This is a genomic window from Pedobacter zeaxanthinifaciens (assembly GCF_003313335.1).
In the GTDB taxonomy this organism is placed as follows: Bacteria; Bacteroidota; Bacteroidia; order Sphingobacteriales; family Sphingobacteriaceae; genus Pedobacter; species Pedobacter zeaxanthinifaciens.
Genome location: NZ_QMHP01000003.1, coordinates 115,343 through 230,685 on the forward strand (window position 1 = coordinate 115,343; position 115,343 = coordinate 230,685).

The window sequence follows — 115,343 nt, forward strand, 5'->3', positions numbered from 1 at the left end:
TTCATTTGCTGCTAAAAAACGATAACCATCCCGCTTTTTTCCAAGCCTGCTTCCTTTCCAATGCTTGCTTATCATTTTCTTGCTGCGATAGTATTTTGTTCAAAGCTCGGTGCGCTTTCCTTCTGTTTCCCAATGCATATTGGGCATCGGCATATAAAATTAAGACTGCTGGTAAAAACTCCTCAAACTTCCCATCATTTACAGCCATAACGTCCAACGCTAACTGAGTGTAGCCTAAACAGCTTCGCCAATTTCCCAGTTGTTTGTAGCTGTACGCTAAATTTTTGCAAAGCGATAAAAAATCTGAATTAGCTAAGGGCATCTTTTTATTATGGAGTTCAAAAACAAAATTGAGATCGCTCAGCGCCCTTTCGAAATTTTGCATATTCACCAAAGCCGAACCCCTTCTAAAGTACACATGAAGCGCCGTATCAATTGATAGCGCACCGCCTTTAAGCGCCAAATAATTGTTAGCACAAGCTATACATTGCTCATCATTATTAAGTTCATAGTACTTTTGCATTAACATTAACCATGAGCAGAGATCATCAGGGTTTTTCTCCAATTGCTGCTGCCACACCATAATGGCATGTTCTGGAGTTTCTTTTTCCAATAAATGGAATCTTACATTTTGCAGGTCGGCATAACGCTCCGTTAAAATACGATTATCGGATTCGCTAACCTTATTATTAACAAAAAACTGCGCATATTCTTGCTCAATTGTACTGAATACATATTTAGCTTCACTTATTCTACCCAAGTGATATAAAGCCAACGCTTCCCGGCAACGCAATTGCAGATGCAAATTGAAATCCACTTGTTCTTTTTCTAGCTTTAAAACCTGCCGAACCTTAATTAATGCTTCCTCGTAGCGCCGTAAATACATCAAAGTTTCACTCCAGCTGCATAGCTGCTCCCAAAATGGGAAAACAGCATAGCCGATGCTGTGAATTTTATCTGCTTCTTCATACCGCTTTAAACTGGTTAACGCTATTCCATATTCATTGCAGCAGCGTGAAAAAATCTCAACTGCATTATTTTGAGCCAGTCCTTCTTGTCTGAAAAAGTAAGAATAGAACCCATCAAAAGATCGCTCATACAATTTTGCTCGGTTCTCTAAAAACCAAGGTGCGTTTTCTTGATCGCGTAAGTTAAGTTCTGCTTTGTAAAAACTCTTTGCTGCATCGTAATATGCTGCTGCTCCATCATTTGGCCAATGCTCAATCTGTAACTTTAGTTTCTTCGTTCTATAAGCCGCTTCTAGACATCTAGATACGTCAAATGCCATGCCCCCTAATTCCAGGCTTTTTTTAATGTAGGGAAGTGATTCATGATATCCTTCAGCCTCGAAAAGTTCAGCCCCATAGAAATGATATGGCACGTACCAATCAGGATAAATTGCCATACACTTTCGTATAAAATTAAGGTTGTCCAAAGGATTTACCTCTACAATTTCCCTAAATGAGCTAGCTGCAACCAACTTGGCGTGAACTAAATTCTTATTGAAAACTTGGAGTTCAATTAACTCCTCTATCTGCCTGTAAACCGCTCGAACTTGCTGCGGAGTAACAGTTTGTTCGGAGGAAAATAGGCGTAACGCTACTGCGCCTCCAAATTCAAAATCTTGAAGCGAAAAGGCTAAGCTTGCAATATCAAAATAATATTGGGAATCGGGTAGCTGGTATTTGAAACTATCCTTAAATACCTGAAGTGCAACATTTGGGTTGTTTAAATCGTTCAAATACGTTTGTCCCTTTTCAATATAGGCCATTGCTAAAGCCGAATCTAATTTAACCCTATCATCAGCATACACTAATTGAATTATTGAAATCAGTTGATCATAATCCTTTAAAGCTAATGGGTAGTTTTTAGAAGTGCGGTAAGCTTGTGCCCGATACTGAAGTGCTTCAACCTGGTGTACTTGAGGTGCTAAATCAAACCATTTATTGCAAAGCTCAAGTGACTTTTCGGGATCTGCTTTGATGATGTAGACGGAGATATATGTAGCGTATTGAAGAGCTTCTAAACTGGTGGGATCTGCATCCAACACTTTTATAAAATCATCATAAGCTTCGTAGTATCTGTTATATTTCGAATTGGAAATTTCGAATAAACATTTGGCCTTTAAGAGTAAAGCGTTAGTGTGATTGGCATGAATATTTAAAAAATCTTGTAACTGCGCAAGGCACTGCTTATACTGGCCCAATTCAAATAGGCCGAGTAGGTATTCAATTTTCATAGGTAGGGTTATGTTCAGTAAAAATAACCTTTTTTAAATCTTATGAAAAATTATTTTTACCGAACTCCCTATGTCAAAAATAGCGGCATTTGAGGGTTAACTTCCTTATTGGAAGCCTTTTGCTAAACCGCATTAAATTTATAGCCAATACCCCTAACGGTTTGCAGCAACTGAGGGTTGTCAGGATTGATTTCAATTTTTTTACGCAAACGAACGATGTGCATATCCAAAGTTCTAGTGTTCACGTCGGAGTTGTAGCCCCAAACCTCAAGCATTAAATCCTCGCGACTAATCACCTGCCCAGGATTACGTAGGAAGTACAACAAAATACGATTTTCGAGGATAGTAAGCTCAATTTTCTTTCCATCCCTAAACAGCGTATGAATATTGGGATGATGCTCCATATTGCCAAAGCGATGTATTTCTGAACGATCTGCATTGAGCAGAAATTTAGCTTTACTATCCAACATTGCCACTAAAACATCCATGTTGAACGGTTTAGTTACGTAATCAGATGCGCCAAACTGATAAGCATCGATCTTATCCACATCTTGTGCTTTTGCTGTCATCATAATTACCAATCCTTCAAAACCTTGTTTACGTACTTCTTCGCAAACCTCTGATCCTTCCTTACCCGGCAACATCCAATCTAAAAGCACAATATCTGGTTTTTCTGCAGCTATGGTTTTAATCGCACTTTCGCCATCACCTTCTTCCAAAACCTCATATCCTTCACCTTTTAACCTCATTGAAACTAAAAAGCGCAAGTTCTCGTCATCTTCAACAATTAATATTTTGATATCTTTTGACATAATTATTTAAATTTTGAATGAGTGAATTTTGAATGAGTATATAGCGCCCAAACAAAGCCAATCAATTCTGTTACCTATTTTAAATTTTGAATGAGTGAATTTTTGAGTGGGTAAATAGCATGCACTCGACATTCAATCATTTTACTATTGCACAAAAGGCAACACAATTTTAAATTCTGTACCCTTATTTACAACGCTACGCACCGTAATTTCGCCCTTCATAAAGTTAACAAGTTCCTTGCAAAAAGCCAAGCCTAGCCCAACGCTGCCCGACTGGTTATATTGATTTTGCACACGGTAAAACTTCTTAAAAACATTATCAATTTCCGAAGCAGGAATTCCGATGCCGGCATCTTTAAAACGCAACACAATTTTATCCTTTATGAGCCTAGCAGTAATATGTAATTGTTTTTGATTAGCTGGCGAATACTTGTAGGCATTCTCCACCAAATTATCAAACAAACTGCCTAACAACACCGGATCAGTTGTAAAATGCGTAAAATCACTCACTTCGTAGCTAAGCTTAAAATCTGGATGCTTTAGCTGATGTGCATCAATGGTACTCTCAATAAACTCAACAATATCTACCCTATCAGCGTTGAGCTTAATTGCCTTATTTTCAATTTGCGTAAAAGCTAGCAACTTGTTCATTAACCCATTCAGCTTATCGGCTTCCTCGTCCAATATTTTACCATAAAGTTTTTGTTCCCTTTCGGAGATGGTAGCTGCACTTTTAATGTTGTTACCTGCAATTTTAATCACACTCACCGGCGTTTTAAACTCGTGGGTTAAGTTGGTGATAAAATCGTACTGCAATTTGAACATTTTATGGTTGATATTTAGGTTTCTGTAGATCAAAAATGCGACCAACAATAACAAACCGTAAAAAATTAAAATAAGTGCCGCAATGGGAAGGAAATAATTGAATATTTCATTTTTGATGAATGACTTGGCCGAAATAAAATAAAGTTTATAGGCTGAAAATGGCCCTCCCAGCGTAATTTCTCCAGTAACATATTCAGACGAAGTTTCTAACGGATCGTAAGTTACTGGTTCAATACGCACCGATTGGTAGAGCAAAGGACGATTGTTCTTTATCTTAATTTTTAAAGGATCCAACTCAAACGACAGCATATCTTGTTGATAAATTGGCTCCGTAGGCAACTTATCTGTGATCATTTGCTTGTATATTTTCAAGTCCTCAAAACGCGGAATATTGAAATAATCGATACGGTTGGGCTTAATGTTGGAGAAATTACTGAACAAATCTTCCTGTGATGGCGTACGCGTGGTATCAAGCTTATGTACAAAAGTGTACAGCTTCAACGCAAGTTCATTGAAATTTTCCAACGTTGTATTGGTTACAATTGAATTTGCACCAAATATTTTCACCGAATCGGCAGGGATAAAAGTGCCAAATTGGTAAACACTTTTCATTCCTACAGAGAAGTTACCTACGTTTAAGCCATTTTCTTCATATCTGGCATTTCTAACTTCTGCATCAAAAAACACCACTCGTTTCACGAAAGGATATTTCAACAAAATGGTATCTACAAATTTGGAAGCCGTAGCCGAATCCAGATAGCCATTGTAATAGGAAATCTCAGGAATTTTATTGAGGAAGAAATCGTTATACGGCTTTATACTTTCCTCCAAAACATTGGTTTTAGCCGAAACGAAATCACCTTCTATCTTCTTTTTACTGAAATTAAAAGCTAAAAAAAGCGACAAAATAAACAACACGGATATTAATCCAATGAAAGTAACTATCAGGGAGAAATTTTTGCGGTAACCACTTTCTTTTGCTGATGTCATTGTATGCTATTTAGCGCTTTCTTAAATTATCTTGCAAAAATAGTTCAAGCGCAGCGTATGATTTCTTTCTCGCTTCTTCCCTATTTAAAGCTGTTCTGCTTTCTTCTTTTTCTAAATAAGTTACTGTGAGGTTCTGTTTCCTAAGTTCTTTTACAAACTGTACGGCGTCGTTTCCATTGATACGTGGATCCTTAGAGTTTTGCGTAATAAAAATCGGGATTTTTACTTTATTGGCATGAAACACAGGCGACGCTTGACGCATATACTCTGCATCTTTATCAGGATTCCCCACAATTTCGTAAAACATTTGCAAGTTGGCTGTTAAAAACGGCGGGATTGTTTTGAGGTAACTGAACAGATTGAGCACCCCTGCACTTGAACCCGCACACTTGTACATATTAGGTTTCGCAATGGCACTGTTAATGGCAACCAATCCGCCAAAACCATAACCATAAATAGCCACACGCTGCGGATCGGCAATTTTTTGATCAATTAACCACTGCACACCTGCATCAACATCCTGTTGTATTTTTTGACCCCATTGCTTAAAGCCTGCGGCGTAAAATTCTTTTCCGTAGCCAGTTGAACCGCGGTAGTTTACCTGCAAAACCGCGTAGCCTCTGTTGGCCAAAAACTGTACATCAGCATTAAAGCCCCAGCTATTGCGCTGTCCAGGACCATTGTGTGGCATCACCACTACAGGCAGGTTTTTAGCATCCACTCCCTGCGGCAAGGTAAGGTATCCGTTAATTTTAAGGCTATCTGCGGTAACGTAGCTAATTGGCTTCATTTCACACATTTCCTTTTCATTAATTAATGGATTGATGTCGCTTAGTTTTTTAAGGAAATTATTTTCAGCGTAATATAGGTAGTAAGCTCCCGGACTACGATCAGTAAAAGTTCTTACAATAAAATGTTGCTCTTTTTTATCATGATGGATGATTTTGGATTCCGCATCAGGAATTAACTTTTCCAAGTTTTCAAAAATTCCCTTAGCCTCATCGTTAAGGTAGTGCTTTTCCTTTTTCCAAGTTTCGTAAACTACAAAATCCATTTTAGCTCTACGCTTAGAATACTGGGCCTCCGTAACATTTAAGGTGTCGTTAGCAAAAAGTACATTTTTTTCCTTACCGCTGGCACAATCTATCTCCACTAAAGCTGTTTTATCTCTATTTACGTTAGAAATTGCATAAATAATATTGGGTTGCGTTTCCGAAAAGGCAACCGGCCAAAGCGTAGTTTTAAAGTTATTGGTAATGATTTTTTTGAAAGGAACAGCTTCATTTTCCCTGTACCAAAGCGACTCGTTTACCCCATCTGTTGAGATAGCCATCCGTAAACTGCCCTTGCTATCGGTTAGCCAATCTGTAAAATTCCCTGGGTTTTTAGCGGCAATGATCATTTGCCCGTTACGCACATTCAGTTTGTAAACATCAAATACCGTAGAATCTCTTTTATTACTCGATACTAAAAGGAATTTGTCATCAATGAGCTGATCTTCCAATAGTCTTACTTTGCTTTTTTCGTCTGCATTTAATAGCCGCTCGCCAGTTCCATTTTTGTTAACGATATACAAATCTGTTTGAAACCTACTCCCTTCCTTTTCTTTGTAGTAAATAATTTCATCATTACTTACCCAAGCATAAAAGTTGATATTGCGCTCTTCTAATTTAGAAACTTCGGTGATTTTTCCTTGCTCTAAATCTTCCACTATCAAATGCTGTTTTTTATCCTTTAATGTAAGGTACGACAAGTATTTGCCATTTGGCGATAACCGATAAAGTGCCCTATCCTGCGTTTTAAAAAAGTCGTTTACAGGAATTTCCCTCACCTTTTTTGTTTGATTGCAGGCAAAAAGCACTACCACCACCAATAACCATACATATTTCTTCACGGCAATCATCATAGCACAAAGTTACATAACACCAAGTCCCTTAAGTTCAATAACACTAATATTGTTACTTTAGCATCGCGGCAAGCGCAACAATTTAAATTGTAATATATCAAATAAAATAAAAATTGGCGTTTAAGTAAAATAACATCGCGTAACATTTAAAATACAGTTTGCCAGCACGCTTAATTTAAGTTTTGCAAAATAATAGTGGTAAAAAAACCTATTTTTAGCAGAGCGCATTCCTTTAGATGTTTGACGCTTTTTATACTTTTATATATTGATGATTTTTGAATGAAGTACCTGTTATTCATTTTACTTTTTTGCTTCGGCTTTAACATAATAAAAGCACAGGATAATGTTGATGAGGCTTTGGCTTATCAATATTTTCAACAGGCAGAGTATGAAAAAGCGGCTACATTATTGGAAAAATTATTTAATCGCAGCAAAAACGATGGCTATTTCGACCTATACTTCACTTCGCTCCTAAAAATTAAAAAATATGGCGAAGCAGAGAACCTAGTGAAGAAACTTATTAAACAATATCCTCAAAAATTAAATTATCAGGTAGCACTAGGCCGCATTTATCAAGAAAACGGCAAGGCTGCCGAAGCCAATAAAATTTACTACACGGCCATACAAAATGCGCCGAAAAATGAATTTCAATATCGAGAGCTGGCAAATTCATTTTATAGGATAGAGGCCTACGACATGGCCGCCAATACCTTTTTACAAGGCAGAAAAGCCTTAGGTGACGAGCTACTTTTCACTTTTGAATTATTGAGTATTTATAGGTTTAAAAAGGATAAACAGGCTTTGATTAGTGAATACCTGAATACCTTGCCTGTTAATCCGCAATTGTTGCCACAAGCGCAAAGTGTATTGGCTACTTTGTTTGAAGATAACAGTGACTATATGTTGCTACAGGCTGCCCTGCTCAAAAAACTGCAGAAACAACCTGATGTAGAAATTTTTACCGAGCTTTTGATTTGGCAGTATATCCAACAGAAGGATTACGAGATGGCGCTCAGACAACTTATTGCTCAGGACAAGCGCACCAATAATGCTGGAATGTTATTGTTTAACACAGCCAATAGCCTTTTGGCTAACAATGCATTTGCTACTGCAATAAAAGCCTACGAATATATCGTGGCTAAAGGGCCAACAAACGAATTGTTTTTACCAGCGAAAATCCAGCTGATTAACGCTAAGTACGAGCTTGCGGTGCAGGGAAAAATTGACCGGTTGGCAATGAAAGCACTGGCGGAGGAATCTGCTCAAATTGTAACGCAGTATGGCATTAACAACCAAACAGTTTTTGCTTTAAAAAAGCTTTCGTACTTGCAGGCCTATCATCTTAACGACCTGCCAGCTGCCGAAAAAACATTGGAACAGGCTTTAAAAGCAAGTAATTTACCCGCAGCAGAAATTGGCGAGCTAAAAATTGACTTAGGCGATATTTATGTGCTGAATAAAGAACCTTGGGAAGCAATTTTAGTGTATGAACAGGTGGCCAAACAATTTGACAATTTACCCATTGCTAGCGATGCTCGTTTTCGTTCGGCGAGACTGTCGTTCTATCAGGGGAATTTTAAGTACGCTAAATCGCAGGCCGATGTGTTGAAAGCATCTACTTCGCAACTGATTGCAAATGATGCGCTCAATTTAAGTCTGCTAATATCCGATAACTTACAGAGCAAAAACGACAGTTTGGCTTTAATGATGTACGCAGATGCAGAACTATTGCAGTTTACCAACAATAGCACCGCAGCACTCAAAAAACTCGATAGCATCGACATTGTTTATCCAAAAAACAGCCTTACCGACGATATTTTAATGGCTAAAGCCAAAATCTTCATCAAAAACACGGATTTTCAAAAGGCAGAAACTAGCTTAAAAAGTTTAATAGCAGACCACTCCAGCAGTATTTGGATTGACGATGCCATATTTACTTTGGCAGATCTTTACGAAAACAAGCTGAACAATATGGAGGAAGCGAAGAAACTGTATCAGCGTTTAATCACCGATTTTCCAGGCAGCATTTTAAATGCCGAGGCAAGAAAAAGATACCGTACCATCCGTGGCGATAATTTAGGCACTTAATGGTATCTTTGCACCATGTTGTTATTTAATGTTACAGTGATTATTGAGGAAAATTCAGCAGCGGATTTCTTAGCATGGATGAAGCAATCTCATATTCCACGACTGATGGATACGGATTGTTTTGTTTCCCATCGTTTTCTGCAAATTAAGGATTCTCCAAACGAGGGGCTGAGCTATTGTGTTCAGTTTATAGCGGAAAATGAAGCTTCGCATCAGCGATTTTTAGATTTGCATGAGCAAGCCTTCATTGCAGAAATGTACAACAGGTATCCAAAAAAACTAGTCACTTTTAGCACACTGATGGAATTTGTGGGCTAGTTAATCATCATCAATTAAAAAATCTTATCATCAAATATGACAATTATTGAAACGCCCATAAAGGATTTACTAATTTTTGAACCAAAAGTTTGGAAAGACAGTAGGGGCTATTTTTACGAAAGCTTTAGTCAGAAAGCTTTTGACGAGGCAGGTATTGCAGTAAGTTTTGTACAGGACAACCAATCTTTTTCGCAAAAAGGAGCACTTAGGGGACTGCACGCACAAGCGGAACCTTTTGCTCAGGGTAAATTAGTTAGGGTAATACAGGGCAAGGTGATTGATTTTGCAGTTGATATCAGAAAAAATTCGCCAACCTTTGGGCAACATTTTGGCATTGAACTTAGCGGCGACAACCATAAGCAGCTTTGGGTTCCACCTGGTTTTTTACATGGCTTTTTAACCTTAGAAAACGATACAATTTTCACCTACAAGGTAACCAACTATTACGACAAGGCATCGGAAATTGGAGTGATTTGGAATGATCCTACGCTAAATATCGAATGGGCTTCGTATTTGGATGCCAGCGAATTTATCCTATCAGAGAAAGATTTAGTCCTAGGTGATTTTGCCTCTTTTAAATCGCCATTTTAAATAAAAAAAGCCACAGATACACAAATTTAATCTGTGCATCTGTGGCTTAACGCTTTTTTATGCTTACTGTTTAATTAAGTTGTAAAGCTCATCCAATTTAGGCGATAATACAATCTCAATTCTTCTGTTTTTGCTTCTTCCTTCTGCGGTGGCATTATCTGCCAGAGGCTGAAATTGTCCCTTACCAGTTGCGGTCATACGCACACTTTCTACTTTCTGCTCGTCGGTTAGGAAACGCACAACAGATGTAGAACGCAACACGCTTAAATCCCAGTTGTCTTTAATTTGACCTAAGTTATTGATTCGCTGCGAATCGGTGTGCCCCTCTACCGCAATATTGATATCGGGTTGTTGTTTCAATACCTCCGCAAGTTGAGTTAAGGCCTTCTTTCCATTTTCATCAATAATGATACTTCCAGACGGAAATAATAATTTATCGGTAAGTGAAACGTATACCTTACCATTTTTAACTTCAACCGTTAAGCCACTTTTGGTGAAGCCTAATAACGCTTCCTGTAGCTTTGCCCTCAACTGATTGGTAGCTTCGTCACGCTTGCGCAGCACTTCCTCCACTTCTTTTAGGCGTTGTTCGCGTTTAGCCAAATCGCCTGTAAGTTTGTTGATCTCCGAAGAACTATTGTTACGCAATTTGGCATAGTTTGCATCTAAATCCGTATAGCGATCTTTCAAATCGGCCAGTTGTTTATTGAGCAGAGCAGTATCAGCTCGTAAACGTTTAATGCGCTGCTCTAAACTTTCATTTTGATTTTGAGCATCGTTCCAACCAGTATTTAGGGAATCTTGCTTAGCTAAAAGCGATTTATATTTTTTTGTAGATAGTACCACGCATGAGCTTAAGGTTGCCATCAACAAAAAGAGCGCCATTAAAAGGTTTAGTTTTTTCATTTTTATTATCTGTTTTTACTTGTTTAAACTAACGTAAAACGATGGTATTTTTACATTACGCCAGTTTATAATTTACTGATCAACCGCTTTGCGCAAAAATAAAACGAAAGGCTGAATATGCTTAAAAGCATTTATCAACTTATCAACGATATCATTTTTATAGAACTCTTCTTCTTTCAACGGATAAACGGCAATGAAACTTTTCAGCTTTAAGTAATCAATCATCGGATGATCTGTATCGTAACCCTTAGGTGCCTTTTTCAAAGTATCCTCGGTACTTAGGGCATAAATTTTCTTGAAAGATTTGGCATTGATGACCTCAAGAAACTCATCGCCACTGTAGTCTATTTCTTCCCTTATTTTTTTCAACACTGCACTTTCGGGCATCCAAAAACCTACGCCAAAAAAGCAATTGCCCGGTTCCAAATGCAAATAGTAGGCAGGGGTACTTGGCCCATAACCTTTCACATCAAAAGCAATTCCGTAGTTTTTTTTGTAAGGGGCTTTATTAGGACTGAAACGAATATCCCTATAAATGCGCATTAAACATTTTTTGGGATCTGTATCAGCAGAAAATTGCGGATCAATTGCAGCTAGTTCTTTAATAAGCGGACGAATCAGCCTATAAATATCAAGCTTAGCTTCCTCGTATCGCGGCTTATTTTGAGCAAACCAATCTCTATTGTTATTATCTACTAGTTCCCTTATAAAGTCGAAAGTTGTTTTTTCTAGCATATTAAAAAACCTATTGAATTGCCACTAATGTAGCAATTTAATAGGTGCTTTAGGAAAATTTAAAGTTTTTTAACGGGTTTAAGACATTTACAGCAATGCCTTCAACAATGTTAAGGAGTTACGTCCTATCAGTTACCTTTTTTATGCGCCACTATTGTATCACAAACATCAATACTATAATTGACATGGTAAGCACACTAGATGCAACGTTATAAAAGTCAGCCTTTTTCTTTACTAAAAGTTGAAATGTAGCAAAGGCAAACAAGGCAACTACCATTAAAATAAGCGGGATGGTGATTAGCTCATAAATTGCCCCGATGATGGCAAAATCTAATTTTGCAACTAAACCAGTAAATGCTAAAGTAAAATAAACTGATAGGCCAATACTGGCCAAAAACATCTTTTTTGATAGCGCTTGATTTTTCATTTTTGCGTTAATTTAAGTTAGTGGATTATTTAGCTCGATAGTTCCTATACCAAACTACACCTACAGTACTCACTAACAGAAAAGGAATGGCCAATAGATAAATCACACCTGAGTTTAAGCCCTTAGTTTGCGTATTGCCATTTTTCACACCCATCTCGGCGTTAGCTGTACACATAGCGCACTGGGCATTCGCCTCAGGTTGTGTTAGCATAAGCGTTAAAACGAAAAGTAATATAGCTGATACTTTTTTCATGTTTCAAATTTAGCGTAAAATTTATTGAAACTAATTCATTTCTACGTAAATAATCTTATTACAACCATATTGTGGCGCCTTTCAATAATGGCTTAACTTCATCCATCGATATTTGAAACCAATTCCAATTTTTTGTTGTAAAGATAAAAACCCGCAAAAATTATTACATTGAGTATAGCGATATAATAAAATCCGTCGGCTAACCATGCAACAATTCCGTAGAATAAAAACAAAAATGCTGATATCTTAAATCTCGATTGCTTTTTAAAATTGATTCGATAATCCCAAATAAAAACTGATAGGATTAAAAGCAAAAATATACCAAAACCTATTTTCAAGGTCTGACTATTATTTTGAGTTACGAAAAATTTAATGAAATGATTAATTAAATAAATAGTAAACGCGGCTACTTGAAATGTTAGTGTTTTCTTCATACTTATATTTACTTTTCAGATAAGTTTTAGATTTTTTTTGTACAGTCGTTAATTTACTGTTTTGTGAACTTCACAACGCCAAGCCTCGAGCCAGTACTAACATTTATCAACTCTACGAAGTAATTTCCAGGCTTAAGTTGAGATACATTGATTTCATGACCTAAAGTTAATTCTAGCGCATTCACCACCGAGTTCTTAACTTTTTTGCCACTAACTTCATTGATTGTGAGTTGATACAAATCAGGACTAATCGATTTGGTGAGTTTGATCTTAAAATGATCCTTCACAGGATTTTCAAACAACAAAATACCATCATTTTCCAAGTCATAGTTAACTACTACTGGCCCTATTTCTGTGCTTCTACCATCATTGTCTACCTGCAAAAGCTGATAATAATTAGCTCCTACAATTGGGCTGTTATCCATAAAGGAATAATTTCCAGACGGAACAGGAACTACTTTACCGATGGTTTGAAAAGATGACCGATCAGCAGAGCGCTGCACTAAAAATTCTTTATTGTTAATTTCACTTGCGGTACTCCATTTTAAAGCCACGCCGTTGTTAGATTTACTTGCTGTAAAACTTTTAACCACTACAGGCAAGCTTGTTAATGCATATACCTGCGATGTAATTGTTAAACTACTTGGCAACGTTACTTTTACGGTATAGTTTCCAGTTTGAGTAGGTTGAAATGTAGCTTGGTTAGCCCCAATAATAGCGTTACCATTTAAATACCATTGGTTTCCATCTGCAATTGGAGAAGCTAGCAAATTACCTTGCTGGATGATGGTTAAATTCGATAACGGAACGGCCACTTTGACAATGGTTTCCCCTATTGGCTTAGCTTTAATATCATATAAAAAATAATAGAAGCTGTTAATGGTTGTACTACCAGTGTGTGATACTAGAGATAAAATTCCACTATTATCAGCCATCGGATAAGTGTAGGCATTATTTGTACTATTATTTCGAAAAAGTGTAGCACCATTATTAAACTCAGCCGTTAAATAAAATGACCCGGCATAAGGAAAACGAATATCTACATTGTAAACTTGTCCTGCATCAGCTGTAATATTGGTTGCTGAAGTAGAGGGGTCGGCAGGGTTACGCGTATTAGTTACGCTAATTGTTGTGCCAGAAACTTTGATCCCGGTATTAACATCATAAACACTAAAGGTTACTGCACCCGGATATCCAATGTATAAGCGAGCGCTTTCTATGAGCGCCGGCGCTGTTGTATTGTAGTAATATCGGTAAGGAGCTTGTCCATAGCTTCCAGACGAGCCAAACGAAGCCTTTGTTGGCGGACTAAAATTACTTAGGTAATCATTTGCAGAAACATAAAAAGTATTATTTGAAACCGGCACTGTAGTAGTGGTAACTGAGCTCCCATTTGCAAATGGCGAGGTAGACGACGATGCAGCATGCCAGAAAAGCGTTCCATTAGCTGAAGAGGATTTTAAATAGTAGGTTCCCGCAACATCCGTGTAATATGCACTTGCATTGGCAATTGCGGAAGCAGCTGAAAAAGTAACAGACTTCACCGCCTGATCGTCGGAAGTAATTAAGTCGCCAGTTAAAGCCGTTTTAGCTTCAATGGTATAATTTGTGTTTGATGCTGCATTAAAAGTTCCCTGCATCAAAAATGTAACCACGCCACCCGCAGGCACTATTCCATTATAGACTTCATTAAATGTGGCCACAGTAGTTGCTCCATTTTTTACAACAACATTTACCGGGATTGAAGTTGAAGAATTGTATCCGTAATTTTTTATGGACAGCCTAACTGACTTTCCATTTCCAGAAACATCCGAATTTGACGGGTCTACTATTTCGGTAATCCCAACATTAATTGCCGCCTCATTGAATTTTACGCGATAGTCCTGAGTTTCTCCCTTGTTGTAGGTTCCACATGCCAGTACATCCGCAGCTGTAGCAGTTTCCGCTAGTACAACTCTTAAACGGGTAAAATTGTCAACTTTAACGTCAGAAGGCACAGCGATAGTGGTTGAAAAAGTGCCGTTAGCAGCAATAACTGATGAAGTAGCTACAAGCTCGCCAGCATCATCGAAATCTCCATCACAATTCCAATCGATAAATACTTTTGCAATCTTACTTTGATCTACACCACAAGTACCTGCTGTTAGACTTAAATTATAGCTTTTTGATCGCTCTAATTGGATGGTTTGTGAGGTGAAATCTGAGTAAGTAGTACAGCCAGTAACTGGTGTATGATTAATATTGGATAGTTGAAAATTAGTAATTTTCGAATCAGCATTGGAAGTAGGATTAGAAGCACAGTATAGCGTACCTCCAACACCAGTAACTATTAACGAAAATGCCTGACTACCACCTTGAAGAGAATTTTTATGCGTAACCGTAATGGTATAGCTTTTACCTGGCACAGCGCCATCAATGTAAACCTGCTCCACGTTATCACGGTAATTATCGCCTGTAGTTGCAGCTGCAGATGGATTTGCCGGATCCAGTACCCAGGGCAGATAGGTAGTGCCATCACTTACTCTAATATCTAAATCGTTTATCAACCTCAAAGCTGGGTTGTTTAATGCTGTTGATGTAGCTACCGGTGTAGCGGCTGGGTCTGTCCATGAAATTGTTGCTATTAAAGGACCATCTCCAGAAGCTACAACATTTGTTGTGTATGTTTGTCCTTGAGCAAGTGTTTGCTCGCTGATGATGCTTTTTGTTCCCTTATCTAAAATTGCTTTAGCCGCTTTCTCGGCGTTCAATAGTCCCCAGCCAAAAACATAATCCGGCCCTAATGCCGAACCTGCCTCACTTGTAGTGCTAATAGCCAATCCTTTTAGCGTAGCTGATTTCAAATAAGCGTTATTTTTTTGATAATATAATTCTTGCAAAAGAACCAATGTTCCAGTTGCATTTGGTGCAGCCATGGAGGTGCCAGAGGAAGTTGCGTAACTGCTGTTGCCTGAGTTGGTAGAAGAAGTTAAATTTACTCCATCCGCAACCAAATCTGGCTTAATCCTTCCATCATCTGTGGGACCCCATGCGCTAAAAGACGATATAACGATATCAGAAGGAGATACCGCACCGTATTTTAATCCGTTTACCGCACCAACCGTAAGGATATTTTTCGCTCCAGCGTAGGAACCTATAATATCATATCCATCATTGCTACTGATACCAGACGGACGAGTACCAGCATTAACCATTACATTGCTAGAGTTATATCTGTAGTAGGTGCTCCCAACTGCCGGGCCGTTATTATTGCGATAGTTTCCTCCAGATTTTACTAGCAAGTAATAGGGTGCATTAACTGCGATATTGTCCCAAGCTTGTGATTTGCTGTCGTAATAACCAAATTTATAATCTTCATTTTCGCCGGAACGTCCGTAAAATTCCCATCTATTGCCCTGATCGCTATTTTGCGACCAGCCAGCTACCACACCGTACGAATGGTTTGATAACAACAAATTAGCAGCAATAGCCGAAATTTCAGCATTATCGTTATTGAAATCATAAGACAATAGTTGTGGCAGGCCATAAGCCATTCCCTTAGCAGGCGCATAAACGCCCGAAGCAGCAATGGTTCCTGCAACGTGAGTGGCGTGTGAGGATGTAGCTACATTATCTACTAATACCACTCTGCCACTACTAAACTCCTGATGTGTAGCTAATACAGCACCGCCATCCCATACCGCAACTTTATTATTAGGTATTGTGCTTCCATTTAAATTTAATCCCAAACCGCCGCCGTTGTATAGCTTGTTTGCTCTAGTAGTGCCTGCGGCAACTTCATTTTCGGTAGCATCGTAAATTGGATAGCCTAAATCATCAATATCTACTAGGTTGATTACTTTACCTTGTTTTGTAATTTGATAGGTAGTCCACCCTTTCTTTTTAGCTAAGTCAAGCGCTTTCTGTCGTTTCTTTTTATAGATTTTTGCCTGTTCAACACTGTTCTGCTTTAAAAATTCCTTGTTGGTTGAGGTTTCCTTTGTTTCCTGAGCAACTATCATTGCAGGAATGCTTAATAGGCATATCAAACAAAAAGCTATTTGCCTTGCTAAATGTAATTTCATTGACGATGTGTTTAGATTTTATGGATGAAAAACCGCCGTACCAAAATTGTGATACGACGGTTCTACTAAAATTAACTAGCGCTTTACTAGCTTTGACTGTATTACTTGATCTCCAGCAACCAACTGCAACAAATAAATGCCTTTATTTAACGAGTTTGAAACTGTAATTGCACTGGTTTCGGAACCATTGTTATTGATAGTGCCTTGTTGTACAACTTTGCCTATAGCATCAAGCAACTTGTACTTATAGTCACCACCTGCATAATTTGACAAACTGACATTGATGGTATTGCCCGCTAAAGGATTAGGATATACTACCACATTACTATTTTCTAAAGTGGTTAATTTCACACTTCTTAATTCATCGAACAAACTTAGTGTTCCATCATTATCTACACCTTTTAAACGATAATAATTTATTCCAATTAAAGGACTAGCATCTGAAGCACTATAATTAGCAGCTCCTAACGCCGTTACTGTTGCTACTTTTATAAAATCTTTTCCATTGGCAGAGCGTTCCACTTCATAATGATTTACATTAGTTTCAGTACCAACAGTCCAGGTTAAATTAACTTTTCCGTTATTTAGTTTAGCATTAAATGTTTTGATGTTAACTGGGAGTAACGTAGTCGTGTTTGCCTCATATGCACCTAGCGAAGGAGTTGTTACATTTCGCAAATTACCTCCAATGTCAGTAGTAATACCTGCAATAGGTGTGCCCTTCAATTTAAAATAACTATCAAAAGTGGATTGTACCGACATATAATACGGTGACGATGAATCAGCAAAAAATACTGCGGCACTTGCAGGTTTTCCAGCATCGCCGTAGTTGAATGCTTGTGAATTGGCATCGGCAGTGGTAGCTGATGGGTAGATGTATAGATTGAAATTTGTGTTCCAAGTTCCTGCACTACCTGTGTTAAAACCACCAGCAGTATAGGTATTACTAAAAATATTATTTCTTACGTTGTAATTTCCACTGGAAGCCGTAAAGATTGCCTGATTTGCGGTTGAACCGCTTCCTCCGATATGGATAGTATTAAAACGAAAATCAATATTTCCAGTTCCTCCGCTTTTTCTAATACCATTTACTATTTCTGTAGCTACATTTGCATTTTCTAAAGAGATAAAGTTATTGTCAATAGTAAAATTTGCGGTACTTGAACTACCAGCCAACAATACTCCATAAATCGGTCCGCCACTAGCAGCTATATTTTTTAAAGCATATATTTTATTATTTAATACCGTTAGACTACCGGAAGTAGCGCTAGAGTAGATACCTGCTATTCCGTTTGCGGTACTATTTGAAGATATATTTCGAATAATATTGCCTTTAGCTGAAGCACCAGGAATAGACGTAAGTATACCGAGTTGCCAAACTGGCCTGGCTGTGCCAGTGGTTCTGATACTGTTAGCGATGTTTCCTCCAACAATATTATTTTCTGCAACCATTGAGCTAATAGTAGATCCAGAGTTAATATAGTAACCGTCATATCTAGCGGCAGCTGTACCCAAAGGATTTAAAGTTATACCACCAAAATCATTGTCTTTTATCATTGCCGTAGCCCCAGATCCCGCAACGTAGATACCATAGAAAAGCAGAGTCTGCTCTACAGTTGATGTATTTCTAATAGCTAAAACAATATTATCTTGGCTTGATTGAGAACCTATGTGGTTTCCTAATACATTAATAAAACCTGTAGCACTCACATAAATGCAACTATGAGCAAGTGCAGTTCCAGTAGGGGCAGTAGAATAAGTATAACTCGCCGATATATTTGATATCGTATTATTTTGTATTAGATGCGTGCCGGCTCCAGACAAAAGATAAATGGCATTTAGGCTCCAAATTGTAACTGGAGCACCACCGCATTTAGGAGCAGATCCTCCAATATAATTGTCATTGACAGTCATATCGGAAGCAGTATTTGCTGAGACATATATGCCGTACATTGTTGTACCCGTAATAGAGACTGTACTATAAAGGCTATTGCCATTAATTACCCAATTACCCCCAGTACCTGTTAAAAGGTTAATCGCCCTGAAGGTAAAATTGGAAATATTATTATTAAGTATAGAGTTATTTGTATTTGGTTGTGCAGCAGTTCCTGCGCTTAGCACTCCATAAGAAACTCTTCCTGCTGCCGTCAAACTCGTTATCTCATTATAAGAAACGACATTGTAAGAGTTACCACTACCTACAGCAGTAGCGAAGTAAACTACCCCAGCAGTATTTGAATTATTAGTCGTCCCACATTTCAATATTGTGTATGTCAAAGTGTTATGATGGGAATCATTTATAAACTTGACCGCAGCAGTACCTGCAGTTGTTAATGCATTCGTATTTTCAATAGTCAAACCAATGGAGCCTATCCCTCCCTGTCGTCCATCTATAGTTATATAATTTGTTCCGTCTAATTCCAGTAAACCATTTGCATCAACATTTGCCGACAGTACAGTTGAAAATCCGACTGCTGGTCTAATAGTTATTCCCAGTGTTGACGACGTACCGCTTATGGCAGGTATTGTAATCTTCGTAGCTCCCGCTGCTGGTGCATCCACTATGGTTGGATCATAGGGAGATGCGAACTCCAATATTACCTTACCCGTACCACTTACGCCATTGGCTTGCATATATGAAATTGCGGAACGAAGAGAGGCAAACGAAACAGTACCATTGTCAGTGCCATTAATGAGATAGGTGTTTCCTCCTACCAATTGTGCCATTGCGCTAACGCTTACGCCTATGGAAAAAATTAAAAGTAAAAGTTTTTTCATAATGTTTAGGTTTTGGTGGTTGAAAATTGGTTTTTTTTTAGGCAATAAGCAGCCTGGCTTGGTTGAGGACCAAGCTGCTTAAGAAGAGCGTTAACCTATTTTATTGTCTAACCTACAATGAAGTGTTTAATTTGGAAATAGTATCGGATTTAGCATGTCTATAAGGAATCAATCAACTATATCGTTACTTCCGCCTATGAAAACGGCAATAACTTATCTCCCTTTCCAATTCCAAAAAAAGATATCTACTGGTGTTTAAACCCAAACAGCTTAATATTTGAGTTAGCATCAGTTTTAAACCCATAAAATGAAAGCCATTACATTTAAGTAATGGCCTTCATCAGTTACAATAATGAACCGTATATAAAAGATGTTAAATCATTTGTACGATATAACCCTCCTAGCGTACCTACGCTTGGATTTGTACTGCTTACCCAGTCAATTTTAAAAGGACCTGTAAGCATATAGTCCGCTAAAGGTTTAATTTGAACTGCTCGTGTAGGCCAGTTAACATTACCTATCGGATTATTATCTAACGTAATTATATCGCCAACTTTAGTATAGTTATAATCTGCTGAGGCAACAAATGCTGTTGTACCAGACAAATAATTTACTTCAACTGTAAATACCGAATTTGATTTAAGAATAAAGTTAGTAGAGGTTACACTACGTCCACTTGTAGCAAATAAACTTAGCATTTGGTTATAAACTGCTGTAAAACCAGATGTTACGCCGGCAGGCAATCCAGTACTTGAAATAGATATTCTTTTGTAAGGAAATGTACTTTGGAAACCAAACGATAGGTAAAGGGGGATAATTGGAACCGGGTTCGACTTGATAATGTATTCTTTATTATTAGAATCATATAATGCCAAGGTTGTGGCATCTTTCCAAGCCGCCTTAACAAAAGTAATTCCTTCGAAAGTCAAACCACCGGCGGTAATCATGAAACCATCTATGCCTATACCAAACTTACCTTTAGAGCTGATAACCACATTATCTTTAAGCGCTGATAACTCAATTCTCTTACCGCTAGCCAGAACATTAGTAAAATTAGTACTAACCACCACTTTTAATAGATTGGCTCCAGTACCTATTTCGATATATGGGTTTTTAGTGTTTGCAAAAAAGGCAGTTAACTTATCAGCACTATTTTTAAGCTCGCCTGCCTCGTAGGCTGTTTTTTGAGCTGCTGTAGCTTTTACCATAGCTAAAGGCTGACGGTAACTTTTACCTACGAAAAATATACTATCAGTAGTTGAGCGAACATAAGTAAATTCTACATCACTTTTATAACCAGTACCTTGAACTCCACCGAAAACAGTAGAATTAGGATCAGTCAACATCGCTAAATAACTATAGGTATCGAAGATTAAATTTGCGCCTAATCCTGCTTTGACCCTGTAAGTAGATTTCAAAGACGTTGTAGCGGTTGCCGCATTTAAATCCCCGAACATTGTTAGATCTTCGTTAGTACCAAATTTCATGTAAAAGCTATAGCCTCCCCCCGCATTTGTAGGTAATGTAGCAACCCAACCGTTAGCGGAAGATGTAAGCTGATTTTTTACCAAGGCGATCGACTCAGACATTCTTTCTTCGGGCTTTTCATCGAAATTAGAAACAAAGGAATCCTTTGTACAACTTGCCAAACCCAAGCAAGTAAATATTAAATAAATTAGTTTTTTCATATCCTAAAGAATTTGACCTAGTGAACCAAAGAAGTAATTTGTTGGTGTGCCACTCACATACATTCCGCCAAAATTGTTAAAATTGGTATTATCTATGGTTTTAGGCATCCAATCTGCAATAAAAGTTTTACCAGTTAGATAAGCTTGGATTGAGCTTGTAAAACCAGCAGTAAATAATGCTGCATTAGCATAACTTCCAGTCGTTCCAGCTTGCGCAACCTTTGTAAAAGTTACTGCACCAGTAGTCGGATTAATCGTATATGAAAAAGTATAATCTGCAAAGAATTGCGTACCACCTGCTGCCGCTGTGAAAGCACCTCTGACAGTTAAAGCCGTAGTTGATTCAAATCTAAACTGCAGGTAATCTAAATGGTACTTTGCGGTTGCACTATAGGCTAAAATCGTTGCTTTAAAACTATTATATGCATTACTAAAATCTGTCGACATCGGGTTTGCGGTGTAAAGCGGATCTTCCAAATTTATAGTCATGGTTTTGAACAAGTTTTGTCCCATCCAATAGCCGAAACTTGCAGAAGGCAATTTATAGGTATTTCTTACCACATTTTGAACTTCTCTTTGTAGAGCTCTAAAATCCACGCCTAAATTAATTGTAAAGTACTGTACCACGCTCGCTTCTTTCGCCTTCAATGCAGCTTTACCTACTGCTGTAGAGGCATTTGCTCTGGCATCGAACCAAGCTTGCCCTAAAACTAATAAGTGCGACACTGTCTCCGCAAAATCTTCGCCCGGCTGACTAGATGCGTAAGGCGAAACATATCCATTATCACGTGCAGTTGCATCCAACACGGTATTCCAAGTAGCATTATAAGTTGATTTCGTAATAGTTTGGAAATCAGTAGGCATCGCTACTAGCTGATTTAAAATATGAGTAAATTCATGATGGATTGTTCTTAACTTTCTAGTAACTCCGTCAGGATTATTAACATTGAAGTTGTTGATGTCATAAATTGTGACCCTTCTTCCAGCTGAAGCAGTGGCTAAAATCATCGTCCCATCTGTTTGATAAGCTCCAGAACCAAATAAAACCCACTCTTTAGGCAGCATTTTTTTAATAAATGTAGTACCTGCAACAGTTTTGTAAGGATTGATGAACCCTTCTAACACCGTTTGCATTTGAGGTTGTACTTTAGCTGGGTCGGCAGGGCTTACTACCTTATCATTATCTTTGTAATAATCGCTGTAACGATAAATTACATCCATATTATAGGGATCAAGGAAAGTAGTTTTAATCCACGCATCTAACGCTGTATTTGAAACAGGATTATCTACATATTGTCGTAAATCTATCGATACATTATCCTCTTTTTTACAAGATATTGCAGATAGCAAAAGAACGACTACAACAATTGTTTGTTTTAAATTTCTTTTCATGATATTAATATTTTTATCTAGGATTTAGAGGGACACCCGACAGCTTTGCCTCTTCAGGGATTTGGAAAACACGTCTATTATCGTCAGCTGTAAGCTCAATAAAGGTTTCGTTACCCTGCGAATCGTAAACATTATGCTTAACTGTCATACGAGTACGCAAAATATCCAACCATCTCAAACCCTCTTGTAAAAATTGTGCTTTTTTAGTCTCTAAAATTAATTTGATTACACCTTCCTTAGGGTCAGATATACCATAAAACGAAGCTACTTTAGTTAAAGTTGCCGCATCAGCGTTAGTATACCCCCTCACATATGCTGCTAAAGCTGTATTTACATCTGCTAAAGCTTTATCAAATTGTCCTAATTGTGCGTATGCTTCTGCACGATTTAACAAAGCCTCATCTGTAGTTAATGCAGGCGACATCAAATAAGTGATCCCAATATTAGAAACCTGATTAGTTACATAAAAATACTCTTTATGCTTGTAAGTAGTATAGTTTGGAACTGCATAATAAAGTATTTTATTTGCAAAGGCTTTACCAGTAATATTTGAACCTACAGCAAACATTTTTACTAAATTAGCACCATAGCCATATCTTGGTGAAGTTAACCTTTGGTAACTTGCATATAAGTTGATCAAAAGTAAGTTATATTTTTGATCTGATCTTGAAAAAGCAGCATTAAAGTCGGCAGAACTCATATCATATAGCGTACTATTGATAGGACGTATAATGTTAGCAAAACTATCCGTAGAAATAGCAGAGGCATGGTCAATTACTTTTTGCCACTCTCCTTTAAACAAATAAAAACGAGCAGCAAAGGCATTTGCAGCCGCTGGTGTGAAGTGATATTTTGGCACTTTATAAGCCGAAGCAGACAGTAACTTCATACCTTCAACTAAATCCTTTTCAATTTTCTCGTAAGTTGCAGCTACAGTACTTCTATCATAACTTTTAATTACAGTTGTTTCGGGTTCTGTAACATAAGGTATGCCAGGAGAACTGTTCGCACTTCCAATTACATAAGCTTTAGAATAAAAAGTAACCAACATAAAGTGTGCATAAGCTCTAGCTACTAAAGCTTCTCCTTTGTAAGGTAGTACAGCATTCCCGAAATTATTGTTGTCAATTGCTTCCAAAGCTTGGTTAGCAGCTGCAATTGCTTCGTAACATTTATTCCAGTAATTTGAAGGGCTACCTCTATCGGCACCTTGTACATCTTGCCAGTAATATGGCCTTTGCGAAACATCTGAAAGTGTTCCAACACCAGAACCTTTATCTTCAGCATTATCTGAAGCCGCTTCTGCAAAAGTGTAATAATCTCCTTCAGGATAGGCGGTTGCTACTAATTGAGCTACCTTCTCCACAGAATTAATTTCCGTTCTGTTATCGGGCGCAGTATCTAAATATTTATCGCATGATGATAAAAATACTACGGTAGCGAGTGCTAAATATCTTAATTTAAAAATTTTCATAAACGTATTTATTAAAATCCAACCTTTAATGATAATGTGTATTGTTTAGGGATAGGTAGAGCCACCCCACCGTTTCCAAAAAATTCTGGATCTTGACCATTCAATTTTTTATCAGAATATAACAACGCAATATTGTTACCTACAAATGATACAGATGCATTAGCCAAACTGAGTTTGGATGTAAATTTCTTAGGAATGTCGTATGTCAACGAAATTTGTTTAAACCTAATAAAATCACCTTTTGCTACACGTTCAGAAGAGAAATTATACATATTATAAGGATAAACAGCAGAAACTGTAGCACCTGAAGCATCGGTAACTAAACGTGAAGCCGTGTAGGGATCTAAAATAGCTGGAACCGAAGTAAATGCCTCGTCACCTGGCTGGATCCATCTATTCAACATCGACTTTGTCATTGAGTAGATATCAGGGTAGTTAGCAGAGAACTCCTGAGCTAATCTAACGTAATTACCCGTGGCAAATGTAAATAATGCTGACACACTAAATTGTTTATATCGAAATTGGTTGTAAAAACCTCCAGTCAATTTCGGATCGATTGGACCTTCATATTTCAAGTTTGCTACTTTAGTACTTTGTAAGTTTACATATGTATTTTTTCTACCACTCTCATCAATGAAATACGGATAACCATAATTGTGATCAAGGCCAGCAAACTGTAGCGAGAACAGACTTCCTCTCGGATAGCCTACTATAGAGCCGCCATTATCGCTTACTAAATCTAAGATTCTAGGTGTATTTTGAAGATTGGTAATCTCATTTTTATTATAAGCAAAATTGAATTGAGTCCTCCATTTTAAATCTGCACTTGCTATAGCGTTACCACCTAAAGTAAATTCAATACCTTTGGCCTTCATTTTTCCGTAGTTGGCAGTTTTGGTATACTCGCCACCAATACCAGAAGTTCTAATGTCACCAATCAAATCAAATATATTTCTTTGATAAAGGTCGACAGTTAGATTTACCCTGTCTTTTAACAAAGTCAAATCAATACCTAAGTTAGCTTCTTTAAGCTTCTCCCAGGTTAACTCAGAGTTAGCCAAGCTTGAAATATACGTTAGTGTCTCTTTTTCATTCTCGTAAGGCCTTCTGCTTAATCGATTATAAAATAATGCTGCCGAGTTATTTGCATTACCTATGTTAGCTACCAAACCGTAAGTACCCCTAATTCTAGCAGACGAGACTATTGAATTTTGAGGCCAAAAGCTTTCCTGATCAATATTCCAAGCGGCGGATAAATTCCATGTTGGCAACCATCTAGCTGTACTGCTCGAACCCATTAAATTTGATCCATCATAACGTACTGTTCCATTAACGCTATACTTATCTTTATAAGCATAGGCAGCTCTTAAAGCGAAGGCAGTAAAACGGTCGTAACCGTAACCCATTCCAAAGTAAGGAGCGTTAGATTCTTGTGCTTTCTTAAAATAAAGATAATTAGCATTAACAATTCCGCCATTGTCATACTGGTAACCAACACCGTCAAATTTTGAATTCTGGCGATCAATGTACCTTACCTCCATTGAACCAAATGCATTCAGACGATGGTCTTTGTTAATGGTCTTATCAAACTCTAAGTTTTGTCTGAAATAATAGTTCTTTAGATTATCATAAGTAACATTATAAAACCCTCCTTCTGGTAAAATTACTACCGGAAGCTTTGTCAAGTCATCCGGATTAGTATACAGGAATGGATTGTCCCCAACTATTGTTGCATCCTGTGCCGCTCTAAACGCCATAGCCATATTAGAACGTTCTTTAATATAGTGTTGACGATCTGTTTTGGCATATCTATACGCACCGTCAACCGAATAAGTTAATGATGGAATCATTTTATACTTCAATCCAGCCTGCACTTTAAGATCGATTTGTCCCAGCTTTAAGTAGTTGTTTTCTAATTCATTCAAAATATTAAACGGAGCATAATTTCTATTGAAATACTCTAAGCTTCCATCTTCGTTATAAGCAGTCATTGCTCTACTTGTGTTCAATGCATAAGAGTATGGATTGATATCGAAGTTTCTAGAAAAAGTTCCATAAACTGGGTCAGAAGTACGTGTTAATGTACCCGGAGCACTTTGATCTCTAATTGACCCATTAATGATGAACTCGCCACTTAATTTCTCACTTAATTTGAAATTAGATCTCAAATTAGCAGTAAAACGATCTACATTATTACCAAGAGTTTGTCCACTATCGTGTAAATATGAGGTTGAAGCATAGGTTTGGAATTTTTCCGTTCCAGATGAAAAGCTTACCGAATGCTCTTGCAATAATGAATTTTTGAATAAAATATCAAACCAATCCGTATTAGCATTCGCATATCTGTTTAAAAATTGGGCACGATCAATTGCTGTATTTTTTAATTCGTAAGTATCAGTAGTAGGATTGTAATTATATAATGCGTTATACATTTTATAAAAAGGCCCTCCATCTGATCCTCTAGATGCAGAAGTATGTTGAAAGTATCCCTTATTTAACATCTCCATCATTACCGACATCTGATCTGCAGAGTTGAGCACATCAAACTGGTTATAATTAGGTTTCAAATACGTAGTAAAATTACTTGTATAGCTAATACGTTGCGCTCCGTCAGACTTTCTACCTTTTTTGGTGGTCACAACGATAACACCGTTCATCGCTCTAGCACCATACATTGCTGTTGCTGCAGCATCTTTTAAGATATTAAAGGATTCAATATCGTCTGGATTTAAACCAGCTACAGAAGAGCCGATTAAGGTATTTGCGTCACCTGTTGAAAGTGCTTCGTTAGAAATGTTAACTACATCCTCCAAAATAATACCGTCAACTACCCAAAGTGGCTTATTATCACCAGATATAGAAGTAGCGCCACGAACTCTAATTTTAGGAGCAGCACCAAAAGTACCTGAAACATTCTGAACAGATACACCGGCTACCTGTCCTTCTAGCATTCTACTGATATCAGGTACACCATTACGCTGTGCATCTTCAGCCTTAACTCTGGTAGAAGAACCTGTAAATAATTTTCTATCTAAGTTTTGATAACCCGTAGAAATAATATTTACTTCCTTTAACTGCGAAGCATCTTCTTCAATAGAAATGTCCACTCTTGATTTACCGTTAACTGCAACTTCAGTGGTCTTATAACCAATAAATCTATATACTAGCACAGCGTCTTCAGGTGCTGTAATTTGATATTCACCTTTTTCATTGGTGATTACAGTAGTATTAGTTCCCTTAATGGTAACCGAAACACCCGGCATTGGCAAGCCATCCTTTTTATCTCTTACCACACCTGTAATCTTTACAGCGGCAAAATAATCTACTATTTTATCAATGATAGATTTTTCTTTTGGTTTAATTAAAATGGTTTTGTCTTCAATGGTGTAGGTTAAATCTTTTCCAGACAGGATTTTATCCATCACTGTTTCAACCGGAACACTATTAAAGCCGGCTTCTACTACCGTATTGCTTTTCATCTTATTGGTAGATAATAGCACATCGTAACCTGCCTGTCTTTTGATTTCCTTAATAATTTTCTCAAGCGTTACTCTTTTTTCCTTGATAGTTACTGATTGGCCGAAAGAGGCAGCACTCACTTGAAGAAAGGACGCAAGTAATATCACCGTAACTAATTTCATGACAAGTAATAATTTTGGTACGTAGCCAAAATGCCTACATAGAATTTTGGTATAATTTCTATACATTTGATAGTCTGTTTTTTAATAAGCGATTTTGCATCAGAAAACTCAGATGCGGTACGCGGTTAATTCGATAATTGATTCCTAAGGATAAGCTAATATGTTAGGAATTTTGGAAACAGATACATTAAAAAGGGGTGTTGCGAGCACCTCTTTTTTTGTATGTTATCAGCTGGGATTAAGTGGGGAAATTTCTCTTCATAATTATAATTTGTTTGGGTTAGTTGTTTGTTTATTTTCTTATTGGTTTGGTCAGAACCTAATCTTTATCTTCTTTGTAAACGGTAATTTGATCGTTATTGATTTCAAATCTTACTTCACCGGTTTGCTCAAATTTTCTAAGCACTTTTGAAACATTTTCAAAACGGCTAATACTTCCATAATAGGTCACTGCTCTAGCTTCAGCGTCAGCATAAGTTACCTTAACGTTGTACCATCTTGCAATCTTCCTCATAATGCTTTCTTGCTTTTCATTATTAAACATGAAATAGCCATTTTTCCAGTCTATTGCTTCATCAGTATCAACCTCACGTACATCAATACCAGCCGTTGTTAGTACAGCTTGTTCACCCGGTTTTAATACTAGCGGCTCGGCAATGCCTTGGCTTGGACTCACTAAAACGCTACCTTCAAGCAGGGTAGTTTTAACCGTCATTTCATCGGAGTAGGAATTAATATTGAAGTGTGTTCCTAGCACTTGAACATCCTGCTTGCTAGTTTTAACTACAAACGGATGTAAAGGATCTTTTGCAATTTCAAAATAGGCTTCCCCTTTCAGTTCCACCATTCTATTTTTACCATTAGAAAATGCCAGTGGATAAGTTAACGATGAAGCCGCATTTAGCCAAACAGCAGAGCCGTCAGGCAATTTAACCTGCCACATGCCTCCTTTTGGGGTTTCTATGGTGTTAAAAGCTTGTTCTTGATTGCTATCTGAAGATGAATTTTTAACGGTATAAACTAACTGCCCGTCCGAGGTTTTAGTAATTGATAAACCGGCCTCTTCCACGATATCGCCATTGTTTACATCAGTTAATGATATCCGCTTACCATTAGCAAGTACTAATATCGCCTTATTTCCACCTGGAAGTGCATCAGAAGCATACTCACGTTTGCCAATATTCGCTAAAATATCTTTATTGGTAAAAAGATAAATTGATGTAGCAACTGCCAAAAACACCACTGCGGCAGCCGCCCAACGAATGAAGCTGCTTTTTTTCTTAGCTATGCGATGATTTTTATTAGCTATCCTAAGTTGAAATTTAGCAATAGCATCATTTTGATCAACTAAATTTAATGCTGCAGCCTTTCCAGATAACAACCAAATGCGCTCCATTTCTTTAAATAGTGCTTCATTTTTCGATGATTGAGACCTATAAATATCTACTTGAGATTTGTACAAAGCATTATTTGGATCATCCAAATACTTTGCAATTAATTCAAGTATATCGGGCGTTGCTGACATTTTGTTTGTTTAGTTGTATTGCTAAGACAAACGTAGTTGCTAAAACCCCTAGTGGTAATTTAGTTTTTTTCAAAAAAAGATTAATATAGCCCAAAGTGGCTAATAAAGAGTAGTTTACAAGAACCGAAAGTGCTATCGGTAACGATTTAGTAATGGTGCTTACTGCACTCGCTTTCATCTGATTACCTTGTAAATCATTACCGCAAATTTAATAAAAAAAAGGGTTAAGTCGTAGCGTACTTAACCCTTTTTTCTGCTTTTTCCAATATACATCATAAGGCGTTATAAAATAAATCTTCCCCAATATGGGGGCAACCTGTGATATTGGTTCCGATATTATTTCCAAGTTTTGACAAATAAACAAAAATGTAAATCCGAAACGTATGGTGTTAATCTCTAAAAATCTAAGCTATGGAAATCGTGTTGAACAAAATATTATCGGAAATTCAGCGTCAGGAAGATATGCTATCTTCTCAAATGATGCAAACTGCGGATGAGGCTTACCAAATGACCTTATTCTTAAAGGAAATGCTGTTTACTATAAAGATGAAAGTCTTGCAGACCGGATTTAAGGACGAACGGCAGGAAATCAATTTTTTCAAGAATATCAAACCGCAGATTTTAGGAAAACTTATTTATTACAATAAGGTATTCCGCATTGAAACTACCTGCCCCGTAAGTGCAGGGAGAATACACCAAAGTTATTTTGAAAACCAACTGAAAATTCTGAAATCCGAATACAAGGAAAGCATATCCAATGAGGATTTTTACAGGTACTATCGTGCAGGCAGAACTGACCGTGACCACAGTTATTTCAGGCTCGGAAAAATCAATTACCACGATGGTCTAAAAAGTAGTGTATTTGAAATTGACCTTAGCTTTTCTACTTATTACGATAACAAAGTTGCCCATATTATAGCCAATGAATTACTTTATACTTTCTTGCTTACCAAAATAAACCCTGAAAAAAATCCCGATACCATTTCAATAAACGGTGATGGAAACAAAGACATTTCGTGGACGAACTCGCAAAATGCACTGATAGAATTGATTTACGCCCTGTATGTTTCCAAATCTATTGCATACGGGAAAATAGGCATCAGGAAATTAGCATTGATTTTCCAAATCCTCTTCCGAACGCCCTTGAACGATATACATCATTCTTTCCACCGAATGAAAACAAGGGCAGGCTCCCGAACGGTGTTTTTAGACCAGCTCAAAATTTCCCTCGAAGAGTATATGGATAAAGACCTTTAGCAACATCAGCACGGGTGTTTGAAAGCAGTACACAAAATGTACTGCTTTTTCTTTGCCCATATATGCCAATTGGCATATATGGGCAAAAGGCTACTACAAAATAACCGAAACACGCTAAAACCCTTATTAAACAAGGGTTTTTCTCATTGCAAAAAATTTGAAAAAAAGTGCCAAACCAATGGGTACGCATTGGCAGACAAACACTGCCACACTTCTGAATTTTGTACTGTGAATATTAAACAATAGTGCAATGAACATTATAACAGTTGACGAAGAAGTGTGGAAGCACCTCAACGAACGGTTGAAAGCCATTAGCGAATATATCCTCAAACTGGAAGATACAAGCTACGATAGCTTATGGCTCAACAATCACGAAGTCTGCCAGTATCTCCACATCAGCGAAAAAACGTTGTGGCGTATGCGCACCAACGGGCAGATAGCTTTTTCAAAAATGTACGGGCAGTATTACTATACGATTGGTGCTATCAAGGAAATGCTCAACGCTAACGCCGTGCAGACGACCGATGAATATGTGGAGCAGCTTATGGCGAAAGGCAAAAGCTATATCGAGAAAGGCAGAAAGCTGAAATCAGGTAATCATTAAAAGCGTACCCGTATGAATATCGACAAAATGGAATTTGTGGCGTGGATGGAACGCATAATGGACAGGCTGGACATTCTTGGCAACCACATAGACGATTTACAAAAGAAGCGCAACAGCATAGACGGCGAAGAGTTACTGGATAATCAGGATTTATTGCAAATGCTGAAAATCAGTAACCGTTCCCTGCAACGGTATCGCTCCATAGGTAAGCTCCCTTATTATACCATTAGCGGAAAACTGTATTACAAGCTATCCGATGTGCATCAGTTCATCAGGGAAAGTTTTAACCCTCCGTTACCTAAACTGGATGCCAATAAGTGACAAACGCTGCCTTTGAGTGCCACATAAAGCAAATCAGTGAAGGCTTCCTTTACATTCGATCGTGAAATTGTGAAATTTTCAGATTATGAGCGAAGAAACAACTAATAAACAGGAAATGCCCGAACAGCTTTCGGACATCTTACTCGTACTGGATAAAGAGAAAATGAAAATCCAGGCAGTAAAGAGTATAGACGAAAACGGGAAAATGGAAACCGTTGACCCCACGAAGAAAAATCAAAACCAGTTTATGCGTGTGGATAAAAGCGGTGATTTCTTTTCCAACTTCTTTTCCAATTTTTTCAGCCAGTTAAAGAACCCTACAAACTTTACTTTCTTCAAAGTGCCTGCCTCGGTTGCTGCTGAAAAAGCAGAGGAATTACAAAAGCACGTAGATAAGCCCACTCCACAGGGCGAAAAAGTGCTGAAAGAACACGAAGTGAAAGCAGAACCCCAACCCGATAAAAAACAAGAAAATCAAAATAATATGGCAACAGCACAAACAACAACGGAAACAAGCGAATATCGCTACAAGCCGGAGCAGATTGATTGGGACACAATGAAAAACCTCGGATTGAGCAAAGAGTATCTTGAAAAAAGGAACCTGCTCGACCCTTTGTTACGAGGTTATAAAACCAATGAGCTTTTACCGATAGGTATCAACCTCGGGGGCTCTATCCTCCGCACGGATGCCCGCCTGTCTTTACAGCAAGCGGAAGACGGCAATGTTATCGTGGCAATACACGGTATCAAAAGAGAACCTAACCTCCACTTTGAATTTTTCGGTCACAAGTTTACGGACGAAGACAAGAAAAACCTGCTCGAAACGGGTAATATGGGGCGTGTCGTCAATTTGGTAAACTCCAAAACAGGCGACCTGATGCCGTCCATTATAAGTATTGACAGGCTGACCAATGACGTGGTTGCACTGCGCACGGAGTTTATAAAAATTCCCGATGAAATTAAGGGCGTAAAGCTGAATGACGAACAAAAACAAACGCTGATGGAGGGCAAACCGCTCTATTTAGAGGGTATGATTTCCTCGAAAGGAACGGAGTTTTCGGCAACTGTACAATTCAATGCGGACAAACGGTATGTTGAGTTCCTGTTTGACAGAAGCAACAACAATCAGCAGGCGCAAACGAACCAACAGAATACCCAACAAAGCAATCAGCAAAGCCAACCGCAAGAAGCTCCAAGAACTTTCAGGGGCAAAGAACTGGATGATGAGCAGTACAACAAGTTCAAAGCCGGACAAACCATATACGTTGAACTGAAAGACAAAAAAGACCAACCGTATAAGGGTTATATCACGTTCGACAAAGATACCGGAAAGACCAATTTTGAGTTTCCCGGTCAGTACAAAGCACGGGTAGAACCTGCCGAAACTCATAAAACACAAACTGCCGTCAATTCGGAGGGTAAAACCAACGAAGCGACCAAGAACGTCCAAGAGCCTTTGAAGTCCGGGCAGCAAAGACCGAAAAACGAGAAGCAGCAGGAGCAACAGGATAACAAGCCTGAAAAATCCAAAGGCAGAAAAATGTAATACAGTATGAAAACAATCATTGCAGAAAAACCAAGCGTAGCAAGGGAAATAGCCGGACTTGTGGGAGCATCCGATAAAAAGGATGGCTACCTGACAGGTAACGGCTATTTTGTTACGTGGGCATTCGGTCATTTAATAGGACTGGGAATGCCCGAAGATTACGGCATTTCGGGATTTGATAAAGCATCCCTGCCGATATTGCCCAACCCGTTTTTATTGACCGTCCGCAAGGTCAAAAAAGACAAAGGGTACACCGCCGATACTGGCGCATTAAAGCAACTGAAAGTCATTGAGCAGCTTTTTAAGCAAAGCAACAGCATCATCGTTGCTACCGATGCAGGTCGTGAGGGCGAACTCATTTTCAGGTACATTTATGAATACCTGAAATGCAACAAACCTTTTGAACGCCTTTGGATAAGTTCGCTTACCGAAAAGGCAATAAAGCAAGGCTTCAACAACCTAAAAGACGGGGCAGCATTTGACGGACTGTATCAGGCAGCGCAAGGCAGAAGCCGTGCCGACTGGCTTGTAGGCATCAATGCTACACAGGCATTGAGCATTGCCGCAGGCAATGGTATCTATTCGCTTGGAAGAGTGCAAACGCCCACACTGGCTTTGATATGCAAACGTTACCTCGACAATAAGAATTTCACGGTAAAGAAATACTGGCAGATACAATTAACGCACAACAAAGCCCAGGTTGATTTCAAAAGTATTTCCGCAACCAAATGGGACGAAAAGCAACTTGCTGATGATACCCTTAAAGCTATTCAGCGTGGCGCAACGGCAACCTTTACATCAGTAGAAACCAAAAGCGTTACAGAACAACCGCCCTTGCTTTTCGACCTGACAGGCTTACAAAAGGAAGCCAACAAAAGGCTGAAATTATCTGCTGAAGCAACGCTCAATATTGCGCAAAGCCTGTACGAAAAGAAGTTTATCACGTACCCACGTACCGGGAGCAAATACATCCCTGAAGATATGTGGGCAGAAATTCCAAACCTCGTGCGGGCATTGCAAAATCGTGAGGATTGCAAGCAAGCCCTTACCAAAATCAAATGGGGACGGTTCAACAAACGTATCGTGAATGACCTCCGTGTAACGGACCATCACGGTTTGTTGATTACGGACAAAGTGCCGTCCGTACTTAATGCAGACGAAAACAAGATTTACAATATGATTGCGCTTCGCTTGCTTGAAGCCATATCGCAAGCCTGTGTCAAAGAAATAACCGATGTATCATTACAGGTATTGCATTACGACTTTACGGCAAAAGGCTGTAAAATTCAGGAAGCGGGTTGGCGTTCCATAAAAGGAAGTTTTACCGATGACGGCGAAGAGCCAGTGCAGGAATTACCTGAACTGCATAAAGGCGACGAACTTGCCATAAAGGAAGCCGCAGTTTTGGAAAAGCAGACCAAACCACCAGTGCTTTACACCGAAGCCGGGCTTTTGTCGGCTATGGAAACCGCAGGGAAAGAAATTGAGAACGAAGAAGAACGCAAAGCCCTCAAAAATATCGGCATCGGTACTCCTGCAACAAGAGCCGCCATTATCGAAACCCTGTTTACCCGTAATTATATCCAACGGGATAAACGTTCTTTAATCCCTACGGAAAAAGGATTGCAGGTGTACGGGCTTGTAAAAGACCGGAAAATTGCAGACGTGGCAATGACTGCCGAATGGGAATTGGCGTTACAGAAAATAGAAAATAACGAAGCGGATGCCGGAACATTCCAAAAGGAAATGGAAACCTATGCCAAATCTATTACCGATGAATTGCTACAAACCTCTATTGCAAGCACCAACCAACCCAAACTAACCTGCCCGAAATGCAAAAGTCAGCAGCTTATTATCCGTGACAAGATTGTGAAATGCCCTGATGAGGCTTGTAACTGGGTACAGTTCCGCACCGTCTGCGGTGTACAAATCAGTATCGAAAATGTAACAAACCTTGTCAATAAAGGCAAAACCTCTCTTATCAAAGGAATGACAAGCAAAGCCGGAAAGAAATTCGATGCTTACATCATTCTGAAAGAAAACGCTGAAAGTTCCTTTGAGTTTGAAAAAAACAAAAGCAGTAAACGCAATGGAAAATAAACCGTCAATCGTACCCAAAGAAATCAGGAACCTGATTTATACTATCCGGGGCAAACAGGTAATGTTGGATAGCGACCTCGCTGCCTTATATCAGGTAGAAACAAAGAACCTGAACAAAGCTGTTAAAAGAAATATTAAGCGTTTTCCTGTATCATTCTGCTTTCAACTGACCGAAGAGGAAGTTGAAAACTTGAGGTTCCAAATTGGAACCTCAAGTTTAAATTACGGCGGCAGACGTTATTTGCCCTATGCTTTTACGGAACAAGGCGTTGCAATGGGATCTGCCATACTTCGTTCTGATATAGCCGTTAAAATGAGTGTGGAAATAATGGAAGCCTTTGTAGAAATGCGGCGTATGCTCATCAGCAACGCTTCTTTGTTTCATCGTTTGGACAATATCGAGTTAAAGCAACTGGAAGCCGACCAAAAATTTGAAGAGATTTTTAAGGCTTTGGAAAGCGACAAGCTGCACAGCGAAAAAGGCATTTTCTACAACGGGCAGATTTTTGATGCCTACGCCTTTGTTTCCGATATTATCCGTAGTGCCAAAAGCTCTGTTATCCTGCTTGATAATTATGTGGATGATACGGTGCTTACCTTGTTGGGTAAGCGTAAGACTAATGTAACCGCTACAATCCTTACCAAAAGTATCAGCAATCAGTTACGGTTAGACTTACAACGCTACAATAGCCAATATCCTCCGATAGAAATTGAAGTGTTTTCCGACGCCCACGACCGTTTTTTGATTATTGACCATACAGAACTCTACCATATAGGGGCATCGCTCAAAGACCTGGGCAAAAAATGGTTTGCTTTTTCAAGAATGGATATTGAAGTCGGCAGGATGCTTCAAATATTGAACAAGCCGTAAAAAATGAACCTCCGAATTATCGGAGGTTCATTTTTAGTTTTTTTATGCTTCAAAATGCTCTAATACGTTCTTAAATAACCTTTAGTAATATTTCTTCTTTAGCCATAAACTTGCTTTTACCAACAGTATCAGTACAGGTACTTCTACCAACGGTCCTATAACGCCCACAAATGCCTGTGGAGAATGAATACCGAAAACCGCTATTGCTACGGCTATTGCCAATTCAAAATTGTTTCCTGTGGCTGTAAATGCGATGGATGCGTTTTTGTCGTAAGGAACGTTTAAAGATTTATTGATAAAGAAGCTGACAAAAAACATTAGTACAAAATAGATGATTAACGGTATGGCTACTTTTACTACATCCATTGGCAGTTCTAATATTTTATCGCCTTTCAGACTGAACATTAATACGATTGTAAACAGTAAAGCATATAATGTAATGGGCGATATTCGAGGTACAAATTTCCTGTTATACCATTCTATTCCTTTTGACTTTACCAATGCGTAACGGCTTATAAAACCTGCTAAGAAAGGAATGCCTAAGTATATTAATACGCTTTCGGTTACGTCTTTCATTGATACGCTTACATTGAAATTGGCTACTCCTAATTTGCTTGGTAATACATTAATGAATAACCAAACTAAGAAGCTATAAGAAATTATCTGAAAGATGCTGTTTAATGCAACTAACATAGCTGTGTATTCTCTGTTTGCTTTAGCTAAATCGCTCCATACGATTACCATTGCGATACATCTTGCCAAACCTATCAATATCAAGCCTGTCATATAATCGGGTTCATTACGTAAAAACAAAACGGCTAATCCGAACATCAATATTGTACCGATAACCCAATTGAGCAATAAGGATATGCCGATTACTTTTTTATCCTTAAATGCTTGGGGCAATAATGAATAATCCACTTTTGCCAATGGCGGGTACATCATCAGTATCAGACCTATTGCCAAAGGAACGTTTGTAGTGCCTACGGATAAAGCATTTGTAATTTTTGATATTCCCGGAAAGAAATACCCTAAACCTATACCTGCTGCCATTGCAAGGAATATCCATAAGGTAAGGTAACGGTCAAGAAATTTTAGTTTTGGTTGCATTGGTTATTGACTGACTTTTGAAAAAACATAAAACATTTCCGTTGCTATCTGTAAACTTCTTTCTGCATATACCTGTGATTGCTCCGGTGTATTGTCTGAAATTTTAGGGTCTTCAAATGTGATAGGTATCCTTTTTTCTGCACCTGCAATAAATGGACATCCACCGTCTGCCTGTGAACAGGTCATAATGGCTGTAAATGCTGATACTGGGTTGAAAGGACTATCGTACTTTTTTGAAAAGCCGATAACAGGCAAAGCATTATCGCTGTATTTTATGGCATATACAGGGTTATTAGTATCTGCGATTTTGAAAATGTTAAACCCCTGATTAGTCAATGTTTCTGCAACTTTCGGAAATAGTGACGTTTCTTCCGTACCGCCCGAATAACAATGTACATTTGGTATATTAAAATGTGCTGACGCTACCTGTGCCCAAACCTGTGATAAATGGCTTCTTCGGGAATTGTGGGTACAGATGAAATTGATATTTATATCCTGCCTGTCGTTTACTTTTTGCTGTATAAAATCAATCAGCGGTTGTAATACGGCTTTACGTTCTTCGCTGATGCTTTGTACATCAATTTTGTTGTTAATGATTTCGATTAGTTTTTGATACATCGCATTTTGTTTTTAGTGTTTAGCAACATCCCGAATTTGGTGTACAGCAAGCATTATTCAGCTCTGATAATTTTACCTTTTGCTTTTCGGCAGGAATACCGCAAGCATCACTTGCCAGGCAAGCGGTTTGCTTGTTTTTCAGTACAAAATGGTTTCCGTTAAAATTCAAATCGTATTTACCAACCGTTTCGCTTTGGTATTCTACTTCTATTTCGGCATCTTCAATACCCAACTTTTCTTCGGATAGCTTAATGATGTTTAATAGCTTTGTTGGCTTTAATCGGTGTTCAAAATCGTTGGCATTCCATAATTGGAAATTGACAACTTTTTCGTTTCTAATTGTTCCGCCACAATCAATGAAGTGTTTTGTAATAACACCTATCTCGGTAACGTGAAAGTGTTCGGGTACAAATGTTCCGTTCTCTAATTGAAATTCAACATTATCCAATGCTGGTAAGATTTCTTTGATGTTTGATAGTTTCATTATTTTTTTATTTAATTGTTATATTGCTTTATTGCGATTAATGTGCTTAAAAAAAATGCTTAACAGCATTTATCAACCTCTACATTATCTATAAAGAAAGCATTGAGTTCCTTTTTAATCTGCTGCCAAACATTTTCATCAATACAGTAGCACACACTTGTCCCTTCTATATTGCCTTTGATGATACCAATGTTTTTAAGCTCTTTTAAATGTTGTGAAATCGTAGCCTGCGCCAATCCTAATTCTTCCACTAAGTCATTACAAATGCAAGCATTCTGCTTGATGATGTATTGCAGGATAGCTATACGGGCAGGATGAGCCAGTGCCTTTAAAGTGGTTGCCAAGCTGTTTTGCTGTTCTGTAAATATTTCTGTTTTTGTTACGCCCATCTTATTTGTAATAATATATCGCAATATTACGATAAATATTTAAACCACAAAAGTAGTTTGTGAAAAAACATATAGCCAAGCACCAATTCTGTATAAATAATCAGTTCAATTTTCTATTGTAAATCGCCAAATCCTGCCTTTCAAAGCCAAACGCTGCAACATTATCAAAGGCATTTGCTCCTGCTTATAATTTTAGGATTTAAGTAAAATTCTAATCAAAATAAGTATGGATGTACAGCAAAAAGACCTGTCGTATTTCAGATTACGACTGCAAGAATTATTAAACAGCAGCTTTCCCGAAAAGGCACACGACCAAAAATTTATTGACCAACGGTCTTCGTGGGCTGCCAATGCTTATGAGGGTGCTTTCCGTTCGGGAAACGCCGTTGAGCAATGCGACGAAATAGCCAACTACATACTTTTTGAGGGCTTGCACTTCTCCAAGTTCAACACGGTTTTCAAAGTGGTATGCAATGAGTTTGATGCCATAATGGCAGACGAGGAGCTGCGACCGTTCGCCCTTAAAATGTTCCCCGTTTGTGAGCCTGTTTTCGCAGGATATGAATTAACCGATGATTTCGCCAACGGAAATGAGTTTGATGTACTCTATACCGAACTGACCGGAACCATCTCAATATGGATTGAGGAAAATGGGCTTCAGTAAGCGGTTCCATCTCCAACAGAATATTGATGCCCTGCGAATTGTTTTTAAACTGGAAAAGGAGAAACGGCAAGCCACCGTAGGCGAAAGACTGCTAATGATGCGATACAGCGGATTTGGCGGTCTTAAATTCGTTCTGAACCCCGTAGAAAACGAAATAGACATCAATCATTGGAGAAAAACAGAACACGACCTTTTTCCACTCACGCAGGAACTCCACCAACTACTCAAAGAAAATTCCGAAGACGATAAGCAATACCGCAAGTATGTGGATAGTATGAAAAGTTCCGTACTGACGGCTTTTTATACCCCACCAAAAGTTATAGATGCCATTTCATCTGCCTTGCGGGATAATGGTCTGCACATTGATAAATTCCTCGAACCCTCCGCAGGTATCGGTTCATTCATCCAATCCTTTTCGGAAAATCAGAAAGCCAGTGTTACCGCTTATGAAAAGGACTTGCTTACAGGCAAGATTTTAAAGCAGCTTTACCCCGAAAGCAATATCCGTATAAACGGCTTTGAGGAAATCCCCGAAAGGGAACAAAACACCTATGATGTAATCGCCAGTAATATCCCTTTTGGCGATACTTCCGTATTTGACCTTTCTTATTCACGCAGTAGAAACAGCGCAAAGGAACAAGCTGCCCGAAGCATACACAATTACTTTTTTCTGAAAGGTGCTGATATGCTCCGTGAGGGCGGTTTGTTGGCTTACATCACTTCACAGGGCATTCTGAACAGCCCTAAGAACGAACCCATACGCAGGGCGTTGATGCAGGATAATAATTTGGTTTCGGTTGTAAGATTGCCTAACAACCTGTTTACCGAATATGCAGGTACGGAAGTCGGCAGCGACCTGATTATCCTGCAAAAAAATACGGCAAAAGAAAATCTGACCGACAGGGAAGATCTGTTTTGCCAAAGCAAGCCATCTGAATACAATACGCCTGGCAATGCGCTCTTTCAGGACAGTACAAGAATTATCCATACCGACCAAAAATTAGATACCGACCCATACGGGCAACCTGCCTTAATCTATACGCATAAAGACGGTGTTGAGGGCATTGCCAAAGATTTGAAGCAAATGCTTTCCGAAGATTTTGGAAAGCATCTGAATTTGAGTTTATACAAAGGCGAACAGAACGACGAGCCTGTTATACAAATTCCTATTGAACCAAAAGTTACACCTCCGGTCATAGACCCTGTAATCATTCAGCAAAAGCCGCAACCTGTACCTACTTCGGTAGTCCGTCAGGAAAGCCCGCAGGAATTAAAGCAACTAAGCATTTTTGACTTGTTTGAAAGTGCGGGAGAACCTGTAATGGTTCTTGCTCCACCTAAAAGAACTACCCAAGCCAAAAGGCAAAGCACTAAAAAAAGAAGAGGTACAATAGGTCGTCAGCCCGACCTGTTCAGCAGTGCAAGGCAGCAGCCCTATACACCGCTAAAATCCAATGGTGATATTAACGGAACCGACCAGGTTAACGGCAAAAAACAGGAAGCTATCAGCGACCTGTTTTCACAAATAAACGGAAATGGCCAGTCTGATAAGACAGCCATTACCGCTATCAATATTAATGCTATTCCTGAACCTGCCCCGTATAGTGGCGAACTGCAATCATTCCATCGGAATGATTGCCTTGTGGTGGATAACGGTTGGGTCGGCTATTTGCAAGAGGTGGATAAGGAAGACAAAAAAGCTATCTTTCATCCATTGCAATTGCCGTCGGCACAGAAAGCAAGAGCCGAAGCCTACATAGCTGTAAGGGACAGTTATATCAACCTGTACCAAAAAGAAGCTGAAAAGCAGACCGAACACAAGGCAGAACGGGAAACCCTGAACCTCCTGTACGATGGCTTTGTCAAAAAATACGGTAATCTCAATGCTGCCGACAATGCCAAGCTGATAAAGACAGACAGCGCAGGTAAAGAAATTCCTTATCTGGAGCGTATCATTGGCGGCATAATCCATAAAGCGGATATATTCAGCCGTCCTGTTAGTTTCTCTACGACCACGTTAGCAACCGATAATCCCGAAGAGGCATTAGCCGCCTCGCTGAATAAATACGGCAACGTGGATTTGGACTTTATGTCCGAAATCAGCAGCCTGCCTGCCGATACCCTGAAAGAAGCCTTACACGGGCGGTTGTTCTACAATCCGCTACAACAGGAATACGAAATAGCCGAACGGTGGATTGCAGGCAACGTAGTTGAGAAAGCCGATGACGTAAGAGCCTATCTTGAAAACAATCCTGATGATACCGAAGCCAAAGAAAGCCTTACCGCTTTAGAGGAAGCCCGACCAAAACGGATTGAATTTGAGGAGTTGGATTTTAATCTCGGCGAACGGTGGATACCTACCGGAATTTATGCCCGTTTCGCTTCGCACCTGTTCGATGCGGATGTACTGGTTCATTACTCCGAAAGCTCCGACGACTTTTCTGTGAAATGTCATCGGGGCAATATGCACATTTGGGAAAAATATGCTGTCAAAGCGGAAAGCCGAACATTTGACGGTATTGCCCTGCTCAAACACGCCCTTGTCAATACTACGCCTGATATAACCAAAAAAGTGATGGTTGGCGACCAAGAGGTCAAAGTACGGGATATGGAAGCCATACAAATGGCGAACACCAAGATTGATGAAATCCGTACCGCTTTTACCGACTGGCTACACGCACAGAACGATGAGTTTAAAAACAGGCTGACCGACCAGTACAACGACACCTTTAACTGTTTCGTTCGCCCGAACTATGACGGAAGCCATCAGGAATTTCCGGGATTAGACCGCAAGGGTGCAGGCATTGAAGACCTGTATTCAAGCCAAAAGGACACGGTTTGGATGATAAAACTGAACAACGGTGCTATCTGCGACCACGAAGTAGGCGCAGGAAAAACGCTAATAATGTGTACCGCAGCGCAGGAAATGAAGCGTTTGGGATTAGCCCATAAACCGATGATAATCGGACTGAAAGCCAATATACCTGCTATTGCTGAAGACTACCGAAAAGCCTATCCACACGCAAAAATCCTTTATCCAGGTATTGATGATTTTACGCCTAAAAAACGCCTGCGGATTTTCGGGGATATTAAAAACAACGATTGGGATTGTGTGATACTCACGCACGACCAGTTCGGAATGATACCTCAATCGCCCGAAATACAAAAGGAAATCCTCGAAATAGAATTAGACAGCGTAGAGCGCAACCTCGATGCCCTGAAATCGCAAGGCAAGGAAGTGACAAGGGGAATGCTCGCCGGGGTAATCAAACGAAAAGAAAATCTTGAAGTAAAGCTGAAAACGCTGCAACACGATATTGAAAACCGCAAAGATGATATTGTGGACTTTAAGATGATGGGCATAGACCATTTGTTTGTGGACGAAAGCCACCAATTCAAAAACCTGATGTTCAACACCCGTCATACACGGGTTGCCGGATTGGGTAACGTGGACGGCAGCCAAAAGGCACTGAACCTGCTTTTTGCAATCCGCACCATTCAGGAGCGTACCAATGCGGATATGGGCGCAACCTTTCTTTCGGGTACGACCATCAGCAATTCATTAACGGAGCTGTACCTACTGTTCAAATATCTGCGTCCCCGTGCATTGGAAAAACAGGGCATTCATTCTTTTGATGCGTGGGCAGCTATCTATGCAAGGAAAACGACCGATTATGAATTTTCGGTAGCTAACAATATTGTAGCAAAAGAGCGTTTCCGCTACTTTATCAAAGTGCCGGAACTTGCGCAGTTCTATTCTGAAATCACGGATTACAGAACGGCAAAGGATATTGGTATTGACCGACCCAACAAGAACGAGGTATTATACAATATACCGCCAACGCCCGACCAAGAAGCCTTTATCCAAAGCCTGATGGCTTTTGCCAAAACGGGCGATGCTACTTTGCTCGGAAGAGAACCATTATCGCAAAGGGAAGAAAAAGCAAAGATGCTCATTGCGACGGACTATGCCCGTAAGATGTCGCTCGATATGCGTATGGTAAGTGGTATATACGACGACCATCCCGACAACAAGGCTTCGCATTGTGCGGTAAATATCGCCAAGTATTACAACCAGTTCAACGCACAGAAAGGAACGCAGTTCGTTTTCTCCGATTTGGGAACCTACAAGCCCGGCGAATGGAACGTGTACTCCGAAATAAAACGCAAACTCGTGGAGGACCACGGCATACCTGCGCACGAAGTAAGGTTTATTCAGGAAGCGAAAAATGATAAGCAACGTAAGGAACTTATCAACGGAATGAACGAGGGCAAAATCCGTGTACTGTTCGGTTCTACAAGTATGCTCGGAACTGGCGTAAACGCACAGAAAAGAGCTGTTGCCGTTCATCATTTAGATACACCGTGGCGACCGTCTGACCTTGCCCAAAGGGACGGGCGGGCAATCAGAAAAGGCAATGAGATTGCCAAATTCTTTGCCGATAATAAAGTTGCTGTGATTATCTATGCAGTTGAAAAATCGTTGGACAGTTACAAATTCAACCTGCTGTATAATAAGCAGCTTTTCATCGACCAGTTAAAGACTAACAACCTGACCAAAAGAACGATTGACGAGGGAAGTATGGACGAAAAATCGGGAATGAACTTTTCGGAATATGTGGCAATCCTGTCAGGAAATACAGACCTGTTGGATAAAGCCAAACTGGAAAAACAGATTGCCGGACTGGAAAGCGAAAAGCAGGCGTTCAACCGCTCTAAATCCAGTGCCAAATTTAAGGTACAGGATTATATGGAAATGTTGCAAAGCACTCAATCCCGTTTGAGCCGGATGAGTACCGACTGGGAAAACTTACAGCAACGCCTGCAAAAGCGTTCGGACGGTACAATCGAAAACCCTGTGCTGTTAGATGGCTTGCCGCCCAATGCAAATCCGAAACAAATAGGCGCAAAACTGAACGAGATTGCGAACAAAGCCCGCACGGCAGGCGACTATCGTGAAATAGGCAACCTCTACGGGTTTCAATTATTGGTTAAAACAGAACTTCCAAAGGATAATTCAACACTCGAAAGGGTCAATAGATTTTTTATAACTGGCGAGGGCAATATCAAGTACACCTACAATAACGGTCTGATGGCAAAAGACCCCGAAACCGCCGCAATGAATTTTTTAAGGGCTTTGGAAAAACTGCCGGGCTTTGTGAAGCAGGAGCAGGAGAAAATCGCTGAAATACAAAAAGACCTGCCGATACTTCAGGAAGTGGTTAACGGTACTTGGGCTAAGGAAAGTCGATTGAGTGAGCTTAAAACGGAACTGGCTGCCGTAGAAAGAAAGATACAGCTATCTATTACGCCGGAAACCAAACAAGATGCTTCGGAGCAGGCAGAAAAGCAGAATGAAGCCCCAAAGGTGCAGGAAAGCATTATACGGACAAAAGGCGTTCATTCACCTCGTGGCGTATTATAATAGTCGTTACTTTTCGTCCTTTTCGTCCATTTTTTTTATTAGGGCTTCACAGAGGCTGTCAAGGAATTTGGTTCGGTTTATCTTACGGGCTTTCAGTTCCATAAACGTGTGGTAAAAATCGCCTAACTCAATATTAAAGGCTTCTTCAAAAGTTTTAGCTATCAATTTTATGTCTGTATTCCCATTGTTAAATACACCGTGGGAGTACAGTGCATATATGAGTTCCGTCAGTGCCGTTTTACTTGCCGTCCATTTCAATGAATTGTCCGAACCCCTTTTCACATTGATGTTATTGAGCCTGTCTTCCAAATAAACTTGTATCAGGTCATTGGCAATAATCTTGGCAACCTTATAATCGTGTGAAGTAGAAAAACGATGGTCTGCTTCAAAATAAAATGTGTCTAACCACAGCCTTATATCGTGCTTGCCACGCACAAAGAATTTTTCGTCAACGAAAGAATTATTGCTGCGGTAATACTTGTAAAAATCAAGGTTGTTTTCAAAGAACCTTTTTAGCTTTTTCAGTTCTTTGGTAAAATATTTCTTGGTACGCTTGTTCCCGTAGGGTCTTCTTGTTTCGATTTTATAGATGGCATTGTAGTAGATGAGCTTTGAAACAATAACAGGTTTCTGATACTTGAAAAAATGGATTTCTTCTTCCATATTCTTAAAGTCATTTTTCAGTACAAAGTCCTTTAAGTCGGCAAGGCTTTGTATGATATGGTGTATAACGGCTTCAATTCTTTTTATGGGGCAGTCGGTTTCAATCTCCAGTTCCTGGATTGCAGTTTCCAATTTAAGATATGTTTCATTGTAAAATTTATCCATTCGCTTCATTTTGATGTAATATATTATTGGTTAATACAGAAAAGCTAACACTGTTCGTATTAGCTTATGATGCAATTACTGCTTAAAAAAATTCAACCTCTACCGTATTGATGATGGAACGATAGATAGATTTTTGTTGCATACTTTAAAGGGTTGTAGTATGATGCAGGTTAGTCTTTGCGAATTACACCTGCATCACCTCCTTTTTTTTACCGATATTTTTTTACGGTTATGCAGTTTACAACCCTTAGTTATTTAATTTTAATAAGTCAATGCCAGCCCCACACCAAAGCCCATATCGCTATCATAGTGGGTACGTATACCTATATTCTTATTAATGATATACCTAAGTTCTCCCATATACTCTAAGTCGGTATTCACCATAAAACCACCTCTTAGTCTTTTTGAAATTGGTATATCTTCACGCATTAACTGCAATCTCACAATTCCATCATGATATACTTCTGCCTGAAAATTGACCAGCATAGGTAACGTATACATAAACCCTAAACTGAACGCCCTGCGGGTGTCTTTCTTGTTGGTTTGTCCAAATATGTTCTTTTCGTGTTCATCTTCTCCCATTTTACGGTAGCGGTAATCAAAACCTACAAAGGGCATGAACCATTGCATCTTTCCAATGTATCTACCTAAATGGGTTTCTACTTCATAACCGTGCATACTATTATAGCCTAAACGCCATTCTGTTCCTAATTGGTAGCGTGCATTCATTAGCATAGCTTCTCCATCATTACCATTGGTTGCAAAATCGTTTTGTGCCATAAAATGAGGCATATTACTTTCTCTTTGCAATTCTTTATAGGCTTTTGCCTTGTCGGGTAGATAGGGGTTATTGTAGTCTCCAACTTCAAAGACCCTGTTCATTCCCGCCATCATGTGATATAATATATGGCAATGAAAGAACCAATCACCTTCCTCATTTGCTAAAAACTCAATGGTATCTGTTTCCATAGGCATGATATCCAACACATTTTTAAGCGGCGATTTTTCGCCTTTTCCGTTTATCACCCTGAAATCAAATCCGTGAAGATGCATTGGATGCCGCATCATTGAATTATTATAAATGGTAATCCGTAGAATTTCTCCTTTTTTTACAGGTATTTTGTCAGTTTCCGAAAGTATTTTATTATCCATGCTCCATACATAGCGGTTCATGTTGCCAGTAAGTGTGAATTTCAACTCTTTTACAGGCGCATCATTTGGAAGAGAGGTGTTATAAGGTGATTGCAACATAGCATAATTTAATGTTTTGATGTCTCCCAAGGCATTAGCGTTGTAACGGTTAGCGTCGTTATCCATATCCATACCCTCATGCTTACTGTGGTCTGCTTTTTTTGTTGCATCTCCGGTAATTTCGGGATACATCACTACATTCATGTCCATTTGGTTAAGGCTCATCTTCATGCCCATATCGTCCAAATCGCCATTCATTTTCATCATATCGTTCATCATCTTCATCCCCTCGAAATACTTCAATCGTGGGAGTGGAGAAATAAGCTGTTTGACCCCATCACCTATAAAGTAACTCGCAGATTGTGTCCTGTCTTCGGTTGTTGCTAAGAACTCGTAAGCCAAACCATCTTGAGGGATAGTCACTACAATATCGTAAGTTTCAGAAACGGCAATGATTAACCTGTCCACCTCTACAGGCTCAACATCATTCCCATCATTCGCTACTACTGTAATTTTTCCTCCAGCATACCGTAGCCAGAAATATGAAGACGCCCCTCCATTGGAAACACGCAATCTGACTTTGTCGCCTGCTTTTAGCTTTTTACCATCAATTGTTTTCAAATCGGTGCTATGGCTACCATTTATTAGGATTTTATCATAGTAAACGTCACTGACATCCATCGCCAGCATCCGCTTCCACTCGTTTTTTACCTTTACCCCTAATTTTCCCTCCTTAATAGCTTCAACATATGATTGTGTTGCGCCTTTCTTAATGGCCGCCCAATCATTTGCATTGTGTAGCATACGGTTGATATTATCGGGGTTAAGATTTGTCCACTCACTTAATATAATTGGAACGGTCGGCAAATCGTCAATTCCTTTTCTGAATGTCTTATCATCGCTTCTTTTCTTCATGATAAAACTTCCGTACATGCCAATCTGCTCCTGCAATCCTGAGTGGGAATGGTACCAGTGCGTACCATGCTGGATAATCGGAAAACGGTAGGTGTAGGTTGTGCCCGGTGCGATGGGTTTTTGTGTAAGCCAGGGCACACCGTCTTCTTTATTGGGCAGGAACACACCATGCCAGTGAAGTGATGTGCTTTCTTTCAATTGGTTGTGCACCACTATTTCGGCAGTGTCGCCCTCGGTAAAGGTAAGGGTGGGCATGGGGATTTGCCCGTTTACGGCAATTGCCCTTTTTTGCTTACCTGCATAGTTGACAAGCGTATCTTTTACATACAGCTCGTAATGCACCACTCTCTGTGCAAACAGCGTTTGCGTGCAAAGCAGTATCAGCACTGTTTGCAAAATTCTTATAGGTATTTTATTATATCTGTTCATGATTTGAAAAATTTTATTTAATGCTGTCTTCCATTGTGCTAAACCACGCTATCAAAACCTGCTTATCCTCCGGTGACAATACTGCATTGCGATGAATTAGTGTGTATGATGACAACGGCATTTCCCCGTCCTTAACCTGCCCGGCCATAGCCCTGAACTTGTTTCGCTGCCTGCGGACAGAATAGTCGCCAAATTCGCTAAAGTTGAGTTCCTCTTTCCCCTTTTTTATATGCTCTGCCATGTACCATGCGCCGGGCTGGATACGGCTGTACCACGGATAATGGGTATTGTTGCTATGGCAGTCATAACAGGACTGAACAAGGATAGCCTTTACATTTTGGGGTACGGTGTACACCCTTTCGATATGGGTGGCTGGCACTTCAACCGCCTGGTTCCGTAAGGGCTGAAAGAACTGTATGGCAATCAGGACGACAGCCAGCCCCAATATGATTTTCTTCTTTATGGTCATAATTATTTTATTGTGGCTTCATCTTTTTGTGTCTACTGTTTTTTCACATACTTGGCATAATTCCCCTTGTTTTCAAAATAAGAAACTTCACCGTTATTTCCTGTCACAGCAATCACCGCATTAGCTTTGTCTACCTGCTTATGGGAATAGGGGTCTATCGCCATCCGCACGGTCGCATCTTTTGGAATACGTTCCTTACACATTTCGCAACATCCGTAATAGGTTTTACCATCAAATTTTACGTCAAACTGCCTTTTGCCCATATAGGCATCGTTGACCATGCAGACTTCATCCGATGGAACCAATTCACCTATTTGGGTAGTATGTCCGTTGCTTTCCGGAGTTGCCTGCGAATGCTGCTGTTCCGCTTCATCCTTATTTGACCCCGCCTGACCGCAAGCGGTGAATAGCAGGGTTAATAAGGAAATAAAGCCAATTATTATTTTGTTCATGTCCAAACTTGTTTTTTTAAATTTTATTATTTACTTTCTTCAAACTCTTTTAGCTTGCGCTTCATTAGTTCAATTTCTTCCGCTTGGGTTTTAAGTATATTTTTTTGCAGCTCTATCAGTTCCGGGTCGGTCAGGTGTGCCTTTTCGGACATCAATATGGCTGCTGCGTGATGGGGTATCATACCCTTTGCAAACTGCTTGTCCCCGACATTGATTTGTTCCCTGATACCAAACCATGAAAAGATGCCAACAGCAACCGAGATGATGGCTATCGCCCAATTCATCTTCCTGTTGGGGTACATTACTTTCATTATCGCTAATTCGATAAGCAGCATTGCCGAGGTCATCAGCAGGGTCATGTACAAATTGTTGATATTGGGTATCAGGTTCTGCCACCCGTCAATCATGGCGTACATGATAAAATACATCACTGCGAACATGGCTACAGCCATCACCGCAAAGCGTTTGTACATGGCCGAAGCATGTTTTGTATTGTGCGTGCCATGCTCCGAGGAATGACCCGCATGGTGACTGTTTTGCATATTTTCCATAACCCTGAATTTTATTTGCTGTTAATTGTTTTTTCCACCTTACCGCAGGTCAGCATTTTAGAACCGTAGTAAGGGTTTTTGATTTCCTTGTTTTCGCTGAACCAAACAGCACCCTTACCGTCATTGAACATCGGGCAATGGTCCTGATACAATGTTTGCGATGTACCGAACAAATCAATCAGGTCTTTCAAATCTTCGCCAAGCGAGGCCAAATGTTCCCGCTGGTGGTGGATGTTGCCGACATTTTCCCCGATATGTTCTGCGTGTTCTTTAGCATCGTCCGCTATGTCCATGTACTTTTTGTGCTTATCGGCAGGAACGGCTTTCATGTCCACTTTATTCAGGGTAGCTAACAGCTTTTTCCCTGAACTGGCGGCAGCTTTGTCATCGTCCGAAACAAGGGCGTTCTTTAAGGACAGATAATCGGTAACTATGGGCGCAATAGAAAAGTTTTTTGCTTCTTCTTTTCCTGTTGCTTTTGCTTCCTGACCGCTCGGAGTTTCACTCACAACGGGCGCAGCTACCGTATCATCCTCTTTTGGTTGGGAAGCTGGCTGTTCTTGTGATACCACAGCAGTATCACTTGAAGACTGCTCGTTTTTGTTGGATGCCTGATTGCATGATACTGTTACAAATGCCATGATAACAGCAATGATTGATAATGTTAGATTTTTCATTTTTATTTATTTTTTGATTTTTAAAAAACTTGCGTTAATAGCCACTACAATGGTGCTTACACTCATCAGCACAGCACCCATAGCGGGACTTAAAACAAAATTCGGATAGAGTACGCCTGCCGCAAGCGGTATTGCCACCACGTTGTAGCCAACCGCCCATATCAGGTTCTGTACCATCTTTTTGTAGGTAAGTTTGCCGAAGTCAATCAGTTTGACCACATCCCTCGGGTCACTGTCTACCAATATGATATCCGCTGTTTCGGCAGCCACGTCCGTACCGGAACCCACGGCAATTCCAACATCTGCCTGTGCCAGTGCAGGTGCATCATTTACACCATCACCAGTCATTGCTACGATTTCGCCTTTTGCCTGAAACTCCTTTACTTTCTCCTGCTTGTTATGCGGAAGCACATTGGCCAAATACCCGTCCATACCCAATTTTCCGGCTACGGCAGCAGCAATCCTGTCGTTGTCCCCGGTGAGCAGAAAGGACTTGATGCCCATTTTTTTGAGTTCCTCAATCGCCTGTGCCGAACCCTCACGGATGCTGTCTGCCAAAGTAATGAGGCCGATTACCCGGTCATCAATGAGAACAAAGTTTACTGTTTCGGCTTCCTGATTAATTTCGGTTGGAATTTCCGGCAAAGAAAGGTGGTTTTCGGTGAAGTAATTCGGGCCACCAGCTACAACACTCTTTCCGTTTACAACACCTTTTACACCTATACCCTGCATATAGCTAAAGTTTTCAGACTTCCATAACGCAAGCCTCTTTTCTTTCAATGTAGCCATAATGCCTTTTGCGATATGGTGTTCCGAATTTTGCTGTACTGCGGCAGCATACTGGATAACTGCATCGGCATTGTATTCGTCCGTAAAGGGAATAACCTTTTCCACGGCATGGGAACCTTTGGTGAGCGTTCCGGTTTTGTCAAAAATGATGGTAGATAGCTTACGGGTGGTTTCAAATGCTGTGCGGTTGCGGATGAGCAGACCATTGGTCGCCGATAGCGTTGTGGAAATGGCGACCACCAACGGGATAGCCACGCCCAATGCGTGCGGGCAGGCCGTTACCATTACCGTCACCATTCTTTCAAGCGCAAAGGCAATATCTCCACTGCTTGCATACCAATAGGCAAATGTGCCTATGCCCACGGCAATGGCAATAAAGGTGAGCCATTTGGCAACTTTGTCCGCAAGGTTTTGCGTATTGGACTTAGTAGCTTGTGCCTCCTGCACAAGATTGATAACCCTGTTCAGGTAGCTGTCTTTTCCAACGGCTGTTACCTTAACTTTCAGCGCACCATCGCCATTGATAGAGCCTGCGATGACCTTTCCGTCCTTTTCCTTTTTTACGGGAACACTTTCTCCGGTAAGCATACTCTCGTTGATATATGAAAGCCCATCCAGAACCAATCCGTCGGCTGGAATTTTTTCACCCGGTTTTATGATAGCCGTTTCACCGCTTTGCAGGTCTTCGAGCTTTATCTTTACAGCTTCTCCGCCTCGTTCCACGGTAACATCGTTGGGCAGTAACGCTACCAATGACTGTAATGCCCGTGAAGCAGCCATTTGGGAACGCATTTCCAGCCAATGCCCTAACAGCATGATGTCAATTAGGGTTGCCAGTTCCCAAAAGAAATCCATACCCTGCAAGCCAAATACAACGGCTACGGAATAGACATAGGCTACGGATATGGCGATAGCAACAAGTGTCATCATCCCTATGGCTTTGGCTTTCACCTCGCCAATCATTCCCTTTAGGAATGGTAAGCCTCCATAGCAATAAATCACCGTACCCAATGCCAGCAACACATATTTATCGCCATTGAAAGCAAGCGAGAAACCTAACCATTGCTGTATCATGTGCGACAGGAGCAGTATAGGGATTGTAATGACAAGGCTTATCCAAAAACGAGTGAGGAAATCACCTGTATGATGTCCCTCATGTTTATTAAAGTTTTCGTCAGCATGGCCATGTTGAGAATGCCCGGAATGCCCATGTTCTGATGTGTGTTCATGAGAAACTGACGCACCGCCAACGGGAACCAATGCCATGCCACAGAGCGGGCATTTGCCCGGTTCGTCTTTTAGCACCTGTGGGTGCATAGGACAAGTATATTTTTTCATAACAAGGGGTTTTAAAAGTTATGTTGCACTTAATTTTTTTGCCATCTCATGGGTCATTTCTTCGGCATAAGTACCATAGGCATCAACAAGTACGCCTTTATTCTTACTATCATTAGACGATATGGCATAAATTACGGCATTGTTATCAGGACTGCTGTCGAGGCTTTCAAACCTATGAGTTTCCGTAACCGTAAAATCCTCCGGTTTTAGTTTCAGGCTCCTTGACGTACAGTACAGACAGTCCGGCAACAGACTAAAGTCCATACTGTACCCACGTTGTCTTAGGTCTTTAAGCGCCTGCACCATGTCATTGTACTGTACCATAGCTTTCAGACCTGTTATTTAATGGTTTCGACCGTACTTCCGCAGGTGAGCATCTGTGAGCCGTAATATGGATTTTTAACCGCATTCTCTTTACTTAGCCAATTGGCTCCCTTACCTCCGTTGTACATAGGGCAGTGCTGGTAATAAATGGGGGTGTCCTGTTTAGAAACTTTGGCAAGTGTGTAGATGCTTTCCGAAAGTGCCGCAAAAGAACTTTTTTGTTTTGCAACATCTTTTGATTTTGAAATGCTTTCCGCATTGGCCGTCAAATCCTGCATCACTTTCATCCAAGCCGTATGTTCCTCTGCCGATAGCTTGTTCATATCGACTGCTTTAAGGGATGCAGCCAATTCAGCGGCTTTGGCAGATGCGGTCGCCGCATCGGTTTTTATCAAAGCGTCTTTCACTGAAAAGTAGTTGTCAAATACAGCTTTTAGCTGTGATTGGTTTTGAGCTGCATCTTTATTAGCTGCCATTTGGCTATGGTCGTGATTGCCATGTCCGGCATTCATGTCCATGCCAGCCTCTTTGTTTTTGGCAACCGTCTTCACGGGTCTATCATACTGGCAGCAACCAGCCAGTTTAGCATATACGTCATCCGGCGCACGGAACTTCTCACTGTCATAACCAGCCAAAGCAATACGTTTCAGGATTTCATCCTGATTTGTTTTGTCGCCGTCATAGGTGAGCGTAGCCATCTTGGTATCTTTGTTCCAGTCCACGCTGGCTACCTTTTTTACGTTACCTGCTTTTTCGATGGTGGTTTTGCACATACCACAATTGCCGTAAATCTTTACGGTTTCTGTTTTCGCATTCTTGATTTGTGCGAAGCCGTTTATTGATGATAGTAACACGGCGATTACCATCACTATTTTTGATAATGATTTCATAATAATTACATTTTGAGAAACGGGGGATTGATAAACCCGTTTCTGTTTTAAATTTTAAGTAAATGATACAAATAGGGGATTTGCAAAAGCCGGAACAGCTTCTGACAGGACACACCTATGGCTATCAGGCCATAGTTTTAGCTTATTTTAGGCGGTAGCCAAATGGAGAAAAAGCCCGAAGAATAATAGGCTTCTTTGAAACCGAATTTTTGCTTTTTACTTGCTGCAAATTGATTTTTTGCTTTTAATTCGATTATAACTGGTAAACTTAAAGAAGTGATTGAAGCACCGCACCTGCAAGAGCTGTGTGAACAACCGCCCCCGCAATTGTCACTTTTGCATTTTTTACAGGATTTGCCCTTGCAACCTTTTTTATGTTCTGATTTTTTGGATTTTTCTTTTGAGCAGGAAGACTGCTCGGTTTGTGTTGATTTTTTGGAACAAGCATAACTCTGATTGGGCATCAGGAAGAAACCCAAAAAGAAAAGTGTTAAAATGCTTATATGTATTCTCAAATTTTTCAACGCTACAAAGTTACAAATAAGATTGGTTTTTTTTTATCGTTTTGCCTTTTTTTTGCTATATAAACAAAAAATACCACATCCGCAATAGCCTTTCAGTCTTTTTTCAGAATTGATAAAATACCCTTTCCTGAAAGCCTACCCTTGTAAAAGTTCGGTCAGAAAAGGGCATTTTAAAAGACTTTGGATTAGACGTTCAAAGGCTCTATTTTGAAGCCTGCCTTTTGCACAGTGGATATTACTTCTTGCTCGGTAATTCCCTCGGACTTCACGGTAAGCACCTTGTCCTTATTGTTGGTGTCCACGTCCCAATGGCAGATGCCCTCTGCCTTGTCCAAGTGTGGTTTTACAGATGCGATACAACCGCCGCAATTAATGTTTGTCTTGAATTGAAATTGTTTATTTTCCATTGCTAATAAATTTAAGAGTTATTGATAATGCAAATTTCAGTGCTATTTGGTTCAGAATTGTTGTGTAATTTCTTATTTGATTTGTGATTTTTACTGTTTTACTTCTTCCACTTCAACCGCAGGCTGTTACTTACCACGCTCACGCTGCTCAACGCCATTGCTGCGCCCGCTATCATCGGGTTTAGCAAGAAGCCGTTAATTGGGTAAAGGATGCCCGCTGCCACCGGAATACCGATTAGGTTGTAAATAAACGCCCAAAACAGGTTTTGCTTAATGGTGGCTACGGTCTGTTTTGACAATCGTATTGCCTGTGGTACCTTGGTAAGGTCTGATGAAATGATGGTCATTTTGGCTACCTCCATTGCGATGTCCGAACCTTTGCCCATTGCGATACTTACATCGGCTGTTGCCAATGCGGTGCTATCGTTGATACCATCACCTACCATTGCCACTATTTTACCTTTGCTTTGTAGCTCTTTCACAAAATCGGCTTTATGCTGTGGTAATACCTCGGCTCTGTAATGTTTAATGCCAGTATGCGCAGCAATGGCTTTGGCGGTTGCTTCATTATCTCCGGTCAGCATATACAGGTCTATACCCATATCCTGCATTTCCCTGATAGCTTGCACCGATGTTTCTTTAATCTTATCGGAAATGGCAATTACAGACAGAGCCTGTTTGCCGTTTGCAAACCAAATAACGGTTTGGGATTGTTTGCCCCATTCTTCGGCTTTGTTTTGTAATTCGTCAGCAATAGCGATGTTGTTTTCTGCCAATAGCTTTTTATTTCCTACATAATAGGTTTCGTTGTTATGGTCTGCTTTTGCGCCTTTACCTGTAATGCTGTCGAACAATGATAAAGTTGCGTTTCCTGCTCCGTTCAAATGTTTTACTACTGCTTCCGCTAATGGATGTTCCGATTGCTTTTCGATGCTTAATAAAATATTTTTGGTCATATCGTCATTGTTCAGCCAGGCAATATCTGTTACTTGTGGTCTTCCCTCGGTAATGGTTCCGGTTTTATCCAATACAATTGCGTTTATCTTTTTAGCCAGTTCAAGGCTTTCCGCATCCTTAATCAAAATACCGTTTTCAGCACCTTTGCCAACGCCTACCATAATGGCGGTCGGGGTCGCTAAGCCTAAAGCACAAGGGCAGGCAATAACCAATACCGTAACGGCTGCCAGCAAGCCTTGCACAACTCCGTTTTCGCCCCCTAACACCAACCATAAGATAAATGTAAGGATAGCAATACCCATTACTACCGGAACAAAGATGCCTGCAATCTTATCTACCAGCTTCTGTACTGGAGCTTTGCTTCCCTGTGCATCCTGTACCATTTTGATGATGTGTGCAAGCATGGTTTCTTTTCCAACTTTCACCGCTTTGAATTGAAAGCTGCCTTTTTGGTTAATCGTTCCGGCAAATACCTTTTCATTTTCCTTTTTCAACACAGGCACAGGCTCACCGCTTAGCATACTTTCGTCCACATAGGAATTACCTGATGTTACCATACCATCCACCGCAATTTTTTCGCCGGGCTTTACGAGTATAATATCACCTGCACTTACATCTTCAATAGCCTTCTGTCTTTCTGTGCCATCAGCTTCTATCACAATAACCGTTTTAGGCTGTAAGCCCATTAGCTTTTTAATGGCTGAAGATGTATTACCTTTGGCTCTTTCCTCTAACAGTTTCCCCAAGAGGATAAATGCGATAATTACGGCAGCGGCTTCAAAATAAACGTGAGAGTGTAGCCCTCTTTGATGCCAAAAGTCTGCAAATAACATATTGAATACACTGAACAGGTAAGCAATACCAGTACTTAATGCAACCAGTGTATCCATATTGGCAGAACGATGTTTTGCCTGCTTCCACGCATTGATAAAAAAGTCTTTTCCTAACCAGACAAGTACCGGAGTTGAGAAAAGCCACATTATCAGGTTTGCATAAGGCATATCCATAAAGAACATACCGATTACCACCACAGGCAAAGAGAGGATGATTGCCCAAATGGTTTTGTTTTTGAGTTTCCTGAATTTCTCGGTGTGAATAGCTTCTAACGTTTCCTGCTGTGTGGTTTCGTCTTCAATCAATAAGTCATAACCAACTCCTTGTACTGCTTTTTGCAGCGTTGAAGCATTGGTCATGTTTGGTAGATATTCTACCGTAAGATTACCCGTTGCAAAATTCACGGAAGCATCAACTACTCCCGATTGGTATTTAACAATGCTTTCGGCACTGCCCGCACAGGATGCGCAGGTCATGCCCAATACCGGAAAAGCACTTTTAACCGTAGGAACTCCGTAACCTAAATCTTTAATTGCCTTAACAGCTTCGCCTACTGTTTCATTGCTATCTACTGTAATAGCTGCCCTGCGGTTATTTAGCTCTACTTTGTGGGTTTCTATGCCTTTTACTTGTGTCAACCCTTTTTCAACGATTAATGCACAATGTTCGCTTTCCACATCCTCCAATGGAATGTATATTGTTTCTTTATTATTAGTTGCCATATTCTGCTTGCTTTAATTAACAATGCAAAATTGGCTATTATATCAACGGGTGCTATTGTGAAATTTTGGAATTGATTTGTAAAATTTATTTACACTTTATCCAATGGCTTTCTTTTATCTTCTTTTATCTGTTTGAAATAGCTCGGTGTCAGTCCTGTTACTTTTTTGAATTGATTGCTTAGGTAGGATACACTCGAATAGTTCAGACGAAAAGCAATTTCACTCAAAGACAACTCATCGTACACCAGCAATTCTTTTACTTTTTCAACCTTTTGGGCAATAAAGTATTTTTCAATAGTAGTACCCTCTACCTCTGAAAACAGATTGGACAGGTAATTATAATCGTGATGCAATTTATCGCTCAATACATCTGAAAGATTGATTTTTACATCATTATCTTGATGGTGTACCAAGTCAATGATAGTGTTCTTTATCTTCTCTATTATCCTACTTTTTTTATCGTCAATTATCTCAAATCCCAATGGCTCTAAAGTTTTTACCAAAGCATCTTTTTTTGTAGGGGTTATCTCTTGTGCTAAGGTTACTTCGCCCAATTTTATATTCTTAATGCCTAAACCGAGTTTTTCCAATTCATTTTGCACCACTATAATGCAGCGGTTACAGACCATATTTTTTATAAAGAGTGTATTCATATTTATTCTCTGCCCACATTTTGTATTTAATATAAAAGCAATAAACAAATTTACGATTTAAGTTTAATTACTTTGACTTCTTGTCACGAGGAATAAAGGCGTTGTACATATATGTTTACTGTTTTTCGTCTTGTTCGTCCATTTTTTTAATCAGTGCTTCACATAGATTGTCAAGGAATTTCGTTCGGTTTATTTTGCGGGCTTTCAGTTCCATAAACGTGTGATAGAAATCACCTAATTCAATATTAAAGGCATCTTCAAATGCTTTAGCAATCAATTTTATGTCTGTATTCCCATTGTTAAATACACTTTGGGAATATAGTGCATAAATAAGTTCCGTCAGTGCTGTTTTGCTTGCCGTCCATTTCAACGAATTTTCTGAAGTCTTTTTTAGATTAAGGTTATTCAACTTGTCTTCCAAATAAACCTGTATCAGATCATTGGCAATTATCTTGGCAACCTTATAATCGTGCGAAGTAGAAAAAGTATGGTCTGCCTCAAAATAAAAGGTATCTAACCATAGCCTTATATCGTGTTTTCCCCGTACAAATATTTTTTCATCCACAAAAGAATTATTGCTTCGGTAATACTTATAAAAATCAAGGTTGTTATCAAAGAACCTTTTTAGCTTTTTCAGTTCTTTGATAAAATATTTCCTGATGCGCTTATTCCCATACGGTCTTCTCGTTTCTATTTTATAAATGGCGTTGTAGTAGATGAGCTTTGAAACAATAACAGGTTTCTGATATTTGAAAAAGCGGATTTCTTCATTAGTATTCTTAAATCCTTTTTTCAAAACGTATTCCTTTAATTCCGAAAGGCATTCGAGAATAAGGTGTATGGCAGCTTCAATACGTTGTAAGGAGCAATCGACTTCAACCTCCAATTCGCTAATTTCTAATTCCAGTTTAGAGAGTGTTTCTTTGTAGAATTTGTCCATTCCTTATCTTAAATCTATTAAAAAAATAATTGAGAAGCCTAAATACTGTAATATTTGAAAAGAATTTACATTTTCAGGCTTCTCTTTTGAAACTTTGGTTTTTGCTTGATAACTTATAATTCCACTTTTAGTGATAGTGATAGATATAATAGTGTCTAATTTTTATGTATATCAAAGCAATAATGCACACAGCTAAAAATATCCCAAAAAGTATCATAAAGAGCGAAGGTTTTTTCGACTTCAACAAATTACCATTTGAGGGTTTAGAAGCTTTGTATCTTTTGTACGGAGGTACTTTTTGATAACTTTTGCCTTTCCTATGCATTGTTAGTTTTATTCATTATTAGAATAAGCTTAATTCTAAAATTTCATCCTCTGTATTCTTACAGCATTCAAAATTGCCAATAATGCTACACCTACATCTGCAAAAACAGCTTCCCACATTGTGGCTAAACCACCTGCTCCTAAAACGAGAACGACAGCTTTTACACCAAATGCTAAAATGATATTCTGCCAAACTATTTTCTTGGTTTGCTTTCCGATATTGATTGCCATTGGGATTTTACTTGGTTTATCATCCTGAATTACAACATCTGCAGTTTCAATAGTGGCATCGCTTCCTAAACCACCCATTGCAATTCCTACATCGCTCAAAGCTACTACAGGCGCATCATTCACGCCATCGCCAACAAATGCTACGGTTTCGTTTTTGGCTTTGATTTCTTTTACTTTATTTACTTTGTCTTCCGGCAATAAATCGCCAAAGGCATTATTAATTCCTAATTTATCGGCAACAAATTTTACCACGGTGCTTTTATCTCCGCTCAACATTGTAGTTTTTACGCCTAATGCTTTTAGTTTGTCAATTGTAATCTGTGCATCTTCTTTAATACTGTCGGCAATGGTAATGTAGCCTGCAAATTTTCCATCGTAAGCAATGGCGATTAAAGTGTAAACAATCGTACTTGGGTCTAAATCATAACTGATATTGAACTTGTCCATCAATTTGAAATTACCTACCAATAATTCTTTTCCGTTTACGTTGGCTTTTAAACCGTGACCTGCTATTTCTTCTGTGTTTTCTAATTTTAGGGAATTGTCAATTTCTCCTACATATTGATGAATGGCTGTGGCAACAGGATGTGTACTTTGACTTTCTAAGGCATTTACCAATTTCAGAATTTCGTCTTTATTTAATTCAGGTTTCAAATTAACTTCCTGTACTTTGAAAACGCCTTCGGTCATTGTTCCGGTTTTATCCATCACAACATTCTGAATACCTGCAATCACATCTAAAAAGTTACTTCCTTTGAATAAAATCCCATTTTTTGAAGCGGCACCAATTCCACCAAAATACCCTAAAGGAATACTGATAACCAAAGCACACGGACAAGAAATAACCAAAAACACTAATGCTCTGTATAACCATTGACTGAACAAATAATTATCAACAAAAAAGTAAGGAACAACAGTAATAAGCACTGCTAATAACACAACAATTGGTGTATAGATTTTTGCGAATTTTCTGATGAATAACTCTGTTGGTGCTTTTTGTGCAGTAGCATTCTGAACCAATTCCAAAATCTTTGAAAGCTTGCTATCGGTATATGCCGTGGTTACTTTTACCTGTGCAACTGTGTTTAAATTTATCATTCCTGCTAAAACAGTTTCGCCTTTGGTTTTGGTGTCGGGTTTGCTTTCGCCAGTTAATGCTGCGGTGTTGAATGCTGCCGTTTCGGATAATAATTCGCCATCTAATCCTAATTTCTCTCCGGGTTTTAATTGAATGATATTGCCGATGCTTACAGTTGCTGCTTTTACAGTTTTAGGTTGGTTATTTTCTAAAATCGTTACTTCATCGGGTCTTTGGTCGAGCAGGGTTTTAATGTTGGCTTTGGCTCTTGTTACGGCTAATGTTTGGAACACTTCGCCAACGGCGTAAAACAGCATAACGGCAACACCTTCGGGATATTCGCCAATGGCGAAAGCTCCGATAGTGGCAATGCTCATCAATAAAAACTCTGAAAATACATCGCTTTTGCGGATGCTCTCAAATGCTTCTTTAATTACAGGAAATCCAACAGCTAAATAGGCTATTGCATACCAAATAATTCTTACCCAACCTGTAAACCAGGATTGCGGTAGCCAATTATCAAAAGCAATAGCAATCATCAGTAAAACAAAACTGATAATGGCAGGTAAAAACATTTGAAAGGTAGATTTGTCGGTACTTCCGTGGTTGTGACCGTCATCATCGCTGTGTTCGTGGTTGTGACCGTCATTGTTGTGATGCTTTTCTAATAATTTTTTAGCATTAGCATCGGTATATATTTTTTCTTCCTGTGGTGTGCAGCAAAGCTGTTTGCCTTGTGCATCGTATTTATGTTTGTGTTCCATTAGAGTAGTCTTTTAGTTGTTTTTTTATAAATTAAATATTGTTCTCCGTGTTGTTTTTCCAAAAACTCTTCTTCCAGTCTTATCTGAATTTGAATAACGATATAGGTAGTAAGCATCAGGAAAAATGTAAGTGTATTGGGTAGTATAAAAAATATTCCTGCAACACTGATTATCATTCCCAAAAAAATCGGGTTCCGGCTGTAAGAGAATAATCCTTTTGTGATTAATTCGGTTTTGTTATTTTCATCAATACCGACACGCCAACTGTTACTCATTTGATATTGCGCTACTGAAATCCATAGTAATGAAAGGTGTATCAGTATTAATGCAATGATTAAAAACACGTCTTTCATTAAATAAGAAATCGGTACTAAATATTGATACATTTTATCGCTGAACGAATAGATGAATACCGCAACGAAAAGCAATGCTATCAATACTTTCATCACAAAACCGATATAGTCGTGTGCAATATCTGTTTTGCCAAAAGTTATGGGATTGATGCCCGTTTGCTTGTAGGTTCGGTATTATGGTAGCACAAAAGCTACCATAATATACAACACCAAATACACCGGCAAATAAAATTTTAACCAAACCATAGCGTTCAATTTTTAATGTTCGTGACCACCTGCATTGCTTAGTTTTGCATTGACGAAAAACGCACCTTTAACTACAATTTTAGCATTGGCAGGAATTTCATTTACAAAAGTTACAGCGGTGTAACCCATATCAGATACGCCTTTCAGCACTTCTACCTTTTCAAAATTCTTAGCAGTTTTATCTTCTTTATGGTCTTTTTCTTCGCCCTCTTTGTGGTCGCCTTCTTTTTCGCCTTCTTCGTGATGGGCTTCTGCTTCTTTATTGGTTTGTACAAAAATGTAGTATTTGCCATCGGCATTTACAATCGCATCAGTTGGTACAGCAGGCGTTGTTACATTATTAAGGCTTACAATTCCTGTGATATTCATTCCATCAATTAAACCACTTTTATTACCATTTACACGACAATGAACGGCGATGGTTTTGCTCTCGTTTTCAAAGGATGAACCAATGCTGAAAACTGTAGCATCATACTCAGCAGTAGGATTATTGGTTAAAGTAAAATGAATAGTTTGTCCAACTTTTACCTGTGGTAAATCTTTTTCAAACACCTGTAAATCTAAATGCAATGAACTGTTATCTACAATTTCGATAACCGGCGAAGAAACATCTACATAACTTCCAATTTTGGCAAAAACGTTGCTAACCGTACCATTCAGCGGACTGGTTACGACCAATGCGGATTTTAAATTTCCGTTTGATACCGAACCTGGATTGATGCCCATTAATTGTATCTGCTGTTGCAAGGAAGCTCTGCGGGTTCTTAAACTGGTTAATTCGGCAGTAGCACTTTGCAGATTTTTCTTTGCACCTGCATTGCCTTCATTCAGTTCTTTTTGCCTTGCTAATTCCTGTTCTGCAAACGTAATTCTGCTTGCTGTACTCAAATATTCTTCCTGCAATTGGATGAACTGCGGATTGGCAATGGTTGCAATAACCTGACCTTTTCTTACATAATCTCCAATTTGAACTTTCAGTGTTCTTATCACACCGCCATACAAAGAAGTGGCGTTGGCTTTATTGTTATTGGGAACTTTCAGATTTCCGTTTGCTTTGATGGTTGCTGTTAATTCCTTGTGTTCAATGGTGCCTAATTGTATGCCTACCGTTTTTATTTGTTCTTCGGTAAGTGTGGCAATGGTTGGCGTTTCTTCCTCGTGTGGTGCTTCTTCTTTTCCTGCAGTTTTGGTTTCGGCAGATTTATCTTCTGCTTTCTTATCATTTTTACAGGCAGAAAAAGCAAATAGTAAAACAGCTATGGCTGTCATCAACGTGATTTTTTTTATATTGAATTTCATTTGTACTTATTGATTGATGAATGAATAAATATTGATTACAGATTGGTTGACCTGCTGAATACTTTTGAGGTAATTCAACTGAATATCGGTTGCGGTTTGCAAGGCAAAAAGATATTCTACATAACCGATGTCGCCTGTTTTGTAACCTAATTGTGCTGCTGAAACAATTTCTTTAGCATTAGGCAAAGCTTCTTGCTGAAAATAATTGAACTGCTTCATATCCTGCTGGTATTGCAACAAAGCATTTTGCATTTGCGTTGCCAACGTTCTCTGTTGCTGTTGTGCATTGGCTTCGGCTGCTTGCTTTCTATAATCCAAAGATTTTATTCTGGCTTTGGTAGCACCGTAAGTAATGGGAATTGCAATGCCGATGTTTACAGAATTAAACCGGTTTCCGCCATTGAAAAACTTCTCAGCTCCATTCACATTTTGAAAACCAATTAAAGACTGATTGACATACCCAATCGTAAAATCGGGTAAACCTTGTGCCCGTTCTACTTTTTTGGCTTTTTCCGCAATAACTGCTTCCTGATACAAAGATTGAATAGCAGGATGATTGGCTACTGCATCATTATCCAACAAATTTGAAATTTGTAAAGGCTGAAAATTTCCATTTCCTGATATGGTAAAATCTTCTTTCGTATTCATCAATGTTTTCAGATTGGCAACGGCATTATTTAAGAAAACTTCATTTTGTTTTAATAACAAATTGATTTCGCCTTTCTTGGCTTCTGCCGTACTGATGTCCACTTTTTTGGTATCGCCGGTTTTGTAACGAAGCTTTGCAATGCCTATGAAATTGTTGTACAAACTGTCTAATTCCTGTAGTTGTTTTTGATTGTGTTGCAAGTACAAAATTTGATAATAATAAGTACGTACTTGGTTTTTTAATTCTAAAACACTCAAGTTCTTCTGCAATTCTTTACCTTTAATTTCAGCATTAATCAACTCCTTTTTTGCTCCGAATAATGACGGAAAAGGAATGGTTTGTGACACCTGAAAAGACTGGTCGAATTTGGTGCTGTTGTACTGTCCCAACTGTGCATTAATATCCAACTTAGGTAATTCTCCGGCTGTTTTTTTCAACGCTTTGCTGGCATCAATTTCTAAATCTGAAGCTTTAATGGCTTGATTATTTTGAAGCGCAATATTTATCGCATCATCAACACTTGATAAATGCTGTGTTTGTGCATTTGCTGTAAAGCCTGTTAATGACAGAAGCAATACAATGATAGTTGCAATAGGTTTCACTTTGGGTTTTCTTTTTAAATTAATTTTTGAATTGAAAATGATGTAGAGTAAAGGCAGAACGAACAGCGTAAGGAAAGTTGCCGTAACCAAACCACCGATTACTACGGTTGCTAAAGGTTTTTGAACTTCTGCACCTGCACTGCTACTTAGTGCCATCGGTAAAAATCCTAAGCTCGCAACGGTTGCCGTCATCAATACAGGTCGAAGTCTTATTTTTGTTCCTTCGATTACTCGTTTGAAAACATCTTTTATTCCTTCTTTTTCCAATTGGTTGAAAGTGCCTATCAATACAATTCCGTTAAGAACGGCTACACCAAACAAGGCGATAAAACCAATTCCTGCACTGATGCTGAAAGGCATTCCACGAAGCATTAAAGCCAATACGCCACCAATGGCGCTCATCGGAATTGCGGTAAATATTAAACCTGCTTGCTTAAAGGAACGGAACGTGAAATAGAGCAACACAAAAATTAATAACAAGGAAATAGGAACGGCTATCATTAATCTATTGCTGGCTTCTTTCAGATTTTCAAACTGACCGCCGTAAGTGAAATAATAACCTGGTGGTAATTTTACCTGTGCATTTAATTTTTGTTGAATTTCTTCAACCACACTTTGCACATCTCTGCCTGCAACGTTGAACCCGATTACAATTCTTCTTTTTCCTGCTTCACGACTTATTTGCGCCGGACCTAATTTATAATCAATCGTAGCAACTTGTGATAACGGAATTTGATTGCCTGTGGAAGTTGGTATCATTAAATTATTTACATCTTCAATACTGCTTCTGTGAATACTATCTAACCGAACCACCAAATCAAATCTTCTTTCATTTTCGAAAACCACACCTGCACTTTTCCCTGCAAAGGCGGTACTTACAACGTTGTTTACGTCTTCTACATTAATGCCGTAATTGGCTAAACGAGTTCGGTCATATTCTACATTAATTTGTGGTAATCCGCTTACACGTTCTACTTGTGGAGCTGTAGCACCTTCTACGGTTTGAATAACTTTGCTTACTTTATCGGCATTCAACGCCAATGTATCTAAATTTTCTCCGAATATTTTTACTGCCACATCTTGTCGAATGCCTGTCATCAATTCATTGAAACGCATTTGTATCGGTTGGTTTTTTTCAAAAAATACTCCAGGTATTGCTTCTAATTTTTCATTAATGGCATCTGCTAATTCATCGTAAGTTCTGCCACTTTTCCATTCGCTTTGAGGTTTCAGCAAAATCATCATATCGGTTGCCTCGGGTGGCATTGGGTCGGTGGGTACTTCTGCTGCTCCTGTTTTACCGACCACCATTTTTACTTCATCAAATTCTTTAATAATTCTTGAAGCTTGCATTGATGTTTCGATACTTTGGCTTAATGAACTTCCTTGTGGTAAAATGCAGTGAAAGGCAAAATCGCCTTCCTGCAATTGTGGTATAAATTCGCCACCCATTCTGCCAAATAGAAATAGTGTAAAAGCAAATACAGCAACGGTTATGCCCACTAACCAATATTTTATTTTGATGGCTTTTTCTAATAAAGGCTGATACATTTTTTGCAACCAATTCATCATTTTATCTGAAATGGTTTCTTTGTGCATCGGCTTTTTAGATAAAAACAAAGCACACATCATCGGAATATAAGTAAGGGATAAAATCAATGCGCCAAATATTGCAAAACCTACTGTTTGCGCCATAGGACGGAACATTTTTCCTTCAACACCTACCAACGTCAAGATAGGAATGTAAACGATTAAGATAATGATTTCGCCAAAAGCTGCACTGCTACGGATTTTAGAAGCGGATGTAAAAACTTCGTTATCCATTTCCAATTGTGTAAGTTTTTGCTTAGATTTTCTTAAACCCAAATGATGCAAAGTGGCTTCTACAATAATTACCGCACCATCTACAATTAAACCAAAATCTATCGCACCCAAACTCATTAAATTGGCACTCACGCCAAAGACATTCATCAAGGCTAAAGCAAATAGCATCGCTAAAGGAATAGCGGAAGCGACAATCAATCCCGCTCTGAAATTTCCCAAGAAAATAACCAATACAAAGATGACAATCAATGCACCCTCTATCAGGTTTTTTTCTACGGTACTCATTGCTCTGCCTACTAAATCGGTGCGGTCTAAATAAGGTTCAATGATAATATCATCGGGTAAAGATTTTTGAATAACGGGTAGTTTTTCTTTGATACGATTGACAACCTCGTTACTGTTTTCGCCTTTCAGCATCATTACCACACCGCCCACTGCATCTACTTCGCCGTTATAAGTCATTGCGCCATATCTTACCGCACTTCCAAATCTTACATCGGCTACATCTTTAATAAAAATAGGAATACTGCCACCGTCATTTTTTACACTGATATTTTTTACATCATCTAAAGAAGTAACCAAGCCAATTCCACGAATGAAATAAGCATTTGGTTTTTTATCAATGTAGGCACCGCCTGTATTTTGATTGTTTTTTTCTAATGCCGTAAAAATATCAGTAACACTTACACCCATTGCTCTAAGGCGGTTCGGGTTCACGGCTACTTCATATTGTTTCAGCTCGCCACCGAAGCTATTGACTTCGGCAATTCCTGGTGTTCCGTACAATTGTCGGGCTACAATCCAATCCTGCATTGTGCGCAATTCTTTGGCATCGTATTTTTTCTCGCTTCCTTTTTTGGGATGGATGATGTATTGATACACTTCGCCCAAACCTGTACTTACGGGAGCCAGTTCCGGCGTACCAATTCCTTTCGGGATTTTCTCTTCGGCTTCTTTTAATTTTTCATTGATTAATTGCCGGGCAAAATAAATATCTACATTGTCTTTAAATACAACCGTAATTACCGACAAACCAAACCTCGAAATGCTCCGTGTTTCTTCTAAATCTGGAATATTGGCAATACTTTGTTCAATAGGAAAAGTTACTAATTGTTCTACTTCTTGCCCCGCCAATGTGGGACAAACCGTAATTATTTGTACCTGATTATTAGTAATATCGGGTACGGCATCAATGGGTAATTTTGTGGCGCTCCACACTCCCCAAATAATGAGCAACAAGGTCATTATACCAACGACAAGCTTGTTCTTGATACTGAATTTTATAATGTTATCTAACACGTATTTCTGTTTAATATTTTACAAAAAATATACTTGCCACTTGTGGTAAGCAGCCAACAGATTTATGAATGTCTATGGAATGGAAAACGTACTATTTGCCTATTATCACAAAAGCAAAAGCTTTATGGATTTATCTGAAACAAACAGGAAAACTTAAATGGATTGCACATATCATTATAAAATGAATGACAGGAGCATCATCAGTTAAGGCTAAACATCAGCCATCAACAGCATTTGGAAAATCTGTAAAAATTAAACATTAAACTTGGGTGGGTTCCAGATATTTCCTTGGTAGCGGGAAATTAAGGTGTAATCACGGATTGTGATTTTTTTAGTAACGAAAGCAAGTTTAGGTTGCTTGATTTCAAAAGGCTTGAAATTAAAAGACCCGATGCTTACACTGCAACAACTGCAATAGCAAAAAGGACTACAATTGTCGTCGCTATCCTGGTTATGGTCGTGAGATTGGGCGGTTTCAAATTTAGGAACGGTATCTTCACACTGATTGCTTGCATCGCTGCAAGGCAACGCTGCGAGTACCATCAGGTAAAAAGTCCATATTGTGAGAAACCATTTCATTAGGGTACAAATATAGAAAAATAATTTGTGCAATCGGATTGCAAAGTTTCAGATTATTTTAATTGCATCTGTCACACCTTCCTTTAAGCACCAAATTGATACCTTCTAATTTGAAGTTTAGAGGAATATTGATGTTGGGAATTTCTGCATCTGTAAGGCAAAAAGTTCGTTTGCATTGTGAGCAATGGAAATGCGTGTGCTGCTCCGAAGGATTACAACTGCAGCCGGATTGGCAAAGTGCATATTTTACAACACCCGTTCCATCATCGATTGTATGGATAAGTTTGTGCTCTAAAAATGTTTTTAAAGTTCTAAACAAAGTGACATTATCTGCATTTTCGAACTGTTCTGCCAATTCTTTATGACTGATGGCGTATTGTTGCTGCATCAATTTTTCTGCCACCAACAAGCGCATTGCGGTAGGTTTTATATTTCTTTGTTGTAAAACATTTTCTAATTCAGTCATTCTAATTCAAATTTCTATTGTCCAATCATCCTTGTCATCTTCGTTAACTGCTATTTGCTCTATGATGCTGTTCGATACACTGTCGGAGTACGTGCCATAGCCATTTACGAAAATCCCTTTTGCTCCGTCTTTTTGGTTTCTCATCGCATACAAGATAGCTTCATCTTCCAAGTCATTCAGTCCTGTAAAACGATAAATTTTATCAATAACTATGTCACTTAAATTGACCTTTTCGCCTCCTATTTTGTATGAGATATTTTCTTCCAATAGGTTAAAATCTTCGGTATAACCTCTTAGTCTTAATATTTCAATTACCTCTGATAATGTTTTTTCTGTTGATAGCATAAGTTATTTTTATAAGTGTTTACAAATAATTAGTAAAACCTACCGATTTTTTATGTGATTTCTATAAAATGCGTTCTATTTAGCAACATTTTTTATCCTGTTGTATTGGTGGACAAGGAACACTGGCATAGCTACAATACACACAGCAGTCGCCTTGTAGTGGTTTTAACCTTGTTTTGCAATTTTCACATTCATAAAAATACTGACAAGCATCAACTGGCATTGTTTCCTCTTTTTTGTGCCCACATTTTGGGCAAGTTATTATTGATTGTAATTTAATTTCCATTATGATATAACTTTACTTTCTAGTGATTTATAACCTGTCGAATTGATAGCTTTTTCGATTTCAGCAATACGGGTTTGCTTATTATCAAACTTGACAATAGCGTTGCCTTTCTCATAGGAAACGACAACTTCGATAATTCCTTTTAGTTTGCTAACCTCTGTTTTAATATGATGTTCACAACCTGAACAAGTCATTCCTTTAATTGTAAACTCAACTTTCTGAATTTTGGAACTTTGGGTAATAATTGTTTTGTTTTCGGGCTTTGGAAAAAAGATGTGAGCGTAAATTGGAAATGATAAAAGTAAAGCCACCACAAGGGTAATAATTCCTAAAAATGATTTTGTTTGCATAAAATTTATTTTTTCAGTTGTTTCACATTTACAGTCAATTTTCTTTTGCGGTTTCAACTTTTGATACCAAGCAAAACCAATTACTAAAATTGTTAAACCGATAAAATATGGTCGGAAAGGTTCGAGCCAGGAAAAGTTTGAAGCAAGTCCGCTCGTCCCTGCTATGAGAGCTAAAATAGGTGTAATGCAACACAATGAAGCTACAATTGCTGTCAAAAGTCCAGTCCCGATTAGTTTGTTGTCCGTTTTCATATTGTTTCTAAAATTTTGTTGTCGTCAAGTATTTTAAAAAATGGTTCCAACATTTTTTCATACTCTTTCGTCAACGAGTAAAAAATGGTTTGCGCTTCTCTTTCGGTTTCAATAAGCTTTCGGTCTTTGAGTTTTCTCAAGTGCTGAGAAATTGCTGAAATTGTCATACCAAGAATATCGCTTAAATCACAAACACAAAGTCGTTTTTCTTCAAAAAGAAGAAACAGAATTTTCAGTCTTACATTGTTTCCCGTCAACTCAAGTCCGTTCGACAAATAGTCAAACGAGCCGTGGAGTTCTGAAACTCGTTCTTTACAGCGATTGATTTGTTTAATGTCAGCCTGTTGTCTTATGCAAGAAGTATTATCCATAATGCAAATATAGCTAATTTTCTTATTTAAGCAAATGCTAAAATATAAGTATTAAAATTTGGTATTTTATATGTTGATGTAATGGTGCCGTTTCTTTCAATTCTTCTAACAATATATTAACAGAGACATCACAAAAATATTTAGTATAATCATTCTTTCTGTACCAAATGCTGTAAGTTCGGGTCATTCTTGATGCGCTCCATTTCACTTGAAACAATATTCAGGATGTCTGCTTTTATTTGTTTATAATTACTTTCAATTTCCTGCTTCATCTTATCCTCGCTCTGCTCATTCACAAAAGATAAGATTTGCGGTATTTGCTGATAGGCTTTGCTTTCTGCTGCTACCTTTTCATTATCCACCACAATTTCGGCGTGAAATATCTTTTGCTCGATACGTTCATCAAAGTTATCCGATACAGAACCCACGAACATACCCTGTGTAAGCGTTGAAATTTTGGAAGCTGGAATAAGGCTGTCTAACTGTGTGGAAATAGAAGTTGATTTATCATTGCGGTTAATCGTCATACTTTGGCGTTTCTGCAATACCTTACCGAAGCGTTCCGATAGGCTCTTTGCTGTTTCGCCAACCACTTGACCACTGAATATATTACCGACTGTATTTTGTATTACCTTACTCTCTTTGTCGCCGTAATCCCTTGTTAATTGCGAAAAATCCTGAAATCCTAGGCATACCGCCACCTTATTACTTCTCGCCGTTGCTATAAGATTATCCAGCCCCCTGAAATAAATCGTAGGCAACTCATCTATGATAACGGAACTTTTAAGCTGTCCCTTTTTATTAATCAGCTTTACAATCCTTGAATTGTACAAGCCCAAAGCTGCGGAGTAGATATTTTGACGGTCGGGATTATTACCCACGCACAAAATTTTTGGTTCTTTAGGATTGTTGATGTCCAATGAAAAATCATCGCCAGTCATTACCCAATATAACTGTGGACTAATCATTCTTGACAAAGGAATTTTTGCCGATGCAATCTGTCCCTGTAATTGGTCTTGCGCTCCACCTTGCCAAGCATCCATAAAGGGCGATAAATAATTTTCCAAATCAGGGTACGAGGTTAAAATCGTGAATACGTCCGAATACTTTTTGTTCAGTAATTCAATGGCGTGTGGGAACGTACAATACTTACCATCTTCGTAGATTTTCAGATACCAAATAATGGCAGCTAAAAGAATGATTGGGCTTTCCACGAAAAAATCCCCTTGCTTCTGTATCCACGACCTGTTGAGGTTCAGCATTATGGTGTAAGCCGCTTCGTAGGCATCAGAAATGTCCGTCATAAAATCGGGATTGAGTGGATTGCAACGGTGGCTCTTGCGTGGGTCGTCGAAATTTATCACGTAAAATTTCGGCTGAACTTTGTACTTGTCCCTGTGCTTCAGTAGATGATTGTAGGCAATGGTTGAAAGGTCATCAAACTTGAAATCGTAAATGTACATACTAAAGCCTTTCTCTATCTGCTGCTTGATGTAGTTATTTACGATTGCATAAGATTTACCTGAACCCGGAGTACCCAACACGATTGATGCCCTGAAAGGATTTACAATGTTTATCCAACCGTTGTTCCATTTGCCTTTGTAGTAAAATTTGGTGGGCAGGTTGACGGAATACTCGTTTTCCATCAGCTTGGTTTCCTGTTGAAAGCTCTCGTTCTCGTTATTGAAAACATCGTCCATCAGATTAGTGCGGAGCAAGCGGCTCATCCATACACCTGCCATCAGCAAAGCGATATAGCCTAATGAGATAGTAAGGATATATAGGATTGTGCCTGTTGCCGGAAATAACTTTAGCAACGGTGTGTTTAGAAAGAACAGCACAAAGCCAACGCCCAACGCCACGTAAATTTTAGACCAGGTTATTTTCTCATTTTTTACGCCCTTTGTTCCTAAGCAACTTAAAGCCAGTAAAACCAAAGCGAATGCTTTGGTGTAAAGGGTATGTGAAAACAAACCCGCCGTCCGGTCGAAATTGACTAATATCTTGTTGATTACTTCCAACGTCCAACCACGTTCTAAAAAGAAACCGTAGCAGAACCAATAAAGGTGCATCAGCACCAAAAGAATACTGACTGCCCGCATAAAAGCCATTATCTTGGCAAGCCCTCTTAAATCGTCTTCTCCCTGCATTATTTTAAGTTTTAATGTTCGGGCGTGAATTTAAAGGCTCTACGGAGTGGCTCTAAGAATGTGGCAGCCAGTGGCGTTGTGTGGCAGTGTTTGGCTAAATATTATTTCTGACCTCTTTGGCGTTTGCGCTTCTTCTTCATTTTATTGACAAAGTCTTGTTCTTCGTAATCATCGCCCTGGGCTTCGGGCAGTAAACCGCCCAATGCTTCAATCAAACCGTCTTCGTGCTTGTCAGTAGTTAAAAAGTCGAACAAATGGTGTGGTTCTTCCGCAGGAAGATCCGCATCATTTGATGTGGATAGTTTGGGGTGTAAAGCGACAGGTTCTATAATATCCGGTTTAATGTTATTGTTCCAATAATCATTAAAAGTGTTGGCAGAAAGTTCTGTTGCCAAGCGTGAACCGTTCCAAACTGCTTTGGAATTATGGTCTATAAATGTGATACCATAAATACGCCCTGTGTCATTCCGGCGCACGACTACGTTAATGCCCTGCTCCGCTAATTGCTTCTTAAAGCCCAATTCATCAGTTGTTGATTTCAGGGCAATGGTAACGGCTGATTGTAAGGTCTGTTTGGTTGGACTATCTTTTAAATCCGTTTTGCATTTCGCAAAATGCAGTTCCAAAGCCGGAAGACCAGCATCTTTACCAAACAACGAAGCCTTGAAAGGATGCCCGGCTCTTTCGCCTTTCCCGTTTAAAGGAATGTACAATAAACCCTGCCGTAGCTGCCCCTGCAATTCGTCCTCTACCTTTTCGGTGGTAATATTGAACAGGGAAAGCAGGGCATTGTATTCGCCCAAAGTCTGAAATTTATAGTAATTTGGTAAGTGGCGAACTACTGAAGCGATTTGACTTTTCACATCTCCAGCTTTGTAATTTACCGGACGGAAAACCTTGTCGTTCTGCCGATGCTCCTTATCTGTTGCGGGTATCAATCCGTGTTTTTTTTCCAACTCACGGCATACATTCATAGAACGCATTTTCTCGAACTTGTCCGAAATCTTTTTGCCCTGCTCGTCCACGCAAACCGATACAATGTGTATATGGCTGCGGTCAATATCGGTATGTTTGAAGACTACAAAAGGCTGTTCGCCGTAACCCATTTCCCGCATATACTGTTCTGCCATTTCCCTAAACTTATCATCGCTTACCTTATCGTTCGGGTCAGGATTTAGCGAAATATGCAGCGTGTGTTTCTCGGTATTGCGGTTGGCTATCAGGTAAGGTGCAAAAGACTGGGCTAATTGTGCCACGGAATAATGACCGCTTGCGGTTTCAATCATCTTATTGGCAAACAAAATCTGCCCGTTTTCATTCTCCACTTTAAGCTGATTGTACGCCAACGCTCCGTATAAATTTGCACTTCTTCCAATTTTTGCTATCACTTCTACATTATTTTTTTAGGTATTCTTCCTCAAATTTTTCAGTAAGCTGAATGATTTTCTGACACAGCATTGCCATTTCAGCCGTCTGTTTCTCCAGTTTATACAGGAACGCTGCGGCTTTTTTCTCGGAAAAATTCTTGTACAGCAGCTTTACAATTTGGTTATAGTTCACACCTATGGAACGGAACTGGCTGTGAAAAGAGGTCAGCCGCATATAAAAATCAACCGTTCCCTTGTCAATCTGAATGGTTTTTATGGTCTTGTCAAAGATGCAGGACGTTATGAAATGAGCCTTTACCTGCATACCTGATTTATCAAACAGGGCAAGAAAATGGGCGTGTTCCTGCTCGTTAAAGGAAATCGTATAGCGGATGGTCGCCGGGTCTTCTTTGGGGCGACGTCCGGTCTTTTTCAATTGCTTTTTGTTGTTATCGTTCATCACTAATCCATTTTAAAATCCATACAAAACCCTGACTTTGGAAGGTGTTTTCTGCCCCCTGCAAAGGGCAAGTTGTTTTGAGCATCGGAAATCATTCCGAGATGCTCAAAACACAACTTGCCGTGTTCCGGTGAACACAAAAATCCGCCCTGCGGGACGGATTGAATGTAACAGGGAAAAACGGCTCGTTGCCGTTCCCGTTACCCCCTGATATGTCAAAAGACTTTTGCATAAATCCGTTAATAAAAATCACAATACAAAGTAAAGCCCTGTTTACGATAGCGTTGCACTGTGACACAGTGCCAAATGCTGCCTCTGAACGCCAAACACTGCCACCGCTATACAGCCGATTGAATTTGATGAGTTCTTTGCCTCTGAATGTTGACAGGCAGGCAGGCAGGCAGGCAGCCCGTGCTTCAGGACGAGCAGACGGCATACATTCAAGATGGCAGGTTATCCTGCCTGCAAGATTGCAGGAATGCAAGAAACCAAGAGCGCAGGAATGACGGAAAGCGTGACAGCCTGCTATCAGACAATCAAGCCTGCGTGATGGATAGAATGACGGACGGAACGAATGCAAGAACGCAATCACGCCTGATAGGATGCCTGAATGAAAGCATTGCTGCTGTACAGCAGGAAAGCAGGCAATCAGCAATTCCCGCAGGCAAGCCTGATAGCTATCCTGCAAGAAAGACAGCACGAAATCAGGACTGCACGGCTGAAAGCCTGCAAGACTGAAAACAGTAAGATGTAAACTTTAAATTTTAAAAATATGGACACAAGAAAGAAACCTCTGTTTGTCGCTTTTTCTTCTCAAAAAGGCGGTGTTGGCAAAAGCACATTTACCACGCTTGTCGCCAGTACGATGCACTATCGGTTGGGCTACAACGTAGCCGTTTTTGATGCGGATTTTCCGCAGCACAGCCTGATGAAAATGAAAACCCGTGATTTGGCAATGGTAATGGAAAATGAGGCGTTGAAAAAACTGGCATATAAGCAGTTTACCACCATCAATAAAAAAGCCTATCCCATTATGCAGCACAAAGCGGATAGCGTACTCGATGCGGCGCACGAATTTGTAAACACTTCCCCTGTTCCGCTTGATGTGCTGTTCTTCGACCTGCCCGGAACCGTGAACACGCCCGGAATTCTGAAAGCATTGGCAGGTATGCACCACATTTTCACGCCCATCACGGCAGACCGTGTGGTAATGGAAAGTACGCTCATCTTCACACAGCTTTTACAGGATGTAATTATGAAAAAAGGCGAAACTTCCATACAAAGCATTAACCTGTTTTGGAACCAGGTGGACGGCAGGGAAAGCACGCCCTTATATGACGTGTATAATCAGCTTATCGGGCAACTGGGGTTAAGCCTGATGCAAAGCCAAATCAAGAACAGCACCCGTTTTCGCAAGGAAAGTGAAGTGGACAGCAAAACAGTTTTCCGTTCTACGATAATGCCACCCGATGAGCGTTTGATGAAAGCCTGCCAGTTAGACTTGTTCATCAGCGAATTTTTAAACATCATTCAATCGTAGTGCTATGGAAAAAGATAATAAACGTAAAGTTACGCCGGACATTAACGAAGAGCTGATGATGAACCTGATGGTAGACGGCGTTAAAAAGGACGGTTTGCAGCTACCGCCTGAACCTGCCGAAGAGCAGGAAAAGGAAGAAATACAAAACGAGGTAAGGCAGGATGAATTACCACAAAGCAAACCTGTACAAAGGGAAAGAAACCGTACCAAGAAGAGCCTTGACGGAAGCTACGGCGAACACTTTTTGAAAACCCATTCGATGACAAAGCGGGGCGATAAAAGTATCTATATCCGGCAGGAATACCACGAACGGCTATCCCGTATTGTACAGGTAATCGGTAAAGATGCTATACCCCTGTATGCCTATCTCGATAACATACTGGAACATCATTTTGAAATGTTTGAAAAAGCCATTACCGATGATTTCAACGAAAAGTTTAAACCCATTTTTTAAAGCATCTGATTATGGAAATAGTAATTGTGATTTGCCTGCTGATAGTCATTGCCCTGCTTTTGCAGGATAAGATTGTCATTCATAAAAGGTCGGAGCAAAAGTCCAAACAGGAAAAAGTTAACCCGAACCTGCCCGATATTATGGGGCAACCCAAGCCAGTAAGAAGCCTTTCAGTGCCAAACACTGCCAATGAAAGCCAAATAACGGAACAGGAGATAAACCCTGATAATTTAGACATTGAATACGACGAAAACGAAAACGTCAGCATTCAAATTCCGCAGGAAGAACTGGACGAAGTTTTCAGCAATATGCCTGATTTGGAAGAAGAGGAAGAAGAGTGGAACAGGTACGGAATATCCGGTGGCGATAACGGTTTTGCCCAAGGGGTTACCTACGACGAACTAAGCTCCGTAGGGGCATTGCTCCAAAAAGAAAATTTGGAACAGGCTCAAAAGGAAACAGCGGTAGCCATAGTTCAGAAATTACAGGGAACCGAATTATTCAGCCTACTGGAAAATTCCATTGAGGGTGCTTCCCGAAAAATTGCCGAGCTTTTGGATAGCACACTCTCCACTGAAACGGACGACAGTTCTTCCACTTTGCGGAAAAATGATTTGGGGAATTTTGACATTGGGGAGTTTGTTTAGACTTCCCTTTGTCTTTTTATATTTCAGTTTCCGAGAACTCTTCAAACACAGAATAGTTTTTTATTCCTTTAGACTTGTTCACTTTTCCCATTATTGTACCATCAATCCTGCTTTTTAGATATGATGCCAAATCATCAAAGTGTCGAACATCAATATAATTCATACCTGATGCTTTATATCTTTTGGATAATGAAATGGTGAAAGCAGCCCAATTAAATTTTTCTCCTTTTTTATTTAATTCAATCTGTTTCCAATCGCCATAGCGTTTTTTTAAATAGTCAATATAGTTTTTCTTGGGAAGCTCTTTTCCCAATGCTCCGTCCGGTAATTCAATTTTTGGCTTTACAGGCTTAGACTTTTTTACAAACTTTGGAAAATATTTATGCAGTAAAGCCTCTGATTGCTCAATATATTTTGTTATGGTATCCCATCCCCAATAATACAAATGAAATGGCAGTCCTTGTTCTCTTTTAATTTGATTTAGGTATTCCTGTATTTGAGCATCGTCGCGAAATGTAGAAGCAAAAACAAATTTGTCAAAATCAATTGCTAAATCCCTTGCTTTTTCTAAGTCTGCATTTATATCCTGAATTAGATTTTTCCTGATAGTTTCGTCTTTTCTGCCAATGCTTTTCAATTTGCACTGAATTACCGTTTTGCTTTTAGAAGAAAAGATGTCAATACCTTTCTGATTTTGTCCTTTCACGCCAAAAGTCTGAAAGTCTGTATTCATATATGAAGAGGTATTCTCTACAAAATTGAATAAATCACAAGTGAGTTCCTCAAATAACCTTTCATCTTTTAAAGGGGGTAATTGATAATTCGCCATCTAAAAAAAACGTTTAAAAATTGTTTTCTGTTCGGTATCTGAAAATTCAGCAATTACTTGTTTAGACCAGTCAAAATCAAACTTGCCAAACTTATTTTCATCCCCGTTTAAATCAATTTCATCTTCATTGAAAGTAAGGATATATTGAAAGTTATGCAGTTCGTTTGATTTGTGATACATATAGTTCAAGACATTGGATATTGTTTTGTAAGATATAGCGTGAAATACACCATCGTGTACAAGAAAATCCGGAATATTCCGTTTGTCAATCCTGCTTTTTAAGAATACCATTAAATCATACGATACAATTTTTAAACGCTCTTGTCCTAAAGCATCTGCTTTGGGAATTTCCAAACTGATTTTAAAAGGCAACTGGTTTCTTGGCGAAGTAGAGTTTAACGTGATATTGAAGTAAGAATTATCAAATTCTTCATCCAAATAAATAGCATTTTCAAGAATTTGCTGAAATAATAATCTCAACTCATCAAGATAGGTTTGATGCTTATTTAACTCACTAACAATATCTCTTTTTAATTCAGCAATAACAATATTAGAGTTCCCTAATATTTCTTCGATTTCATCAATTTCTCTAACAATGGAAGTGTTTCGTTCTAAAAGTGTTTTTTCATTCACTAATCTTTCATAGGTACTTTCAATTCTATCCAATGCTCCTCTTTCTTTTAACAAGGAAAATAATTGGCTTCTGTTCTTCTCTAATTTTTCAAGTTGTTTTAGACTTAGGTCTATTGATGATTGTAACTTCTTTTCTTCTTCCAATAGATATTTATTCCTATTAGCTAAAAGTTGTTTCTTAAAATCAATAACTTCATCCAAACTTCTTTTTACAAAGTTTCCAAAAGTCGCAACAGTTTCATTGTAGAGTTTACGAATTTTGTCCAGGTCGATGGAGGCTACATCATTGTACGAGGATTTAAGTTTTTCTAATTTACGGTTTGTACCGTGATAGATTATAGATTGCTCATTAATTTCAGATATAACCTGATTTAGTTTTTGCTCTATCTCTTTGTGATTGGCAAGAAAATTATACTCCTTCAGACTATTTTCGAGTGCTATAATATCTTTTTCAATTTTTAAACGCTCGGTTCTAAACTCCTGAATGTCTTTACCTGTATCTGCTTTGACTTTTTCAGACAATGATTTCACAGTGTTATTATACCTTTCGTATTCAGAAGAAACCTCGTTATATTTTAAAAGTGTTTTTGTCGGGAGATTTAACAAATAAAAATTATACAATGCCTTTTCTCTTGCATTAGCGTTATATGAAACAAAATTTAAAGGGTCAGCTCTTTGCTGGCTTTGCAAATCATCCTTAACAAAAAACTCCATTAATGTTCCATATCTCTTTCCCTCAAAGAACACTTCGTTATTTTCAATTGGGAAAAATATCCCTTCCATAACCTTGGGCATTTCTGATTTTTCATATTCATCAAGCGCATCAGCTCGTTTACCGAAAAAGATTTTCTTGGTATCAGCAAAGCTTCTTTTAATGAAATACTTTTGTCCCTGTATTTCAAATTCTAAAGTAATCGTATGTTCTTCATCTCTTAGAAAGTCATATTTTTTTTGACTAAATCTTTTTTCTGCCTTACCGCTTAATAAAGTAAAATCAACAAGCCTTACTAACGTAGACTTACCAATACCATTAATTCCTCTGGCTTCTTTATCTTCTGAATATTTACCTAATATGATGTTTATTCCATTGTGAAATGGAACAGCATCTATTAAGTTGGTTTCTGAATATATTCTAATTAACATTGTCAAATAAACTTGTTTGATTTTCTTCTTGGTTTTCTTTCTTTACCAATTTAATTTTATAGCCTTTTTTCTCAATACTGCCAATCGTATGCAAAAAGGTTAAAGCATACAGGAAAAGGTCGGGTGTTCTGTCTTTGTCCCTGTTTAAAAACTTATTCATTATATCATCTACGATGACGTATTTGTTTTTAAAAGGGGAACTATCCATAATACTTATAATATCTGCTCCCAATACCATAAGGTTGGTTTTAAGATTGCTTTCGGGCTGCGGTAATATCATAGTTCATTTTCTGTTTTTCTGCCTATTAAACACTGTTCAAACATATACAGCAATATAGATTTTACGCATTTTACATATTCATCATCTTTAATGTTTCCATATGCCGTTGTATATTGGTCGGTCAGATTATATAATCTCTCCTTGAAATTTCCTGAAAGTTTATTGTAATCATTTATAACCCTTCTTTTTAGGGTATTAATCTCATCATCATTATAACCCGAAAGTATATTAGTAATCGTATTAAACTCCGCCATAACCAATACCATTTCCGAGTTCATCCCGTCCCAATCTTCCTGCTCAAAGTTGAGTTCGATTTTCCTTTGGGGAGGAACCAATGTTTTCCTGTCGAAATGCAGAGCCTTATCTTCTTCGTTTGAAGCGTTCAATAAATCATTGATGATTTCCTGAATATAGTCCTGTATAAAAAAGTTTTCAATCCCCAAATAGGCGGCGAGTTTTCTTTTTTTACTTGATACAAGTTCATCAACAATAGAAAGGATTTGGTCTATGCCCCTTATCGAAGTATTGCCATCCAAAGACTGAATTAAGGTAAATTGCTCTGGTGATACCTCGTGATTTACATACATTTCCCAATTTGCAAATTTGTCTTTCCAGTTTTTCTGATATTTTTCAAAATCTCCTTCTTTTTTTGCTCCTCCTAAAACTTTTGTTTCAAAATCAGTTTTGTTATATTTTCTTGGTGCGTAACAAGCCAATATTTTTTGTTCGGGTAAAATAGTACCGTCATTGCCTTTATCCTTATTCCTTCTGATTGGCGTATAGTTATCAACGCCATATTTCAAAAGAAACAGTTCATCAATAAATTCTTCGAACTCAAATCCTTCTTTGGATTGAATTTGCATTTTAAAAGCGTTCTTCAATAATTTATCCATATACAAATCAGAGTTCCAAGTTAATTTTAACCGTACCGTCAAATCCCTTTTCTACTATCTCTTTAAGGGTTTGAAGTTTGATATTATTGCCATAATCAGTTTCAACCTTAGAAATGTAACTCCTTTTCTTACCCACTTTTTGGGCTAATTGTTCTTGAGTTAGCTGTCTTTTTTCTCTGGCTTCCTTCAGCATTTCTCCAATATGTCTGCCTGATATTTTCATCTCAAAAAGGATTAAAATTGACTTTATTATGAATATGCAAATGTAATTTAAAAGTTGCATTGAACCAACTGTAAATTGTAATAAAAGCATCCCATCATTTGTACTTCCGTTCTGGAAGTCCGCATCAACAAAGCCACTCACAGCCAAACACTTCCTCTGACTGCCACTTTACGGTAACGCCTCTTTTTCCATAAGACATTTGTCCCGAAAGCTCGCAAGGTGCGGGATAAACAGTAACAAATTAATGTGTTTCAATTATGGAAAAACAAAGAAAAAAAGTTTTGCTGGCAGCCGTGGCGATGCTGTCAGGAATTGGTGCGTTCGCACAGGGAAACGGCTCGGCGGGTATCAACGAGGCTACCCAAATGGTAACCTCTTATTTCGACCCCGCAACGCAATTAATCTACGCCATCGGTGCGGTAGTCGGGTTAATCGGGGGCGTTAAAGTGTACAACAAGTTCAGTTCCGGCGACCCCGACACGAGCAAGACCGCAGCTTCGTGGTTTGGTGCGTGTATCTTCTTGATTGTAGCTGCAACTATCCTGCGTTCATTCTTCCTTTAATACTTTGCCTTATGAATTACAACATCAACAAAGGGATCGGCAGAACGGTGGAATTTAAAGGACTGAAAGCACAGTACCTCTTCATTTTCGCAGGCGGGCTGCTCGGTACACTTATCCTCGTGATGATACTGTATATGGCAGGCATAAACTCTTACTTCTGCCTGTTTCTCGGAGCAGGCGGAGCTTCGCTCATTGTATGGCAAACCTTTTCGCTGAACCGAAAATACGGCGAACACGGATTGATGAAAATCGCAGCCAATAAAAGGCATCCCCGCTACATCATCTGCCGCAAGCCTGTACACCGCTATTTAAAATTCACGCCTAAACAGAATGCCGTATGAGAAATGTAGCAAAGACCACCACACTGGAAATTAAATTTCCGTTGTTGGCAGTAGAGTACAACTGCATCCTTTCCAAAGATGCGGACATTACCGCCTGCTTTGAAGTGCGTTTGCCGGAACTGTTCACAGTAGCTTCTGCGGAATACGAAGCCATTCACTCCGCCTGGCACAAGGCTATCAAAACTCTGCCTGATTTTACGGTCATTCACAAACAGGATTGGTACATCAAGGAAAGCTATGCGCCCGATTTGGCAATCGAAGACCAAAGTTTTTTATCGAAGTCTTATCAACGCCATTTCAACGAGCGACCGTTCCTGAACCACTATTGTTACCTATTCTTAACGAAGACTACTAAGGAAAGAATGCGGATGCAAAGCAACTTCAGTTCGCTTTGCAAAGGCACACTGATACCAAAGGAAATCAGGAATAAAGAAACGATACAACGCTTTATGGAGGCGGTCGCCCAGTTTGAGCGTATCGTGAACGATAGCGGTTTTGTAACCCTGAAACGACTGACCGAAGATGAAATCATCGGCACAGAAGATACACAGGGATTACTGGAACAGTACCTCACGTTATCGAGGGGAGCCGGAACACCAATGCAGGACATCGCACTCGGAAACGAAGAGGTACGCATCGGCAACAAAAGGTTAAGCCTGCATACCCTTTCAGATACGGACGACCTGCCCGGAACGGTATCGGCTGATACCCGTTTTGAAAAGCTATCTACCGACCGTAGTGACTGCCGCCTGTCATTCGCCGCACCTGTGGGCTTGTTGTTAAGCTGCAACCACATTTACAATCAGTACATTTTCTTAGATAACAGCGAAGACAACCTGCAAAAGTTTGAGAAGTCCGCAAGGAATATGCACTCACTCGCAAGGTACAGCCGTGCCAATCAAATCAACAAAGAGTGGATAGAAAAGTACCTGAACGAAGCCCACAGCTTCGGGCTGTCTTCTGTACGTGCGCACTTCAACATTATGGCTTGGTCGGAAGACCCTGCGGAACTGAAGCAGCTAAAGAACGATTGCGGTAGTGCGTTGGCACTGATGGAATGCAAGCCTCGCCACAACACAACAGACGTAGCCACATTGTATTGGGCGGGAATGCCGGGCAATGCGGGCGACTTTCCGAGTGAGGAAAGTTTTTACACTTTTATTGAACCTGCGTTGTGTTTCTTCACGGAAGAAACCAACTACCACAATTCGCCCTCGCCGTTCGGTATCAAGATGGCTGACAGGCTTACAGGAAAGCCTATCCATTTGGATATTTCCGACCTGCCTATGAAGCGTGGTATCATTACGAACCGGAACAAGTTTATACTTGGTCCATCGGGTTCGGGCAAGTCGTTCTTCACGAACCATATGGTACGGCAGTATTACGAACAGGGCGCACACGTACTGTTGGTAGATACGGGTAATTCCTATCAGGGCTTATGCGAACTCATCAAAGGAAAGACCAAAGGCGAAGACGGTGTTTACTTCACTTATACCGAAGATAACCCGATTGCCTTTAACCCTTTCTATACCGATGATGGCGTGTTCGACATTGAGAAGCGGGAAAGTATCAAAACCCTGATACTGACCTTATGGAAACGTGACGATGAGCCGCCAACCCGTTCAGAAGAAGTTGCCCTTTCCAATGCGGTAAGCGGTTATATCGAACGTATCAAAACGGAAGATGTTTATCCGTCATTCAACGGTTTCTATGAGTATGTAAAAGGCGACTACCGCAAGGTACTGGAAGAAAAGCAGGTCAGGGAAAAGGACTTTGACATTGCCAACTTCCTGAACGTACTCGAACCCTATTACAAGGGTGGCGAATATGATTACCTGCTGAACTCCAACAAGCAGTTAGACCTGCTTTCCAAACGCTTTATCGTGTTTGAGATTGATGCGATTAAAGACCACAAAATCCTCTTTCCCATTGTGACCATCATCATTATGGAGGTGTTCATCAACAAGATGCGCCGATTGAAAGGTATTCGCAAGCTCATCCTGATAGAAGAAGCTTGGAAAGCAATAGCCAAAGAAGGGATGGCAGAATACATCAAGTACTTGTTTAAGACCGTCCGCAAATTCTTCGGAGAAGCGATTGTCGTAACACAGGAGGTTGACGACATCATCCAGTCGCCCATTGTGAAGGAAAGTATCATCAACAACTCCGACTGTAAAATCCTGCTTGACCAACGCAAGTATATGAACAAGTTTGATGATATACAGGCGATGTTGGGGCTTACTGACAAAGAAAAAGGGCAGGTACTTTCCATCAATATGAACAACGATGCAAGCCGACTTTACAAAGAGGTTTGGATTGGCTTAGGTGGTACGCACTCGGCAGTCTATGCCACCGAAGTTAGTTTGGAGGAATACCTCGCCTACACGACCGAAGAAACCGAAAAAATGGAAGTGATGCAGCTTGCTGCTGAACTGGACGGCAATGTAGAACTCGCCATTAAGCATATCGCAATGCAAAGGCGGGACAATTCAAATCAATAGTCATTAACAATTTAAAAATTCAGAAACAATGAAAAAAGTATTGTATCTGGTGTGTACGGCACTGATGCTCGCCGTAGCACCGTCAGCAAAAGCCCAGTGGGTTGTAACCGACCCGGCTAATTTGGCTTCGGGCATTATCAACTCTGCAAACGAAATCGTGCAGACTTCTTCCACCGTAAGCAACGTGATAAAGAACTTCAACGAAGTGAAGAAAGTGTACGAGCAGGGCAAGGAATACTACGACAAGCTGAAAGCCATCAACAACCTTGTAAAAGATGCCCGTAAGGTGCAGCAAACGGTATTGTTGGTCGGGGATGTGTCCGAAATGTACGTGCAGAATTTTGGCAAGATGATGAACGACCCAAATTTCACACCGCAGGAATTGGTCGCTATCGGCAACGGTTATTCTGCACTGCTTAATGAAAGTACCGAACTGCTAAAAGAGTTGAAGCAGATTATAACCGCCACAGACCTTTCACTCAATGACAAAGAGCGTATGGATGTTATTGACCGTGTGTACAAAGAGGTAAAGGATTACCACAGCCTTGTACGTTACTACACCAACAAAAACATTTCTGTAAGCTACCTAAGAGCGAAAAAGAAAAACGATGCCCAAAGAGTGCTTGAACTCTACGGAACTGCTAACCAAAAATACTGGTAAACTATGGAATGGGATAATCTTCACGAACTCCTGCGGTCGCTTTATGATGATATGATGCCACTTGCAGGCGATATGGCGGCAGTTGCTAAGGGTTTGGCGGGATTGGGAGCATTGTTCTATGTGGCATTAAAGGTTTGGCAGGCTTTAAGCCGTGCCGAACCTATTGATATGTTCCCTTTGCTGCGCCCGTTTGCTTTGGGGCTTTGTATTATGTTCTTCCCAACCATTGTACTGGGAACCATAAATGCGGTATTAAGCCCGGTGGTGGTAGGAACCCACCAAATACTCGAAGACCAGGTGCTTGACCTCAACAAGCTGCAACAGCAGAAAGACCAGTTGGAATACGAGGCAATGGTCAGGAACCCCGAAACCGCCTATATGGTATCAGACGAAGAGTTTGATAAAAAACTGGACGAACTGGGATGGTCGCCCTCCGACATTGGTACGATGGCGGGTATGTATATGGACAGGCAAGCCTACAAGATAGAGAAAGCCTTAAAAGATTGGTTTCGCAATCTATTGGAAATACTCTTTCAGGCGGCGGCTTTGGTCATTGATACCATACGAACGTTTTTCCTGATAGTCCTGTCCATACTCGGACCAATAGCCTTTGCTATTTCCGTATGGGATGGCTTTCAGTCCACGCTCACGCAATGGCTCACGAGGTACGTCAGCGTTTACCTGTGGCTTCCCGTTTCGGATTTGTTCAGCTCAATGTTGGCAAGAATACAATCCCTCATTTTAGAAAGGGATATAGCAATGCTTGCCGACCCCACCTATATACCTGATACAAGCAATACCGTGTACATCATCTTTATGATTATCGGCATCATCGGGTACTTCACTATCCCGACCGTAACAGGTTGGGTAATCCAAGCCGGAGGCGCAGGAAACTTTACCCGCAATGTAAACTCCACAGCAATGAAAGCCGGAAACATCGCCGGAGCAGGCGCAGGCTCAACAGTTGGAAACATCGGCGGTAAACTGATGAATAAATAAACATTAATCATTCTAAAAAATGGAATTTAAAACGCTAAGAAATATCGAAAACAGCTTTAGGCAGATAAGATTATATGCCATTGTGTTTGCGGTTCTCTGCATTAGCGTGGTAGGTTACGCCGTATGGCGTTCCTACCGCTTTGCAGAAGAACAACGCCAAAAAATCTATGTACTGGATAATGGCAAATCCCTGATGCTTGCTTTATCGCAGGATGCGAGCATCAACCGCCCCGTAGAAGCAAGGGAACACGTCAGGAGATTTCACGAACTGTTCTTTACGCTTGCTCCCGACAAGAACGCTATTGAAAGCAATATGAAACGTGCGTTCAACCTTGCCGATAAAAGTGCTTTCGATTACTACAAAGACTTGTCGGAAAAGGGCTATTACAGCCGTATCATTTCAGGGAATGTGCAGCAACGCATAGAGGTGGATAGTGTCGTGTGCAACTTCGACAATTACCCGTATGCAGTGCGCACCTATGCCAAACAGTTCATTATCCGGTCAAGCAATGTAACCAGGCGAAACCTGATTACTTCCTGCTATCTCGTCAACTCCGTTCGTTCCGACAATAATCCGCAGGGCTTCAATATTGAAAAATTTGCAGTCGTGGAAAATAAGGATATAGAGGTTATCGAACGCTAAAAAAACAATCTTATGGAAGCATTATCAGATTTAAGCACGTTCGCAAAAATCCTTACTGATAAAGGATATAACGGGTATTTCCATACGCAGGGAGCGTATGCCGGAAAGCTGAAAGACAGCATCAGCGAATACCTCGAAAACTGCCAAAAAGGTGCAGATACTTTGCCTAAGCAGGACTTACTGCTGACAGGCTACCTGCAATGGTCGGGCGATGACAATCCCCGTGTAGAATGCAGTATGTGGGTAAAGTACCTGAATGGCAAATTCTCATTGAGCCGTATGGAGGTAGCGAAGAAAGACGGCTTTGGGCAACTGCTCAAAAAATCGGAACTAGCAAACTTGTCCGTAATGTCCGCACCCAAATTAACGGAAGCGGTCGCAATGGTAAATGATGCACCGAAGCAACAGGCGGGTAAAAGTCCTAAGCGTTTCAAGCTATAACACAAAATAGTAAGGCTATGAAAAAATTAAGAGCAAATATGGACAGGTACTTTGACAAGTTGGACGACCGTTGGCGGGCATTGCCCTTACGCAAGCAGCACCAATATACGCTGTACTTCTTTGTGGGTTATCTGCTGCTTACCGTAGCAGTCATTGGCAAAGTGATGTACGATACCTCAAAGTCCGGTAACGGTATGGTCATAGAGCATATCGAAAACCCTGTTCTCAAAAGTAAAAATCCTGCAAGGTTGCAGGATAGTGTATCAACAATTTTAAAAAATCAGATTTATGAAAGAAAATGAAAAAAGGGTCAGCTTTATCGTTGAGGGAGAAGACCAAAACGGAGCATCAAATCTGCCGGATAATAAAAAGAGTAATAAAGAAAAGCTCAAAAAGCCAATCATATTCCTTTTGATGGGTGTGGTATTTCTTGGCTGTATGTACCTCATATTTAAACCGTCCGAAGATAAAAAGGCGGTAGAGAACATCGGACTGAACGATGCCGTGCCGCAGGCTACCGGAGCAGGAATGCCCGACGATAAAAGCAAGGCGTATGAGCAGGAAATGCTCGAACGCAAAGAGCAGGAAAAGCGCAATGCGCTGACCACGCTTTCTGATTATTGGAATACTGAAGACAGTGCATCTGCTGACAATGAAGATAGTTTACCTGAAGAAAACGAAAGCAACGGTTTAGGCGGTAGTGGCAGAACTTCAGGGCGACAAGGCAATCCTGCATTGAACAGTTACCGGAATGCACAAAGCACACTGGGTTCATTCTATCAGGACAATAATTCTGAAACAATGGAATTGCGTAAGCAAGTGGACGAACTTAAAGCAAAGTTGTCGGAAAAAGATGTGCCACCTGTGGCCACCGTTGACGACCAACTCAAATTAATGGAGAAATCCTATGAAATGGCAGCAAAGTATCTTCCGCAAAACAACAATGCCGGAAATGCTGCTCCTGCCAATGGTGCTGCTCCGGGTGCTGCGGGTGCAAATCAAAAAGAGCAATTTGTATCGTTCATACCAACAAGAAAGAATATTGTTTCAGCCCTATACCGTGAACCGTCAGACAGTGCCTTTGCAGCCGATTGGAGCCAAACCAAAAACCGTGGGTTCTATACCGCAGGTTCTATTGAACAGGCAGTACAGCCTAAAAACAGTATCAAAGCCTGTGTACACGAAGCCCAAACGGTAGTTGGCGAAACGGGTGTGCGCTTACGACTGTTAGAGCCTGCCAAAACTCCGCAACGTACCATCACCAAAGGGACGATTGTAACGGCTAATGCCAAATTTCAGAACGGCAGGCTGCAATTAAAAGTTACCTCCGTAGAACTGGAGGGCAATATCATCCCGGTAGATATAACCATTTACGATTTGGACGGGCAGCAAGGCTTATACGTTCCGTATTCGCCGGAAATGAACGCCCTTACCGAAATGGCGGGTAATATGAGCCAAACAGGTGGAACCAGTGTAATGCTTACGCAGAATGCCGGACAGCAGGTTGCCGCAGACCTAAGCCGTGGCGTAGTACAGGGTATTTCGGGCTATTTCGCCAAGAAAGTACGAACGCCAAAGGTTACGCTGAAAGCGGGCTATCAGGTCTTCCTCGTATCGAAAAAATAATGTTGAACTCAAATAATTAAAACAATGAAAAATTATTTAAAAACCTTTTGGGCTATTACCCTGATACTCGGCTTTGCCGTTACAACTTATGCACAGGACAGTGCAACTGCAAAAACACCGCTTGCATTGGGCAAGATAGAACCGTACCGTATGGAAGTTACCTACGATAAAACGTCGCACCTGATTTTCCCGACCGCCATTCGTTACGTGGATTTGGGCAGCGAATACCTGATTGCAGGTAAGGCTGAAGATGCGGAAAACGTGTTACGTGTAAAAGCATCGGTAAGGGACTTTGAGCCGGAAACCAATTTTTCAGTTATTACTAATGACGGGCGTTTTTACAGCTTCAACGTGTATTACAGTTCCTATCCGGAGGCATTGAGCTATGACTTGCTCACGATGCAAAAGGCAGTGGACAAAGCCAAAGGAAACGATGTGCTTTTTGAGGAACTGGGCAACAATTCGCCCTCACTGGCGGGCTTGTTACTGGAAACCATTTACAACAAAGATAAGCGCATAGTAAAGCATATCGGGGCTAAGAGTTTCGGCATTCAGTTTATTCTGAAAGGCATTTACATACACAACGGCAAATACTATTTCCATACGGAATTAAGGAACCGTACCAATGTGCCTTTCGAGATTGATTTTATCAATTTCAAAGTAGTGGATAAAAAGGTAGCGAAACGCACCGTAGTACAGGAACGTCCTTTAACGCCGTTGAGAACTTATAAGCCATTGGACGGCATTGCCGGAAAATCGACTGAACAAAACGTGTTCCTGTTAGACCAGTTTACCATTGCTGATGACAAGGTGCTATTGATTGAGATTTTTGAGAAGAACGGCGGCAGGCATCAAACATTGCAGGTCGAAAATTCCGATTTAATCAAAGCCCGTTTGATTGACGATATGCACCTGAAATTTTAATAACCCTTTAAAGCAATAACAAGAAAATGAAAAAGTATATCTATACCGTGCTGCTTGTCCTGATAGGCATTACGGCTGCACAGGCGCAAAGGATGCTGCCGAAGCAGAAAGGATTGGAAATAAGTGCAGGTGTAATGTCAAATGATAAGATTGGCAATGATTACTACATCAGCGCAGCAATGACGGTAAACGGTAAGAACGGCAACTATCAGCTTTGGGCGTTGGAATATACCCACCAGTACCACGAGTATAAAGACCTCCGCATACCGCAGGAAACCTATTCCGCAGAGGGTGGTTACAGCTTCTTCCTGTTGAGCGATGCCCGAAAGAACATCACGCTGAATTTCGCTGTAACAGGTGTGGTCGGTTACGAAGCCATCAACCGGGGCGAAGCGATGCTGTACGACGGTGCGAAAATATTGAGCGAAGATAATTTTATCTACGGAGCAGGCGGTCGCCTCATTTTTGAAACCTACCTGTCCGACCGTTTTGTATTAGTCCTACAAGGGCGTACAAAAGTTTTGTGGGGGACGGATCTGGAACAGTTCCGTCCATCCGCAGGTGTGGGATTAAAGTTTAACTTTTAAAACGTAAAACAATGATAGCAATATTCAATAAATTCAGAACAGGGCTACTGCCGTTGTATGTATTCCTGACAATCCTAACAGCTTCGGTTACGTTGGTATCTTGCAACAAAGATGATGAACTCGAAATACAGAACAATTTTCCTTTTGAGGTCAATGTAATGCCAGTGCCTAAAGATGTTGCCAACGGGCAGACCGTAGAAATACGCATTACCATACAGCGTACAGGCAATTACAGCAATACGCAGTATTTCCTTCGCTATTTCCAGTTTGATGGGCAGGGAACGTTGCAATACTACAATGAACCGCCGTATCAGCCCAATGACCTATATCAATTGCCAACGGAGCAGTTCCGGTTGTATTACACTTCAACATCTACCGTATCACAATCTTTTGATGTTTGGATTTCGGATGGTTTTGGAAATGAAAAACAGATAACTTTCCAGTTTAATAGTAGTGATTAAAAATTACAGGTCATTTCATAAAAAAAACGGCTTATCTGACAGGTAAGCCGTTTTCGTATTTAATACACATCGTTACAGATTGAAACAAATATTTTTGTAAATTCAAACAGTAGAAATAAAGTGTTTTTGTTATGGTTGCATCATTGGTTAGCGGAATAATATTTTTGGTTGCAGGCTTGGGACTTCGTTACTGGATTAACCGGAGAAAGTTTTACAGACGCAACCCTATGGGAGCAGAGGGTTTCTCATCTTATGAGAGTTCGGTTTTTATCAAATTGATTGAAAAGATTGGTAAATGGATATCTTATGCACTAATGATATTCGGGTTATTGTCGCTTTGGGTTTATTCCCGTGAGAAGAAAGAAGATAAAGAACAACAAAATGTGGAGATACAAAAGCCTATATAGGTAGTTTTAAAAGAGAAAAATTATAAAATGACAAAATCCTTCGATGACATAACACTACGAAATATATCAGATATTATTTCAAATATGCTAACACATACAAAAATTACAGAACATTTATCTGGTGCTGGCATTTCCCAATCTCAAAATGGTACAAACAAAACAGACAGATTGTTCTATGCTTTAAAAGAAAGGCAAATACAAGACAGATGTGGAAATAATGTATTGGCATTTGTTGTTAGATTATTAAATCCCAAAAGGTATAATTCCGAAGATGAATTTGAAAAAGACAGAACAACTCTCAATGAAAAACTCGTTTATGAAGGTATAGAAATAGATAAAAGTGGACAGCCCCGACAAGTTGATAGGGCTAAAACCATTTCCGAAGCTAAAAGCAGGTCACTTAAAATCAAAGAAAAAGTACACGGTATTGGAGTTCATTCAGAAATTTTGCCTTACTGTGAAGCTGAATGGCTGAAGGAAAACTATTTTCACGCTATACTTGAAATTACAAAAAGTGTCGCAGAAAGGCTTAGGCAAAAAAGTGGCTATACTTCAGACGGAGCAGATTTAGTTGATGATTGTTTTGCATTGGGAAAAGACAAAAGACCTATGCTTGCTTTTAATACTCTGAATAATCCAAGTGAGGAAAGTGAACATAAAGGCTTTGGAAATTTCTGTAAAGGATTTTTTTCTATGTACAGAAATCCAAAAGCGCATAATCCAAAAATATTGGAGGATACCCAACTTTCACAAATGACAGAAGTTTTGGTTGTAGCAACAATAATCCACAACAAACTTGATAACACTTATAAAACAGGACTTAAATAATTAAGAAAATCGGATAGTTCAAAAAGCTATCCGATTTTTTATTTGCACAGGGCGGTAAACCGTCAAACACTTCCTTTCAAAGCCAAACACTACAACATTTTTCAACACAGCGACAAGCTTATTTAAATTCGACTTCCACAGCAAAATTGAGCAAAAAATGGAAGTAATCGCAATACAAAAGTCCGTACTGGAGGGAATGAAAAATGAGCTAAAAGCACTTTTGGAATTAACCGAAAATGCTACGAAAAAATACACGCCAATTTTCAAAAAAGAAAAATGGCTCGATAATCAAGAAGTGTGCCTAATGATGAATATTACCAAGCGGACTTTGCAGACTTATAAAGATAAAGGGTTATTGCCTTCTTCCAGACTGAACCGCAAGAATTATTATAAACGCTCGGATGTACAGGTTTTACTCGAAGCCGGACATCCATACAATACTGTTGAAAATGGATTTATTCACGAATGATAATGAAGAAATCGTTGCTAATCAAGAGATGATAACGCAGCTAAGAAACCGTATCGAAAGTATATTGAAAAACTATCGTCCTGTAATGAATGGAGAAATTTATCTTTCTGGCGAAGATATATGCAAACTGCTCCATATCAGCAAACGGACTTTACAGCAATACCGTGATGATAATATCCTGCCTTATATACAGATAGGGGGCAAAATAATTTATAAGGAGAGTGATATTCTGACAATCCTGGAACGGAACTATATCTCCAATAATACAAATAACAAATAGCCAATTTTAGTACAGATTAATACTTTCGTATCAGAACGAGTTTAGTATCTTTGCTTTTGAAAATATAGAAATACTTAAAGTGTTTTTGCTTTAAGTCCCACATTGAAAACTGGTAATTTTTAAGACAACGGGACAGATAAGTAGGAACGCTCACGTTATAGGCGTGGGCGCTCGCTTATTCGTTGTCGGGTATACCAGTGCCTCAATGTCGGTAAGTGTGGTTGCCTGCGCTTTCTTTTTTGTGCAGGGCTACACTAACATTAAAACTGGTAGTATGGAAACTGTAAATACCCCTAAAGCAATCGGCATTGCATTTATCAACGATAAACGCCTAATAGTTGATTTAGCCTATAACGACCTTGTCACTTCAGGAATTGACGTATTGTTCCGTTCGGAAGACATTAAAGACGGAATATCTCAACTGTCTGCATTAAAGGAACTTCCCCAAATTTGTATTATTGACCTTGATTTTTACGATAAGAATGTGCTGGCACAGCTTCAAGAACTAAGGACACTATACCCAATCATTAAACTGATTGGGCATAGTGATATTGATGCTGAAAAAGTCGTAAAATCTCTTTTGGAAATGGGTTTTATGGGCTATTTGCTTATTGGTAGCGATGTGTATGATTTTAAGAAAGCCATTGAGGTTGTTACTAATGGTGGTAAATATTTTAGTGTGGGAATAGCAAAATTTGCACAGGAATACTTTACTAATAACTAAGATTGCTTTTTTAAATCTGTAATTTTTATTTGGACAATATTGTTGTTATTTATTCCAAGTTGCAATAGTGTTTCTTTATGTGCTTGCTTCTCAAGCTCACTGTAATACGAAACATTCCAAATTACATTTTCATTTAGTTTGGCTTTTAATACCTCAAAATATTTTAAATCTACTTCTGAAATAGAATGCCCTAAGACAATAACTTTTTCAACTTCAGTAAGATTGGTAAAAAAAACAATATTGTTTTCGATAATTGAAGCCGTATTTTTAAATGCCTTTGTATAATAAGATAGTATTTCTTGTTTGGCACTTTCATAAGAATAGTCATATTCATCAGCCTTTTGCTCACGCCATTCGTATAATTCTTCTTCGCTTAATCCTTGTGGCGGTTCTTCTTCTTTCTCATCAAAATTTGCAGGGTCAGTTCCGTGTCCTAAAATAAGAGTACAATTGTCTATATCTGCTCTGTTATGAATATAGGTTATTCGTTCTTCGGGAATGCCGTAGCTTTCCTGTAGTGTTTTAGTATAATTGAAATTTAAAAAATGGCTATCGTCTTCTAAGTCAATTAGCACATCATCAGAAATACTTTCGTATTTGACTTCAAGAATAAACTTATTAAAGTCGCTAATTAGAGTGGTCGTTAAATCCTTAATGATTTCTTCCATCTCTATCTGATAACTATGCCAATCTCTATCTCGAAAATCTTCAGCACCAGGGCGAGCAATTAAGTCGGAATTATCGTCCAATACCGATAAATAATCCAAGTCAGCTAAGGCTTGCTCAAATCTTGACCATAACGCATACTCTTCATCTGTCAATTCAGGATTTGTAATATCAGGAAGTCCATAATAATTTAATAAGAGTTCATAAACCTCACTATCATTTTCAGCCAAGTAGTTTGCAAAACTTTGATACCTTGTGTCTAATTTATGATGGATGTCAAATCCATTACCAATAACGTATAATGTTTTCATTAATTCAGTTGTTTAATCTATTTTTTGGGTTATAAACCACTTCGTTTTCCAAATATCGGGCTTAACTTATCCCAAAATTGCTGTTCAAGAATTTCGACAATGAAACGTTCAATAATTTCATTGCTTTCTGAAATGACTTCGTATGCAAAAATATTCAAATCGTATTCTAAACAATTGTCCCACTTGCATAAATGCAAACTATAAACCCGATTTCCTTCTGTGCCAAGATGGTTCTTAATTCTTGTCTTGAAATCAGTCGTTGAGCTTCCAACATATAATATATCTGATGAAGTCTTGTTGTACCGGGAAAGGTTAACACGGTCTTTATTCTTTACTTTTAGCTTATTTGCTGATTGATAATCTTCAAAATAATCAATCAGCGTGCTTAAAATTTTCGGGGATTTAATCTGAATAATATAAATGAGTGGATTGTCGCTTTTAGGAATTTTATGCAAATAATTTGAGAGCGTTTTCCTATCTCTATATTCCGATGAATGAAAGGAAATTTCACAGAACGGTCTAACTGTTATTTTTGAAATTTGCTTGGCTATATTCAATGCAAACTCTTCAGATTGCTTTACAATATGTTCACTGTCAATTTTCATTAAATAATTTTCTTTCTTTTTAAGGTGTTCAATTTTACTTTTTCTCTACTTAATTCGTCATCCCAAAAAAACACTGCCGATTGATGATTTCTATTTTGCGATGAGGGATAAATAATCCCCGATATTTTATTCTTCCTATTTTTATTGAATGGATACCTTAAAAATTCAGTCACAACTTGAGTTGGAACGTATTCGGTATGTTCTTTACCATCCTTAATAATTTGTTGCGTTATATCCCTTACAAATGAGTATAGAAATAAAATAAGGTAATATCGTTTCTTGTCCTTAATGCCGAAAATACTTGGAATTTTTGGGAGCTTATTAAAATCAACAACAACCTGATTTTCTAAGGTTTCAAATTCCGCAATCGTTACATACCTTTTGTATTTATCTGTCCTGCTTATTGTTTCTAAAATTGCTGTATCATCATCAAAAGCGGAATAAAACATTGATATTCCTGAAGGACTAAACCTATTTGGATAAATTGCTTTTTTGTTAGGGGGAGCAGTGATTTCGTTAAAATCTATAATTTTTGTTTTGAAGTCGTGTTGTCTACAACGATAAAGTTTTGTTCCTGCCGGGATAATCCTGATTATATTTAATTTTGATATAAGTTTACCAACCTCTTGTAGTATTTGCAAGGCTTTAGGAAGGCTGCTGTCTGCTGATGAAAAAAGGTAGCGGGATTTATGTTTGATGATTTCTTTAAAGTAATTCCACTGAAATTCTAAATCATCTTTAATATTGTCGTAATACAGGTCAGGTTGAGCCCAAGCAATATCTTCAATTGAATTAACAATATCTTCAATAACCTCAAAAGGTTCAGCATTTAACTCTATGTGTTCTTGTATAAGTTCGTCAGGGGTATAGATTTCTCCAAGATAACCTCCCTCTCTTGAATTGTAACTCATAAAGTTGGCGGCATCTTCATAGAAATTTGAAATACCATCCATAATAAATTCCATTAAATCTTCAAGAGAAACTACTTTTAGTTCCTTAGCGCAATAATCACAATAACCATCGTGATAGTTTTGCCTAATAAAGCGATTAATGCTTTTATCATCAAAATGTTTGATACAAATATTCTTATCTGGAATATTGCTTAAATTTCTACTTTCTAATTCAAGCCATCTCTGTTTAACTCCTCCCATATATTAATTTGCAGTTTTTGCTATAAAACAAATTTAGCAAATTTAAAAAAGTGCATTAACCCAGATTTATGAAAATTCAAAATCAATTAGTCAGTGTCTTTTCTTTGTTCGCTGATTAAGAAAGGAAGTTATTATTATTATTAACCAATCATTGGGATAATGAATATCCCAAACAATAACGCTGCAACCTGTTTGGTAAAATGGAGAAGAAAAAGGAATTGTGTAGTGGTGCATTTTACTAAAGGGGATTGCTCCCATTTAAAGCAAAAAGACTGCCCGACCATCGGGAGGATCTGTCTTTTTGCCGCCCGACTTTTTGGGTCGTACGGTGTTTTAATTTTTCGGCTTGTTTAACTGTTCTCTTAAAGCTATTAATTTCTTGTGCATATCTGTCCAATATGCCTGCCTTTCCTTGTCGCTTTTCACAGGTGGATTATGCGTATATTCTTTATACCACCCAGTTTGTTGAATAGCTTTTTTAAGGTCAGTAACCTCAATCCAGTTCCCGTTTTTATCTCTAATTTTCATTGTGCTGAATTTTAGCATTAGCCATTTTACGCTCTAACAATGTGTCGAGAATTTCCCACTCGCTGTCATACTCCTTGCCCTCAAAATGGTAGGTATCTGTTTCATCGTCTAATTCGTAACTGTCAAAGTCCTGGCTATCTAAGCAGGTGTCGTTTAGTATGCCGTTTTCAAATATTGCCTGACCATATACTAAGCATCCTAATTCCTCATAGTCCTGTGTGAAATTCACTTTGAAATGTTCGGCTATCTGCTTTACCGCGTCCGTGTTTGGCGACCATTTTGTTTCATACTGAAACACGCCCGCACTTTCATTATCCTGACTGATATTGTAGAAATAATCTCCGTGCGTGTCCTGTACGAAATCGGGTAATTGCCCGCAGTCGTCTTTATGTTCCTGTTCAGCCATTGATTTGAATAGCTGTGTTATCTGTTCGATTGCTTCGGGTGTTCCCTCAAAAATAACCCAGTTGTTGCACCAATTAGCCATAATTATTTATCGTTTAAGGTTATCTGTAAAAATTTGTCGCTCCCGAAAAGCAGGTGTATCGCCTGTTTTAATTGCGGGTCGCATTGTGCATCATCTGTATATTCAATCAGGCAGTGAATAGCGAAAATTGAATTGTGTCCGTCAAAAAAATGGTCTGTAAACCAGTTCGGTCGTTTCCAAAGAGGTTCATTTTGGGCTGTTCCTTTTTGTGCATTCTGCACAAGCCTGTACCAAAATTCAGCGGTGAAAAATCCCTTTTGATACCAACCCTCACGGAATGCTGTTTCATTTTGCAGGAAGTAGTCGCATTGCGTTTTTATAGCGTTTTGCAGGTTCTCCAGTTCTGCGGGAAAAAGTTTGCACAACAAGCCCGCTTTATCGAGGTTGTCCATTTTATCTAATGCTTTCATATCTTTTATTTTTAGTAGGCGACCACCTTTGCAGGCAGTCGCCTTTGATGATTAATTGAAGTTGAAAATCTCTGCTCCTGAATAGGCAAAGTCTGTACACAGTTCAAAGGCTTTTTGTGTCTTTAGCTGTGCTGTACCGCCCATTACAATGGATTGTAGTTTGGCTTCGCCATCCCTGTAATTGCGTACATTCTGAAAGTAACCTGTAACGGCATTGTAAGTCCCGAATAATGTGCCTTTGGTAGTTGCCATTTGTTGGGTGTCGCTTATCATAGCGTATTCAAAGGCATCATCTACGGTGTTTTTGAACACGGTGGAAACTTCATCTTCCGCACCTTTTTTGAGCAGGTTAAACGTTTCTTTGTTCGGGCAAAGTGCCAACTGGATTAGCTTTCTTACTTCTCGGTCTGTTACCCTTACTTTAGCCCAGTCATTAAAAATGTTCTCTAACTGTGTGCTTAGGGTGTTGGCAAGTCCCATAACCTTGTGAGCGTTTTCAAGGCGTTGTTTTGCTCCTGACGTGTGTTTGATACGCACTACGTTGGTCATACTCCGCAATGAAGCGTTAAGGGTGTTTTGGCATACGATACGGATAGGGGTAAATGCTGCGGTAATACTTCCGCTACCGTCGTGGCTTGTGGTTAAGAAAATGTACTTTTCTGTTACGTCGTCGCCGTTACCTACACGGATATAGTCGGGTAGCTTGGCAGTGATAAAAATGCGTTCCCCGTTGCCCAATGCCCCTGCGGTTTCGTACAATATTCCCTCGCCTCCACCTACAATAGCATCAAAGAAATTAAATGCCTCACGGTTTTGTACGATATGGTAGTCTTTGCCTACTACGCCTAACGGTGTATTGGTGTCGGTGCGAAGTGTGGCGAAACTGTTAGGTACTAAGATGTCGTTGGCTTCAATCAGTTCTCCGCTGTCGCCTATGCTCATTGTTCTGCCCTGTGTAAACAGTGGGGATTTGATAACCTCGTAATCTAAACCTGCGTGTACTATTGCTTCCTCGCTTGTTGGGTACTGCTCTACGATTTGCCCCAAACCGTGCCACGCTTTTTGTTGAACGCTGAAGAATGAATGACGTCCTGTTTGCTCGTTGAAATTGATGTTGTGTGCCATAATGCTAAAATTTTGATGTTTGAAAAATGTTATTTACTCACTCGCTTTCCTCGTTTCCCGCTTCCTGTTGTGGTTTGCTCCGCTTCGCTTCGCATAAATTTTTCCAAAAGAAAAACCGGAAAAAAGAAAGCAGATAATCCAAGCGGGCTAAGCGGAAAACCAAAAGGAAACGGAATAAGTCCCGGAGGGTGGCAAGGAAACACACAGCAGCTCGGCGAAGCCAACATTTTGCCTTGCCATTATGCCGTAGTCTTTTGGTTGGGCGTGTGGGATGGCTGCCCGCTATAACTTAGCTGCCTTTTTACCGGTTGATTGTGGAAATTTTCTGTTCTAAATTTTTATGGCATTAATGACCAGGCTATCATAGCCTGTAATAGAGATTTGAAAAACGGAATAGCAAGGGGCGTTAGATAAGGGCTTCGCTTTTCAATTTTCTATTTAGCAAGTAGGTATAAGCTCTTTTACAGCGTTGGACTGGGTAGTGGGAAAGTAAATGTGCTTTACCTACACAAGAAGTATGGGTATAAAAAAGCAGAACCGTTAAATTCTGCTCATTGTGATTAAATAGAAACTGATTAGATTACCATCATAAATGCTTCTTCCATAGCCTTGAATTTCGGCGTAACCAAATCCATATCCTTACTGATTTTTTGGCTTGTGATTTTAGCGTAAATCTGTGTGGTGGAAATGTTTTTATGCCCCATCATTTTGCTAAGGCTTTCAAGCGGTACGCCCTCGGTCAAAAACATTGTTCCGAAAGTATGCCTTGCCGTGTGAAAGGTTACTTTTTGCTCGGTAATAATTTCTGCCTTTTCAACCAATTTACCTATGTGAGTATTGCAGGTGGCGTTGGTCGGAACCGGAAAGATAAATTCATTCCTTGTCGTACCCTGATACTTCTCAATGATACACTTAGGGATTTCCATTAACCTAACATTAGAAGCAATATCTGACTTTTTTCTCCTGCTGATAATCCATTGATGACCGTCAAAGAATGATTGAATATTGTTCCTTGTCAGTTTCTTAATATCCGCATAAGCAAGTCCGGTAAAGCAACTGAAAATAAACAGGTCTTTTACCAGTTCATACCGTGGATGGGACGGTACGCACATCATCAGCTTTTCTACATCTTCTTTAAGGATATAACCCCGGTCGGTTTCCTCCATACTGATTTCGTAATCCTGAAACGGATTATCACGTATCAAGCCTTTTTTAATAGCCAGTTCCACCAGACTTAATACGGGCATCGTGTACACCCAAACCGTATTATGCGAAGACTGTAAGTCGTACCGGAGGTAAAAATCAAACTCCCGGATAAAATCGCCAGTCAATTCCCGGAAAGCCATATCATCACGATGATAGCGTTCTTTTATAAAGGTGGTAAGATGATTGTAAACCGTGAAATACTTGTTGTAGGTGCTTTGTGAGCGTTCTTCCTTTTCGACCAATTTTTTAAAATCCTCATTTTGGTCGTTGAAAACTTTTAGGATAGCATCATCCATTACACCAACACCCAAGAACGATAGCTTTACTTTTTGGGCGGTTGCAAAGCCCTCGTGCTTCAACATATCTTCATAAATCTTGTCGATACGCCCACGTATGTTATCCAGTCTTTTATTGATGCTTAATGCCTGCACACTTTTGCCCTGAACTCTTCCGTGTTTCAAATCCCAATTATTGGGGTCAATTTCTAACTTTGTTCCGAAAGTTTTAGGGGTTCCGTCAATGGTAATACGGGCCATAATTGGCGCATTACCGTTCTTTTTCAGTTCGTTCTTTTTCAAATAGAAAAGCAGTTTGAACGTCGATTTTTTTGTCTGCTCCATAACTCAAATGTTTAACGTTTAAAATTAAATTACATTGAGTTACAAGGGAATGTAGAAAAGGGTGCAAAAAACTGAAATATAATCAGTTAAGCCATACTGTTACCTTTGTCAATCGGTAACGAATTAGTAACCTAACCTTGTCAATTTAAGCTCCAAAACTATCAGACACCGACTTCCGAACTAAGACTACTCTTTTTATAAAGCCTTGTATAGCAAAGGTTTTAACCGTTTTGCTTAATTTTGCTTTTTACTAATCTTTTTTTCAAAAAAAAGATAAAAGACGTAAAATTTTGAATGTCGCAAGCTTAGAATGCTTGTCTTTTTTGGCTAGCATTGCCTCACGTAGTATTTTTAATGCGCTACCTACATGGTTTTCTACCGTCTTTTCAGCTACACCCAATTTTTCGGCAATCTCTTTATATTTTAAACGCTCAAAGCGGTTAAGCTTAAAAACCTCACGACATTTAGGCGGCAATTTTTCAATCTCTTCGTGTAGCATCACAATCAATTCATTTTCTTCATCTAACTCCGCCACTTCTTCCTCCGTAAAATTGTGTAGTATTTTTTGATGATGCTCTTCTATATTTTTTTGCCTGTTGATGTGGTTAATTGAAGAATTTATTACAGAACGATAGAGATAAGATTTAACGGAATTAATTTCGTTAAAGTCTACAGCACGCTCCCAAATTTTAACAAATACGTTTTGCACAATTTCCTCGGCCACCACAATATCTTTAACATACTTGTCGCTCTCTAAAAGTAATTTGGCAAAATATTGGGCATAAAAATTAGTGAAAGCCTTTTCATGACCTTCCCCTAACATCCTTTCGATATTTTCTACTTGCCCTTTTCCCTTCACTAGTAACGTTTGTTGTGTTCGTATAGCCTAAGTTAAGCATTATAGCTACTTAATCACACAATTATTACAAAAATTGCTTTAAGGTAAAAGATTATCGGCTAATTCCGTTCTAGTAGTTGTAATACGGAGAAATCATCAAATACACAATTACACCCGTAACAGCCACATATAACCATAGTGGATAGGCTACTCTGGCAATTTTCTTGTGCCGCTCAAAGCTACCAGCTAAAGCCCTAACATAGGTAATTAGCACAAATGGAATAATAATCACGGAAAGTAGAATATGTGTAATGAGAATAAAATAATATATCAACTTAATTGCACCCACACCTCCAAATTTGGTCGAGTCTGCTGTCATATGGTAAGCTACATACATCCCTAAGAAAAGTACAGACAGTACAATTGCAAATTTCATCAAATTTTCGTGGAGTTTTTGTTTGCCATTTTTAATAGCCCAAACCGCCGTTACCAAAACCACTGCTGTGATGCCATTAATTGTAGCATAAATTGGCGGCAAAAAGCTAAGCGGTTCTACATCAAAACCAAAATCCTTAAGCTTTACACCAAATAATATGGCCACTGCCAAAGGGATAGCAACCGAAAGGATCACAATCCACTTATTGTATTTTTTCTCAATTGTATTTTCCATTACTGTTTACTTATTTCCTATCAGATAGATTACTCAGCTACCTGCCGTCTCTAACATTTCTTAATTCCTCCGCAATGAGTACTTTAATTTCGTCGTCAAGCTTTGAAAGTGCTTCTTCTTGTGTAGCATCATAAAATCCTCTAATTCGATGTTGGCTATCCAACAAAACAATTTTCCTGCTGTAAATCATTTTGCGTTCCGGCTGCTTAACTTCCACTACGTCCAGCAATAAATCTTTTCTTACCAATTTAAAAATGGAAGCGCTATCCCCTAAAAGAATATCCCACTTGTGTGGTTTCGCTTTCAGCGTTGCTGCAAGGTTTTTTATAGAATCAAGCACATCAGTAGGATCAATGCTGATGCTAGCAAAACGTACTATATCATTTTTTTGATAAGCTTTGAAATCTTTATACTCGTTGAATATGGCATTGGTACTGCTTGCATCGGCTTTGCCATCCATCAAATTCAGTACTACAATTTTATTTTTCCAATCTTTTAAGGAGATGGAATCACCAACTTGGTTGACTAACTTGAAATCCGCAACGGCATGATAGATGGTGTCAGGTATTTGTTTACCTCGTTTACTATGAAACGTATTTGCTACTTGTTTTGGACCAAAAATAGGCAGAGGTTTATACCGATTTTTGCCCTGATCTTGTAGCAAATAATACAAAAATCCTGGTACCGCTAAAATGGTGACCAGGATTAATACCTTTTTTATTGGGTTGTATTTCATTATACTTTAGGCATGTGCAGGTGAAGGTAACCACCTTCTATTAACATCAATACGATAAAATAAATGATAAAAACAAATGTAACCGTTAGGGAAAGCTGAAGCCCCAATTTTTCATACTTAAGGTGCATGAAATAAGCTACAATGTAAAATGCTTTTAATAAGGTAAGGAAAATATAAACGTAGTTTCCAACCGATTGTGACATGTGACCACCTGGAATAGCCCAAAGTGCAATGATAAACTCAATTACAGTGATGGCTAACAGGATGAAGAAAACCTGCCAGATTTTTCCTTTTGTCATTGAAGCATGCTCTTCGTGGCCATGCTCATCTGCAGTGTGTGTATGATGTTGTGACATAATATTATCTTTTTACGAATTAAACCAAATAGAAGAAGGTAAATACAAATACCCAAACTAAATCCACAAAGTGCCAGTACAATCCAACTTTTTCTACCATTAAATAGCTACCGCGTCTCTCGAAAGTACCGTTAATTACCATACATAAAATGATGATGTTAATTACCACACCACTAAATACGTGAAAACCGTGGAAACCAGTGATGGTAAAGAATAAGTTAGCAAATTGCTGTGCCGAAACGAAAGATACTTCGCCATCGAAAAATGGTTGCAATGCTGCGTTTATGGCACTTTGGCCTTCGCCAGCTACTTTCGAAGCCGGGTTAGCTCCCCACCAGAAACCTTCGTGGTGCAAGTGAGTCCACTCAATAGCTTGACAGCCCAAGAACATAAAACCACCAATAATGGTAGCAATCATCCAGCCAATTACCTCTTTTTTAGCTCTCCTGTGTCCTGCTTCAACGGCTAGTACCATTGTTACCGAACTCATGATTAATATAAAAGTCATTATACCCACGAAAACCAAAGGATAACCGTGATCTGCAAAACCAGGGATAGATTGGAAAACCAAATCCGGATCCGGCCATGTAAACTTACTGAATCTTTGAGCTCCGTAATAAACCAATAATGATGAAAATGTAAAGGCATCTGATAACAAGAAAAACCACATCATTATTTTACCGTACTCTACTGACCATGGTTCACGGCCACCAGCCCATGGTGTGGTTTTAACTTGGTCTAATTTCGATAATGAATCCATTTATAAATTTATTGTATAGTTGTTAAAAAATTAACTGTTCAAAAGTAAAAAAACATACAGATATATCCATAATATATCTATAAAATGCCAAAATATTGAAGTAATATCCTGACGATATACCGCTACATCTTGCGGCACCTCTCTGTAGCTACCTATTAAACTACTGATTACCAAGCACAAACCTGCCAAAATATGCAGCAAGTGAAAGCCCGAAACCACGTAAATTAAGGAGATTGCAGCATTGTTGTTCACCATTACGGCTCCGGTTGAAATCATGCTTGACCAACCTTGAAACTGTAGCACACCAAACGTAACTCCAAGCGCTAAGGTAACCCAAAGAAAAAATTGTTGAATTCCACGCTCTTCACGTTTTAATGCTCTAGCTGCTAAAAACAAAGCTACACTACTCGCTAATAATACGATGGTACTATAAGTGAAAACTTGTGGCAACACTAATCCATGTCCCTTGCCTTTAGATGCTGCAAAAACTAAATAATAACTTGTCCAACCACCAAACATAATGGTAGATGAAACCACAAATAACCAAACCACAAACTTTTTAGGTTTGAAATTAATTGAGGCATTTTCTTGTTGTATTGTACTCACCATCTTTATACTACTAAATCAAACAATAAAATCAATTGCACTAATGGAATATAAAAAAACGAACAAAACATTACTTTCCTAGCACTCGGCAAGTCCATTTTAACCACAAGCTGATAGGCATACCAGCTAAATATCAGTCCCAAAATTACCGAAGCGGCAGCAATGTAATAACCGCCAAAACCATAAAAATTTGGCAATAAACTCACCGGAATCAATATCAATGTACTTACGAAAGTAAAAACTGCGCTCGTTTTGTCTTTCTTTTTAGTTGGCAATAACCTAAATCCAGCTTTGCTGTAATCTTCATCCAATACCCAAGCTATTGACCAGAAGTGCGGGAACTGCCATACAAATTGGATCAAAAATAAAATCAACGCTATTTGAAGGTCAATTTGCGGACTATCTTTCGGTAAAATAAACTCAATACCATCATGTCCTAAGCCTGCAAAATAACCAATCAGTGGTGGCAATGCACCAGGGATAGCTCCAACAAATACCGCAATTGGGGATTTCCTTTTTAACGGCGTATAAGCAAAGGCGTACAACAGGATTGAAAACACAGATAACAAACCTGTTTCTAAGTTTAATTTACCCAACAGCCACGTACCAATAACGCCCATCAGTAAACCTGAAACCAAACCCTGACCGGTCGTCATTCTACCTGCAGGCATTGGCCTATCCTTAGTTCTCGACATCAGCTTATCCAAATCTACCTCAATAATTTCATTAAAACAGTTGGCTGCACCCGTCACCAAAAATCCTCCAATAATCAATATCAACCAGTTTGTCCAGTTAATTCCATCAATCATATCTCTAGAGATTTGTATTTTTTGCGCCATTAAAAAAGTAACGGACGCCGAAAACACCACTAGAAAAGTGAGTCGGAATTTGATAAGTTTAGAAAAATCTGAAAAAAACTGTTTCAATTTAAAATATTTAAGCTGATTTATAAGTCCTAGTCCTATAAACCAATAGATACAAATAATATTGCAAGCTAAACATCATTGTTGAAAACGTAATGTGTATAGCTTGTGCATAAGGTGGCAAGCCAAAGTAGGAGAGCAACAAGCCCGATACCAACTGTACGCCGAGTACCACCATTAAATAATTGGCCGTTATTAAAGGCCAAGCTTTACCACTGAATCGATCAATTACCATTTTGTAAACGATAAAATTACAAGCGCTTACTAAAACAGCTAAATCCCTATGGTAAGAAAAAACTGAGCCGAGTTTACTGATCCAGGTTGCCCTTCCATTGTATTGTAGTGCTTTAGCTACCACGTCAACGGCTTCTCTAACCTCGGTTCCTAAAATAATTTGAACTATTGATATCAATATGGTAAAGAACAAAAATCCTTTGAGCCACAAAATACGGTACATAATAACGCTAGGCTCTTTATGCAGCTCCTTGGCGTAATTGTATGTATAGATTGCTATGCCTAAAATCACCAATGCCAATAGCATGTGGACAGTAACTACCCATTGGGTTAAATTAGTAGATACTACAATAGAACCCAACCAAGCTTGATAAGCCACCACTAAAATGTTCAACCAGCTTAACACGGTAATTCTTGTTGCAGACTTTCGGTAAGTAAAGGAAAATACTGCCAACAGCAACAGAAAAATCCCGAGAATAGCACCCGCTAATCGATTGACATATTCTGTCCAAGTTTTTGCTGCATTAAACTCTTCGTGAACTAAAATAGTTTTATCATGCCTTAAGCTATCCGCCAGCTGATGTTTGCCCATACTTTCCAAGTATTTAGCAAATCGTTCATTTTTCTTTTTTCTGCTTTCAATGTACTTCTGCTCGTAGTTAGCGGGTAATTGACTGGCAGATGTTGGAGGTACGTACTGATCGAAACACTTCGGCCAGTCTGGACATCCCATACCTGAACCTGTACTGCGAACAATACCTCCGGCTAAAATCACTACCAAAGTAACAATGATAGTAATTAGGTTAATTCTAATAAATCTATTTTCAGATTTGGTAATCATTGATTAATGATAGATTTATAAAAATAAGGTACCTGTTAAATGTTTAAACACTTCGCAGATACCTTATTACATATTATTCGACAAAGTTCGCTCAGTGCTTAGTTTTGCGCTGGCTTATTTGTTTTTTCCCATTCTAATTGAATACGCTCAGCTTCCTCATTACCTTCAAAATCATGAGGCAAGTTAGAGTTCATCGTTTGTGAGAAAGGAACTGTTTGAGGGATAAAATCCTCAGCCGCTCCTGGCTTGCTATAATCATAAGGCCAACGGTAAACAGTTGGGATTTCTCCTGGCCAGTTACCATGGATGTGTTCAACTGGTGTAGTCCACTCTAAAGTATTCGCTTCCCAAGGATTTTGAGGAGCTTTTTTACCTCTAAAGATAGAATAGAAGAAGTTAAACAAAAATGCAATCTGAGCCAAGGCAGCAATAATTGCCGACCAAGTAACAAATACGTTTACAGTTAACCACTTGTTCATGAATTCAAACTCAGTGAATGCATAGTAACGACGTGGTACACCATCTAAACCTAAGAAGTGAAGAGGGAAGAAAACCAAATATGCACAGATGAAAGTTACCCAAAAGTGCAGATAAGCTAACTTGGCGTTCATCATTCTTCCGAACATTTTAGGGAACCAGTGATAAACACCAGCCAACATACCGAAAATTGCTGCAGAACCCATTACCAAGTGGAAGTGAGCTACTACAAAATAAGTATCGTGTAAGTTAATATCTAAAGATGCATTACCTAAAAAGATACCGGTTAAACCACCCGAGATGAAGAACGATACCAAACCGATAGCGAAAAGCATTGCTGGTGTAAACCTGATATTACCTCTCCAAAGCGTTGCCAAGTAGTTAAATGTTTTTACTGCTGATGGTACCGCAATAATCAACGTGGTGATCATAAACACACCACCTAGTAATGGGTTCATACCGGTAACAAACATGTGGTGACCCCAAACGATGAACGATAAGATGGTGATACCCATTAAAGAGTAAACCATTGCATGGTAACCGAAAATTGGTTTTCTTGAGTTAACTGAAATAATTTCAGAAGAGATACCCAAAGCTGGCATAATTACGATGTAAACCTCAGGGTGACCCAAGAACCAGAATAAGTGTTGCCATAAAATTGGAGAACCACCTTCATTTGGCATAATTTCAGTACCGAATACCATATCTGACAAGTAAAAACTTGTACCGAAACTTCTATCAAATACTAAAAGAACAACACCTGCTACCAATACTGGGAAAGATAAGATACCCAAAATAGCAGTTAAGAAGAATGCCCAAATAGTTAAAGGCATTTTCCAAAGATCCATCCCTTTAGTACGCATATTTAATACAGTACTTACATAGTTGATACCACCCATTAAAGATGAAGCAACGAAAAGCACCATACTGATTAACCAAAGCGTCATACCAATACCAGAACCTGGCATTGCTTTTGGAACTGCTGACAATGGAGGATATACTGTCCAACCGCCACTTGCAGGGCCAGTTTGGGTAAAGAAAGATCCCATCATTACCACACATGCTATAAAGAAAAACCAATAAGATAACATGTTAAGGAATGGAGATGCCATATCTCTAGCACCAAGTTGTAATGGAATTAAAAGGTTACTAAAAGTACCACTTAAACCAGCTGTTAATACAAAGAATACCATGATGGTACCGTGTATTGTAACTAAAGCCAAATAAAAGTCTGGCTTAATTCTACCACCTTCAGCCCATTTGCCTAAAAAAGACTCTAACAATGGAAAAGACTTGTCAGGCCAAGCTAATTGCAACCTGAAAAGGATTGATAAAGCCATCGCAATAACTGCCATAACTATACCAGTTATCAAAAACTGCTTGGCAATCATTTTATGATCTTGACTAAACACGTATTTAGTTAAGAACGTTTCATGGTGATGGCCATGTCCATGATCGTCGTGGTGTGTATCGTGTAATGATATTGTTGACATAATAAGGTTTTTCCAGTATTATTATTTTTTTAAAGCTAATTGGTTGTTGGTATTCACCGCTGCCGTAGCTGCTGTTGCAGTACTGTCAGCTGGAGCTTCTGCTGCTGCAGGAGCTGCCTCCACTGGAATTGGCAGTTTGAATACCTTTCTCAAATCGTTAGTTAAGTATGGCGTTTGTTTAGTTAACCATTCTTTATACTCTTGCTCGCTAACAACCCTTACATTTTTTTGCATGTTATAGTGGTTAGCACCACAAATTTTAGCACACAATAAAAGGTAATTGAACTTAGGATCATTAAGTTTAGTTCTCATCTCATCAGTAGTGATGGTTGGAGTAAACTCAAAATACGAAGTCATACCTGGAACAGTATTTAACTGCACTCTAAAATGAGGCATGTAAAAACTGTGGATTACATCTTTACTAGTTAAGATAAAACGTACTGGCTTATTAACAGGAAGTACAATTTCGTCTGCAATTAAATCGTCTAAAGAGTTTTTATCATTGAAATCAACACCTAAACCATTAATAGCAGTAATCAACTTGTAGTTCTTTTTACCAACCACTGCATCTGGTCCTGGATAACGAATATCCCAAACGAACTGAGAAGAAGTCACTTCAATGCTAATTGGTCTGTTTTTAGGATCTTCAACTTTATAGAAAATTGATCTCCAAGTTAAAAAGCCTTTTAATACCAACAAGGTTAACACTAAAGCTGGAACGATAGTCCAAATTTTCTCAATAGTATTATTGTGTGGGTAGTAATATGCTTTTCTTTTATCAGACGCTCTGTATACGTAAGCAAACGCAAATAGGATAATATGCGTAAGCACAAATACAATGGTAGTAATGATCAAGGTTAACTTGAACATCTCATCAATACGGTGACCGTGCTCCGAAGCGGATTCGTGCATGTGAGATATCATAGTACCATGTACCGAATATTCCCAATAAACACCATATAAACCTACTACTAAAAACAGCGCAAAAATAACGGCGTTTACAGTATTCCAATTAATGCCCTCTGGCTTACCTTGTGTTTCGCGAGTTAATTCGTAAACACGTAAAGCCTTACCTACAATAGCAATGAATAAACATAGCAGCAAGAACAACAATACATAAAATAATGCACTTTGATGTACCTTGCCCATATCTACAGGCTTAGTAGTTGCAGTAGCAGCTGCATCTTGAGCAAAAGCAGTACCGCTGTAAAACACGGTAAATAATACCGCTAGCGCTGCCATTGTTTTATTAACTATTAACTTTCTTAAACTCATTTCTTTAAAAGTAGTACTATGTACTGTTTTATATTATTTGTTATTGCAACCTCGTATTTAACTACAGGTGATGATTTAAACTCTCTTGTAAAAACGGATGGTTTTTAGCTACCATTGGTTTCTTACTCAAAGCACTTAACACCGTGAATACGAACAAGCCAACAAAACCCGCTGCAATACCAATTTCCAAAATTCCAAAACCGCTACCATCTTTAGGGCCATATTCGAAAACGCCTGGCATAATCATTTGATAGTAATCTACCCAATGACCACAAACTACAATGATAGCTACCGTTAATAGAATGTTTTCACTTCTCTTGTTATCACGATCCATTAACAATAATAGCGGAGACAAGAAGTTAAGTACAATATTTAAGTAGAACCAGAATTCGTAACTGTTAAATCTCTTGTAGAAATATACTGTCTCTTCTGACATGTTTGCATAATAGATCAATAAGAACTGTGCAAACCAAACGTAAGTCCAGAAGATAGAGAAACCAAAGATAAACTGACCTAAGTTATGTAGGTGGCTGTTATTTACCCAACTCATGTAACCCGCTTTTCTCAATAGGATGATGATGATAGCGATAATTGCTAAAGTACTTACCCACATTGAAGCGAAGTTATACCAACCAAACATTGTAGAGAACCAGTGCGCCTCTAGCGACATGATATTGTCGAAAGCGAAAATTGGTGTTGTAAATCCGTAGATTACTAAGAAAATACAAGAGTATTTGAAGCTCTTATTGTAAGAAGTTAAACCTCCACTTAAATCTTCGTTATACGACCATTTGGTTACAAAGTGAGCAAAAATTGCATACGATCCCATGAACACGAACTGTCTGATCATGAAGAATGGTACGTTCAAAAATGCCGACTTACCTGCAATAATGGCATCATAGTTTTCACTGCCTTTATCAGTTAAACCTTCTGCATGCCAGTGGTGATAAAGGTTATGAGTATATAAACCTAAACCAGTAATCACAATTAACAGCAATGCTGCCAATGGTAAGTTTTTTGCCATTGCTTGAGGTACACGTAAAATAGATGCCGACCATCCTGCCTGTGCCACGAATTGTATTGCCAAAAAGAAAGTGGCAGACATACAAACACATGCGAAGTAGTAGCCCATTAACAATAGATTGGCAAAAGTTCGCTCATGACTAACATGATCTCCCATAAGTCCGTAAGCAATTGCTGCAATACCAACAACGATACCAGCAATACTCAGGCTTTTTACTTTCCCAGTAAACTCAAATTGTTCACTTAAATTATAATGATGAGTTCCCATTTATATCTGCTTTTCTTATTGTATTTTTTGTAATTGTTGAACATACATCACTACTTTCCATCTTTCAGTTGGGCTAAGTTGTGAAGCATGAGATCCCATTGCATTCAAACCATACATGATGGTGTGATAAATTTTTCCCGCAGGCATATCTTTCATTAATCCACCGCGTGATGAAATTGCATCAGCGCCATGGTATGCAGGTACACCAGAGATACCTTTATCCAACTTCACGATATGACCTTGTCCATCACCTTTCTCGCCGTGGCAAGGAGAACAGAACACGGTATAAAAATGCTTACCTTCAAGTAAGTTTTTTTCTGTTAAGGCCAAAGGGTTTACCAATGCTGCAGATGCCTCATATCCTTCTTTCGTGTTAGGATAGTCGTATCTTACAAAGTCTACCGGTGTAGTATTTGGCGGTGGCGTTTGCGAAGTAGCTCCGTTCGCAAAGTTTTTATTTGGCTGATCTTGGTTGTAAGCGATAGGATCATACATGTTTCTAGCATATTCCAAGCCAGTGCTTTTGTTGTCTTTACAAGCTGAGAACATTGCTACAGAAGCTAGCAAGCCAAATGCTCCCAAAACAATTTTACTCTTATTCATAGCTAACATACTTCCTTTCATTATGCTTTACTTCTAGAGCACCAGCACTTTTTAAAAGTTCATCAATTTTATCATGTTCAGCATTTTGTTTTGCGTCGATAGCAATTACAAAACGATCATCTGTAGCACGTAAATCCATTACTCTTGGCGCTCTACCCGGAAACAAGTGGGTTGATGCGTAGTAAGAACCTACTAAGCCGAAGGCACAGAACAGGATAGTTAACTCGAAAGTAATTGGCACAAAGTCTGGAAATGCAAAGTGCGTTTTACCTCCAATATTTACTGGCCAATCAACTACTGTAGCCAAATAAACTCCAGTAAGCATGGTAATTGTACCTGTAATTCCGAAAAAGAAAGCGGCAATATCTAATCTAGATCTTTTAACGCCCAATTTTGCTTCGATACCGTGTATAGGCATTGGTGTATAAACATCGTAAATAGAGATGTTATTTTCCTGCAATTTCTTGATGCCGGTTAGCATCTCATCAGGATCGCCAAAGCTGCCTAAAATATATTTGATATTACTCATTGTTATATTTTTGCGTATTCTTCTTGTTTAACACTATCAAATTTCTCTAAAGATGCAACATACTCTTGTACTTGCTCTTTATCTAAGTTACCTTCTTTGATCAATTTCATTTTAGATTGCTCACTTGAGCTCTTCAAAATCATTTTAACCTCTGCAATAGCAATAGAAGGTAATACTCTTAAGAACAATAGGAACAAAGTAAAGAACACTCCTATTGAACCTACAAACACGCCCACATCAACCCAAGTTGGAGAGAACATAGTCCAGCTTGATGGCAGGTAATCACGGTGTAATGAAGTTACAATGATTACGAAACGCTCAAACCACATACCGATGTTCACTACGATAGATAATACCCAAGTTGCTGCAATGTTGGTACGGATTTTTTTGAACCATAACAACTGTGGAGAAATTACGTTACACGTCATCATTAACCAATATGCCCAAGCAAATGGACCAGCAATACGATTTTGGAAAGCGTAAAGCTCATATTGAGAACCTGAGTACCAAGCGATGAATAACTCTGTTAAATAAGCCACACCTACAATTGAACCAGTTAAGATGATGATTTTGTTCATCGACTCAATGTGGAACATGGTGATATAGTTTTCTAAACCTAATACTTTACGTACAACCAATAATAAGGTTAATACCATCGCAAAACCTGAGAAAATCGCACCTGCCACAAAGTATGGAGGGAAGATTGTGGTATGCCATCCAGGAATTACCGATGTAGCAAAGTCCATGGATACGATGGTGTGTACCGAAAGTACAAGAGGTGTTGAGATACCAGCTAAGATTAACGACACCGCCTCAAAACGTTGCCAAGTTTTTACGCTACCTGTCCAACCGAATGAGAAAATAGTGTAAATCTTTTTACGCATTCCTGTTGCTCTATCTCTAATAGTCGCGATATCTGGCAATAAACCTGTGTACCAGAATAATAATGATACCGAGAAGTAAGTAGAGATCGCAAACATATCCCACACTAGTGGAGAGTTAAAGTTTACCCAAAGTGAACCGAATTGGTTTGGCAACGGAAGTACCCAATATGCCAACCAAGGACGACCCATGTGTGATACTACGTACGTAGCGGCACAAATAACGGCGAAAATGGTCATCGCCTCTGCCGAACGGTTGATGGAGTTACGCCAGTTTTGACGGAAAAGTAATAATACTGCCGAAATTAGTGTTCCAGCGTGACCAATACCTACCCACCATACGAAACCGGTGATATCCCAAGCCCAACCTACTGTTTTATTTAAACCCCAAGAACCGATACCAAACCAGAACGTGTAGCCTACAGAAACAATCCATAGGGTAGCGCCGCAAAGTGCAAGGATAAATCCAATCCACCAAGCCTTGTTAGGTTTATTTTCTACCGGAGATAAGATCTCTTCCGTAATTTGGGCATACGTGATGTCCTTTCCGGTAATTAAGGGTTCTCTTAAAATTGATTCGTTATGTCCTGCCATATTCTATATTGCTGTAAGTAGCAGCTTATGCGTGTGCTTCTTTTGTTTCTGAATCTATGTTTCTAATTTTTGTCATGTAACCAATGCCTGGCTCAACGTTGATTTCTTCCAATACGTAGTAAGTACGCTCGCTACGTAGTGCTTTAGAAACTTCCGAGTTCGGATCGTTTTTATCACCGAAGATAATCGCGTTAGCTGAACAAGCTTGCTGACAAGCCATTTTGATATCGCCATCTTTCAATGGACGTTTCTCCAATTTAGCTGTTAATTTACCAGCTTGAATACGTTGGATACACATAGAGCATTTCTCCATTACACCACGTGAACGTGTAGTAACATCTGGATTTAATACTAACTGCGTGAACTCGTTGTTCAAGTAGTTATCGAAACGTGAATCATTCCAGTAGTTGAACCAGTTGAAACGACGTACTTTGTAAGGACAGTTGTTAGCACAGTAACGAGTACCTACGCAACGGTTGTAAGCCATGTGGTTTAAACCATCTGATGAGTGTACTGTTGCCAATACCGGACATACTGTTTCGCAAGGTGCGTGATCACAGTGCTGACACAACATTGGTTGGTGTACTACTGAAACATTTTCTAGGTTATCTAAATGAGCTATTTCTTTCTCTTTAGTTACCGATCCATGTTCAACATCGTTGAAGCTGTAGTAACGATCGATACGTAACCAGTGCATTTCACGACGACGACGAACCTCATCTTTACCTACTACTGGGATATTATTTTCTACGTTACAAGCAACTACACAAGATCCACAACCTGTACAAGCATTCAAATCGATTGCCATTACCCAGTTGTTACCTAACATCTCGTGTTTATCGGTAGTCCACAAATCGTAAACTTTGTGTTTGTGGTGGTTACCCGAACCCGCCATAGGATCTTTTAAGAAAGATTTGAAAGAAGCTTCTCTTACAATATTTCTACCCTCAAAAGAATAGTGGGTTTGAGTTTGTGCTAAAACTTCAGTTGAGCCAGTTGAGCTTAACGTTGCTGTAGTAGCATATTTTAAAGTACCATTAGTGTAGCTTAAGAAAGGATAAGCATTTTTACCTACGTTGTTACCTGCCTTACCTGCTTTTACACGACCATAACCTAAGGCTACTGAAGCAGTACCCATTGCTTGGCCTGGCTGGAACAATACTGGTAAATCAATTGAGTATCCGTTTGCACCTTTAATGCTTACTACTTCAAACTCTTTGTAACCTAATTTTTCCGCTTGTTTAGGATTTAAAGCTACATAGTTATCCCAAGTTACTTTGGTTACTGGATCAGGCAACTCTTGCAAAAATGCATTATTAGCCTGCTTACCATCACGCATTGGGATAGTTTCAAAAATTTGAAGTTCGATATCTTTTTTCAATGCCTTGCTGCTAGCTACGATAGCTGCTGCAACTGCATCTAATGACAAGCTGAATCCGTAAGTACCAGCGGCTTTAGGTGCCGAAGCTATTACGCCAGTTTGTAATACATCTTTCCAAGTTTTTCCTGCTGCTGGAAGAATATTTTTTTCCCAGTAGTTACGTACATATTGATAGTAATCTTGTACTGGTGCATCAGCCCAAACCAATAAACTTTGCTCTGCCTGACGAGAGTTAAATACTGGATTGATGGTTGGCTGAACGATAGAATAATATCCTTCGTAAGTGTTTGCATCACCCCAAGCTTCTAAATAGTTTGGTGTAATGGCAACAGCATCACAAAGTTCAGCGGTTTCATCTTCTCTATCTGAGAAAGAAACTTTTAACGCTACTTTAGCCAATCCATCAGTGAAAGATTTTGCGTTGATAGCATCATAAGCAGGATTTGAGTTCATGAAGAAAACGGCACCTACTTCGCCTTTGTTCATTTCATCTACTAACAAAGCAAACTCTGCATCATTACCTTCGTAACGTTTGCAAGCGTTGTCTAAATCAATAGTAGTTCCGTAGCTACCAATAGCTACGTTAATAGCGTTTACCAATGTTTGAACTGAAACATCGTTAGAACCTGCAACAACTAAAGCTTTACCTTTATTTTGTACTAATTCTTTAGCTACTAACTTAATTGCTTTATCAGCGGTAGTATTATCTGGCAAACCAGCACCCGCAAGGCTAGCGCCTGTAATGGCATTATATAGGGCAATTAACGCTGGACCTTCTTCCGAAAGTTTAAGTGCAATACGAGTATCAGCGTTAGTACCTGTTAAACTCATACCAGCCTCAAACTGGAAGTGGCGAGACATTTTGCCTTTTTCCAATGACTTGTGATTTCTGTTAGTTACATATTGAGAGGTGAACTCTTCACCACTGATCCATGTACCAAGGAAATCTGCTGCAAAACTTACAATTAAGTCTGCCTTATCAAAGTTGT

The 115,343-nt window shown here is 39.2% G+C and carries 106 protein-coding genes (1 of these 106 cut by a window edge); 32 read left to right on the forward strand and 74 right to left on the reverse strand.

Annotation, left to right across the window (positions count from 1 at the left end; translation table 11 throughout):
* Position 1: 1 nt before the first annotated feature.
* From DUT68_RS05435 to DUT68_RS05450, 4 genes are all read right to left on the reverse strand, one after another.
* Positions 2-2,239 (reverse strand): tetratricopeptide repeat protein, encoded by a 2,238-nt coding sequence (locus tag DUT68_RS05435; RefSeq protein ID WP_113636523.1) that lies wholly within the window; start codon positions 2,237-2,239, stop codon positions 2-4.
* 122 nt (positions 2,240-2,361) lie between these two features.
* Positions 2,362-3,051, reverse strand: a complete 690-nt coding sequence (locus DUT68_RS05440) for a response regulator transcription factor (protein ID WP_113636525.1) — start codon at positions 3,049-3,051, stop codon at positions 2,362-2,364.
* A gap of 144 nt (positions 3,052-3,195) precedes the next feature.
* Positions 3,196-4,866 carry a sensor histidine kinase gene (locus tag DUT68_RS05445; RefSeq protein ID WP_113636527.1) on the reverse strand — a complete coding sequence of 557 codons (1,671 nt, stop codon included), beginning with the start codon at positions 4,864-4,866 and terminating at the stop codon, positions 3,196-3,198.
* Between the two features lie 10 nt (positions 4,867-4,876).
* A complete protein-coding gene (locus tag DUT68_RS05450; protein WP_237088266.1) occupies positions 4,877-6,772 on the reverse strand; it encodes a S9 family peptidase in 1,896 nt (631 codons plus the stop codon).
* A gap of 279 nt (positions 6,773-7,051) precedes the next feature.
* Between DUT68_RS05450 and DUT68_RS05455 the strand changes: the two genes are divergently transcribed.
* The 3 genes from DUT68_RS05455 to rfbC are packed head-to-tail and all read left to right on the forward strand — an operon-like array spanning position 7,052 to position 9,769.
* A complete protein-coding gene (locus DUT68_RS05455; protein WP_113636529.1) occupies positions 7,052-8,860 on the forward strand; it encodes a tetratricopeptide repeat protein in 1,809 nt (602 codons plus the stop codon).
* 15 nt (positions 8,861-8,875) lie between these two features.
* On the forward strand, positions 8,876-9,178 hold the full coding sequence (locus tag DUT68_RS05460; protein ID WP_113636531.1) for a DUF4286 family protein: 303 nt from the start codon (positions 8,876-8,878) through the stop codon (positions 9,176-9,178).
* A 36-nt stretch (positions 9,179-9,214) separates the two neighbouring features.
* Positions 9,215-9,769: a dTDP-4-dehydrorhamnose 3,5-epimerase gene (rfbC, locus tag DUT68_RS05465; protein WP_113636533.1), complete on the forward strand. Its 555-nt coding sequence runs from the start codon at positions 9,215-9,217 to the stop codon at positions 9,767-9,769.
* Positions 9,770-9,832: 63 nt separating this feature from the next.
* Here rfbC and DUT68_RS05470 read toward each other — a convergent pair whose 3' ends face one another.
* The 11 genes from DUT68_RS05470 to DUT68_RS05525 form a co-directional block, all read right to left on the reverse strand.
* Positions 9,833-10,675: an OmpA/MotB family protein gene (locus DUT68_RS05470; protein WP_113636535.1), complete on the reverse strand. Its 843-nt coding sequence runs from the start codon at positions 10,673-10,675 to the stop codon at positions 9,833-9,835.
* Between the two features lie 72 nt (positions 10,676-10,747).
* Complete coding sequence (locus tag DUT68_RS05475; RefSeq protein WP_113636537.1) at positions 10,748-11,410, reverse strand: DUF2461 domain-containing protein; 663 nt, start codon at positions 11,408-11,410, stop codon at positions 10,748-10,750.
* A 151-nt stretch (positions 11,411-11,561) separates the two neighbouring features.
* Complete coding sequence (locus tag DUT68_RS05480) at positions 11,562-11,837, reverse strand: hypothetical protein (protein WP_113636538.1); 276 nt, start codon at positions 11,835-11,837, stop codon at positions 11,562-11,564.
* Between the two features lie 25 nt (positions 11,838-11,862).
* Positions 11,863-12,090 (reverse strand): hypothetical protein, encoded by a 228-nt coding sequence (locus DUT68_RS05485; RefSeq protein WP_113636540.1) that lies wholly within the window; start codon positions 12,088-12,090, stop codon positions 11,863-11,865.
* Positions 12,091-12,577: 487 nt separating this feature from the next.
* Positions 12,578-16,588 (reverse strand): S8 family serine peptidase, encoded by a 4,011-nt coding sequence (locus tag DUT68_RS05495; protein ID WP_113636544.1) that lies wholly within the window; start codon positions 16,586-16,588, stop codon positions 12,578-12,580.
* A gap of 75 nt (positions 16,589-16,663) precedes the next feature.
* Entirely contained in the window at positions 16,664-19,366 is a 2,703-nt protein-coding gene (locus DUT68_RS05500) for a beta strand repeat-containing protein (RefSeq protein ID WP_113636546.1), read from the reverse strand.
* A 344-nt stretch (positions 19,367-19,710) separates the two neighbouring features.
* Complete coding sequence (locus DUT68_RS05505) at positions 19,711-21,054, reverse strand: DUF4302 domain-containing protein (protein ID WP_113636547.1); 1,344 nt, start codon at positions 21,052-21,054, stop codon at positions 19,711-19,713.
* A gap of 3 nt (positions 21,055-21,057) precedes the next feature.
* Complete coding sequence (locus DUT68_RS05510; protein ID WP_113636549.1) at positions 21,058-22,446, reverse strand: substrate import-associated zinc metallohydrolase lipoprotein; 1,389 nt, start codon at positions 22,444-22,446, stop codon at positions 21,058-21,060.
* A gap of 13 nt (positions 22,447-22,459) precedes the next feature.
* Positions 22,460-23,920: a RagB/SusD family nutrient uptake outer membrane protein gene (locus DUT68_RS05515; RefSeq protein WP_113636551.1), complete on the reverse strand. Its 1,461-nt coding sequence runs from the start codon at positions 23,918-23,920 to the stop codon at positions 22,460-22,462.
* Positions 23,921-23,931: 11 nt separating this feature from the next.
* Positions 23,932-27,561 (reverse strand): SusC/RagA family TonB-linked outer membrane protein, encoded by a 3,630-nt coding sequence (locus DUT68_RS05520; RefSeq protein ID WP_113636553.1) that lies wholly within the window; start codon positions 27,559-27,561, stop codon positions 23,932-23,934.
* A 319-nt stretch (positions 27,562-27,880) separates the two neighbouring features.
* Positions 27,881-29,086 carry a FecR family protein gene (locus tag DUT68_RS05525; protein ID WP_113636555.1) on the reverse strand — a complete coding sequence of 402 codons (1,206 nt, stop codon included), beginning with the start codon at positions 29,084-29,086 and terminating at the stop codon, positions 27,881-27,883.
* Positions 29,087-29,497: 411 nt separating this feature from the next.
* On the opposite strand from DUT68_RS05525, the gene DUT68_RS05535 reads away from it, so the two are divergent.
* From DUT68_RS05535 to DUT68_RS05560, 6 genes are all read left to right on the forward strand, one after another.
* Positions 29,498-30,343 (forward strand): RteC domain-containing protein, encoded by an 846-nt coding sequence (locus DUT68_RS05535; RefSeq protein WP_034735056.1) that lies wholly within the window; start codon positions 29,498-29,500, stop codon positions 30,341-30,343.
* Positions 30,344-30,593: 250 nt separating this feature from the next.
* Positions 30,594-30,947, forward strand: a complete 354-nt coding sequence (locus DUT68_RS05540; RefSeq protein ID WP_013632656.1) for a helix-turn-helix domain-containing protein — start codon at positions 30,594-30,596, stop codon at positions 30,945-30,947.
* A gap of 12 nt (positions 30,948-30,959) precedes the next feature.
* Entirely contained in the window at positions 30,960-31,268 is a 309-nt protein-coding gene (locus tag DUT68_RS05545) for a helix-turn-helix domain-containing protein (protein WP_002978404.1), read from the forward strand.
* Positions 31,269-31,353: 85 nt separating this feature from the next.
* A complete protein-coding gene (locus DUT68_RS05550; protein WP_013632655.1) occupies positions 31,354-32,814 on the forward strand; it encodes a DUF3945 domain-containing protein in 1,461 nt (486 codons plus the stop codon).
* A gap of 6 nt (positions 32,815-32,820) precedes the next feature.
* Positions 32,821-34,914, forward strand: a complete 2,094-nt coding sequence (locus tag DUT68_RS05555; protein WP_013632654.1) for a type IA DNA topoisomerase — start codon at positions 32,821-32,823, stop codon at positions 34,912-34,914.
* A complete protein-coding gene (locus DUT68_RS05560; protein ID WP_113637038.1) occupies positions 34,904-35,785 on the forward strand; it encodes an ORF6N domain-containing protein in 882 nt (293 codons plus the stop codon). The genes DUT68_RS05555 and DUT68_RS05560 overlap by 11 nt, the downstream gene beginning before the upstream one ends.
* 81 nt (positions 35,786-35,866) lie before the next feature.
* On the opposite strand, the gene arsB is transcribed toward DUT68_RS05560, so the two are convergent.
* From arsB to DUT68_RS05580, 4 genes are read right to left on the reverse strand one after another with little or no spacing between them, the layout of a single operon-like run.
* Positions 35,867-36,895 (reverse strand): ACR3 family arsenite efflux transporter, encoded by a 1,029-nt coding sequence (arsB, locus tag DUT68_RS05565; protein ID WP_091098876.1) that lies wholly within the window; start codon positions 36,893-36,895, stop codon positions 35,867-35,869.
* A gap of 3 nt (positions 36,896-36,898) precedes the next feature.
* A complete protein-coding gene (locus DUT68_RS05570) occupies positions 36,899-37,513 on the reverse strand; it encodes a low molecular weight phosphatase family protein (RefSeq protein ID WP_072885949.1) in 615 nt (204 codons plus the stop codon).
* 19 nt (positions 37,514-37,532) lie between these two features.
* Positions 37,533-37,997: a DUF6428 family protein gene (locus tag DUT68_RS05575; RefSeq protein ID WP_003002385.1), complete on the reverse strand. Its 465-nt coding sequence runs from the start codon at positions 37,995-37,997 to the stop codon at positions 37,533-37,535.
* Between the two features lie 59 nt (positions 37,998-38,056).
* Positions 38,057-38,386 carry an ArsR/SmtB family transcription factor gene (locus DUT68_RS05580; RefSeq protein ID WP_047094742.1) on the reverse strand — a complete coding sequence of 110 codons (330 nt, stop codon included), beginning with the start codon at positions 38,384-38,386 and terminating at the stop codon, positions 38,057-38,059.
* 226 nt (positions 38,387-38,612) lie between these two features.
* Between DUT68_RS05580 and DUT68_RS05585 the strand changes: the two genes are divergently transcribed.
* Complete coding sequence (locus tag DUT68_RS05585) at positions 38,613-39,050, forward strand: DUF1896 domain-containing protein (RefSeq protein WP_091098871.1); 438 nt, start codon at positions 38,613-38,615, stop codon at positions 39,048-39,050.
* Positions 39,037-44,475, forward strand: coding sequence for an N-6 DNA methylase (locus tag DUT68_RS05590; RefSeq protein WP_113636558.1), 5,439 nt, complete (start codon positions 39,037-39,039; stop codon positions 44,473-44,475). The genes DUT68_RS05585 and DUT68_RS05590 overlap by 14 nt, the downstream gene beginning before the upstream one ends.
* 6 nt (positions 44,476-44,481) lie before the next feature.
* Here the strand turns inward: DUT68_RS05590 and DUT68_RS05595 are convergent, their stop codons facing one another.
* From DUT68_RS05595 to mobA, 27 genes are all read right to left on the reverse strand, one after another.
* Positions 44,482-45,303 carry an RteC domain-containing protein gene (locus tag DUT68_RS05595; RefSeq protein WP_091098934.1) on the reverse strand — a complete coding sequence of 274 codons (822 nt, stop codon included), beginning with the start codon at positions 45,301-45,303 and terminating at the stop codon, positions 44,482-44,484.
* Between the two features lie 261 nt (positions 45,304-45,564).
* On the reverse strand, positions 45,565-47,838 hold the full coding sequence (locus tag DUT68_RS05600; RefSeq protein ID WP_028069432.1) for a multicopper oxidase family protein: 2,274 nt from the start codon (positions 47,836-47,838) through the stop codon (positions 45,565-45,567).
* Between the two features lie 13 nt (positions 47,839-47,851).
* Positions 47,852-48,307, reverse strand: a complete 456-nt coding sequence (locus DUT68_RS05605) for a heme-binding domain-containing protein (RefSeq protein ID WP_072885944.1) — start codon at positions 48,305-48,307, stop codon at positions 47,852-47,854.
* Between the two features lie 32 nt (positions 48,308-48,339).
* On the reverse strand, positions 48,340-48,759 hold the full coding sequence (locus DUT68_RS05610) for a hypothetical protein (protein WP_113636560.1): 420 nt from the start codon (positions 48,757-48,759) through the stop codon (positions 48,340-48,342).
* Between the two features lie 26 nt (positions 48,760-48,785).
* The gene (locus DUT68_RS05615) at positions 48,786-49,310 is read right to left on the reverse strand and encodes a DUF305 domain-containing protein (protein ID WP_002993268.1); all 525 of its coding nucleotides are present in this window, start codon (positions 49,308-49,310) and stop codon (positions 48,786-48,788) included.
* An 11-nt stretch (positions 49,311-49,321) separates the two neighbouring features.
* Entirely contained in the window at positions 49,322-49,987 is a 666-nt protein-coding gene (locus DUT68_RS05620; RefSeq protein WP_113636562.1) for a DUF3347 domain-containing protein, read from the reverse strand.
* A 6-nt stretch (positions 49,988-49,993) separates the two neighbouring features.
* Complete coding sequence (locus DUT68_RS05625) at positions 49,994-52,114, reverse strand: heavy metal translocating P-type ATPase (protein ID WP_084018990.1); 2,121 nt, start codon at positions 52,112-52,114, stop codon at positions 49,994-49,996.
* Between the two features lie 18 nt (positions 52,115-52,132).
* On the reverse strand, positions 52,133-52,438 hold the full coding sequence (locus DUT68_RS05630) for a hypothetical protein (protein WP_013407366.1): 306 nt from the start codon (positions 52,436-52,438) through the stop codon (positions 52,133-52,135).
* 14 nt (positions 52,439-52,452) lie between these two features.
* Entirely contained in the window at positions 52,453-53,328 is an 876-nt protein-coding gene (locus DUT68_RS05635) for a DUF3347 domain-containing protein (RefSeq protein WP_113636564.1), read from the reverse strand.
* Positions 53,329-53,596: 268 nt separating this feature from the next.
* A complete protein-coding gene (locus DUT68_RS05640) occupies positions 53,597-53,776 on the reverse strand; it encodes a hypothetical protein (protein WP_084018992.1) in 180 nt (59 codons plus the stop codon).
* A gap of 261 nt (positions 53,777-54,037) precedes the next feature.
* The gene (locus tag DUT68_RS05645) at positions 54,038-54,259 is read right to left on the reverse strand and encodes a heavy-metal-associated domain-containing protein (RefSeq protein WP_084018993.1); all 222 of its coding nucleotides are present in this window, start codon (positions 54,257-54,259) and stop codon (positions 54,038-54,040) included.
* Between the two features lie 98 nt (positions 54,260-54,357).
* Positions 54,358-56,772 (reverse strand): heavy metal translocating P-type ATPase, encoded by a 2,415-nt coding sequence (locus DUT68_RS05650; RefSeq protein ID WP_113636566.1) that lies wholly within the window; start codon positions 56,770-56,772, stop codon positions 54,358-54,360.
* Positions 56,773-56,861: 89 nt separating this feature from the next.
* The gene (locus DUT68_RS05655; protein ID WP_070566701.1) at positions 56,862-57,425 is read right to left on the reverse strand and encodes a helix-turn-helix domain-containing protein; all 564 of its coding nucleotides are present in this window, start codon (positions 57,423-57,425) and stop codon (positions 56,862-56,864) included.
* A 115-nt stretch (positions 57,426-57,540) separates the two neighbouring features.
* Entirely contained in the window at positions 57,541-58,365 is an 825-nt protein-coding gene (locus DUT68_RS05660) for an RteC domain-containing protein (protein WP_084018995.1), read from the reverse strand.
* A gap of 360 nt (positions 58,366-58,725) precedes the next feature.
* Entirely contained in the window at positions 58,726-60,762 is a 2,037-nt protein-coding gene (locus DUT68_RS05665) for a heavy metal translocating P-type ATPase (RefSeq protein ID WP_113636569.1), read from the reverse strand.
* The gene (locus DUT68_RS05670) at positions 60,762-61,208 is read right to left on the reverse strand and encodes a methyltransferase family protein (RefSeq protein WP_198418292.1); all 447 of its coding nucleotides are present in this window, start codon (positions 61,206-61,208) and stop codon (positions 60,762-60,764) included. The genes DUT68_RS05665 and DUT68_RS05670 overlap by 1 nt, the downstream gene beginning before the upstream one ends.
* Positions 61,209-61,373: 165 nt before the next feature.
* Positions 61,374-62,660, reverse strand: a complete 1,287-nt coding sequence (locus tag DUT68_RS05675) for an efflux RND transporter periplasmic adaptor subunit (RefSeq protein ID WP_113636571.1) — start codon at positions 62,658-62,660, stop codon at positions 61,374-61,376.
* 6 nt (positions 62,661-62,666) lie between these two features.
* Positions 62,667-67,034, reverse strand: coding sequence for a CusA/CzcA family heavy metal efflux RND transporter (locus tag DUT68_RS05680; RefSeq protein WP_113636573.1), 4,368 nt, complete (start codon positions 67,032-67,034; stop codon positions 62,667-62,669).
* Positions 67,035-67,286: 252 nt separating this feature from the next.
* Positions 67,287-67,613, reverse strand: a complete 327-nt coding sequence (locus tag DUT68_RS18660) for a DUF6660 family protein (RefSeq protein WP_084018999.1) — start codon at positions 67,611-67,613, stop codon at positions 67,287-67,289.
* 58 nt (positions 67,614-67,671) lie between these two features.
* Complete coding sequence (locus DUT68_RS05690; RefSeq protein ID WP_084019000.1) at positions 67,672-68,079, reverse strand: Fur family transcriptional regulator; 408 nt, start codon at positions 68,077-68,079, stop codon at positions 67,672-67,674.
* A 6-nt stretch (positions 68,080-68,085) separates the two neighbouring features.
* On the reverse strand, positions 68,086-68,424 hold the full coding sequence (locus DUT68_RS05695; protein ID WP_072885930.1) for a hypothetical protein: 339 nt from the start codon (positions 68,422-68,424) through the stop codon (positions 68,086-68,088).
* Positions 68,425-68,503: 79 nt separating this feature from the next.
* The gene (locus DUT68_RS18625) at positions 68,504-68,710 is read right to left on the reverse strand and encodes a GDCCVxC domain-containing (seleno)protein (protein WP_084019001.1); all 207 of its coding nucleotides are present in this window, start codon (positions 68,708-68,710) and stop codon (positions 68,504-68,506) included.
* Positions 68,710-69,312 carry a mercuric transport protein MerTP gene (gene merTP, locus DUT68_RS05705; RefSeq protein WP_084019002.1) on the reverse strand — a complete coding sequence of 201 codons (603 nt, stop codon included), beginning with the start codon at positions 69,310-69,312 and terminating at the stop codon, positions 68,710-68,712. Before merTP ends, DUT68_RS18625 begins: the two co-directional genes overlap by 1 nt.
* The gene (locus tag DUT68_RS05710) at positions 69,309-69,683 is read right to left on the reverse strand and encodes an ArsR/SmtB family transcription factor (protein ID WP_084019003.1); all 375 of its coding nucleotides are present in this window, start codon (positions 69,681-69,683) and stop codon (positions 69,309-69,311) included. The genes merTP and DUT68_RS05710 overlap by 4 nt, the downstream gene beginning before the upstream one ends.
* A gap of 149 nt (positions 69,684-69,832) precedes the next feature.
* Positions 69,833-71,833 carry a conjugal transfer protein MobC gene (gene mobC, locus DUT68_RS05715; protein WP_113636577.1) on the reverse strand — a complete coding sequence of 667 codons (2,001 nt, stop codon included), beginning with the start codon at positions 71,831-71,833 and terminating at the stop codon, positions 69,833-69,835.
* A gap of 101 nt (positions 71,834-71,934) precedes the next feature.
* Complete coding sequence (gene mobB, locus DUT68_RS05720; RefSeq protein WP_113636579.1) at positions 71,935-73,221, reverse strand: conjugal transfer protein MobB; 1,287 nt, start codon at positions 73,219-73,221, stop codon at positions 71,935-71,937.
* Between the two features lie 7 nt (positions 73,222-73,228).
* Positions 73,229-73,660 (reverse strand): conjugal transfer protein MobA, encoded by a 432-nt coding sequence (mobA, locus tag DUT68_RS05725; protein WP_113636581.1) that lies wholly within the window; start codon positions 73,658-73,660, stop codon positions 73,229-73,231.
* A 772-nt stretch (positions 73,661-74,432) separates the two neighbouring features.
* On the opposite strand from mobA, the gene DUT68_RS05735 reads away from it, so the two are divergent.
* From DUT68_RS05735 to DUT68_RS05745, 3 genes are read left to right on the forward strand one after another with little or no spacing between them, the layout of a single operon-like run.
* Complete coding sequence (locus tag DUT68_RS05735) at positions 74,433-75,200, forward strand: ParA family protein (RefSeq protein ID WP_013632629.1); 768 nt, start codon at positions 74,433-74,435, stop codon at positions 75,198-75,200.
* 4 nt (positions 75,201-75,204) lie between these two features.
* A complete protein-coding gene (locus DUT68_RS05740) occupies positions 75,205-75,654 on the forward strand; it encodes a DUF3408 domain-containing protein (RefSeq protein WP_013632628.1) in 450 nt (149 codons plus the stop codon).
* An 11-nt stretch (positions 75,655-75,665) separates the two neighbouring features.
* Complete coding sequence (locus tag DUT68_RS05745; protein WP_113636585.1) at positions 75,666-76,301, forward strand: conjugal transfer protein TraD; 636 nt, start codon at positions 75,666-75,668, stop codon at positions 76,299-76,301.
* Positions 76,302-76,317: 16 nt separating this feature from the next.
* Here the strand turns inward: DUT68_RS05745 and DUT68_RS05750 are convergent, their stop codons facing one another.
* The 5 genes from DUT68_RS05750 to DUT68_RS18530 are packed head-to-tail and all read right to left on the reverse strand — an operon-like array spanning position 76,318 to position 80,302.
* Positions 76,318-77,130, reverse strand: a complete 813-nt coding sequence (locus DUT68_RS05750) for a hypothetical protein (RefSeq protein WP_047098917.1) — start codon at positions 77,128-77,130, stop codon at positions 76,318-76,320.
* Positions 77,131-78,906 (reverse strand): DUF2326 domain-containing protein, encoded by a 1,776-nt coding sequence (locus DUT68_RS05755; RefSeq protein WP_113636587.1) that lies wholly within the window; start codon positions 78,904-78,906, stop codon positions 77,131-77,133.
* Positions 78,896-79,186 carry a hypothetical protein gene (locus tag DUT68_RS05760; RefSeq protein ID WP_047098915.1) on the reverse strand — a complete coding sequence of 97 codons (291 nt, stop codon included), beginning with the start codon at positions 79,184-79,186 and terminating at the stop codon, positions 78,896-78,898. Before DUT68_RS05760 ends, DUT68_RS05755 begins: the two co-directional genes overlap by 11 nt.
* Positions 79,183-80,079 (reverse strand): hypothetical protein, encoded by an 897-nt coding sequence (locus DUT68_RS05765; RefSeq protein WP_047098914.1) that lies wholly within the window; start codon positions 80,077-80,079, stop codon positions 79,183-79,185. Before DUT68_RS05765 ends, DUT68_RS05760 begins: the two co-directional genes overlap by 4 nt.
* A gap of 7 nt (positions 80,080-80,086) precedes the next feature.
* Positions 80,087-80,302 carry a helix-turn-helix domain-containing protein gene (locus DUT68_RS18530; RefSeq protein WP_228457783.1) on the reverse strand — a complete coding sequence of 72 codons (216 nt, stop codon included), beginning with the start codon at positions 80,300-80,302 and terminating at the stop codon, positions 80,087-80,089.
* 257 nt (positions 80,303-80,559) lie between these two features.
* On the opposite strand from DUT68_RS18530, the gene DUT68_RS05775 reads away from it, so the two are divergent.
* From DUT68_RS05775 to DUT68_RS05855, 17 genes are all read left to right on the forward strand, one after another.
* The gene (locus DUT68_RS05775; RefSeq protein WP_002979435.1) at positions 80,560-80,865 is read left to right on the forward strand and encodes a DUF4134 domain-containing protein; all 306 of its coding nucleotides are present in this window, start codon (positions 80,560-80,562) and stop codon (positions 80,863-80,865) included.
* A gap of 11 nt (positions 80,866-80,876) precedes the next feature.
* Positions 80,877-81,206, forward strand: coding sequence for a DUF4133 domain-containing protein (locus DUT68_RS05780; RefSeq protein WP_047098912.1), 330 nt, complete (start codon positions 80,877-80,879; stop codon positions 81,204-81,206).
* A complete protein-coding gene (locus tag DUT68_RS05785) occupies positions 81,203-83,707 on the forward strand; it encodes a TraG family conjugative transposon ATPase (protein WP_113636591.1) in 2,505 nt (834 codons plus the stop codon). Before DUT68_RS05780 ends, DUT68_RS05785 begins: the two co-directional genes overlap by 4 nt.
* Before the next feature lie 28 nt (positions 83,708-83,735).
* Positions 83,736-84,368 (forward strand): DUF4141 domain-containing protein, encoded by a 633-nt coding sequence (locus tag DUT68_RS05790; RefSeq protein WP_047098910.1) that lies wholly within the window; start codon positions 83,736-83,738, stop codon positions 84,366-84,368.
* Between the two features lie 3 nt (positions 84,369-84,371).
* Positions 84,372-85,367, forward strand: coding sequence for a conjugative transposon protein TraJ (gene traJ / locus DUT68_RS05795; RefSeq protein WP_100075699.1), 996 nt, complete (start codon positions 84,372-84,374; stop codon positions 85,365-85,367).
* 19 nt (positions 85,368-85,386) lie between these two features.
* The gene (traK, locus tag DUT68_RS05800; protein WP_024566594.1) at positions 85,387-86,010 is read left to right on the forward strand and encodes a conjugative transposon protein TraK; all 624 of its coding nucleotides are present in this window, start codon (positions 85,387-85,389) and stop codon (positions 86,008-86,010) included.
* 12 nt (positions 86,011-86,022) lie between these two features.
* Positions 86,023-86,451 carry a hypothetical protein gene (locus DUT68_RS05805; protein ID WP_113636593.1) on the forward strand — a complete coding sequence of 143 codons (429 nt, stop codon included), beginning with the start codon at positions 86,023-86,025 and terminating at the stop codon, positions 86,449-86,451.
* A 17-nt stretch (positions 86,452-86,468) separates the two neighbouring features.
* Positions 86,469-86,753 carry a nitrogen regulatory IIA protein gene (locus tag DUT68_RS05810; RefSeq protein ID WP_113636595.1) on the forward strand — a complete coding sequence of 95 codons (285 nt, stop codon included), beginning with the start codon at positions 86,469-86,471 and terminating at the stop codon, positions 86,751-86,753.
* Positions 86,740-88,077 carry a conjugative transposon protein TraM gene (gene traM, locus DUT68_RS05815; protein WP_113636597.1) on the forward strand — a complete coding sequence of 446 codons (1,338 nt, stop codon included), beginning with the start codon at positions 86,740-86,742 and terminating at the stop codon, positions 88,075-88,077. The genes DUT68_RS05810 and traM overlap by 14 nt, the downstream gene beginning before the upstream one ends.
* A 24-nt stretch (positions 88,078-88,101) precedes the next feature.
* Positions 88,102-89,001, forward strand: a complete 900-nt coding sequence (gene traN, locus DUT68_RS05820) for a conjugative transposon protein TraN (RefSeq protein WP_113636599.1) — start codon at positions 88,102-88,104, stop codon at positions 88,999-89,001.
* Positions 89,002-89,027: 26 nt separating this feature from the next.
* A complete protein-coding gene (locus DUT68_RS05825) occupies positions 89,028-89,588 on the forward strand; it encodes a conjugal transfer protein TraO (protein ID WP_113636601.1) in 561 nt (186 codons plus the stop codon).
* Positions 89,589-89,599: 11 nt separating this feature from the next.
* Positions 89,600-90,049: a DUF3872 domain-containing protein gene (locus DUT68_RS05830; RefSeq protein WP_047095549.1), complete on the forward strand. Its 450-nt coding sequence runs from the start codon at positions 89,600-89,602 to the stop codon at positions 90,047-90,049.
* 131 nt (positions 90,050-90,180) lie between these two features.
* Positions 90,181-90,456, forward strand: coding sequence for a hypothetical protein (locus tag DUT68_RS05835; RefSeq protein ID WP_047095548.1), 276 nt, complete (start codon positions 90,181-90,183; stop codon positions 90,454-90,456).
* A 27-nt stretch (positions 90,457-90,483) separates the two neighbouring features.
* The gene (locus tag DUT68_RS05840) at positions 90,484-91,284 is read left to right on the forward strand and encodes a TIGR02391 family protein (RefSeq protein WP_047095547.1); all 801 of its coding nucleotides are present in this window, start codon (positions 90,484-90,486) and stop codon (positions 91,282-91,284) included.
* 157 nt (positions 91,285-91,441) lie between these two features.
* Entirely contained in the window at positions 91,442-91,753 is a 312-nt protein-coding gene (locus DUT68_RS05845) for a helix-turn-helix domain-containing protein (protein WP_113636603.1), read from the forward strand.
* Positions 91,734-92,033 carry a helix-turn-helix domain-containing protein gene (locus tag DUT68_RS05850; protein ID WP_113636605.1) on the forward strand — a complete coding sequence of 100 codons (300 nt, stop codon included), beginning with the start codon at positions 91,734-91,736 and terminating at the stop codon, positions 92,031-92,033. Before DUT68_RS05845 ends, DUT68_RS05850 begins: the two co-directional genes overlap by 20 nt.
* Before the next feature lie 205 nt (positions 92,034-92,238).
* Positions 92,239-92,757: an ANTAR domain-containing protein gene (locus tag DUT68_RS05855; protein WP_002978527.1), complete on the forward strand. Its 519-nt coding sequence runs from the start codon at positions 92,239-92,241 to the stop codon at positions 92,755-92,757.
* Here DUT68_RS05855 and DUT68_RS05860 read toward each other — a convergent pair.
* From DUT68_RS05860 to DUT68_RS05890, 7 genes are all read right to left on the reverse strand, one after another.
* The gene (locus DUT68_RS05860; protein ID WP_002978529.1) at positions 92,754-93,734 is read right to left on the reverse strand and encodes a bacteriophage abortive infection AbiH family protein; all 981 of its coding nucleotides are present in this window, start codon (positions 93,732-93,734) and stop codon (positions 92,754-92,756) included. The two genes, DUT68_RS05855 and DUT68_RS05860, sit on opposite strands and share 4 nt — an antisense overlap.
* Positions 93,735-93,763: 29 nt before the next feature.
* Complete coding sequence (locus DUT68_RS05865; RefSeq protein ID WP_002978531.1) at positions 93,764-94,339, reverse strand: hypothetical protein; 576 nt, start codon at positions 94,337-94,339, stop codon at positions 93,764-93,766.
* Positions 94,339-95,490, reverse strand: coding sequence for a HEPN-associated N-terminal domain-containing protein (locus tag DUT68_RS05870; protein ID WP_002978533.1), 1,152 nt, complete (start codon positions 95,488-95,490; stop codon positions 94,339-94,341). The genes DUT68_RS05865 and DUT68_RS05870 overlap by 1 nt, the downstream gene beginning before the upstream one ends.
* A gap of 333 nt (positions 95,491-95,823) precedes the next feature.
* On the reverse strand, positions 95,824-96,018 hold the full coding sequence (locus DUT68_RS05875; RefSeq protein ID WP_047095570.1) for a hypothetical protein: 195 nt from the start codon (positions 96,016-96,018) through the stop codon (positions 95,824-95,826).
* Positions 96,008-96,505 (reverse strand): DUF1281 family ferredoxin-like fold protein, encoded by a 498-nt coding sequence (locus DUT68_RS05880; protein WP_113636607.1) that lies wholly within the window; start codon positions 96,503-96,505, stop codon positions 96,008-96,010. Before DUT68_RS05880 ends, DUT68_RS05875 begins: the two co-directional genes overlap by 11 nt.
* A gap of 2 nt (positions 96,506-96,507) precedes the next feature.
* Positions 96,508-96,915, reverse strand: coding sequence for a hypothetical protein (locus DUT68_RS05885; protein WP_002978541.1), 408 nt, complete (start codon positions 96,913-96,915; stop codon positions 96,508-96,510).
* Between the two features lie 51 nt (positions 96,916-96,966).
* Complete coding sequence (locus tag DUT68_RS05890; RefSeq protein WP_002978543.1) at positions 96,967-98,040, reverse strand: DUF932 domain-containing protein; 1,074 nt, start codon at positions 98,038-98,040, stop codon at positions 96,967-96,969.
* A 15-nt stretch (positions 98,041-98,055) separates the two neighbouring features.
* Between DUT68_RS05890 and DUT68_RS05895 the strand changes: the two genes are divergently transcribed.
* Positions 98,056-98,328 carry a hypothetical protein gene (locus DUT68_RS05895; RefSeq protein WP_157960782.1) on the forward strand — a complete coding sequence of 91 codons (273 nt, stop codon included), beginning with the start codon at positions 98,056-98,058 and terminating at the stop codon, positions 98,326-98,328.
* Between the two features lie 287 nt (positions 98,329-98,615).
* Here the strand turns inward: DUT68_RS05895 and DUT68_RS05900 are convergent, their stop codons facing one another.
* The 16 genes from DUT68_RS05900 to DUT68_RS05975 all read right to left on the reverse strand — a co-directional run.
* Positions 98,616-99,866: a site-specific integrase gene (locus DUT68_RS05900; protein WP_113636611.1), complete on the reverse strand. Its 1,251-nt coding sequence runs from the start codon at positions 99,864-99,866 to the stop codon at positions 98,616-98,618.
* A gap of 262 nt (positions 99,867-100,128) precedes the next feature.
* Entirely contained in the window at positions 100,129-100,725 is a 597-nt protein-coding gene (locus tag DUT68_RS05905) for an RNA polymerase sigma-70 factor (protein WP_237088267.1), read from the reverse strand.
* A 109-nt stretch (positions 100,726-100,834) separates the two neighbouring features.
* Positions 100,835-101,374 (reverse strand): DUF420 domain-containing protein, encoded by a 540-nt coding sequence (locus tag DUT68_RS05910; RefSeq protein ID WP_113636613.1) that lies wholly within the window; start codon positions 101,372-101,374, stop codon positions 100,835-100,837.
* Positions 101,375-101,411: 37 nt separating this feature from the next.
* Entirely contained in the window at positions 101,412-102,110 is a 699-nt protein-coding gene (locus DUT68_RS05915; RefSeq protein WP_113636615.1) for an SCO family protein, read from the reverse strand.
* On the reverse strand, positions 102,110-102,466 hold the full coding sequence (locus DUT68_RS05920; protein ID WP_113636616.1) for a cytochrome C oxidase subunit IV family protein: 357 nt from the start codon (positions 102,464-102,466) through the stop codon (positions 102,110-102,112). Before DUT68_RS05920 ends, DUT68_RS05915 begins: the two co-directional genes overlap by 1 nt.
* Positions 102,467-102,485: 19 nt before the next feature.
* Positions 102,486-103,226, reverse strand: a complete 741-nt coding sequence (locus DUT68_RS05925; protein WP_113636618.1) for a cytochrome c oxidase subunit 3 — start codon at positions 103,224-103,226, stop codon at positions 102,486-102,488.
* 30 nt (positions 103,227-103,256) lie between these two features.
* A complete protein-coding gene (locus tag DUT68_RS05930; protein ID WP_113636620.1) occupies positions 103,257-103,835 on the reverse strand; it encodes a cytochrome c oxidase subunit 3 in 579 nt (192 codons plus the stop codon).
* Positions 103,836-103,837: 2 nt separating this feature from the next.
* The gene (cyoE, locus tag DUT68_RS05935) at positions 103,838-104,758 is read right to left on the reverse strand and encodes a heme o synthase (RefSeq protein WP_113636622.1); all 921 of its coding nucleotides are present in this window, start codon (positions 104,756-104,758) and stop codon (positions 103,838-103,840) included.
* A 10-nt stretch (positions 104,759-104,768) separates the two neighbouring features.
* Positions 104,769-105,830 carry a COX15/CtaA family protein gene (locus DUT68_RS05940; RefSeq protein WP_113636624.1) on the reverse strand — a complete coding sequence of 354 codons (1,062 nt, stop codon included), beginning with the start codon at positions 105,828-105,830 and terminating at the stop codon, positions 104,769-104,771.
* A 98-nt stretch (positions 105,831-105,928) separates the two neighbouring features.
* Positions 105,929-107,800 carry a cytochrome c oxidase subunit I gene (locus DUT68_RS05945; RefSeq protein WP_198659541.1) on the reverse strand — a complete coding sequence of 624 codons (1,872 nt, stop codon included), beginning with the start codon at positions 107,798-107,800 and terminating at the stop codon, positions 105,929-105,931.
* Between the two features lie 21 nt (positions 107,801-107,821).
* Entirely contained in the window at positions 107,822-109,075 is a 1,254-nt protein-coding gene (locus DUT68_RS05950) for a cytochrome c oxidase subunit II (protein WP_113636627.1), read from the reverse strand.
* A gap of 61 nt (positions 109,076-109,136) precedes the next feature.
* Complete coding sequence (locus tag DUT68_RS05955) at positions 109,137-110,366, reverse strand: quinol:cytochrome C oxidoreductase (protein WP_113636629.1); 1,230 nt, start codon at positions 110,364-110,366, stop codon at positions 109,137-109,139.
* 15 nt (positions 110,367-110,381) lie between these two features.
* A complete protein-coding gene (locus tag DUT68_RS05960; protein WP_306419603.1) occupies positions 110,382-110,969 on the reverse strand; it encodes a c-type cytochrome in 588 nt (195 codons plus the stop codon).
* Positions 110,962-111,498 carry a DUF3341 domain-containing protein gene (locus DUT68_RS05965; protein ID WP_113636633.1) on the reverse strand — a complete coding sequence of 179 codons (537 nt, stop codon included), beginning with the start codon at positions 111,496-111,498 and terminating at the stop codon, positions 110,962-110,964. The genes DUT68_RS05960 and DUT68_RS05965 overlap by 8 nt, the downstream gene beginning before the upstream one ends.
* A 2-nt stretch (positions 111,499-111,500) precedes the next feature.
* Positions 111,501-112,973: an NrfD/PsrC family molybdoenzyme membrane anchor subunit gene (gene nrfD, locus DUT68_RS05970; RefSeq protein ID WP_113636635.1), complete on the reverse strand. Its 1,473-nt coding sequence runs from the start codon at positions 112,971-112,973 to the stop codon at positions 111,501-111,503.
* Between the two features lie 25 nt (positions 112,974-112,998).
* Positions 112,999-115,343: the 3' portion of a TAT-variant-translocated molybdopterin oxidoreductase gene (locus tag DUT68_RS05975; protein WP_113636637.1), read on the reverse strand. The gene runs 709 nt beyond the window's last position; only the last 2,345 of its 3,054 coding nucleotides appear in the window; the start codon falls outside the window, past its right edge — the gene reads right to left on this strand; its stop codon occupies positions 112,999-113,001.

Coding starts and splice junctions, on each gene's coding strand:
- DUT68_RS05435 (WP_113636523.1), bottom strand. CDS start 2,239: ATGAAAATTGAATACCTACTCGGCCTATTTGAATTGGGCCAGTATAAG.
- DUT68_RS05440 (WP_113636525.1), bottom strand. CDS start 3,051: ATGTCAAAAGATATCAAAATATTAATTGTTGAAGATGACGAGAACTTG.
- DUT68_RS05445 (WP_113636527.1), bottom strand. CDS start 4,866: ATGACATCAGCAAAAGAAAGTGGTTACCGCAAAAATTTCTCCCTGATA.
- DUT68_RS05450 (WP_237088266.1), bottom strand. CDS start 6,772: ATGATGATTGCCGTGAAGAAATATGTATGGTTATTGGTGGTGGTAGTG.
- DUT68_RS05455 (WP_113636529.1), top strand. CDS start 7,052: ATGAAGTACCTGTTATTCATTTTACTTTTTTGCTTCGGCTTTAACATA.
- DUT68_RS05460 (WP_113636531.1), top strand. CDS start 8,876: ATGTTGTTATTTAATGTTACAGTGATTATTGAGGAAAATTCAGCAGCG.
- rfbC (WP_113636533.1), top strand. CDS start 9,215: ATGACAATTATTGAAACGCCCATAAAGGATTTACTAATTTTTGAACCA.
- DUT68_RS05470 (WP_113636535.1), bottom strand. CDS start 10,675: ATGAAAAAACTAAACCTTTTAATGGCGCTCTTTTTGTTGATGGCAACC.
- DUT68_RS05475 (WP_113636537.1), bottom strand. CDS start 11,410: ATGCTAGAAAAAACAACTTTCGACTTTATAAGGGAACTAGTAGATAAT.
- DUT68_RS05480 (WP_113636538.1), bottom strand. CDS start 11,837: ATGAAAAATCAAGCGCTATCAAAAAAGATGTTTTTGGCCAGTATTGGC.
- DUT68_RS05485 (WP_113636540.1), bottom strand. CDS start 12,090: ATGAAAAAAGTATCAGCTATATTACTTTTCGTTTTAACGCTTATGCTA.
- DUT68_RS05495 (WP_113636544.1), bottom strand. CDS start 16,588: ATGAAATTACATTTAGCAAGGCAAATAGCTTTTTGTTTGATATGCCTA.
- DUT68_RS05500 (WP_113636546.1), bottom strand. CDS start 19,366: ATGAAAAAACTTTTACTTTTAATTTTTTCCATAGGCGTAAGCGTTAGC.
- DUT68_RS05505 (WP_113636547.1), bottom strand. CDS start 21,054: ATGAAAAAACTAATTTATTTAATATTTACTTGCTTGGGTTTGGCAAGT.
- DUT68_RS05510 (WP_113636549.1), bottom strand. CDS start 22,446: ATGAAAAGAAATTTAAAACAAACAATTGTTGTAGTCGTTCTTTTGCTA.
- DUT68_RS05515 (WP_113636551.1), bottom strand. CDS start 23,920: ATGAAAATTTTTAAATTAAGATATTTAGCACTCGCTACCGTAGTATTT.
- DUT68_RS05520 (WP_113636553.1), bottom strand. CDS start 27,561: ATGAAATTAGTTACGGTGATATTACTTGCGTCCTTTCTTCAAGTGAGT.
- DUT68_RS05525 (WP_113636555.1), bottom strand. CDS start 29,086: ATGTCAGCAACGCCCGATATACTTGAATTAATTGCAAAGTATTTGGAT.
- DUT68_RS05535 (WP_034735056.1), top strand. CDS start 29,498: ATGGAAATCGTGTTGAACAAAATATTATCGGAAATTCAGCGTCAGGAA.
- DUT68_RS05540 (WP_013632656.1), top strand. CDS start 30,594: ATGAACATTATAACAGTTGACGAAGAAGTGTGGAAGCACCTCAACGAA.
- DUT68_RS05545 (WP_002978404.1), top strand. CDS start 30,960: ATGAATATCGACAAAATGGAATTTGTGGCGTGGATGGAACGCATAATG.
- DUT68_RS05550 (WP_013632655.1), top strand. CDS start 31,354: ATGAGCGAAGAAACAACTAATAAACAGGAAATGCCCGAACAGCTTTCG.
- DUT68_RS05555 (WP_013632654.1), top strand. CDS start 32,821: ATGAAAACAATCATTGCAGAAAAACCAAGCGTAGCAAGGGAAATAGCC.
- DUT68_RS05560 (WP_113637038.1), top strand. CDS start 34,904: ATGGAAAATAAACCGTCAATCGTACCCAAAGAAATCAGGAACCTGATT.
- arsB (WP_091098876.1), bottom strand. CDS start 36,895: ATGCAACCAAAACTAAAATTTCTTGACCGTTACCTTACCTTATGGATA.
- DUT68_RS05570 (WP_072885949.1), bottom strand. CDS start 37,513: ATGTATCAAAAACTAATCGAAATCATTAACAACAAAATTGATGTACAA.
- DUT68_RS05575 (WP_003002385.1), bottom strand. CDS start 37,997: ATGAAACTATCAAACATCAAAGAAATCTTACCAGCATTGGATAATGTT.
- DUT68_RS05580 (WP_047094742.1), bottom strand. CDS start 38,386: ATGGGCGTAACAAAAACAGAAATATTTACAGAACAGCAAAACAGCTTG.
- DUT68_RS05585 (WP_091098871.1), top strand. CDS start 38,613: ATGGATGTACAGCAAAAAGACCTGTCGTATTTCAGATTACGACTGCAA.
- DUT68_RS05590 (WP_113636558.1), top strand. CDS start 39,037: ATGGGCTTCAGTAAGCGGTTCCATCTCCAACAGAATATTGATGCCCTG.
- DUT68_RS05595 (WP_091098934.1), bottom strand. CDS start 45,303: ATGGATAAATTTTACAATGAAACATATCTTAAATTGGAAACTGCAATC.
- DUT68_RS05600 (WP_028069432.1), bottom strand. CDS start 47,838: ATGAACAGATATAATAAAATACCTATAAGAATTTTGCAAACAGTGCTG.
- DUT68_RS05605 (WP_072885944.1), bottom strand. CDS start 48,307: ATGACCATAAAGAAGAAAATCATATTGGGGCTGGCTGTCGTCCTGATT.
- DUT68_RS05610 (WP_113636560.1), bottom strand. CDS start 48,759: ATGAACAAAATAATAATTGGCTTTATTTCCTTATTAACCCTGCTATTC.
- DUT68_RS05615 (WP_002993268.1), bottom strand. CDS start 49,310: ATGGAAAATATGCAAAACAGTCACCATGCGGGTCATTCCTCGGAGCAT.
- DUT68_RS05620 (WP_113636562.1), bottom strand. CDS start 49,987: ATGAAAAATCTAACATTATCAATCATTGCTGTTATCATGGCATTTGTA.
- DUT68_RS05625 (WP_084018990.1), bottom strand. CDS start 52,114: ATGAAAAAATATACTTGTCCTATGCACCCACAGGTGCTAAAAGACGAA.
- DUT68_RS05630 (WP_013407366.1), bottom strand. CDS start 52,438: ATGGTACAGTACAATGACATGGTGCAGGCGCTTAAAGACCTAAGACAA.
- DUT68_RS05635 (WP_113636564.1), bottom strand. CDS start 53,328: ATGAAATCATTATCAAAAATAGTGATGGTAATCGCCGTGTTACTATCA.
- DUT68_RS05640 (WP_084018992.1), bottom strand. CDS start 53,776: ATGCTTGTTCCAAAAAATCAACACAAACCGAGCAGTCTTCCTGCTCAA.
- DUT68_RS05645 (WP_084018993.1), bottom strand. CDS start 54,259: ATGGAAAATAAACAATTTCAATTCAAGACAAACATTAATTGCGGCGGT.
- DUT68_RS05650 (WP_113636566.1), bottom strand. CDS start 56,772: ATGGCAACTAATAATAAAGAAACAATATACATTCCATTGGAGGATGTG.
- DUT68_RS05655 (WP_070566701.1), bottom strand. CDS start 57,425: ATGAATACACTCTTTATAAAAAATATGGTCTGTAACCGCTGCATTATA.
- DUT68_RS05660 (WP_084018995.1), bottom strand. CDS start 58,365: ATGGACAAATTCTACAAAGAAACACTCTCTAAACTGGAATTAGAAATT.
- DUT68_RS05665 (WP_113636569.1), bottom strand. CDS start 60,762: ATGGAACACAAACATAAATACGATGCACAAGGCAAACAGCTTTGCTGC.
- DUT68_RS05670 (WP_198418292.1), bottom strand. CDS start 61,208: ATGAAAGTATTGATAGCATTGCTTTTCGTTGCGGTATTCATCTATTCG.
- DUT68_RS05675 (WP_113636571.1), bottom strand. CDS start 62,660: ATGAAATTCAATATAAAAAAAATCACGTTGATGACAGCCATAGCTGTT.
- DUT68_RS18660 (WP_084018999.1), bottom strand. CDS start 67,613: ATGAAATGGTTTCTCACAATATGGACTTTTTACCTGATGGTACTCGCA.
- DUT68_RS05690 (WP_084019000.1), bottom strand. CDS start 68,079: ATGACTGAATTAGAAAATGTTTTACAACAAAGAAATATAAAACCTACC.
- DUT68_RS05695 (WP_072885930.1), bottom strand. CDS start 68,424: ATGCTATCAACAGAAAAAACATTATCAGAGGTAATTGAAATATTAAGA.
- DUT68_RS18625 (WP_084019001.1), bottom strand. CDS start 68,710: ATGGAAATTAAATTACAATCAATAATAACTTGCCCAAAATGTGGGCAC.
- merTP (WP_084019002.1), bottom strand. CDS start 69,312: ATGAAAACGGACAACAAACTAATCGGGACTGGACTTTTGACAGCAATT.
- DUT68_RS05710 (WP_084019003.1), bottom strand. CDS start 69,683: ATGGATAATACTTCTTGCATAAGACAACAGGCTGACATTAAACAAATC.
- mobC (WP_113636577.1), bottom strand. CDS start 71,833: ATGCAGGGAGAAGACGATTTAAGAGGGCTTGCCAAGATAATGGCTTTT.
- mobA (WP_113636581.1), bottom strand. CDS start 73,660: ATGAACGATAACAACAAAAAGCAATTGAAAAAGACCGGACGTCGCCCC.
- DUT68_RS05735 (WP_013632629.1), top strand. CDS start 74,433: ATGGACACAAGAAAGAAACCTCTGTTTGTCGCTTTTTCTTCTCAAAAA.
- DUT68_RS05740 (WP_013632628.1), top strand. CDS start 75,205: ATGGAAAAAGATAATAAACGTAAAGTTACGCCGGACATTAACGAAGAG.
- DUT68_RS05745 (WP_113636585.1), top strand. CDS start 75,666: ATGGAAATAGTAATTGTGATTTGCCTGCTGATAGTCATTGCCCTGCTT.
- DUT68_RS05750 (WP_047098917.1), bottom strand. CDS start 77,130: ATGGCGAATTATCAATTACCCCCTTTAAAAGATGAAAGGTTATTTGAG.
- DUT68_RS05755 (WP_113636587.1), bottom strand. CDS start 78,906: ATGTTAATTAGAATATATTCAGAAACCAACTTAATAGATGCTGTTCCA.
- DUT68_RS05760 (WP_047098915.1), bottom strand. CDS start 79,186: ATGATATTACCGCAGCCCGAAAGCAATCTTAAAACCAACCTTATGGTA.
- DUT68_RS05765 (WP_047098914.1), bottom strand. CDS start 80,079: ATGGATAAATTATTGAAGAACGCTTTTAAAATGCAAATTCAATCCAAA.
- DUT68_RS18530 (WP_228457783.1), bottom strand. CDS start 80,302: ATGAAAATATCAGGCAGACATATTGGAGAAATGCTGAAGGAAGCCAGA.
- DUT68_RS05775 (WP_002979435.1), top strand. CDS start 80,560: ATGGAAAAACAAAGAAAAAAAGTTTTGCTGGCAGCCGTGGCGATGCTG.
- DUT68_RS05780 (WP_047098912.1), top strand. CDS start 80,877: ATGAATTACAACATCAACAAAGGGATCGGCAGAACGGTGGAATTTAAA.
- DUT68_RS05785 (WP_113636591.1), top strand. CDS start 81,203: ATGAGAAATGTAGCAAAGACCACCACACTGGAAATTAAATTTCCGTTG.
- DUT68_RS05790 (WP_047098910.1), top strand. CDS start 83,736: ATGAAAAAAGTATTGTATCTGGTGTGTACGGCACTGATGCTCGCCGTA.
- traJ (WP_100075699.1), top strand. CDS start 84,372: ATGGAATGGGATAATCTTCACGAACTCCTGCGGTCGCTTTATGATGAT.
- traK (WP_024566594.1), top strand. CDS start 85,387: ATGGAATTTAAAACGCTAAGAAATATCGAAAACAGCTTTAGGCAGATA.
- DUT68_RS05805 (WP_113636593.1), top strand. CDS start 86,023: ATGGAAGCATTATCAGATTTAAGCACGTTCGCAAAAATCCTTACTGAT.
- DUT68_RS05810 (WP_113636595.1), top strand. CDS start 86,469: ATGAAAAAATTAAGAGCAAATATGGACAGGTACTTTGACAAGTTGGAC.
- traM (WP_113636597.1), top strand. CDS start 86,740: ATGAAAGAAAATGAAAAAAGGGTCAGCTTTATCGTTGAGGGAGAAGAC.
- traN (WP_113636599.1), top strand. CDS start 88,102: ATGAAAAATTATTTAAAAACCTTTTGGGCTATTACCCTGATACTCGGC.
- DUT68_RS05825 (WP_113636601.1), top strand. CDS start 89,028: ATGAAAAAGTATATCTATACCGTGCTGCTTGTCCTGATAGGCATTACG.
- DUT68_RS05830 (WP_047095549.1), top strand. CDS start 89,600: ATGATAGCAATATTCAATAAATTCAGAACAGGGCTACTGCCGTTGTAT.
- DUT68_RS05835 (WP_047095548.1), top strand. CDS start 90,181: ATGGTTGCATCATTGGTTAGCGGAATAATATTTTTGGTTGCAGGCTTG.
- DUT68_RS05840 (WP_047095547.1), top strand. CDS start 90,484: ATGACAAAATCCTTCGATGACATAACACTACGAAATATATCAGATATT.
- DUT68_RS05845 (WP_113636603.1), top strand. CDS start 91,442: ATGGAAGTAATCGCAATACAAAAGTCCGTACTGGAGGGAATGAAAAAT.
- DUT68_RS05850 (WP_113636605.1), top strand. CDS start 91,734: ATGGATTTATTCACGAATGATAATGAAGAAATCGTTGCTAATCAAGAG.
- DUT68_RS05855 (WP_002978527.1), top strand. CDS start 92,239: ATGTCGGTAAGTGTGGTTGCCTGCGCTTTCTTTTTTGTGCAGGGCTAC.
- DUT68_RS05860 (WP_002978529.1), bottom strand. CDS start 93,734: ATGAAAACATTATACGTTATTGGTAATGGATTTGACATCCATCATAAA.
- DUT68_RS05865 (WP_002978531.1), bottom strand. CDS start 94,339: ATGAAAATTGACAGTGAACATATTGTAAAGCAATCTGAAGAGTTTGCA.
- DUT68_RS05870 (WP_002978533.1), bottom strand. CDS start 95,490: ATGGGAGGAGTTAAACAGAGATGGCTTGAATTAGAAAGTAGAAATTTA.
- DUT68_RS05875 (WP_047095570.1), bottom strand. CDS start 96,018: ATGAAAATTAGAGATAAAAACGGGAACTGGATTGAGGTTACTGACCTT.
- DUT68_RS05880 (WP_113636607.1), bottom strand. CDS start 96,505: ATGGCTAATTGGTGCAACAACTGGGTTATTTTTGAGGGAACACCCGAA.
- DUT68_RS05885 (WP_002978541.1), bottom strand. CDS start 96,915: ATGAAAGCATTAGATAAAATGGACAACCTCGATAAAGCGGGCTTGTTG.
- DUT68_RS05890 (WP_002978543.1), bottom strand. CDS start 98,040: ATGGCACACAACATCAATTTCAACGAGCAAACAGGACGTCATTCATTC.
- DUT68_RS05895 (WP_157960782.1), top strand. CDS start 98,056: ATGTTTGAAAAATGTTATTTACTCACTCGCTTTCCTCGTTTCCCGCTT.
- DUT68_RS05900 (WP_113636611.1), bottom strand. CDS start 99,866: ATGGAGCAGACAAAAAAATCGACGTTCAAACTGCTTTTCTATTTGAAA.
- DUT68_RS05910 (WP_113636613.1), bottom strand. CDS start 101,374: ATGGAAAATACAATTGAGAAAAAATACAATAAGTGGATTGTGATCCTT.
- DUT68_RS05915 (WP_113636615.1), bottom strand. CDS start 102,110: ATGAAATACAACCCAATAAAAAAGGTATTAATCCTGGTCACCATTTTA.
- DUT68_RS05920 (WP_113636616.1), bottom strand. CDS start 102,466: ATGTCACAACATCATACACACACTGCAGATGAGCATGGCCACGAAGAG.
- DUT68_RS05925 (WP_113636618.1), bottom strand. CDS start 103,226: ATGGATTCATTATCGAAATTAGACCAAGTTAAAACCACACCATGGGCT.
- DUT68_RS05930 (WP_113636620.1), bottom strand. CDS start 103,835: ATGGTGAGTACAATACAACAAGAAAATGCCTCAATTAATTTCAAACCT.
- DUT68_RS05940 (WP_113636624.1), bottom strand. CDS start 105,830: ATGATTACCAAATCTGAAAATAGATTTATTAGAATTAACCTAATTACT.
- DUT68_RS05945 (WP_198659541.1), bottom strand. CDS start 107,800: ATGTCAACAATATCATTACACGATACACACCACGACGATCATGGACAT.
- DUT68_RS05950 (WP_113636627.1), bottom strand. CDS start 109,075: ATGAGTTTAAGAAAGTTAATAGTTAATAAAACAATGGCAGCGCTAGCG.
- DUT68_RS05955 (WP_113636629.1), bottom strand. CDS start 110,366: ATGGGAACTCATCATTATAATTTAAGTGAACAATTTGAGTTTACTGGG.
- DUT68_RS05960 (WP_306419603.1), bottom strand. CDS start 110,969: ATGAATAAGAGTAAAATTGTTTTGGGAGCATTTGGCTTGCTAGCTTCT.
- DUT68_RS05965 (WP_113636633.1), bottom strand. CDS start 111,498: ATGAGTAATATCAAATATATTTTAGGCAGCTTTGGCGATCCTGATGAG.
- nrfD (WP_113636635.1), bottom strand. CDS start 112,973: ATGGCAGGACATAACGAATCAATTTTAAGAGAACCCTTAATTACCGGA.